Source organism: Candidatus Saccharibacteria bacterium, from assembly GCA_016699895.1.
In the GTDB taxonomy this organism is placed as follows: domain Bacteria; phylum Patescibacteriota; class Saccharimonadia; order Saccharimonadales; family Saccharimonadaceae.
In genome coordinates this window covers 115,343-230,685 of sequence record CP064991.1, presented here as the reverse complement: position 1 = coordinate 230,685, position 115,343 = coordinate 115,343, and the positions used below count along the sequence as shown (strand labels likewise).

115 protein-coding genes, 10 tRNA genes and 1 pseudogene (2 of these 126 running past the window's edge) are annotated in these 115,343 nt (G+C 49.7%); 89 read left to right on the top strand and 37 right to left on the bottom strand.

The features are described 5' to 3' along the window. The 5 genes and pseudogenes from dnaN to IPL44_01215 all read left to right on the top strand — a co-directional run. Window positions 1–132: pseudogene (dnaN, locus tag IPL44_01235) on the top strand (DNA polymerase III subunit beta); it begins 961 nt to the left of the window's first position. A gap of 12 nt (window positions 133–144) precedes the next feature. Further along, window positions 145–1,149: a Holliday junction branch migration DNA helicase RuvB gene (gene ruvB, locus IPL44_01230; GenBank protein QQS17652.1), complete on the top strand. Its 1,005-nt coding sequence runs from the start codon at window positions 145–147 to the stop codon at window positions 1,147–1,149. A 36-nt stretch (window positions 1,150–1,185) separates the two neighbouring features. Beyond that, window positions 1,186–2,220 (top strand): recombinase RecA, encoded by a 1,035-nt coding sequence (gene recA / locus IPL44_01225; GenBank protein QQS17651.1) that lies wholly within the window; start codon window positions 1,186–1,188, stop codon window positions 2,218–2,220. Window positions 2,221–2,223: 3 nt separating this feature from the next. Next, on the top strand, window positions 2,224–2,628 hold the full coding sequence (locus IPL44_01220) for a hypothetical protein (protein ID QQS17650.1): 405 nt from the start codon (window positions 2,224–2,226) through the stop codon (window positions 2,626–2,628). A 17-nt stretch (window positions 2,629–2,645) separates the two neighbouring features. Further along, window positions 2,646–3,248: a RecX family transcriptional regulator gene (locus tag IPL44_01215; GenBank protein ID QQS17649.1), complete on the top strand. Its 603-nt coding sequence runs from the start codon at window positions 2,646–2,648 to the stop codon at window positions 3,246–3,248. On the opposite strand, the gene IPL44_01210 is transcribed toward IPL44_01215, so the two are convergent. Further along, window positions 3,245–3,838, bottom strand: coding sequence for a hypothetical protein (locus IPL44_01210; protein QQS17648.1), 594 nt, complete (start codon window positions 3,836–3,838; stop codon window positions 3,245–3,247). The two genes, IPL44_01215 and IPL44_01210, sit on opposite strands and share 4 nt — an antisense overlap. A gap of 29 nt (window positions 3,839–3,867) precedes the next feature. On the opposite strand from IPL44_01210, the gene tsaE reads away from it, so the two are divergent. Further along, window positions 3,868–4,323 (top strand): tRNA (adenosine(37)-N6)-threonylcarbamoyltransferase complex ATPase subunit type 1 TsaE, encoded by a 456-nt coding sequence (gene tsaE, locus IPL44_01205; protein QQS17647.1) that lies wholly within the window; start codon window positions 3,868–3,870, stop codon window positions 4,321–4,323. Between the two features lies 1 nt (window position 4,324). Further along, window positions 4,325–4,399: transfer RNA gene (locus IPL44_01200), tRNA-Pro, on the top strand. A gap of 33 nt (window positions 4,400–4,432) precedes the next feature. Here IPL44_01200 and IPL44_01195 read toward each other — a convergent pair. Further along, a tRNA-Ser gene (locus tag IPL44_01195) sits at window positions 4,433–4,524 on the bottom strand. 175 nt (window positions 4,525–4,699) lie between these two features. Continuing rightward, entirely contained in the window at window positions 4,700–6,007 is a 1,308-nt protein-coding gene (locus tag IPL44_01190; protein QQS17646.1) for a hypothetical protein, read from the bottom strand. Window positions 6,008–6,350: 343 nt separating this feature from the next. Between IPL44_01190 and IPL44_01185 the strand changes: the two genes are divergently transcribed. The 3 genes from IPL44_01185 to IPL44_01175 all read left to right on the top strand — a co-directional run bounded on the left by IPL44_01185 (window position 6,351) and on the right by IPL44_01175 (window position 9,365). Continuing rightward, window positions 6,351–7,133, top strand: a complete 783-nt coding sequence (locus IPL44_01185; GenBank protein ID QQS17794.1) for an ABC transporter ATP-binding protein — start codon at window positions 6,351–6,353, stop codon at window positions 7,131–7,133. Then, window positions 7,130–8,347 carry an ABC transporter permease gene (locus tag IPL44_01180; GenBank protein QQS17645.1) on the top strand — a complete coding sequence of 406 codons (1,218 nt, stop codon included), beginning with the start codon at window positions 7,130–7,132 and terminating at the stop codon, window positions 8,345–8,347. The genes IPL44_01185 and IPL44_01180 overlap by 4 nt, the downstream gene beginning before the upstream one ends. Before the next feature lie 73 nt (window positions 8,348–8,420). Then, window positions 8,421–9,365 carry a hypothetical protein gene (locus tag IPL44_01175; GenBank protein QQS17644.1) on the top strand — a complete coding sequence of 315 codons (945 nt, stop codon included), beginning with the start codon at window positions 8,421–8,423 and terminating at the stop codon, window positions 9,363–9,365. Here the strand turns inward: IPL44_01175 and IPL44_01170 are convergent. Then, window positions 9,362–10,402: a bifunctional phosphoglucose/phosphomannose isomerase gene (locus tag IPL44_01170; protein ID QQS17643.1), complete on the bottom strand. Its 1,041-nt coding sequence runs from the start codon at window positions 10,400–10,402 to the stop codon at window positions 9,362–9,364. The two genes, IPL44_01175 and IPL44_01170, sit on opposite strands and share 4 nt — an antisense overlap. A 63-nt stretch (window positions 10,403–10,465) precedes the next feature. Between IPL44_01170 and IPL44_01165 the strand changes: the two genes are divergently transcribed. Next, window positions 10,466–10,999, top strand: a complete 534-nt coding sequence (locus IPL44_01165; GenBank protein ID QQS17642.1) for a hypothetical protein — start codon at window positions 10,466–10,468, stop codon at window positions 10,997–10,999. A 6-nt stretch (window positions 11,000–11,005) separates the two neighbouring features. Here the strand turns inward: IPL44_01165 and IPL44_01160 are convergent, their stop codons facing one another. From IPL44_01160 to IPL44_01145, 4 genes are all read right to left on the bottom strand, one after another. Further along, window positions 11,006–12,169, bottom strand: coding sequence for a hypothetical protein (locus tag IPL44_01160; protein QQS17641.1), 1,164 nt, complete (start codon window positions 12,167–12,169; stop codon window positions 11,006–11,008). Between the two features lie 129 nt (window positions 12,170–12,298). Then, window positions 12,299–13,921 carry a chaperonin GroEL gene (gene groL / locus IPL44_01155; protein ID QQS17640.1) on the bottom strand — a complete coding sequence of 541 codons (1,623 nt, stop codon included), beginning with the start codon at window positions 13,919–13,921 and terminating at the stop codon, window positions 12,299–12,301. Window positions 13,922–13,934: 13 nt separating this feature from the next. Continuing rightward, complete coding sequence (locus IPL44_01150; protein ID QQS17639.1) at window positions 13,935–14,270, bottom strand: hypothetical protein; 336 nt, start codon at window positions 14,268–14,270, stop codon at window positions 13,935–13,937. 7 nt (window positions 14,271–14,277) lie between these two features. Continuing rightward, a complete protein-coding gene (locus IPL44_01145) occupies window positions 14,278–14,547 on the bottom strand; it encodes a co-chaperone GroES (GenBank protein QQS17638.1) in 270 nt (89 codons plus the stop codon). Window positions 14,548–14,822: 275 nt separating this feature from the next. On the opposite strand from IPL44_01145, the gene IPL44_01140 reads away from it, so the two are divergent. After that, complete coding sequence (locus tag IPL44_01140) at window positions 14,823–15,290, top strand: hypothetical protein (protein ID QQS17637.1); 468 nt, start codon at window positions 14,823–14,825, stop codon at window positions 15,288–15,290. A gap of 280 nt (window positions 15,291–15,570) precedes the next feature. Here IPL44_01140 and IPL44_01135 read toward each other — a convergent pair whose 3' ends face one another. Beyond that, on the bottom strand, window positions 15,571–16,332 hold the full coding sequence (locus tag IPL44_01135) for an HAD-IIB family hydrolase (protein QQS17636.1): 762 nt from the start codon (window positions 16,330–16,332) through the stop codon (window positions 15,571–15,573). 57 nt (window positions 16,333–16,389) lie between these two features. Between IPL44_01135 and IPL44_01130 the strand changes: the two genes are divergently transcribed. Then, on the top strand, window positions 16,390–17,238 hold the full coding sequence (locus IPL44_01130; protein QQS17635.1) for an amidinotransferase: 849 nt from the start codon (window positions 16,390–16,392) through the stop codon (window positions 17,236–17,238). Here the strand turns inward: IPL44_01130 and IPL44_01125 are convergent. Both IPL44_01125 and IPL44_01120 read right to left on the bottom strand, forming a co-directional pair. Beyond that, window positions 17,224–18,522 (bottom strand): UDP-N-acetylmuramoyl-L-alanyl-D-glutamate--2,6-diaminopimelate ligase, encoded by a 1,299-nt coding sequence (locus IPL44_01125; GenBank protein ID QQS17634.1) that lies wholly within the window; start codon window positions 18,520–18,522, stop codon window positions 17,224–17,226. The genes IPL44_01130 and IPL44_01125 overlap by 15 nt on opposite strands. 35 nt (window positions 18,523–18,557) lie before the next feature. Next, window positions 18,558–19,607 carry a peptidoglycan bridge formation glycyltransferase FemA/FemB family protein gene (locus IPL44_01120; GenBank protein QQS17633.1) on the bottom strand — a complete coding sequence of 350 codons (1,050 nt, stop codon included), beginning with the start codon at window positions 19,605–19,607 and terminating at the stop codon, window positions 18,558–18,560. A gap of 48 nt (window positions 19,608–19,655) precedes the next feature. Here IPL44_01120 and IPL44_01115 point away from each other — a divergent pair, with 48 nt between their 5' ends. The 3 genes from IPL44_01115 to tsaD are packed head-to-tail and all read left to right on the top strand — an operon-like array spanning window position 19,656 to window position 21,945. Next, window positions 19,656–20,384, top strand: a complete 729-nt coding sequence (locus tag IPL44_01115) for an undecaprenyl diphosphate synthase family protein (GenBank protein QQS17632.1) — start codon at window positions 19,656–19,658, stop codon at window positions 20,382–20,384. A 59-nt stretch (window positions 20,385–20,443) separates the two neighbouring features. Further along, entirely contained in the window at window positions 20,444–20,899 is a 456-nt protein-coding gene (locus IPL44_01110) for an NUDIX domain-containing protein (protein ID QQS17631.1), read from the top strand. Continuing rightward, entirely contained in the window at window positions 20,896–21,945 is a 1,050-nt protein-coding gene (gene tsaD, locus IPL44_01105) for a tRNA (adenosine(37)-N6)-threonylcarbamoyltransferase complex transferase subunit TsaD (GenBank protein ID QQS17630.1), read from the top strand. The genes IPL44_01110 and tsaD overlap by 4 nt, the downstream gene beginning before the upstream one ends. Here the strand turns inward: tsaD and IPL44_01100 are convergent. Both IPL44_01100 and IPL44_01095 read right to left on the bottom strand, forming a co-directional pair. Further along, entirely contained in the window at window positions 21,907–23,058 is a 1,152-nt protein-coding gene (locus IPL44_01100; GenBank protein ID QQS17629.1) for a peptidoglycan bridge formation glycyltransferase FemA/FemB family protein, read from the bottom strand. The genes tsaD and IPL44_01100 overlap by 39 nt on opposite strands. Then, complete coding sequence (locus IPL44_01095; GenBank protein QQS17628.1) at window positions 22,989–23,978, bottom strand: peptidoglycan bridge formation glycyltransferase FemA/FemB family protein; 990 nt, start codon at window positions 23,976–23,978, stop codon at window positions 22,989–22,991. The genes IPL44_01100 and IPL44_01095 overlap by 70 nt, the downstream gene beginning before the upstream one ends. Before the next feature lie 105 nt (window positions 23,979–24,083). Here IPL44_01095 and IPL44_01090 point away from each other — a divergent pair, with 105 nt between their 5' ends. Then, window positions 24,084–26,657, top strand: a complete 2,574-nt coding sequence (locus IPL44_01090) for a valine--tRNA ligase (GenBank protein QQS17627.1) — start codon at window positions 24,084–24,086, stop codon at window positions 26,655–26,657. On the opposite strand, the gene IPL44_01085 is transcribed toward IPL44_01090, so the two are convergent. The 5 genes from IPL44_01085 to IPL44_01065 all read right to left on the bottom strand — a co-directional run bounded on the left by IPL44_01085 (window position 26,658) and on the right by IPL44_01065 (window position 28,648). After that, complete coding sequence (locus IPL44_01085) at window positions 26,658–26,972, bottom strand: hypothetical protein (protein ID QQS17626.1); 315 nt, start codon at window positions 26,970–26,972, stop codon at window positions 26,658–26,660. It abuts the gene before it with no gap. A 177-nt stretch (window positions 26,973–27,149) separates the two neighbouring features. Next, window positions 27,150–27,593, bottom strand: a complete 444-nt coding sequence (locus IPL44_01080; GenBank protein ID QQS17625.1) for a 23S rRNA (pseudouridine(1915)-N(3))-methyltransferase RlmH — start codon at window positions 27,591–27,593, stop codon at window positions 27,150–27,152. Beyond that, entirely contained in the window at window positions 27,586–27,984 is a 399-nt protein-coding gene (locus IPL44_01075; GenBank protein ID QQS17624.1) for an HIT domain-containing protein, read from the bottom strand. The genes IPL44_01080 and IPL44_01075 overlap by 8 nt, the downstream gene beginning before the upstream one ends. A 22-nt stretch (window positions 27,985–28,006) precedes the next feature. Further along, window positions 28,007–28,098, bottom strand: a tRNA-Ser gene (locus IPL44_01070). Window positions 28,099–28,138: 40 nt separating this feature from the next. Then, window positions 28,139–28,648: an MgtC/SapB family protein gene (locus tag IPL44_01065; GenBank protein ID QQS17623.1), complete on the bottom strand. Its 510-nt coding sequence runs from the start codon at window positions 28,646–28,648 to the stop codon at window positions 28,139–28,141. Between the two features lie 96 nt (window positions 28,649–28,744). Here IPL44_01065 and IPL44_01060 point away from each other — a divergent pair, with 96 nt between their 5' ends. Both IPL44_01060 and IPL44_01055 read left to right on the top strand, forming a co-directional pair. Beyond that, on the top strand, window positions 28,745–28,951 hold the full coding sequence (locus IPL44_01060) for a hypothetical protein (GenBank protein QQS17622.1): 207 nt from the start codon (window positions 28,745–28,747) through the stop codon (window positions 28,949–28,951). Between the two features lie 45 nt (window positions 28,952–28,996). Next, the gene (locus tag IPL44_01055) at window positions 28,997–29,659 is read left to right on the top strand and encodes an arylesterase (protein ID QQS17621.1); all 663 of its coding nucleotides are present in this window, start codon (window positions 28,997–28,999) and stop codon (window positions 29,657–29,659) included. Between the two features lie 54 nt (window positions 29,660–29,713). Here the strand turns inward: IPL44_01055 and IPL44_01050 are convergent. Further along, a tRNA-Ser gene (locus IPL44_01050) sits at window positions 29,714–29,801 on the bottom strand. A gap of 50 nt (window positions 29,802–29,851) precedes the next feature. Here IPL44_01050 and IPL44_01045 point away from each other — a divergent pair. Next, a tRNA-Ser gene (locus IPL44_01045) sits at window positions 29,852–29,944 on the top strand. A 40-nt stretch (window positions 29,945–29,984) separates the two neighbouring features. Here the strand turns inward: IPL44_01045 and IPL44_01040 are convergent. Next, window positions 29,985–30,449 carry a hypothetical protein gene (locus tag IPL44_01040; protein QQS17620.1) on the bottom strand — a complete coding sequence of 155 codons (465 nt, stop codon included), beginning with the start codon at window positions 30,447–30,449 and terminating at the stop codon, window positions 29,985–29,987. Between the two features lie 18 nt (window positions 30,450–30,467). Then, window positions 30,468–31,058, bottom strand: a complete 591-nt coding sequence (locus IPL44_01035) for a ComF family protein (GenBank protein ID QQS17619.1) — start codon at window positions 31,056–31,058, stop codon at window positions 30,468–30,470. A 196-nt stretch (window positions 31,059–31,254) separates the two neighbouring features. On the opposite strand from IPL44_01035, the gene IPL44_01030 reads away from it, so the two are divergent. Further along, window positions 31,255–31,725 carry an Hsp20/alpha crystallin family protein gene (locus tag IPL44_01030; protein QQS17618.1) on the top strand — a complete coding sequence of 157 codons (471 nt, stop codon included), beginning with the start codon at window positions 31,255–31,257 and terminating at the stop codon, window positions 31,723–31,725. 70 nt (window positions 31,726–31,795) lie between these two features. Here IPL44_01030 and IPL44_01025 read toward each other — a convergent pair whose 3' ends face one another. Next, on the bottom strand, window positions 31,796–32,206 hold the full coding sequence (locus IPL44_01025) for a hypothetical protein (GenBank protein ID QQS17617.1): 411 nt from the start codon (window positions 32,204–32,206) through the stop codon (window positions 31,796–31,798). A gap of 15 nt (window positions 32,207–32,221) precedes the next feature. Continuing rightward, the gene (locus IPL44_01020) at window positions 32,222–32,647 is read right to left on the bottom strand and encodes a hypothetical protein (GenBank protein QQS17616.1); all 426 of its coding nucleotides are present in this window, start codon (window positions 32,645–32,647) and stop codon (window positions 32,222–32,224) included. Between the two features lie 195 nt (window positions 32,648–32,842). Here IPL44_01020 and IPL44_01015 point away from each other — a divergent pair, with 195 nt between their 5' ends. Then, window positions 32,843–33,505 (top strand): hypothetical protein, encoded by a 663-nt coding sequence (locus IPL44_01015; GenBank protein ID QQS17615.1) that lies wholly within the window; start codon window positions 32,843–32,845, stop codon window positions 33,503–33,505. A gap of 80 nt (window positions 33,506–33,585) precedes the next feature. Then, window positions 33,586–33,873: a hypothetical protein gene (locus IPL44_01010; GenBank protein QQS17614.1), complete on the top strand. Its 288-nt coding sequence runs from the start codon at window positions 33,586–33,588 to the stop codon at window positions 33,871–33,873. A 6-nt stretch (window positions 33,874–33,879) separates the two neighbouring features. Here IPL44_01010 and IPL44_01005 read toward each other — a convergent pair whose 3' ends face one another. Genes IPL44_01005 through IPL44_00990 form a run of 4 tightly spaced genes read right to left on the bottom strand, consistent with a single transcriptional unit; the run spans window position 33,880 to window position 35,417 of the window. Beyond that, complete coding sequence (locus tag IPL44_01005; GenBank protein ID QQS17613.1) at window positions 33,880–34,347, bottom strand: hypothetical protein; 468 nt, start codon at window positions 34,345–34,347, stop codon at window positions 33,880–33,882. Between the two features lie 9 nt (window positions 34,348–34,356). After that, entirely contained in the window at window positions 34,357–34,761 is a 405-nt protein-coding gene (locus tag IPL44_01000; protein ID QQS17612.1) for a hypothetical protein, read from the bottom strand. Beyond that, window positions 34,761–35,030, bottom strand: coding sequence for a hypothetical protein (locus IPL44_00995; protein QQS17611.1), 270 nt, complete (start codon window positions 35,028–35,030; stop codon window positions 34,761–34,763). The genes IPL44_01000 and IPL44_00995 overlap by 1 nt, the downstream gene beginning before the upstream one ends. Continuing rightward, window positions 35,031–35,417, bottom strand: coding sequence for a hypothetical protein (locus IPL44_00990; GenBank protein ID QQS17610.1), 387 nt, complete (start codon window positions 35,415–35,417; stop codon window positions 35,031–35,033). It abuts the gene before it with no gap. A gap of 102 nt (window positions 35,418–35,519) precedes the next feature. Between IPL44_00990 and IPL44_00985 the strand changes: the two genes are divergently transcribed. The 4 genes from IPL44_00985 (at window position 35,520) to IPL44_00970 (ending at window position 42,353) form a co-directional block, all read left to right on the top strand. Continuing rightward, complete coding sequence (locus IPL44_00985; protein QQS17609.1) at window positions 35,520–36,701, top strand: PrgI family protein; 1,182 nt, start codon at window positions 35,520–35,522, stop codon at window positions 36,699–36,701. 428 nt (window positions 36,702–37,129) lie between these two features. Continuing rightward, window positions 37,130–37,573 (top strand): hypothetical protein, encoded by a 444-nt coding sequence (locus tag IPL44_00980; protein QQS17793.1) that lies wholly within the window; start codon window positions 37,130–37,132, stop codon window positions 37,571–37,573. Then, window positions 37,573–39,402, top strand: coding sequence for a DUF87 domain-containing protein (locus IPL44_00975; GenBank protein QQS17608.1), 1,830 nt, complete (start codon window positions 37,573–37,575; stop codon window positions 39,400–39,402). Before IPL44_00980 ends, IPL44_00975 begins: the two co-directional genes overlap by 1 nt. Before the next feature lie 179 nt (window positions 39,403–39,581). Then, window positions 39,582–42,353: a hypothetical protein gene (locus tag IPL44_00970; protein ID QQS17607.1), complete on the top strand. Its 2,772-nt coding sequence runs from the start codon at window positions 39,582–39,584 to the stop codon at window positions 42,351–42,353. A 2-nt stretch (window positions 42,354–42,355) separates the two neighbouring features. On the opposite strand, the gene IPL44_00965 is transcribed toward IPL44_00970, so the two are convergent. Next, entirely contained in the window at window positions 42,356–44,032 is a 1,677-nt protein-coding gene (locus tag IPL44_00965) for a hypothetical protein (GenBank protein ID QQS17606.1), read from the bottom strand. 81 nt (window positions 44,033–44,113) lie between these two features. Here IPL44_00965 and IPL44_00960 point away from each other — a divergent pair, with 81 nt between their 5' ends. The 4 genes from IPL44_00960 to IPL44_00945 are packed head-to-tail and all read left to right on the top strand — an operon-like array spanning window position 44,114 to window position 48,290. Then, window positions 44,114–45,604 (top strand): hypothetical protein, encoded by a 1,491-nt coding sequence (locus tag IPL44_00960; protein ID QQS17605.1) that lies wholly within the window; start codon window positions 44,114–44,116, stop codon window positions 45,602–45,604. Then, a complete protein-coding gene (locus tag IPL44_00955) occupies window positions 45,591–46,973 on the top strand; it encodes a hypothetical protein (protein QQS17604.1) in 1,383 nt (460 codons plus the stop codon). Before IPL44_00960 ends, IPL44_00955 begins: the two co-directional genes overlap by 14 nt. 1 nt (window position 46,974) lies before the next feature. After that, a complete protein-coding gene (locus tag IPL44_00950) occupies window positions 46,975–47,601 on the top strand; it encodes a PEGA domain-containing protein (GenBank protein QQS17603.1) in 627 nt (208 codons plus the stop codon). Then, on the top strand, window positions 47,601–48,290 hold the full coding sequence (locus IPL44_00945) for a hypothetical protein (GenBank protein ID QQS17602.1): 690 nt from the start codon (window positions 47,601–47,603) through the stop codon (window positions 48,288–48,290). The genes IPL44_00950 and IPL44_00945 overlap by 1 nt, the downstream gene beginning before the upstream one ends. On the opposite strand, the gene IPL44_00940 is transcribed toward IPL44_00945, so the two are convergent. After that, window positions 48,268–49,287: a DNA replication/repair protein RecF gene (locus IPL44_00940; GenBank protein ID QQS17601.1), complete on the bottom strand. Its 1,020-nt coding sequence runs from the start codon at window positions 49,285–49,287 to the stop codon at window positions 48,268–48,270. The genes IPL44_00945 and IPL44_00940 overlap by 23 nt on opposite strands. A gap of 44 nt (window positions 49,288–49,331) precedes the next feature. Between IPL44_00940 and IPL44_00935 the strand changes: the two genes are divergently transcribed. Genes IPL44_00935 through IPL44_00920 form a run of 4 tightly spaced genes read left to right on the top strand, consistent with a single transcriptional unit; the run spans window position 49,332 to window position 52,143 of the window. Next, window positions 49,332–50,921: a CTP synthase gene (locus IPL44_00935; GenBank protein QQS17600.1), complete on the top strand. Its 1,590-nt coding sequence runs from the start codon at window positions 49,332–49,334 to the stop codon at window positions 50,919–50,921. Further along, entirely contained in the window at window positions 50,918–51,163 is a 246-nt protein-coding gene (locus IPL44_00930) for a hypothetical protein (GenBank protein ID QQS17599.1), read from the top strand. The genes IPL44_00935 and IPL44_00930 overlap by 4 nt, the downstream gene beginning before the upstream one ends. Continuing rightward, the gene (locus IPL44_00925) at window positions 51,164–51,442 is read left to right on the top strand and encodes a hypothetical protein (GenBank protein ID QQS17598.1); all 279 of its coding nucleotides are present in this window, start codon (window positions 51,164–51,166) and stop codon (window positions 51,440–51,442) included. Next, the gene (locus tag IPL44_00920) at window positions 51,439–52,143 is read left to right on the top strand and encodes a uridine monophosphate kinase (protein ID QQS17597.1); all 705 of its coding nucleotides are present in this window, start codon (window positions 51,439–51,441) and stop codon (window positions 52,141–52,143) included. Before IPL44_00925 ends, IPL44_00920 begins: the two co-directional genes overlap by 4 nt. A 107-nt stretch (window positions 52,144–52,250) precedes the next feature. Here the strand turns inward: IPL44_00920 and IPL44_00915 are convergent, their stop codons facing one another. Beyond that, complete coding sequence (locus IPL44_00915) at window positions 52,251–52,595, bottom strand: hypothetical protein (GenBank protein ID QQS17596.1); 345 nt, start codon at window positions 52,593–52,595, stop codon at window positions 52,251–52,253. 408 nt (window positions 52,596–53,003) lie between these two features. On the opposite strand from IPL44_00915, the gene IPL44_00910 reads away from it, so the two are divergent. The 6 genes from IPL44_00910 (at window position 53,004) to IPL44_00885 (ending at window position 59,864) form a co-directional block, all read left to right on the top strand. Continuing rightward, complete coding sequence (locus tag IPL44_00910; protein QQS17595.1) at window positions 53,004–53,297, top strand: hypothetical protein; 294 nt, start codon at window positions 53,004–53,006, stop codon at window positions 53,295–53,297. 437 nt (window positions 53,298–53,734) lie between these two features. Beyond that, a complete protein-coding gene (gene argS / locus IPL44_00905; protein ID QQS17594.1) occupies window positions 53,735–55,372 on the top strand; it encodes an arginine--tRNA ligase in 1,638 nt (545 codons plus the stop codon). A 34-nt stretch (window positions 55,373–55,406) separates the two neighbouring features. Beyond that, window positions 55,407–55,868 carry a hypothetical protein gene (locus tag IPL44_00900; protein QQS17593.1) on the top strand — a complete coding sequence of 154 codons (462 nt, stop codon included), beginning with the start codon at window positions 55,407–55,409 and terminating at the stop codon, window positions 55,866–55,868. 113 nt (window positions 55,869–55,981) lie between these two features. Continuing rightward, a complete protein-coding gene (locus IPL44_00895; GenBank protein ID QQS17592.1) occupies window positions 55,982–58,927 on the top strand; it encodes a vitamin B12-dependent ribonucleotide reductase in 2,946 nt (981 codons plus the stop codon). Window positions 58,928–59,013: 86 nt separating this feature from the next. Further along, window positions 59,014–59,547 carry an oligoribonuclease gene (gene orn / locus IPL44_00890; protein QQS17591.1) on the top strand — a complete coding sequence of 178 codons (534 nt, stop codon included), beginning with the start codon at window positions 59,014–59,016 and terminating at the stop codon, window positions 59,545–59,547. A gap of 32 nt (window positions 59,548–59,579) precedes the next feature. After that, window positions 59,580–59,864 carry an MmcQ/YjbR family DNA-binding protein gene (locus IPL44_00885; protein QQS17792.1) on the top strand — a complete coding sequence of 95 codons (285 nt, stop codon included), beginning with the start codon at window positions 59,580–59,582 and terminating at the stop codon, window positions 59,862–59,864. Between the two features lie 4 nt (window positions 59,865–59,868). Here the strand turns inward: IPL44_00885 and IPL44_00880 are convergent, their stop codons facing one another. Beyond that, window positions 59,869–60,630 (bottom strand): hypothetical protein, encoded by a 762-nt coding sequence (locus tag IPL44_00880; protein ID QQS17590.1) that lies wholly within the window; start codon window positions 60,628–60,630, stop codon window positions 59,869–59,871. A gap of 120 nt (window positions 60,631–60,750) precedes the next feature. On the opposite strand from IPL44_00880, the gene IPL44_00875 reads away from it, so the two are divergent. The 3 genes from IPL44_00875 (at window position 60,751) to IPL44_00865 (ending at window position 64,927) form a co-directional block, all read left to right on the top strand. Next, window positions 60,751–61,230, top strand: a complete 480-nt coding sequence (locus tag IPL44_00875; GenBank protein QQS17589.1) for a hypothetical protein — start codon at window positions 60,751–60,753, stop codon at window positions 61,228–61,230. Between the two features lie 137 nt (window positions 61,231–61,367). Then, window positions 61,368–64,715 carry a D-alanyl-D-alanine carboxypeptidase family protein gene (locus IPL44_00870; protein QQS17588.1) on the top strand — a complete coding sequence of 1,116 codons (3,348 nt, stop codon included), beginning with the start codon at window positions 61,368–61,370 and terminating at the stop codon, window positions 64,713–64,715. Between the two features lie 11 nt (window positions 64,716–64,726). After that, entirely contained in the window at window positions 64,727–64,927 is a 201-nt protein-coding gene (locus IPL44_00865) for a hypothetical protein (protein QQS17587.1), read from the top strand. A gap of 68 nt (window positions 64,928–64,995) precedes the next feature. Here IPL44_00865 and IPL44_00860 read toward each other — a convergent pair whose 3' ends face one another. Next, a complete protein-coding gene (locus IPL44_00860) occupies window positions 64,996–65,490 on the bottom strand; it encodes a hypothetical protein (GenBank protein QQS17586.1) in 495 nt (164 codons plus the stop codon). A 146-nt stretch (window positions 65,491–65,636) separates the two neighbouring features. On the opposite strand from IPL44_00860, the gene IPL44_00855 reads away from it, so the two are divergent. The 19 genes from IPL44_00855 to IPL44_00765 all read left to right on the top strand — a co-directional run bounded on the left by IPL44_00855 (window position 65,637) and on the right by IPL44_00765 (window position 89,214). Then, on the top strand, window positions 65,637–67,940 hold the full coding sequence (locus IPL44_00855; protein QQS17585.1) for a protein serine/threonine phosphatase 2C family protein: 2,304 nt from the start codon (window positions 65,637–65,639) through the stop codon (window positions 67,938–67,940). Between the two features lie 44 nt (window positions 67,941–67,984). Then, window positions 67,985–69,769, top strand: coding sequence for a DNA primase (locus IPL44_00850; GenBank protein ID QQS17584.1), 1,785 nt, complete (start codon window positions 67,985–67,987; stop codon window positions 69,767–69,769). Window positions 69,770–69,818: 49 nt separating this feature from the next. Then, the gene (locus tag IPL44_00845) at window positions 69,819–70,517 is read left to right on the top strand and encodes an ATP-binding cassette domain-containing protein (GenBank protein QQS17791.1); all 699 of its coding nucleotides are present in this window, start codon (window positions 69,819–69,821) and stop codon (window positions 70,515–70,517) included. Then, window positions 70,517–71,749 (top strand): ABC transporter permease, encoded by a 1,233-nt coding sequence (locus tag IPL44_00840; protein QQS17583.1) that lies wholly within the window; start codon window positions 70,517–70,519, stop codon window positions 71,747–71,749. Before IPL44_00845 ends, IPL44_00840 begins: the two co-directional genes overlap by 1 nt. A 435-nt stretch (window positions 71,750–72,184) precedes the next feature. Continuing rightward, window positions 72,185–73,153: an RNA polymerase sigma factor RpoD gene (rpoD, locus tag IPL44_00835; GenBank protein QQS17790.1), complete on the top strand. Its 969-nt coding sequence runs from the start codon at window positions 72,185–72,187 to the stop codon at window positions 73,151–73,153. Then, the gene (locus IPL44_00830) at window positions 73,137–73,694 is read left to right on the top strand and encodes a nucleoside monophosphate kinase (GenBank protein QQS17582.1); all 558 of its coding nucleotides are present in this window, start codon (window positions 73,137–73,139) and stop codon (window positions 73,692–73,694) included. Before rpoD ends, IPL44_00830 begins: the two co-directional genes overlap by 17 nt. Window positions 73,695–73,719: 25 nt before the next feature. Next, window positions 73,720–76,290 carry a DNA polymerase I gene (gene polA, locus IPL44_00825; protein QQS17581.1) on the top strand — a complete coding sequence of 857 codons (2,571 nt, stop codon included), beginning with the start codon at window positions 73,720–73,722 and terminating at the stop codon, window positions 76,288–76,290. A 41-nt stretch (window positions 76,291–76,331) separates the two neighbouring features. Next, a complete protein-coding gene (locus IPL44_00820) occupies window positions 76,332–76,937 on the top strand; it encodes a hypothetical protein (protein ID QQS17580.1) in 606 nt (201 codons plus the stop codon). 127 nt (window positions 76,938–77,064) lie between these two features. Beyond that, window positions 77,065–77,805 carry a hypothetical protein gene (locus IPL44_00815; GenBank protein ID QQS17579.1) on the top strand — a complete coding sequence of 247 codons (741 nt, stop codon included), beginning with the start codon at window positions 77,065–77,067 and terminating at the stop codon, window positions 77,803–77,805. Continuing rightward, on the top strand, window positions 77,798–80,683 hold the full coding sequence (locus IPL44_00810; GenBank protein QQS17578.1) for an InlB B-repeat-containing protein: 2,886 nt from the start codon (window positions 77,798–77,800) through the stop codon (window positions 80,681–80,683). The genes IPL44_00815 and IPL44_00810 overlap by 8 nt, the downstream gene beginning before the upstream one ends. Further along, window positions 80,680–81,051 carry a hypothetical protein gene (locus IPL44_00805; protein ID QQS17577.1) on the top strand — a complete coding sequence of 124 codons (372 nt, stop codon included), beginning with the start codon at window positions 80,680–80,682 and terminating at the stop codon, window positions 81,049–81,051. Before IPL44_00810 ends, IPL44_00805 begins: the two co-directional genes overlap by 4 nt. 117 nt (window positions 81,052–81,168) lie before the next feature. Next, entirely contained in the window at window positions 81,169–81,537 is a 369-nt protein-coding gene (gene rpsF, locus IPL44_00800) for a 30S ribosomal protein S6 (protein QQS17576.1), read from the top strand. A gap of 23 nt (window positions 81,538–81,560) precedes the next feature. Further along, window positions 81,561–82,019: a single-stranded DNA-binding protein gene (locus tag IPL44_00795; GenBank protein QQS17575.1), complete on the top strand. Its 459-nt coding sequence runs from the start codon at window positions 81,561–81,563 to the stop codon at window positions 82,017–82,019. Window positions 82,020–82,038: 19 nt separating this feature from the next. Continuing rightward, window positions 82,039–82,236 carry a 30S ribosomal protein S18 gene (locus tag IPL44_00790; GenBank protein QQS17574.1) on the top strand — a complete coding sequence of 66 codons (198 nt, stop codon included), beginning with the start codon at window positions 82,039–82,041 and terminating at the stop codon, window positions 82,234–82,236. A gap of 122 nt (window positions 82,237–82,358) precedes the next feature. After that, entirely contained in the window at window positions 82,359–82,919 is a 561-nt protein-coding gene (efp, locus tag IPL44_00785) for an elongation factor P (GenBank protein ID QQS17573.1), read from the top strand. 18 nt (window positions 82,920–82,937) lie between these two features. Further along, entirely contained in the window at window positions 82,938–84,722 is a 1,785-nt protein-coding gene (locus IPL44_00780; GenBank protein ID QQS17572.1) for a serine hydrolase, read from the top strand. Between the two features lie 24 nt (window positions 84,723–84,746). Next, window positions 84,747–85,472, top strand: a complete 726-nt coding sequence (locus IPL44_00775; protein QQS17571.1) for a TlyA family RNA methyltransferase — start codon at window positions 84,747–84,749, stop codon at window positions 85,470–85,472. A gap of 268 nt (window positions 85,473–85,740) precedes the next feature. Further along, window positions 85,741–88,257 carry a hypothetical protein gene (locus tag IPL44_00770; protein ID QQS17570.1) on the top strand — a complete coding sequence of 839 codons (2,517 nt, stop codon included), beginning with the start codon at window positions 85,741–85,743 and terminating at the stop codon, window positions 88,255–88,257. 261 nt (window positions 88,258–88,518) lie between these two features. Further along, window positions 88,519–89,214 carry a hypothetical protein gene (locus IPL44_00765; protein QQS17569.1) on the top strand — a complete coding sequence of 232 codons (696 nt, stop codon included), beginning with the start codon at window positions 88,519–88,521 and terminating at the stop codon, window positions 89,212–89,214. 73 nt (window positions 89,215–89,287) lie between these two features. Here the strand turns inward: IPL44_00765 and ychF are convergent, their stop codons facing one another. Continuing rightward, window positions 89,288–90,484: a redox-regulated ATPase YchF gene (gene ychF / locus IPL44_00760; GenBank protein QQS17568.1), complete on the bottom strand. Its 1,197-nt coding sequence runs from the start codon at window positions 90,482–90,484 to the stop codon at window positions 89,288–89,290. Between the two features lie 58 nt (window positions 90,485–90,542). Here ychF and pilM point away from each other — a divergent pair, with 58 nt between their 5' ends. The 8 genes from pilM to IPL44_00720 all read left to right on the top strand — a co-directional run bounded on the left by pilM (window position 90,543) and on the right by IPL44_00720 (window position 97,955). Then, window positions 90,543–91,586, top strand: coding sequence for a type IV pilus assembly protein PilM (pilM, locus tag IPL44_00755; GenBank protein QQS17567.1), 1,044 nt, complete (start codon window positions 90,543–90,545; stop codon window positions 91,584–91,586). A 3-nt stretch (window positions 91,587–91,589) separates the two neighbouring features. Continuing rightward, complete coding sequence (locus tag IPL44_00750) at window positions 91,590–92,354, top strand: hypothetical protein (protein QQS17566.1); 765 nt, start codon at window positions 91,590–91,592, stop codon at window positions 92,352–92,354. A gap of 3 nt (window positions 92,355–92,357) precedes the next feature. Then, window positions 92,358–93,101, top strand: a complete 744-nt coding sequence (locus IPL44_00745) for a hypothetical protein (GenBank protein QQS17565.1) — start codon at window positions 92,358–92,360, stop codon at window positions 93,099–93,101. Continuing rightward, window positions 93,101–93,352: a hypothetical protein gene (locus IPL44_00740; GenBank protein ID QQS17564.1), complete on the top strand. Its 252-nt coding sequence runs from the start codon at window positions 93,101–93,103 to the stop codon at window positions 93,350–93,352. Before IPL44_00745 ends, IPL44_00740 begins: the two co-directional genes overlap by 1 nt. Next, entirely contained in the window at window positions 93,352–95,130 is a 1,779-nt protein-coding gene (locus IPL44_00735) for a type II/IV secretion system protein (protein QQS17563.1), read from the top strand. The genes IPL44_00740 and IPL44_00735 overlap by 1 nt, the downstream gene beginning before the upstream one ends. A 38-nt stretch (window positions 95,131–95,168) precedes the next feature. Continuing rightward, complete coding sequence (locus IPL44_00730) at window positions 95,169–96,233, top strand: type IV pilus twitching motility protein PilT (protein ID QQS17562.1); 1,065 nt, start codon at window positions 95,169–95,171, stop codon at window positions 96,231–96,233. A 10-nt stretch (window positions 96,234–96,243) separates the two neighbouring features. Continuing rightward, the gene (locus tag IPL44_00725) at window positions 96,244–97,452 is read left to right on the top strand and encodes a type II secretion system F family protein (protein ID QQS17561.1); all 1,209 of its coding nucleotides are present in this window, start codon (window positions 96,244–96,246) and stop codon (window positions 97,450–97,452) included. An 89-nt stretch (window positions 97,453–97,541) separates the two neighbouring features. After that, the gene (locus tag IPL44_00720) at window positions 97,542–97,955 is read left to right on the top strand and encodes a type II secretion system protein (GenBank protein ID QQS17560.1); all 414 of its coding nucleotides are present in this window, start codon (window positions 97,542–97,544) and stop codon (window positions 97,953–97,955) included. 62 nt (window positions 97,956–98,017) lie between these two features. Here IPL44_00720 and IPL44_00715 read toward each other — a convergent pair whose 3' ends face one another. After that, window positions 98,018–99,625 (bottom strand): glycosyltransferase family 39 protein, encoded by a 1,608-nt coding sequence (locus IPL44_00715; GenBank protein QQS17559.1) that lies wholly within the window; start codon window positions 99,623–99,625, stop codon window positions 98,018–98,020. A 55-nt stretch (window positions 99,626–99,680) separates the two neighbouring features. On the opposite strand from IPL44_00715, the gene IPL44_00710 reads away from it, so the two are divergent. From IPL44_00710 to IPL44_00690, 5 genes are read left to right on the top strand one after another with little or no spacing between them, the layout of a single operon-like run. Further along, the gene (locus IPL44_00710) at window positions 99,681–100,511 is read left to right on the top strand and encodes a prepilin peptidase (GenBank protein QQS17558.1); all 831 of its coding nucleotides are present in this window, start codon (window positions 99,681–99,683) and stop codon (window positions 100,509–100,511) included. A gap of 26 nt (window positions 100,512–100,537) precedes the next feature. After that, entirely contained in the window at window positions 100,538–101,326 is a 789-nt protein-coding gene (locus tag IPL44_00705; protein ID QQS17557.1) for a type II secretion system protein, read from the top strand. After that, window positions 101,323–101,907, top strand: a complete 585-nt coding sequence (locus IPL44_00700; protein QQS17556.1) for a prepilin-type N-terminal cleavage/methylation domain-containing protein — start codon at window positions 101,323–101,325, stop codon at window positions 101,905–101,907. Before IPL44_00705 ends, IPL44_00700 begins: the two co-directional genes overlap by 4 nt. Window position 101,908: 1 nt before the next feature. After that, window positions 101,909–102,571, top strand: a complete 663-nt coding sequence (locus tag IPL44_00695; protein ID QQS17555.1) for a type II secretion system protein — start codon at window positions 101,909–101,911, stop codon at window positions 102,569–102,571. After that, window positions 102,571–103,800: a hypothetical protein gene (locus IPL44_00690; GenBank protein QQS17554.1), complete on the top strand. Its 1,230-nt coding sequence runs from the start codon at window positions 102,571–102,573 to the stop codon at window positions 103,798–103,800. Before IPL44_00695 ends, IPL44_00690 begins: the two co-directional genes overlap by 1 nt. On the opposite strand, the gene IPL44_00685 is transcribed toward IPL44_00690, so the two are convergent. Continuing rightward, a complete protein-coding gene (locus IPL44_00685) occupies window positions 103,797–104,765 on the bottom strand; it encodes a tyrosine-type recombinase/integrase (GenBank protein QQS17553.1) in 969 nt (322 codons plus the stop codon). The genes IPL44_00690 and IPL44_00685 overlap by 4 nt on opposite strands. A 153-nt stretch (window positions 104,766–104,918) precedes the next feature. Here IPL44_00685 and IPL44_00680 point away from each other — a divergent pair, with 153 nt between their 5' ends. The 5 genes from IPL44_00680 to IPL44_00660 all read left to right on the top strand — a co-directional run bounded on the left by IPL44_00680 (window position 104,919) and on the right by IPL44_00660 (window position 107,402). Next, on the top strand, window positions 104,919–105,551 hold the full coding sequence (locus IPL44_00680; protein ID QQS17789.1) for a nucleoside-diphosphate kinase: 633 nt from the start codon (window positions 104,919–104,921) through the stop codon (window positions 105,549–105,551). Between the two features lie 26 nt (window positions 105,552–105,577). Continuing rightward, window positions 105,578–105,654 (top strand) — tRNA-Arg (locus IPL44_00675). Between the two features lie 22 nt (window positions 105,655–105,676). Continuing rightward, complete coding sequence (locus IPL44_00670) at window positions 105,677–106,195, top strand: PH domain-containing protein (protein QQS17552.1); 519 nt, start codon at window positions 105,677–105,679, stop codon at window positions 106,193–106,195. After that, window positions 106,188–107,273: a SurA N-terminal domain-containing protein gene (locus tag IPL44_00665; GenBank protein QQS17551.1), complete on the top strand. Its 1,086-nt coding sequence runs from the start codon at window positions 106,188–106,190 to the stop codon at window positions 107,271–107,273. Before IPL44_00670 ends, IPL44_00665 begins: the two co-directional genes overlap by 8 nt. A 51-nt stretch (window positions 107,274–107,324) precedes the next feature. After that, window positions 107,325–107,402: transfer RNA gene (locus IPL44_00660), tRNA-Asp, on the top strand. Window positions 107,403–107,573: 171 nt separating this feature from the next. On the opposite strand, the gene IPL44_00655 is transcribed toward IPL44_00660, so the two are convergent. Beyond that, window positions 107,574–109,538 (bottom strand): alpha amylase C-terminal domain-containing protein, encoded by a 1,965-nt coding sequence (locus tag IPL44_00655; GenBank protein QQS17550.1) that lies wholly within the window; start codon window positions 109,536–109,538, stop codon window positions 107,574–107,576. 93 nt (window positions 109,539–109,631) lie between these two features. Here IPL44_00655 and IPL44_00650 point away from each other — a divergent pair. The 4 genes from IPL44_00650 (at window position 109,632) to IPL44_00635 (ending at window position 111,807) form a co-directional block, all read left to right on the top strand. Then, window positions 109,632–109,708 (top strand) — tRNA-Thr (locus IPL44_00650). A gap of 1 nt (window position 109,709) precedes the next feature. Next, window positions 109,710–109,784: transfer RNA gene (locus IPL44_00645), tRNA-Gly, on the top strand. 10 nt (window positions 109,785–109,794) lie between these two features. Beyond that, on the top strand, window positions 109,795–110,166 hold the full coding sequence (locus IPL44_00640) for a hypothetical protein (GenBank protein ID QQS17549.1): 372 nt from the start codon (window positions 109,795–109,797) through the stop codon (window positions 110,164–110,166). Beyond that, complete coding sequence (locus tag IPL44_00635) at window positions 110,167–111,807, top strand: hypothetical protein (protein QQS17548.1); 1,641 nt, start codon at window positions 110,167–110,169, stop codon at window positions 111,805–111,807. It abuts the gene before it with no gap. A 478-nt stretch (window positions 111,808–112,285) separates the two neighbouring features. Here IPL44_00635 and IPL44_00630 read toward each other — a convergent pair. Continuing rightward, a tRNA-Val gene (locus tag IPL44_00630) sits at window positions 112,286–112,362 on the bottom strand. Between the two features lie 65 nt (window positions 112,363–112,427). Between IPL44_00630 and IPL44_00625 the strand changes: the two genes are divergently transcribed. The 4 genes in view from IPL44_00625 to IPL44_00610 are tightly spaced (at most 3 nt apart) and all read left to right on the top strand, a layout consistent with a single transcriptional unit that may run on beyond the window. After that, window positions 112,428–114,272 (top strand): threonine--tRNA ligase, encoded by a 1,845-nt coding sequence (locus IPL44_00625; GenBank protein ID QQS17547.1) that lies wholly within the window; start codon window positions 112,428–112,430, stop codon window positions 114,270–114,272. 3 nt (window positions 114,273–114,275) lie between these two features. Further along, a complete protein-coding gene (locus IPL44_00620) occupies window positions 114,276–114,875 on the top strand; it encodes a hypothetical protein (protein ID QQS17546.1) in 600 nt (199 codons plus the stop codon). Continuing rightward, a complete protein-coding gene (locus IPL44_00615; GenBank protein QQS17545.1) occupies window positions 114,875–115,189 on the top strand; it encodes an MGMT family protein in 315 nt (104 codons plus the stop codon). The genes IPL44_00620 and IPL44_00615 overlap by 1 nt, the downstream gene beginning before the upstream one ends. Further along, window positions 115,168–115,343, top strand: partial view of a hypothetical protein gene (locus tag IPL44_00610; GenBank protein QQS17544.1) — the start only. Its footprint extends 274 nt past the window's final position; the window shows 176 of its 450 coding nt (coding positions 1–176); the start codon lies at window positions 115,168–115,170; its stop codon lies off the right edge, out of view. Before IPL44_00615 ends, IPL44_00610 begins: the two co-directional genes overlap by 22 nt.

The following is a 115,343-nucleotide window of genomic DNA, read 5'->3' as shown; positions in this document are numbered from 1 at the left end:
CTGCTCGACGCCCTAAATCAGATTGATGATGACGTGGTGAAAATACAATTTAATGGTAAACTGGCGCCGATTTTGATTACGGCCGATAAAAACGTGGACTATAAACATATCATTATGCCGGTCAAGTCGTAGTACAATATAGTTATGGCAATTGAACGTTTAGTTGAACCTACCCTACCGCAGGCTAACAGCGAAGAATCGCAAGCTGAGGTGACACTGCGACCCCAGAGTTTTTCGGAGTATGTTGGTCAAGAGCGTTTAAAGAGGAATCTAAAACTAGCGATTGAGGCCGCTAAAAAGCGCGGCGAGCCGATTGACCATGTGCTACTATATGGTCCGCCGGGACTCGGTAAAACGACGATGGCGGGTGTGATTGCTAATGAAATGGGCGTTGGCTTGCGTGTAACGGCTGGTCCAGCCATCGAGCGAGCCGGTGATTTAGCTTCGATTCTGACTAACCTCCAGGATGGCGACATTCTATTTATTGACGAGATCCATCGCCTCAGTCGGACGGTCGAAGAGATTTTATATTCAGCGATGGAGGATTTCAAGCTCGATATCGTGATTGGTAAAGGTCCAGCAGCTCGTTCGGTGCGGCTCGATCTACCTAAATTTACCGTCATTGGCGCAACGACGAGAACTGGATCGCTAGCAGCCCCACTCCGTGATCGTTTCGGCCATATGTATCGACTAGAATTTTACGAACCGCGCGATATTGAAAAGATTATCACACGCAGTGCACAGATTTTAGATACGAAAATTGCCCCGAACGCCGCAAAAACTTTATCAGAACGTAGCCGTCAAACGCCACGTATCGCTAATCGTCTATTAAAGCGCGTGCGTGATTACGCCGACGTCAATGGCGACGGCATCATCGATGAACCGCTCACGAAATCGGCTCTACAGATGCTAGAAATTGACGAACTAGGCCTCGATCCGGCCGATAGGCAGATGCTCGTCGCAATCAACGATAACTACGGAGATAATCCGGTCGGACTAACGACTATTGCGGCGCTCACTGGTGACGAGGCGACGACCATCGAAGATTTTTACGAGCCATATTTATTACAAATTGGGTTTATCGAGCGCACGCCGCGCGGTCGTCGGGTGACGCCAAAAGCTGTGCGTCACTTGGAAAAGAACCTCTAAAATGCTATAATTAGCATATAACTGCAAGGAGGGATTATGGCCAAGAAAGACAATAAAACGATGACTGCGAAGTCGACTGACGACGCCGGCAAGGCGGCGGCGCTGGGTTTGGCGGTTGATCAAATCACCAAACAATTCGGTGATGGATCGATTATGAAACTGGGCGATGCCTACAAAATTGAGGTTGAAACTATCCCTTCGGGTACACTCAGTCTAGATTTGGCTCTCGGCGGTGGCTATCCAAAAGGTCGCATCGTCGAAGTTTATGGCCCAGAGTCTAGCGGTAAAACTACCCTAACCCTTCATGCGATTGCCGAAGTGCAAAAACAAGGTGGCACCGCAGCCTTTATTGATGCCGAGCACGCGCTCGACCCAGCCTATGCTAAACGTCTCGGGGTTGATACCACTAATCTGCTCGTTTCGCAGCCAGACAACGGCGAACAAGCGCTCGAAATCGTCGAAACCTTGGTGCGGTCGAACGCGGTCGATTTGATCGTGCTCGACTCGGTGGCGGCGTTGGTGCCTCAGGCTGAGATTGATGGTGATATGGGCGACTCTCTGCCGGGTCTCCAGGCCCGCCTGATGAGTCAGGCCCTCCGCAAACTAACTGGTATTATCAATAAATCAAAAGCTACCGTAGTGTTTATCAACCAGATTCGCATGAAGATTGGGGTGATGTTTGGTAACCCAGAAACCACCACTGGTGGTAATGCTTTGAAATTCTATGCGAGCCAACGTGTGGATATTCGTCGTATTGGCCAATTAAAGGCCGGCGAGGATATTATCGGTAACCGCGTGCGGGTCAAGGTGGTCAAAAACAAGATTGCCCCACCCTTCCGTCAGGCTGAGTTCGATATTATGTATAACGAAGGTATTTCGACGACTGGCGACGTGCTAGATTTGGCGGCGGCCAACGATATCGTCGCGAAAGCTGGCGCGTTCTATAAATATAACGACGAAACCATCGGTCAAGGCCGCGAAGCTGCCAAACAATATTTGAAAGATAATCCAAAAGTTTTGTCCGAAATTGATAAAAAAGTTCGCGACAAGCTAAAAACTAACGAGGAATAATCTATGGCAAGGTCTGGTGATATGACGCCGGATGGAGACATAGGTAATATTAGAGACTTTAGCGCTGCGCGTCAGCGACGAAAAAATGTCGGCAAAAACGCTGTGCGTTATCACCGCGATTCCGATCAAACACGCACAACTAACGCAAAGATTATCAGACTGTTCCCTGAGGAGGAGCCCGACTTTTCCGAAGCAGAACTAATGGAATTAGAAGACGCTTTAAATGCTCTCGATGAGGTATCGGGTCATCGCTATAATGTGATTCAAAATTGGCTAATGAAACTAGGCGAAGCTCAAGGTGATCGTGTTGAACGTATTGCTACTGTTCGTATTGCTGATTTTATGAAATCTAATCCGCGAGCTAGTCTGTCGGATATTCACGAGGTTATCTTTGAGCCACCTTTTTAATATATGATGGGACAATAATGAATATTACCAAGATCTCCCCCGCTGTCAAAACCGAGGGTCGCTACAATGTGTTTGTTGATAACGAGTTTTCGTTTAGCTTAGATGAAACACAACTGGTTACATTGGGATTAAAAAAAGGTGATGCCATCGACGAGTTGCAGTTATTAGAGCTGAAAAACGAGTCTGATTTTGGCAAGAATTATATCAGGGCTGTTGACCTCATTAGTCGCCGTTTGCGGAGTGAACGCGAAATTCGCGATTACGCCCGGCGTAAACAGTGGACCGAGGATAACACCGAGCGAGTGATTGATCGGCTGTGCGAACGTGGCTATCTAAATGACGAAAGATTCGCTGAGAGTTTTGTGCGGTCGCGCGCTAATACCCGTAACTTTTCGGCCAAACGTATGAAAGTCGAGCTGCAGAAAAAAGGCGTCAAACCTGATATTATCACTAACATACTAGCCGAATCGGACGATTACGACGAAATGGCGGCGCTACGAAAAATGATTGCGAAAAAAATCAATAAATACGATGATGAGCGTAAACTGGTCGCCTATCTAGCTCGTCAAGGTTTCAAGTATGACGATATCAAATCAGCCCTCGTGGACGACGAGAACTAATCCTGGTCAATATTCTCGGGTGCTGGTTTCGGCTTTCTAAAAGGGTTTTCAAATGGAATGGTATTTTCGGTAATGTGGGCAACTTGGGCGGCAACCCCCTCTTTGGTGGTTGGTGTTTTGACGACGATTTTGTTGTTATCGACCTCAACTATTTGATTGCGAGCCACGGTCAAATGGGCGACGCTCAAACTCTTTGCGAGAGATGGTTTTAGGTAGAGCTGCTGAATCTGGAGGTTGTCTGGGTCTATGACGTAACTTTCGACTTTGCCTAGTTTTCGTTTGTTCTCGTCGACTACTAATATGCCCGGTAGTTGAAAATGATAATTGATCACCTCATTTAATCGCACCATACCTTCGGGCGACATAATATTATCAGAGCTATCAACAATCGCGCCCATATCGCCAAATTCGCGGATATCTTCGGCGAAAAGCACGGCCGGGTTAAAATCCACCATTGGACCACTCACGTAAAAAGCTACAATCTTTAGGTTATTCGGATTGATAATCGGCGAGTCAATTTTAGCGAGCGGTTGACCGGTTTGCAGGCTCATGACGGGTTGATTCAGCATCCGCTCTATCGTTATCAGCATAAGCATATTGTACCATCTCTTGTGATAAAATGGAATCTGTGATAATCCCAAACGACGAATCGATGCGCGCGTTAGGTGTGAAAATAGGCGCTGCCCTGCACGGTGGCGAAGTTTTCGAGTTAATCGGCGACGTTGGGGCTGGTAAAACTACGTTTGTGAAGGGTTTAGCGGCGGGACTCGCGATTGATGACGATGTGCAGAGTCCGAGCTTTACGATCAATCGACGCTACAAAGGCCGCGATGAGCTAATATTGAGCCACTATGACTTTTATCGATTAAATGATGCCGGAATCATGAATATGGAGGTCGCGGAAAGCTTGTCTGAACCCGGCACTATTACGGTTGTCGAGTGGGGTGAAAGCATCAAAGACGTCCTACCTAGTAGTCGAATCGTGATCACTATAAACTATCTACCAGATGAGGGTCGTACGGTTGAAATACAGTTGCCGGAATCGGCCGGTTATCTAAATGATACAATGGAATAATCGGGGTGTAGCGCAGTGGTAGCGCGCACGGCTGGGGGCCGTGAGGTCGCTGGTTCAATCCCAGTCACCCCGACCAAGAGAATTTATTGAAAATATCAAAATAATATTCTGGCGGAGAGATGGGGATTTGAACCCCAGATACGGCGTAAGCCGCATACACGCTTTCCAAGCGTGCTCCTTCAACCACTCGGACACCTCTCCTTAATTTACTACGGGAGTTCAAGCGTGCTCCTATCGCTCCGCCAAGGCTCCGCTCTTCCGCCTCCTCATCACCTTGTCAGCAAGCTGCCAGGTGATTTCGTTCGGCTACACCAACCACACTCGGACACCTCTCCGTATATCAAACAGTGTAGCAAAAAATGGAATCGGTTGCTACCTAGCTGGCTAGGCTGTAGAGATCTCGAGCCGACTCGCCCTCGGCGATGATCTCGCCGTGATAACCGATAGCTTTCTCAACAGGTGAAAAAGCACCATCGCCCCACACAAACTTCTTTACCAGGTTCATCATTTTTTTGTTGGTGCCGGATTTTTTATCGTCGGAACTAGTTTTTTCGCGCTCTTTTTTATATTCGGCGGCGGACATTTTTTCTAGGTTGGCTTTTTTCCTGGCGAGATATTCTGCCGAACGGTCATTACCGGGGGTGCTATAACAAACACCACATTTTGGATTGCAGGGATCGTAACTGGTGGTTTCACCACAGCACGGGCATTTGCCAGTGACTCTTTTGTTAAACATGGAATTGTAGGCTTGCTCGATAGACTGATTGCCATTTTCGCCCGGCGTAGTGGCGCAATAACCCGAGAAATCTGTGCCACTGGCACGCGCTTCACCACCAGCTATTGAGTTGCTAGACACAGTCTCGCCACGGCTGGATTTGTCGAGAGCGGCTGCGTAATTATAACGAGCTTCCTCGAGTTTTTTACGTAATTCTTCGCCATCGTAGGACCACTTTAGGCGCGAGATTTCCTCCATGTGGTCATAAAGTCGGTCAGGATTATCGAGAGCGATGTCGAGAGCCTTTTTATGATTCAGTCCTGCCCTGCCGTAGCTGTGATCGACGCCGGTTTGATAAAACATTTCCTCGTCATAGCCATCGATTAGGTCATCGACTAGATTTTGTTCACCGTTTAGAAAGGTGTGAAAGGTCGCCAGAATTTGTTCAGAGTCGTAATCGTCAGGGATCGCTCGGCCAATAGCCCGGGCTGAGGCGCGGAGGGCGGCTTTGTTGCCGCCGTCGAGTGAGATGTATCGACAGTCAATATAACCATCTCGATTTTCCCAGGCGCGCACCATGATAGTCGCCTTTTCGGTGTTGTAGCCGCCGATAGTAACAGCGCCGGATAGCACCACATCGGGCGTTGGTGAATAGACGATCATTTGCGCGCCGTCAGGCAAAGCGCTAGCGGCGACGATTTCCTCTGACTCGATATGGCGGCGATAAGCCTCAACTGTCCACTGCGGATTTCGCCGAGCTATCTCGAGAGCGGCGAATTCAGCCTCACGCGAGATAGTTAGCAAATCTTTGCCATCAACCGAGGAGTCGGTGTATAGTTTGCCGTCAATATTTTGAAATTGAATCGGATGATCCATTGGCGCGCGCAAACGTTCCGCGACGTCGGTCATCTCCTCGTACTCAGCGGCAGTAAACTCCCCCACTGTCTTTTGTTCTAAAACACCGTTCAATTTTTTCTCCTGCTCGGGATTATTAACCAGCTGTTTACTGGCGATTTCGACTGACCGGACTTTCCGAATTTACGGTACACCGTTGCGGCACAGCTCGTGGATTTCACACGATTCCGTCAAAATCTCTTTACCTAGCAATCATTCTAGCACACCACATCTAGCGTCTGCAAGTGTGATTTTTACAATATATGCATTAGCAGTTTTGCTCTAACAATCTTTACACACTCGATATTGTAAAAGTGTGATTTTAATTTATAATAGGGTTAGTATGACCACCACTAGCGAGAACTCTATTTTTGATACTCCGACGCACCGCGCGGATAGCAACGTTTTCTATGCGACTATGATCAGTAGCGTCTCGCCAGTAATCGACCTGCGTGGTATCGAAAAGCGTTTTGGTTATGGCGACACGCAGACGGTGGCTCTCGACGGAGTGGATTTGGTGATCGAGCGCGGCGAATTTGTCGCCATTATGGGACCGAGTGGCTGCGGTAAAACCACACTGCTAAATATTATAGGGTTGCTCGATCAACCAACGGGCGGTGAGTACAAGCTGAATAGCAAAAACGTCGCGAAACTTCCCCCTGGGCGCAAGGCCAAGATCAGAAACCGCGAAATCGGCTTTGTGTTTCAGAACTTTAATTTGATTCATAAATTAACAGAGATTGATAACGTCGCCCTGCCGCTTACGTATTCCAGGGGCTTGAACTATAAACATCAGGAAAAGGCTAGTAAAATTCTGACTGCCCTCGGCCTACACAGCCGCGAATACTATATGCCTTATCAACTGAGTGGTGGTCAGATGCAGCGCGTGGCGATCGCGCGCGCACTCGCTAACGAGCCGTCGATTATCTTGGCCGATGAGCCGACCGGCAATTTGGATAGCAAAAATTCGGAAATTATCATGGACGAGCTGACCAGGATTCACCGCGAAGGCAACACGATCTTGATGGTGACGCATAACCCGGAGCTACTATCGTATGCTGGGCGGGTGATTCATATGAAGGATGGGCAGATTGATCGCGACATTGAACTGGTCGATAACAAGGCCTACGCAACGGCTTCGAAATTCAAATCTCGCCGCAAAGAATCGCGCAAGCGAACCTGGATCAGGAGGCGCAAATGACGCTCTTTGTCGGTTTCACGCTAGCTAACCGTAGTCTGCGCGCCCACCGCGCTAGGACAACCCTGACCATTTTAGGCGTGGTGATTGGTGTATTTATCGTGTCTATCGTGCTAATTACGAGTGCGGGGTTGCATCGCAGTATTGACGATCAAACTAATAAATTACATTCAGATCTGGTCGTGGTACGTTCGGCCAGTGATAGCGCCACCGGCATGGAAGCTTTTTCGCCGCTCAGAGTAGCTAATGCCACCACACTAACCACTCTAGATCTAGAAAAGGTCACTAAATTAGCTGGCGATAATAACGCGGCGCCAATGATGTTTCTGGCTGGATCGGTTGGTAGTGGTCAGGAAAAATATGATACGATCACGACAGTAGCTACCAACGAGAGTCTGCCTGGAATTTTAGAATTAAAACTACAATCTGGGAATTGGTTCTCTAACAAGGAGGCCGAGCGGGATTGGGTGGTGCTTGGCAGTAAACTGGCCTCTGGTCTGCTCGATACCAACCAAGCCATGGGTCAACATGTGACGATCAAGGGTGAAACCTTTACGGTTATCGGTGTGCTAGACAGCACGAGCCAGCCGATCTCCCTCGCCGGTGTCGATGTTGACAAGGCTGCCTTTATCTCGATGGATAACGGCATAGAGTTTACCGGCGGTACTAAACAGATCGGTCAGATCGTCGTCAAGGCTAAATCAGGTAAAGCTGAAAGTATGGAGCGATCAATCACGGCGGCACTAAAGGTCACTCATAGTGACGATAGCGAGTTCGCAGTGCGCCGATCGAGCGAGGTGGCTGATTCAATGGCGGGCTGGCTCGAGACGATCACGACAGTGGCATTAATTTTCGCGAGCATCTCCCTCCTCGTTGGTGGGATCGGCATTATGAACATCATGCTAGTCAGTGTGGCGGAGCGTACTCGTGAGATCGGTATCCGAAAAGCGGTCGGCGCTACCAAACGACAGATTCTAGAGCAGTTCCTACTCGAGGCGCTGATCATGACATTCGCTGGCGGTATCGTCGGTTTGTCGCTTGCCTATGGGGCTAGCTATCTCATTAACCTGCAATTTTCGCTGCCTATGGTGTTTTCGTGGTGGATTTTCGCTATCGGGCTCGGCGTACCGATGGCGGTGGGCTTGCTATTTGGCCTGTGGCCAGCCGTGCGGGCGGCTAATCAAGATCCAATCGTCGCCTTGCGCCAGTACCACTAGATTTAGTATTTAAAATTCCCCCGGGTCCTACCCCTTCACCCGAAGCGAGAGTTTTGAGATATAATAGATTTACATGAAAAACCAACGATTAGTTGCGGTGCACTCCCCTAGTTCGACGGTGTCGAAACGATACAATCATAGCGTTCGACCAGAATTGCTAGCAATCAGCACCGATTTGCAGGAAATTGTCTTGAGTGACGTCCCCTATTTTGCGGCACGGGACAAAGTTATCGAGGAGCTGCGAGACGGCGATATCGTGATAGCGGCCGGTGGCGATGGGCTGGTTAACGTGACGCTGGATGCGGTTTTGACATCGGGGCGCGAAGTCACGTGCGCAGTGATGCCACTCGGTAATTTTAATGATTTTGGTCGAGCAGTCAATGGTCGAACCTATGATATAGCCAAAATATTGGATAGTCAGATCGTGGATTTTCACCCGCTCGATCTGATCGTGAATGGCCGACATGAACTATACGGTATGCAGTACATCACGTTTGGGGCCAGCGCTGAGTTAACAGATTGGCTAAATGCTCCAGAAACCCGTCAATTGCGCCGTAAGCTGCGTGGCAATAGCGCTCTGTTCGGGGTGGTTTGTGTTTTGAATTATAACAAGATATTCGGCAGCCTCGGCGATATACGATCAATTATACCGAGCTTTGAGCGGAATGGAAAAACCCATAATGAAAATGACATTGGCTTCATGCTTGGCGGTATCGGTGGCTATTTTTATCCTAAACCAGGCAATTTACACCTATTTGACCAGCAATTTTGGTTTCATTATGCAAATCTAACCGGAAAAGCCGGACGCGACGTACCATATCTCACTAGTTGGTTTGGACGTCGCATACCGGGTGAGATGAGTGATCATGAAAAACTTTTATTCAGAGAGCCGATCGATCTAGTTACTCAAGTCGCCGGAGACAAACTACTATTCGAAAATGTGCGGGAAATTGCTTGTCTACGTAGCAAAAAACCGCTACGGCTATATATGCCAAACGCCAATAGTTTACTGCGTTAACCGAGTTCTTTTTTGAGCTCCTCGACGAGGGCAACCGGGGTTGGATTCACGCCATTTAGAATACCTAGGTAGATCGATACGAAATCGGCTAGGATAAAGCCGTAAATCATTTGTGCCAGGATAGAGTCGCCCTTGAGCTGAACCTCGCTAGCAGCTGGTCGCTTGCCGCTCAGTAGCTGGTTGGTTAACTCAAACCGACGTTCAATGCGTGGATGATCGAACGATGATCGCAGGTCGATAACAGCGAACGGTTTTTCGACCGGGTGGCTAGACCAACCGATGAATTCGTTATGGCTGAACTCTGGTAGCTCGTTCCACCAGGCGGTATTTTTGGCGTTTTCGTTAAAGCTGATCTTCCATTTAAAGGCTACTGGCGCAAACAGCGATGAGGCGTAGATGATCGGAGTTTTTCCGACGCATTTCAGGGCCAGTTGTTTGGCTGGATTTTCGACAGTTTCAACTGAGGCAACAGACTGACCGACGACATTTGCTACAATTTCACCGAGACCGTCAATTTCATCACATAAATATTTGGCTACACCATAGTGCTCGAGGAATCTAGAAATAGCTTTGAGCTGAGCGATGGCACTGTAACGTGGCTGAGGGACTTTGATCAATTGAATAAACGGCAGGTTGTGTTCGCGGGCGATATCAATCAATTTGCCGCCGCTTGCCATGACGACGACGGTAGCGCCGCGCTCCTCGGCAAACTCCAAACAAGAGATAGTTTCCTCGGTGTTGCCGCTAAAACTGCTGGCAATTACCAACGTATTTTCATCCACCCAGTGCGGCAATGTATAGCCGCTCACCACTGAAAAAGGAATTTCTAGATTGAGCCAATTAACAGCCAGTTTACCAGGCTGAGCACTACCGCCCATACCGGCGAGGACGATTTTGAGTGGACTAAATTCACCACTGTCGGGCTGCTCCAATTTTGCGTCCCATGCTAGTTGCGCTGCTGAATCGGCAATAGTGTCTAGGGCGCCCTGCGGGTCTCTTTCTGCTATTACATTCAAATCGTCCAAAATTTCCATCATTCCTCCTTTACACCATAAAAATGCTTGTGATATAATTATATCAGATTACAGAAAGGGTGGAAAATGGATGACAATAGTAAAAGTAGCGTAGATGACGACGAACTAAATCAGATGATTGCTAATCTAAAGAGCAAGCAACCTGAGGCGCCAGCGCCGCCTATGCCGCAGGCTCCAGCGGGTCCTGCCCCTGTGGCTCCTCCTGTTTCGAACGATGACGCCGTAGCCGTTGTGCAGCCTGCCGACACGGCGAGTCCGGTTCCGGTGGAAGCTGTGGCTCCCCCAGTACCTGCATCTATGCCAAACCCAATACCACCTGCCACCCCAGAGTCGATCGCCCAACCAACCCCTCCGTCTCCAGTGGGCCCAAACCTCGATACTATCAAACAAGACGCCATTGCTGAGCTGCGGCCTTTAGTTGATAAGTTGAATCTATCGCCAGAAGACAGGTTTAATACTATTTTGCTGATCATTCGTTCGACTGATGACGCATCGTTATTACCGGCTGTTCATGCAGCTGCCAAACAAATTCCTGACGATGGTCGCCGAGCTCAAGCGTTGCTCGACGTCATCAAAGAGATCGATTTCTTTAAACAGTAAACGTTTTTAGATTTCGTAATCAGTAGGTATAGTTTGTGCTGCCACGATGATGTCAATCTTGCTGCGCATGGCAGTTCGCAGACTAGACAACTCTCCTAGGAGTTGTGCTCTAGCTATATCGATTTGAAAATCGTTTGTAGTAGGCATAGGCATTCCGTTTGGCAAGACAATAGATTTTGCCTGTCCGGAGTCCAGAATAGCTAGCTGTTCGTTTGTGAATGTTATATCATCCAGGTTCCTATAAATAGAAAGTATTTCGTCGCCAGCGTTCGCTAGTGCGCGTATTGCCTTGGCTGAACTGTCGTCGTAGCTCGCTTCTCCTAGTATGGTGCAGAGGATATTTATGCCATCTGCCCATCCTTCGTCGTGACCCTCTGTGTGAGCTTCGTTAACTCTTTTGCTGGTTTCGTCATGTAGGTCAGAGATCGTGCGATTCAAATCTTTGATCTGTTTATTCTTTCCCCTGACGATTGATTCTGTAGCTTTAATGTTGTCTTTAGCGCCAGATAAACTCGATTGTAGAAAGTCTACGCGTCGCTGCGCTGCTGCGTGGGCGGCCGTTTCGCCAGCGAGTTTCTGGCGCAGCTTATCAAGCTCGGCCTGCATTTCGGCTTCGCGCGGCGAATGCTGTAGATCATAGACTTGTTCGCGAAGTGCGGTGTTTTCAGCTGTTAGCCGATCATTTTCATCTGATAGCGGGCCGATCATTTCGTCGGCTGCGGCGTGATAGGCGGTCTCTGCTGCTAGTTCTTCGGCGGCGGTAGCTAATTTACCCACCAGGCTCGTGAGCAATAGTCCGCGTGGATCAATTTTGGTATCCGGATCGTCGAGTGATACTTCGCTCGTTGGTAGCTTGATACCGACAATAGCAAACTTGTCATCATAAACTGGTTCAAGCTTGCCTGCGCCGACCATTGCTAAAATTACTGCTTTGGCACGATTGAAATGGCCATTATGGTCCCATTTGTCATTGCCGTGGCTGCCGAATATCGCCTGGGTAACGATTCTGTTGAATCTCTGGGCGCCACCCACCGAGTTCCTGACATCAGACATCCCGGTCTCTGAGTCGATCAAACCCATCACCGCGTCGTATTCACGATTAGTAACCCCTTCTACGCCAGAGGCAGTTTCTAGGGGCTCAGTTGGTGCTAGATTGGGAATATCGGTCACTATCTCTTTATTATAGAACATATACATAAAAAAGTCAATATAAAGTCAATATGGATACACCGGTTCACGCCCTTGGCACTAAAAAGCCCCCTATGGCAGGAGGCTTTTTGTTGGTTAGTCCTGAAACGACTACATCATGCCCATACTACCCATATCAGGGGCGGCTGGGGCTTTTGGCTCAGGGATTTCAACGACTAGGGCACCCATGGTCATCGCGGTTGAGGCGATGGATACGGCATTCTGGATGGCTTCGCGGGTAACGCGAGCTGGATCGACCACGCCGGCGCTCTTTAGGTCAACGAGGCCTTTATCGGGGTGATTGACATCAACACCCTGACCGGCTTTGGCGTTCTGCACCTGGGCTAGCAAGGCTTCGGCGTTGAGGCCCGCGTTGCTCATGAGCTGTTTGAACGGTGCCATCAGTGCACTGCGTAGAATTTCGGCGCCAGCTTCAGTACCTTTGATACTAGCAGCGAGAGTAACCGGCGTGATGCCGCCGCCGGGTACAATACCATCGAGCAAGGCGGCCTTGACGGCGGCGACAGCGTCATCGACACGGTATTTCTTTTCCTCGATTTCGGTTTCGGTGGCGCCACCAACTTTGATGACGGCGACTTTACCGCCGAGCGAAGCGGCGCGTTTGTCGAGCTGTTCGCGGTCGTAGTCAGACGGAGCGACTTTGGCCTGAGCTCTGATCTGAGCGACACGTTCAGCGATAGCCTTTTTATCGCCAGCGCCCTCGATAATAGTGGTCGAATCTTTGCCAACAATGACTTTGCGGGCGGTACCGACGACCTCGAGGCCGACATTTTCAAAGCTCAAACCTTGATCGTCGGTGATAACCGTTGCACCAGTCAGGGCGGCGATATCAGCGAGAACGTCTTTGCGGCGATCCCCAAAACTCGGGGCTTTAACGGCGACGGTGTTAAAGACGCCCTTTAATCGGTTCAAGATCAGTACGCCGAGCGCCTCGCCCTCGACCTCGTCAGCGATCAGGACGACATCTTTTTTACCAGCAGCCGCTAATTTCTCGAGAATTGGTAGAAATTCCTGGACGGAACTGACTTTTTTGTCGGTGATGACGATGGCTGGTTTGTTGTAGACAGCCTCCATACGAGTGGTATCGGTCGCCATGTAGGCGCTGACGTAGCCGCGATCAAAGGTAAAGCCTTCGACGACCTCGGCCTCCATGGCCAGACCCTGGCCTTCTTCGACGCTGACGACACCTTCGCTACCGATTTTAGCGATGACTTCGGCGATCAGTGTGCCGATTTCGCTATCACCAGCACTAATGGTGGCGACTTCGGCGACACGATCTTTTTTGTCGGTAATTGGCTCAGCGAGTTTGTTTAGTTCAGATAGAACCTCGGCGCCAGCCTTCTCTACCCCGCGACGTAGTTCCATTGGATTGTGGCCAGCGGCGATCAGGCGATTGGCGTTAGCTAGGATTTCATAAGTCAACACCGTGACGGTCGTCGTGCCGTCGCCAGCGGCTTTGTTCATTTTCTTGGCGGCTTGTTTAATCAGCTCGGCACCGACTTTTTCACCCAGAGTCTCCTCGGTCTCTGGCAGATCAACTGCCTCAGCGACGGTGACGCCGTCGTGGGTGACGCTTGGCCCGCCGTAGGTTTTACCGATCACCACGTTGCGACCTTTTGGTCCCATGGTGACTTTGACTGCATCAGCTAATTTTTTTGCGCCAGCGAGAATCTTTTCGCGGGCCTCATCATCGTAGAAAATTTTCTTTGCCATTTCATTCCTCCTTTTACTTGATAATGTTCTCGTTCAATTTGTCAGGATTCCATTCCCGAGTCTTGTTAATCGCTAGTTTTTCGAGAATTGCAGCCTCGATGTCGATGTTTAGGACTCCCGCCAGATGCAAGATACGCTGAACTGCGTCACCTAGCTCGTCAGCAAAACTGTCCTTGCCGCCAGTCATGTGGTTGTGGCGATACGCTTCGTAGGCTTCTGAAATCTCGCTGTGAATCAGGGCGATTTTCTCTGGCACACTGATCTCCTCGGGTGTGACGCCAAAGCCCTTTTCTGCAGCCTGCTGCATTACTAGGTCTTGGAGTTGTTCGATCGTGAGATTCTTGGTCATGGTATCCTTAGGCGACTACTGCCAAGACGTCTTCTTCTTTGACGATCATGTATTCGACGCCGTTGATTTTGGCCTCGGTAGTCGAATAGCCACCGATAATGATACGGTCGCCGACCTTGACTTCGCGGGCGTCTTTGCCGACCGCGACGACTTTTGCGACCTGAGATTTTTCCTTGGCGCTCTCTGGTAGATACAATCCAGTAGCGGTTTTTGTAGCTGTTTCCTCGCGAGTTGCGACGATGCGTTCACCGAGTGGCGATAGCGGAACTTTTGTCATATATCCTCCATTTATTACTAATTTACCTCATATCTGATTCGCCGTATGGGGCGATGTGTCTCTATTGTAACGTAAAAAGTTGGCACTTGCAAGCCGAGAGTGCTAATGTATCACGATCGAAGCATGAGCGCTAGATCTAGTGCTGTAAAGTTTATTAGCTACTGTCTATAGAGCGTATTGACACAACTAATTTTATGTTATAGAATCTTTCAATCCTCGAAAGAGGTGTTCACGGCACTAATCCGAGCGCCGCGAACCAAACGAAAGGAGCAGCAATGGTTGCTGCCCTCTCGAAGGAAAACCAGATCGAAGCCTGCTGGCAGGAGCTGGTGCGTGAGCGCTTGCTCCTGGAATGCGACAGCGCCGCCAGCAAGCCGGCATCGCCTCGTGGCCGCGCGCGTCAGGCTAGTCGTGGCAAGCGCCGCGGTCGGCGGCCGTCTCATGTGACGGCGCCGCGCCTGCTGGTGCGGAACCGGGCTGAGTGGAATCGCCGGCGCGAGGAGGTTCTCCTGGTGGAGGAGCTCCAGGAGGTGGTCGCTCCGCCCGCCCCCGCCCTGCCTTGGGAAGGCCGCGAGGCTGAGTTGGCAATGGCGCGGCACCCCGCCTATGCGGGGTCGTGGTGGGCAACTTGTCTCCGCCGCGAGGCGGAGATAGAGGCGGCCTGTGCCGAAGCGCTGCTCTGCGCCGCGCGCAAGGAGCGGTCTGGCCGCGAGGCTGAGCTGCTCGCAGCCATCGCTGGCTGATCGGCGGCTCGATCTGTCCGACTAGGCTTGCATCAGCCTGAATATACTGGAATTCACCAGTAATCATTCAAACGAACCGCCGACCCGGCGATAAAGAGGGTATGCCGACCGATTATCGAGACCCCGTCTCGAAAAAAGTCGATGCCAATCGTGAATGAGATGCATCCAGTCACGATTGAAGGAGCTCCGAGCTCCTACCGGTTATTTGTCGCTAGAGCAGTAATGCTCGCCCAATATAACTTGGTAGGGGTCGGAGCTCGATCCCTAGGAACTTATTTTTTTATTTAGATACGCCGAGGATGCCGCGCAGGGCGAACAGCGTGTCTTGCCATTTTTTAACAGCGATAGTATCGATGCCCATTTGCACCACCGGATAATCATTGCCGCCAGGTTGCACCATATCGCCAAAGTACAAAATGTCTTCTTTGGTGACGTTGAGTTGCTCCATTAGTCCAGTCATGCCGAATACTTTGTTGGTGCCAGGTCGGCAAACATTGATCGTCGTTGTGCCACCGATTTCGAATTCAAACTGTGGTGCCAGTTTCTGTGCGATGGCGACGATCTTTTTTCGTTTTTCCATATCAGGATCCCAGGCGTATTTATCCTCGGGAGTGGCGGCTTGGCCGAGCGCCGAAAAAGCCACCAGACTAATACGGTTCTCGATGATTTCGCCAGCTGGATTGTCGTGCCAGTTACCGGTTTGTTTGCTAGCGGTTTCGAGTGCGGCGGTCATCTGGGCGACTTCTTCGTCGGTCAATGGATGTGAATAGACTAATTCCCAGTCATTTTTATCGATATCAAAGCGATAATATTGGGTGCCCTGGGCAACCATCAAATGGAAATTTGCTAGGCGTTCTGGCGTACCGGCCTGCCCCATTGGTTCGACCAGTTGGCGTAGGAATTGATCAAATTTTTGCCCGGAAATGGCGCAGACTTGGAAATAATCCATACATTCGGCCAGCGTTTCAGCCATCTCGGTCGTCATTGGCGTCTTTGCCACGTTCAGGGTTTCATCGATATCAAATGCCAATACTTTTTTCATTATCATCCTCCTCGTTAATGCCTACATTTTATCATATATGCTAGAATGTTCTCCGATATGATAAACCAACGAGTGATTGTTTCTGGCGCTGATTATTTTGCACTCGATGCACCAATTAACCCTTATTATGACGACAAGCCGGTCAACGTGAATGCGGCCAAATCTGATCATGCGGCGATAGTTCAGGCCTTTGAACAGGCTGGTATAGAGGTGGTCAAGGTTTTCCCGCCACAGGATTCTCAGGACGGCGTTTATGCGGCTAATTGGGCGCTGGTACGTGGTCGCAAAGCGGTAATGGCGCGATTGCCCGAGGCTCGGAAGGCTGAGGAGACCTATGCAGCCAAAGCCCTCAGAGATTTAGGCGTCGAAGTTATTACTGTACCAGAGGACTGGCATTTTTCTGGTCAAGGTGACGCCTTGCCGTGCGGTCGATTCCTGCTCGCTGGACAAGGTTACCGATCCGATCCGCGAGCCCAAGCCTTCGCGGCTAAAACCTTGGGGTATGAATTGGTGCAATTACAAACGCTGCCGCAGTTGGATGCTAATGGGCGGCCGCAGATCAATGTCGCCAGCGGTTGGCCGGACAGCTTTTTTTATGATATTGATCTCGCTATGGCGGTGATTCGCGAGGATTTGATTGCCTATTGCCCCGAGGCGTTTGACGAAGCCTCGCGCGCTAAAATAGCCAATTTACCAGTGGAAAAAATTATTGTGAGCTATGACGAGGCCGTCAAAGGCTTTGCCTGCAACCTAGTCTCAACCGGCGAGACAGTCATCATGAGCAATCACGCGCCCAAATTAAAGGATGAACTAGCGCGCCGCGGTCTCACTGTGCTAACTCCGCAGGTAGATGAGCTGGTTAGAGGTGGCGGATTTATCCGCTGCGTTTCGTTAACGCTTGACTAGTTTTTGCAGTATTTTAGTTGCAACATTATTTTCATTCCAGGGATGGGTACCGTCGGCGCGCTCGATAGTTTTTTCGTGACCTTTGCCGAGCAGCATAACGACATCGTCCTTTGACGTAGCCTGTTTGAACGCGAATTCAATAGCCTCGGCGCGGTCGTGAACCTTGAATAGGTCCTGGTCGAGTTTTTTGCCAGATCGTTCTGCCCCTTTGGCAATTTGCGCTAAAATCTCATCGCCATCAATATCTCGGTCGTCCTCCTCTGTTAGGACGACGACATCACCATATTTACCAGCGATTTCACCCTGAGTCGCCCGCTTGCTCTCGTCGCGGCGTCCGGCCGAGCCGAACATAACGATCAATTTACCTCGGGTGGAGGCTCGAAAATCGCTGAGCAATTTTTCAAAGCTGTCTGGGGTGTGAGCAAAATCGACGACGACTTCGAAAGCTTGCCCAGCATCGATGCGATTCATGCGACCCTCGACAGATTGGAGGGCTGCGATACCGCGCTCGATCTGTTCAGTTGTCAGTTCATAGACGATACCCACCGCTACTGCTGCGAGTGAGTTGTAGACATTAAAAGCACCTGGAATCGATGACCTAATGTGTAATTTATTTTGGCCGACCTTGACATAGTACTCGACCCCGGATGGTGATAATTTAATTTGTCTAGCCTGGAGGTCGCCATTGTCGATGCCGTAGGTGATCGGATGTTCGATGTCACCTGCAAATAGTTCTGCCGAAGGATCATCAGCGTTGATAATGCCGATATGCTGGCCTTTGTGGGTATGCTGGGTATTTTTGAATAATAACCTCTTTGCTGTCACGTAGTTTTTGAAAGTTTTATGGTAATCGAGATGCTCGTGAGTGACGTTCGTCATCACCGCGACGTCAATTGGGATGCCAAAGGTGCGATATTGCGCCAGAGCGTGCGACGTTACCTCGAGGACCAGATATTCAGCACCGGCGTCGCGCATCTCGGCGATGCGGCGGTTCAATGCACCAGCACTAACGGTTGTCATGTGTTCGATCTGTGGTTTCAGATCATCGTTGATACCATAGGCAACGGTCGTCATCAGACCAACCTTCTTGCCGGCCTCTTTTAATAGTGAATGGATCATAAAACTAGTGGTCGTCTTGCCATTGGTGCCGGTAACGGCGATAACTTTCATGCCAGAGGCAGGATAATCGTATTTGCTCGCGGCGCGGAAGGCTTTGGCGCGATGGTACGGCACCACTATTGTATTAAAGCCAGGGATTTTGCGAATGAGTTTCTTTGCAGTCATAACGCGCCCTATTGTATAACAAACTGGCGCGAAAATCAGTAGAGATCGCGATATTTAGTATGGCTCGCCACGGCACGGTGCAGGCGTTCGACGAATAACCACGCCTTGTAAAGCCGCGGTTTCAAGATCTGATCGTAGGCGCCAATATGTTCGGTAATAGGTGCGCCAAAGCTCAATTTAAAGGTGGCCAGACTAGCTAGTCGATGTGATGAATCATTAATTTGCCCGGTGGGTGGCGTACCACCCAGGTCGTAGTAACGGACACCTTTTTGTTGTAAATAGCGCATCGTTTCCCACTGCAGCAGGTGCGAGAAATGGGCTTTGGCATCGCGCTTTGAGCCGCCATCTTTGTAGAGAGCCTTGTCACCAACATAACAGACGAACAACCCGGCGATAGGTTGCTTGCCATCTGGTGTCCAAGCGAAGAAGAACCTACCGTGTCCTCTATCCGTGTATTCTCGCCAGAAATTTTCATAATAAGCTCTTGATCTGATCTTTAGTCCAGCCCGAGCGGCAGTTTCGCGGTAAAGACCCCATAACAGGTCGACATTTTTTGGCGAAAATGCCCCTTCGGATATTTTTAGCTGTTCCCTACGGCCGCCGCGGATTGAGCGCCTAGCGCGCTGTCTGAAGCTATCCCATAGGGCATCTTCGTTCTGGTCTAGGTTGATAACTACGGTGTTGACGACTGAACCTTGAATGTCACGCACTTTTTTAACATCGTCGCGGATAACTTTTAATTTGCCTGCGAGAATCGGCGGCTCCATTTTGAGGGCGATGACGTCGGTCAGCTGCTGGCGATTGATGCTGCAGACCTCGCTCCACTGTTTTGGCTCGACGACACTCGGTCCGCGAGGGATATAGACGACACGACCCAATCCGGATAGTTTGCGAATCAGGGCTAGTGCATAGACGGCACCAGACTTTGTGCTATATACCCAATATTCAGGTTTCCACCCCTGTTTTTGTTTGATAGCGGCAAATGATCTTGTCTGGTATGGCTCGGCGCCATATGGATTCTGGCCTAGCAGGTTATCCCACTGTTTGATTTCGGTAGCATTGGCTAGTCTGAGCGGCTTGTTCACCTGACTATTCTATCTCAAAGTCGCTGAATATGGTATCATAATCGCACTATGGCACACCAAAATCTACGACATTTGGCGCTCATTCTCGACGGCAATCGTCGCTGGGGACGGCAGCGCGGTATCATGATGAGTGTTGATTTCTATGTCTCGAGCGGACTCCTCGGTCTCGACATAGCACGGACAGCCTTTCGGCGCGGTATCGAGGATCTGACGATCTGGATCGGTAGCTTGTCAAATCTGACCGATCGGCCGGCGCTCGAGATTAAAGCCTTGAACAAAGCTTACCAAACATTTTTCTCTGACGAGGCTAGTCTAGAATTTTTAGAGGAAAATCAGATCAAAGTAGACTGTTTTGGTCGTTGGCGCGAGTTACTAGCACCGGCGACGGTCGCTGCTATCGAAAATGCCTTGCGGCGCACGGAGAATTACAATTCTGGCAAACGCCTGACGGTTCTGATCGGTTATGACGGCAATGACGAGCGCGGCGAAGCTCTGCGGCATATTATGGAGTCAAATGCGAAACCAAATAGCGAAACGAGTCGAGATTACGCCAATTTATTGCGTCAAAACTCATGGACGGGTCATTTGCCTGATGTTGATCTGATCATTCGCACCGGCTGTGGCGACGATCCGCATAATAGTGCTGGTTTTATGTCGCTGCTGGTCGATCATTCACAGTACGCGTTTCTCGATACGTTGTGGCCAGATTTTACACCGGAAATGCTCGATCAGATCATCGACAACTTTGCCAGTCGCGAGCGACGCCTCGGCAAGTAATCGTACGGCATCAAGAGACAAGCGTGATTTTCCGATTTAGAGGTGGTAGAATTGATAGTATGATTGATGAGAGAATAGCAGCTATAGACGCTAGTATTTATCGAGTTGTGGCCAAGGCTGTCATTGTTCGCGATAGAAAATTGTTGTTGACGTTGGAAATCCCAGATCAACAACTGTATGGCCTGCCGGGTGGTGGTATCGACCATGGCGAGAGCGTCATGATGGCGCTACGACGTGAGCTCGCCGAGGAGTTAAACTTGACGATATCAGAGGACCAAATCTCGCAGGTGCCGATAGGTGTACGATTTAGTATTTTTCAGTGTAGAGATAAACGTTTATCGGGGATGCCTTATTTGAATTTATATTACCAGGTTAACTTGGGCGATAATCAGGTTCCGGTGGCCGGTGAAAAAGAGTTTATATGGGCTGATTCGGAAGTGCTCGGTAATCTCAATATAGTGAATACACAGATTGACGATATTCCACTGTTTCGTTCCTATATGGAGACAACATGAAAATCCTCGGTATCGAATCTAGCTGTGACGAAACAGCGGCTGCCGTAGTCGAAGACGGTCGCCGACTGATTTCCAACGTGGTTAATTCCCAGATAGATATCCATGCCGTCTATGGCGGCGTGGTGCCAGAGGTGGCGGCGCGGTCGCATCTCGAGGTGGTGTTACCGGTGATTGACAAGGCCGTCGTCGAGGCCGGTGGCTGGGATGAAATCGACGCGATTGCTGCTACGACTATGCCGGGTTTGGTCGGTTCGCTCCTCATCGGCTCGCTGTCAGCGCGAATGCTGGCACTGGTCAAACAGAAACCGTTCTATCCAATCCATCACGTTGAGGCGCATGTGTACGCTAACTTTTTGCTGGACGAAGCTCCGGCTTTTCCGATGCTGGCGCTGATTGTGAGCGGCGGCCACAGCCAGATCGTGTTGTTCAAGGATCACGGTAACTACGAATTGATTGGCCAAACGGCCGATGATGCCGTTGGCGAAGCTTTTGACAAGGTGGCCAAGATTCTCGGTCTGCCCTACCCCGGCGGGCCATCGATCGCCAAGGCTGCCGAACAGGGCGATCCGCACCGCTTTACATTTCCGAAGGCTAAAATGGCCAACAAGTACGATTTTTCGTTTTCTGGGCTCAAGACAGCCGTTCTGCGACGCGTTCAGTCCGAAGTGGGCGTCGATCACACTTTCCCATCAAACGCGCTCTCAGAGCGTCTAGACGAGCCTAAGCGCAATGATTTTGCCGCTAGCTTCCAACAAATCGCGATTGAGACCTTGGTTGACAAAGTTCTGCTGGCCTACGAGGAGTTCCGACCGCAATCGGTTGTGATCGCTGGCGGTGTGGCGGCGAATCAGGAGCTACGCCGTATTTTAGCCGAGCGATTGCCAATCGGCATCAACTATGCGCCGATGAATCTCTGCACGGACAACGCCGCCATGATAGCGACGCTCGGATATTATGTGGCCCAGAAAGTGCCAGCCGCTGATCCGCGTCAGGTCGAGGTTTTGCCGTCAATTTCGATGACGAAGACGGCGTGGAATGTTGATTAGTTTTTTTGCGACCCTTTTGCCTTTTTGGATGAGCTTTTTACTGTGGTAATGGGCGGGTCGCAATACTTTTTCAAAACCACCAATGTATTCCTCGACCACACCGCCAAAGCCGCTCTTGAACTCTAGCAGGTGATTGTCGCTAAATCGGCCCTCTATCCAGAAAAAGTTCACACGCGTTACATCGGTACCCAGGTATTTTGTCATCATATAATCTTGGAGCCACGCTCGTCCGTTGAGGTGACGATAGCGGCGGTCCATACCACTGAGATAGGACGAGATTTCGTGACCGTGCCTAATGAAAATGGCGCCCGCAATCGGGGTGTGGTCGTCGGTTTTACGCGCCACCATAAACTGAATGTCGTCGCCAAAAGCATCGTACATCAGCTGGTAATATTTTAATTCCCTACCCGATACGCCGTTGCGTTCATCTGAATCATCAATCAAGCCAATCAGCGTTGGTAGCTCGTCGCGTGTCAGGGCGACCATTTCAACCTCACCTTCGGTCTGGCGTAACCTGGCGCGCAGGGTTTTGCGGTAGCTAGCGCGCAGTTGGTCAACCGTTTCGATGCCCGACAGATCTTTGACAAAGGCCCAACGCCCCGCTTTCATCTGGTAATTGACCGTTTCGCCCTGATAGCTAAAACTGGCGGCGCTAAATTGCTGCTTTAGATCAGACCGGTCCCAACTATCGAGTACCGTACCCTTGTTATCTCTAATTGATAGCAAAACCCGAGGAAAAATCTCGATTTTAACAAAACCTTTTTCGTGTGAAAAGTCAATAATATGTTTTAAAAAGTAGTGAACTAGCTCGGTATTGTCCCAATCAATCAGGGGTCCGTATGGCATCCAAAACTCATTATTACGACCCAACAATACGCCGCCCGCAATGATTTCTTTACCTTGTTTGATGCCGACGATATGGCTCTGATATCCCATCTGGCGGCGTTTGTTTAGGCGCTGAACGCCCTGCAGGAACTGACTATCCGGATGAGACCGTTCAAACTCGTCCCAGTCTTTGCTATCTAGTTCAGCAAAAGTCCAATTCACGATGTACCTCTGATTTTGCCTAGCGTTCGAGCTGCCCATTTGGCGAGCGGCAGTGCTTTTTCCCATAGGTAATACAGAGGTGACAATGGATAATCCCACGTTCCGACCAGTTCGTTTTCATGGCTAGCAAAATTACGTTTGAACGTGCTGATGCCATCATTTAATAATCCGTTAAAGTCATACTCGCGCACGCCCTCTCTCTTCATCTCGGTAATACAGTGCCACTTTAGGGCAAAGTTAGCACGCAGGCTCGCGCCCTCTTCGTTAATGCCACCGTATAGTTCAAAGGCTACCGCTGGCGTGACGGCGAGCCAGGTCATGGCGATCGGCTTGTCTGCCTCATTCCAGACGGCAATCAGGCGCGAAGCTGGCCCTAACTCGGCGGCAATGTCACGGTAATATTGGTCGCCATGGAGCTTGAAACCAGCCCGCTCTGCCGTGTGATGATAGAGCGCCAGGCACTTGTCGATGTCTTCGGGCGTAGTTGCCTCGCGGATGGTGTGGATGCTCTCGGTTGATTTACGGATATCGTAACGGCGTTTGCGCGGGATATCGGCCAACAATTCCTCTTCGGTTTTGGTTAAATCTAATAGCAAAGTGTGTGACAGCAAGATATGGTTCGAACTATGGCGCCACCCTTTCGGGAATTTGACTTGTCCAGATTGTTCGATATATGGTTCGATAGTCACTACCATGGCTTTCAGAGACGTGCGGGCATAATCAGCCAGCTCTGTTAATAGCGCGTCCATGTTGTCGATGACGACCGGGCCGCGCGGTATGTAGGCGATGGTCTTCCCTACCCTAGGCACTGGTCGTATCAGAACCTGTGCGCCGCCGATGACACTGCCCTGCTCTACCATTACTCGGTGAACCTGCCAGTTATGGAGCGATTTTAGCTCACCCCAGCCCCAGAGCTGCAGCGGATGTCCACCGTGATTAGCGACGAATTCGTCCCACTTGGTCTTGTTAGTTACTTCCTTTATCACATCTTATATTTTACCACCGATATGCTAAAATAGTACCAGAATGTGTTTGCACATCAGCAAATATTTCACGTGAAAAGTCAACTAGTGATCAGCGGAGTACCAGTAATGAAATTACCAAAAGCTTATGAACCATCAGAGTACGAACCAGGGATTTATGCGCTCTGGGAGACGAGCGGCTCGTTTGCGCCGTCGGGGCAGGGCGAACCATATTCGATTGTTATGCCACCGCCGAATGCTAATGGTAATCTGCACGTTGGCCACGGCTACATGATCCCACTCCAGGATATTTTGGTTCGCTATCACCGCATGCAGGGTCGAGACACAGTCTGGATTCCGGGGGCTGATCATGCTGGCTTTGAAACCTGGGTGGTGTTCGAGCGTAGCCTAGAGGCAACAGGGAAGTCTCGGTTCGATTTTTCACGTGATTCATTGTATCAAATGACGTGGGACTTTGTGCACGAGCAGCGGGGCAACATGGAGCTGCAGCTACGGGCGCTTGGCGCATCGTGCGATTGGAGCTCGCTCGTCTTTACTCTCGATGACAAGGTCGTCAGCACGGTTTATGACACCTTCAAAAAACTCTGGGATGACAAGCTCATTTACAGGGGTGAGCGTATCGTTAACTACTGTACCAAACACCAGACATCGTTCGCCGATATCGAGGTCGAGTTCAAGGAAGACAAATCGCACCTCTGGCATATTGCGTATCCATTGGCTGATGAGGCGGGGGAAGGTGAGATCGTAGTGGCGACGACTCGTCCTGAGACGATGCTTGGTGACACGGCGGTGGCGGTTCATCCTGATGACCCCAAATACGGCGCGCTAGTTGGTAAAATGCTCAAATTACCGCTGTCGGATAGGGAAATTCCGATCGTGGCCGATGAGGCGGTAGAGTTAGGCTTTGGTACTGGCGCCGTCAAAGTGACGCCAGCTCACGACCCGCTCGATTTTGAGATTGGTCAGCGCCATAACCTCGAAGTGATCTCGGTGATCGGCTATGACGGCCTCATCACCGATAACGCCCCAGAGGCTTATCGCGGGCTGACGGCTGACGAGGCGCGCAAAGCGGTTGTCGCCGATCTCGAGGACGTCGGTCTGATCCGCCAGATTGAAAAGTATACGCACCAGGTGCCACATTGTTACAAATGCGGTAGCGTGATTCAACCACTGGTCATGAAACAGTGGTTCATGGATGTTCAACCACTGGCGCAGCGCGCTAAGCGGGCGATCGAACAGGGTGATATAGCCTTTACTCCTGCTCAAAAGGGCGAAGAGCTAGTACGTTATTACGACGAGCTGCGTGATTGGAACCTGAGTCGGCAGATCCCGTGGGGCATTCCGATTCCAGCCTTTCAAAACGTGAACGATCCTGATGATTGGGTTTTCGACACCCGGGTCGATCAAACCGAAATTGAAATTGACGGCACAACATACAAACGCGACGAAGACACCTTTGATACTTGGTTTTCCTCTGGCCAGTGGCCGTTTATCACGACTGATTATCTAGCGGGTGGCGACCTGGCGCGCTTTTACCCGAACTCTGTCATGGAGACTGGATTTGATATTCTGCGGCCGTGGGTGTCGCGCATGATCATGCTCGGCCTCTACGTGACCGATCGGGTGCCGTTCAATGACGTTTATTTGCATGGTCTGATTCTCGATGAACACGGTCAAAAGATGAGCAAGAGCAAGGGTAACGTGCTTAACCCACTAGAGGTCGTTAACGATTTCGGCTCGGACGCACTGCGTCTAGGTGTGGTGATGAATCGTTCAGCGGGGCAGAGCCAGGCTTTTTCACCAGCGACCGTAGTCGCGGGACGCAATTTCTGCAACAAACTTTGGAATATCGCGCGCTTTATCGAGAGTAAAGCTCCCGAGGCTATTCTGAATCCGAGCGCGGTCAATGCAGCCACGCCAAAGACTATTGCTGAACACTGGGTGCTAGGTCGCCTCGAGGCGGCGCGGCAGCAACTCGACGACCATCTGGCGCACTATCGTTTTGCTGAGGCGGTTGATACGGTTTATCACGCCATCTGGGATGATGTCGCTGACTGGTTTATCGAGGTGAGTAAACAGGATTTTACCCCAGAATTCCTCGTTCATGTGCTAGATATCGTGCTGCGTTTGGCGCATCCGTTCGCGCCGTTTACGACCGAGACAATTTGGACGACATTACATGATGATGACTCGCTACTGATTGGCCAGGCCTGGCCGACTGATTTTGCACACGATACCGCTAGGGCTGCAGAGTTCAGTCAGATCAAGGATCTGGTAGGTGAGGTGCGCTTTATCGTGGCGCAGTTGCCAGCCGGAAAGTACGAGCTAATGTACGAGCAGGGCGATCAACTTCTATCCGAGCACGGCGACAGTATGAAAACACTTGCAGGCCTTGGTTCAGTTGTCGCAACGTCCGAGGGTAAGGGCTTGCGCATCCCGTCGTCGGAACATACATTATGGCTCAACATTAGCGAGGAAATGTTATACGAACATCAGACACAGCTCGAAAAACGACTGGTCGACACGAGACAGGAAATCGGCAATCTCGAAGGTCGATTATCGAATCCGAGCTATGTTGACAAGGCGCCAGCTCATCTGGTAGAGGAGAGCCGCCAGGCGCTTACCGCTAAAAAAGAGCTCGAACGACGTTTGGTCGACGAGCTCACGAATATGGCTGGATAATTAGGCTACGTACACGTCCCAGTTACCACGTAGTCCGTCGCCCTCAGCAATTTTGTTGCCATTGTCATTACGAATAGCGCGCAATGAGCGTGGATCTAGCAATATCCTGCTAGCCTGTAAATTGATATCGCTATGGGTATGGAGATCACCAACCACTTTGACTTTGAAATCAACAGGGGATAGACCATAATTAGAGCCTAGTGCAGAGCTATGGGTTGAGGCTAGCAATATGCCAGCGCCCAGAGATAAACTAACGGCGTTTCGGTACAGGCTAGTAAGTTTTTGTTTTATGGTGGATGTTTTATTTTTATTCATAACTGCAAACAGTCTAGCATAGTATTGCGCTTATGTCAAGTTTTAATTATAAACATACTATACGCGGGTCCTGCCGCTCGGTCCGCCCCTAAAATTTTTTCGGTCAATCACCACCGAAAACAATTTTGGGAGCTGCCCTAGTCCCAGCGTCACCCGCTACTAGATACTGACATGTCATTAGCTATGGTGATATGGATGATTGGTGGCGATGGCTTGGGCGCGGTAGATTTGTTCGATTATTACGAGGCGCACTAATTGATGAGGGAATACCATAGCGGATAATGAGATGACCCGGTCGGCTCGTTGTCGTAATTCGTCGTTTACCCCGTAGGCGCCACCAATAATGATGACGATATTTTGCTGGCTAGTTAACAGGGCGGAGAAGTCGGGGCTTGATAGGTCCTGACCGCGTTCGTCGAGCAGGACGACGAAATCAGCTGGCCGTAGCTGGCTAATGATACGCTCAGACTCGTCCTGACGCGCCTCGTCGCCGTTTTTAGCTGAATATGGCAACAATACCCACTTGACCTCAAATGGGGCTCTGAGGCGTTTTTCGTAGTCGTTAATAGCATCCGTGATATTCGGATCGTGCTTTTTACCAACGGCGATGATATTAATCATCGAGTCGGAATCTCTCAGCTATTCGCGCTAGCGCTGCGTGGTCAGGCTCGATTTTGGTTCGGTCAGCTTTGTGGGTTTCACTAGGAACGGCAAAGGGTTTGAGGTGAATGTGATTATGGGGTACATCGGTACCGATAACATCCATTTTGACATAGGGTTTTCCGGAGACCTTGCGGAAATGCAAGGCAAGCTTCTTTACCGTTCTCAGTAACTGTCCGTACTGTTCGTCAGTCAGATCCCAGATAAACTCAGTCGGCACTTTGTGCACGACTAAGGTATGACCTTCGCACGAAGGATAAATGTCGAGAAACGCAAAGGTATACTCGTCCTCATAGATTTTGTGGCAGGGGATTTCACCGTTGATGATCTTGGTAAAAATTGAATCTTGCATGCTATAATTCCTAATAATTTTCTGGCGGAGAGGGAGGGATTTGAACCCTCGAGACGGCGTAAACCGCCTACACGATTTCGAGTCGTGCGCCTTCAACCACTCGGCCACCTCTCCATGCAGTATTTATTGTATCAGACGAAACAGTCGAGGGCAATTAGAGCTTGAGGCGTTTGCTAATACTATCGACAAAGTCTGGATGGACTTCTTCCATTGGCAGGATTGCGCCGAGGAAATCGACGATTTGTTCGCCTTGTTCTTCGTTGATAAAGGTCGTAACAGGCAGGCCGAAACGTTTGACTGGGATAATGACGAGTTGCCACAAGGCACCGTCGCGTCGCACGCCAAAGGCGCGGAATTCGCCGAGTGTGTATTTGCGACCGTCAACGACCAGGCCATCGGTCGATAATTCATAGTTGACCTCCCGGGCTGGTTTGCCGGTGACGACGAGAATCGCGGCCAAGATGACGGCTACAAGGATAGCTAGTGACCATTGCCCCAGCCAAATAGCTACACCAGCGATTGCTGCGGTGATGAGGATGGCTACGATATACCACGATTTACTGCGCTCGTGCTCGATCGAATCAGAGGCGGTCCATTGGATCACCTGAACTGGCGCAACGGTCGGAGTTGCTGGTTCTGGTTGCCCACCTTGATCTTTGTCCATAAAATTTATTATAGCAGTAATGTTAAATGAACGCTACCTTCACTTGATACACTTGCTGCTAGCCCTATATTATGTTATTATAAACACCTGAAGATTATGGCAAGAAGTGTTGAATACTCTGTCACGCGACGAAATGACGACTCCACATTGTTCGACGATCAGTATGATGAGCTGCGTCGGTTCTTTCGCGATGCGTATGGCGCGAGATATAACGGCGATGACAAGCTAGCTAAAAAGTTTGGCGAGTCTGATACATGTGCCAGCTTGCGTTTTCACGGTGAGATGGCAGCAGTGTTATTATAAAGGGTGATTACGTACAAAAAGTATATGTAAAGGAGGGGTGCGACCATGACGACAATAACACGACAGACGAAAGCATATTTGAATAGAAAAGTCGTACTGTGTTTTGGTGACTCGAACACATTCGGACAACGGCCTGATAGCGACGAGAGGTTTGATGAAAATACTCGCTGGACATGCCAGTTACAGCGACTCGTAACAGATAGCTTTTATGTTGTAGAGGAAGGTTTGGGCGGTCGGACTGTTGATCGCGATAGGGCGGGCGAAGATGGTTTTATAAAAAATGGTTGGACATATTTTCAGCCGTGCCTTCGAAGCCATTGTCCAGACGTTGTTATTATTACACTCGGTACGAATGATTGTCAGATTCAGTACGAAAAGACCGCGCCGATGATAGCTACCTCTCTAGAAAAATACATAGATGTTGCTAGGCAGTCAGGTGCTTCACGCGTGTTACTAGTGGCGCCTGCACCTATTGACTCGTCAAAATTGCTTGATCCTGCAACGGGCGTGTCAGATAGGGGTACCTTTGACCGTCATTCGGTAGAGATATCAAAGATTCTTCCGGTCGAGCTACGCAAAGTGGCTGAAAAGCATCGCGTAGACTATATCGATACGAGCGATTACGTATCGTTAGGCCAAGATGGTTTACATTGGGATGAGCCTAGCCACGCGCGTTTTGCAGAGGCGATAGCGCAGTGGCTTGATTAAGCAATATATCTCGTTGATTACAAAAGCTCACCTACAATGGTGAGCGTCTGTAATTGGCGGAAGGAGAGGGATTCGAACCCTCGGTACCTTGCGGCACACTGGTTTTCAAGACCAGCTCCTTAAACCACTCGGACATCCTTCCGCTAGCCATTGTACCATTTTTGTCGCAAATCTGTTAAAATGTTCTGGTATGGAGGAGTACCCAAGTGGCTGAAGGGGACGGTTTGCTAAATCGTTAGGTCGGCGAAAGTTGGCGCGGGAGTTCGAATCTCCCCTCCTCCGCCAGATAAAATACAGATCCTAGTCGGTCTGTTTTTTATATGGCTTAACCGATGGTAGACAACAGCGCTACGGATGACGGGACAATTTCGAATATGATTACCACTATGAAAATGAGTCGATACGAATGCTCGATGTCATCAGTAGTTTTGCCGGCTTTTCGTGTTTTCAGGTACTCGATCCACAAAATAGGGAGTAGGATGAGCCACACTATCATGCAAGCTGTGGAGGTGAGCCCGCTGGGATCTGATTTGAGGGCAACACTCGGAAATGAGTACAGCAATGGCACAGATATAGTAGCAAAGCCTAATGCCGCACACCCCATGAATTTCAGAACTCGGCCGTGGACGTTTAGCATAATGAGCGGCAGGCTGACCAAAAAACCGAGCACTAGCATCGTCGGGATGGCCGAAACTTTTAGATCGCCCATGAGTGCAAATAGTAACACCAATGCCACGGCAACTATCGATAGTCCTATCAAGATCTGTTTTATATCTGTTTTATTATTCATAAGTAGAATTGTAGCATATTAGTGTCTCTGTCGAGCTACGATGGCTAGCCAGATGGTTTTTGTTCCAGCCTGACGCAATAATTCAGCGATGGTTTGAACAGTGGCGCCGGTCGTGTAAATATCGTCAATTAGCAAAACCTGTTCCGGGACGGATGTATTGTTTAGGCCAAAGGTCAGACGCGCTTGTTTGAGGCGTTTGGCGCGACTAGCGCTATGTTGTGCCTGGTTGCTGAGACGCTCGATGACGGGACTAATCGCTAGCTGACGCTGTTTCGCTAGTTGACTCGCCACCAATTTCATATGATCAAAGCCGCGCTCACGAATATTTTTTGGAGAGGACGGCACAAAGACGATCTGTATATCGTCGGGTATACTATCGGGCATAACAGATGATAACAGGCTAGCCATCGCCGTCGCGCTATCACGTCGCGACAAATACTTGAAATTACCAACCAGACGCTCTAGGGTATCAGCTCGTTCGCCAACCACGAATGCTTTATCAAAAGGCGTATGTCGCCTACAGGTATGACAGAGGTTACCCTGATTTTGCCGTGATATTCGGTCAATTAGGCCTAGGCACTGCACGCAATGGAGCCACGGATGAGCCATAATGTTATTATTACAACATTCACACAATGTCGAGCCTGCGACGCCGCAACCTTCGCATATATGGGGTGCAAACCAGCCTATGACCCTATCTATCATTGTAAATTTTACCTGTAATAGCTATAGAAACTTGCCTGTATTTGAAATATACAGTATAATTATCTCATAAGCGACCAGCTAATGCGAGAAGGAGGGAGATATGGCGCGGGATAAACAAGATGACTTATTACTAGACGATGAGCTAGCTGCTGCTTTTTTGACAGAAGATGAACCAGAAATGGCTCCAGTTGTAGCTACTAGCACAACTACGACAACTACGACAACCGAGGAAGAATACGACGCAGTGCCAGGGCAATTGGCAGTTGATGTCTATGAGACCGAGGATCGTCTGGTAGTCAAGGCTCGTACTGCCGGTGTGAACAAGAGCGACCTCGATGTCAGTATTGCTGACGGCGTACTGACAATTAGCGGTACTCTGAGCAGTGGCGATGACACCGCTGCAACACAGTGGCACATTCAGGAATGCTACTGGGGCGAGTTTAGCCGTACTTTGGTTCTACCAACCGCTGTCAAAGAAGACGAGGTTGAGGCTGTGCTAAAGGATGGTGTCTTGACGGTTTCCTTTGGCAAGGTCAAACAAGAGCAAGCCAAAAAGATCCAGATTCAATAATCTATCTACATCTATGAAAACTAAAATATCCCGGGGAAATCTCGGGATATTTATTTAGTCTCTTTATAATCTAGACCGATCCAGTACCGCTAGAACCAGAGCCGACGATACTGATAACCCAGTTGACTAGGGCGTAGCCGAGGATGGCGACGATCAAGCCAACAATAGCATAGAGAATCGTGTTTTTGGCGTCTTTGACTTTGTCAGCAGCGCCACCCGATATGACATAACGGATACCACCCCAGATGAGCATGATAACGGCCAATATACCGACAATAAAGAGCATCAGGTTAATCAGCCGAGGAATGATCGCTGCACCGCCATCAAACAGCTCGGTTGGCTGACCTTGCCCGCGATAGTCCCCGTTAATAACATCCATTAACGATAGGGCGGAGGCGGATAGCGGTGCTAGCACTGCGGTCGCAACTGCGCCGCTTGCTGCCGCGAGTCCTTTTAGAGGTGTACGATTCACGAGTGCCATCAACTATTGTTCCGTTTAGGCTCCAATAGTAGTGAATACCCAGTTCACTAGAGCGTAGGCGATAATGGCGATAACCAAACCGACCACAGCATAGAGAATCGTGTTTTTGGCATCTTTGACTTTGTCACTGGCGCCGTTCGAGAGGGTATAGCGAATGCCACCCCAGATGATCATGATGACACAGAGGATACCAATAACGAACAGCATAATGTTGATGATATCAGTCACCATACCGCCCTGGCCGACTAATTTTGACTGTTGACCAGAACCTAGCGTACAGTCATCGTTGATAGCACCGCTGATGCCGCTATTAGGATCACAATCGGCGTTAACTGTGGTTGTCCCGACGAGGGCAACAACACCCAGACTGGCTACTAACCCGACCACAATACTAGGTACGAGCGCCGCAATGGCGGAAATCTTTCGTAACATTTGTTTCATATTTTCTCCTTCGCTTATTAATAGCAAAATTATACTAACATCACCAATTATAGCAAAGTTTTTACCAGCGTCAACACGCTAGAGCCTAATTTCATAGTTTTATCAAACAAATATATTGACATAAAAGCAAAAGTGTGATAGTATTGAACCATAATCGTAATAGAACGATAATTAATCGAAAGGAACTAACAAATCATGAGTGTCAATCCAAATCTCACCATAAAAACTGAACCGGTTCGGAGTGCGGATCTCAGCACTGTATTAACTGCTCTCGATGCAGGCGGCGATCGACAACGTAATCATGATGCTAGCATGGCGCAACGACAACAGCAGCATGATAACGCTACAGCTCAAGCTCAACGAGCTCACGATGATCACATGCAGACATCACGTCAGCAGCACGAGGCTACGGAGAGCGCTGCTAATCGCCGCTCGGGCCTAATTAAAGGTGCTGCTGCTACTGCGACAGGGCTGATTCTCAGCGCGGGGGCATTTTTCGGAGTAGCTCAACCATTAATTAACAGTGCAGTTAGACCAGACCAGACAGCTAACGTTGAGGCGTCTGCGCCAAAGATGGTTGATGTGATTATGTGGATTGACCCAGCTACTGGTAAAGCTACGATACAAAACAGCGCTTTGATCACGACGGAGCTTACTGGGATGGGTATGAATATGACCGAAGTAGGCACTTTGCTCGATAGTATGCAGAATCACCCAGGCCAGGATGTTTCAGCTAGTATACAAATACCTAATGGCATCAAGTTTAACTATCGAATTATTTATGGCGCTGACACTGATGGTGATGGAAAACCAGATGGTGTTCAGGAGCTAGGGGCAGAGACCTCCCCAAAAGCGTAGACGACTCGTCCAATAGTGGCGAGTCGGCAAACACACATAGTAACGACAGAGCGAAAGCTCGAGCTATAGGCAAAGATCTCTTGAAAGCCATTGCCTCGATTACCTCTGATCCTCAGTTAGTCAAAGCCGACGAAGATGGTTTACTCGATCTGCGATCAAAATTCGCGACCGGCGGTAAAAAAGCTGGACAGTTGGTTTGGGGAGATGCCGTCGTGCAGAAACTAGATCGGTCAAAAGGCGCATCAAAAGGCGAGGTTAATACGGTATTTGTTACGAGCGAAGGTAAAGTCGTTACGGTTACGGATAGTAATGGCGACAATATTAGCGCGGTGTATACTAGCCCAACTGGCACTGTGGTCGACTTGTAAGCAGAACTACTGACACTTTCTAGCTTGTGCGTTCCATGTATGACCAGCGTCAGTACAACTCTTTGCAGTGGTGTAGCTGCTCGCGCTACCACCGCTCAGGCTGCTAAAGACAAATTGGACGATGGCGAATGCCACAATTGATACAACGAGCCCGACGACCGAATAAACAATCGTGTCGCGGGCTTTTTTAGCTTTGTCGGTGGCGCCGGCGGAGAGGACATAGCTAATACCGCCCCAGATAATCATGATAACAGCGATGATGCCGACGACAAATAGTAGAACGTTAATAATCGTTTTGACTGTGTCGTAGATGGTGTCCGAGCTAGTACCCGAGGTGTCTACCTGGCTGACGCCACACATGGCTTCGCCGGCAGCGGTGCCGTCGCCACAACTAGCGGCGTAGACTGGGGCTGCAAATACAGCTAGACCGATGGCTGCAATGGTGACGAGGCTAGTGATAATTATTTTTTTCATACATTCCTCCTATAATTGACCGAGCACGAAATTAACAATAGCGGCGGCTGACATCGATACAACTAGGCCAACTACGGCGTAGGTAATGGACATTCTAGCTTTGGCGGTGGCATTGCTGTCGCCACGAGATGAGGTAAAACGAATCGATCCAACGATAATCACGATGACCGACACTATACCGATACCAAACATGAGAACGTTTAGAATGTTTTTAATTCTAGTATCAAACGTACCGTTAGACTTCTCGCTAATGAGCTGTTTACAGGTGGGGGAGTTTTGATTGGTAGCGCAGGGGCAACCGGTGGCTGTCGGGTCTTTACTGCAATCGACTGCCGCTAGGGCAGGGCTAGTCATCACGAGTGGCGTGCCGATGAGGCTAGCGAGTAGACCGATAGAGACCAGAAACTTTTTCATTAGACATTCCCCATGACGAAACTGGTAATTGCAAAGGCCGAGGCAGCCACTACTAGACCGATCATAGCAAAAAGAATGGTTTTCATAGCGGTAGCCGCCTTGGCTGAATCGCCGTTGGCGGTAAGGTATTGATAGCCGGAGAATACGATCATAATAACGGCCACGATGCCGATGATGAAATATACCGTGTTCAGACCATTTTTTAGGAGGTCTTGGCCTTTGATGTGTGGAATGTTGGCGTCGATAGCCGCCAGTAGCGTTGTGATCATTTAGTTAAATATTCCTCCTGGAACGAGCCAGTTTAATAGTGCCCACATGGCGAAATATAGTGCTAGGGCGATAAAGGCATTATATATAATCCCCATGGCCTTTTTAGATTGTTCTGAGTTTCCACCAGAGGTGGTATACATGATTGCACCGTAAATAATACCGCCAATAACCGCTATGGTAACGCCGACAGCCAGCCAGTTCAGGATCTGAATCAGGACTGGTGTAATCTGTTCGCCACTACTAGTGCAGCCCCATTCAAAGAAAGTTGTGACCCCGCCGCAGGTAGCGGCAAGGGCGTCTCGGGTGTGTAATAGTGCTGATGCGACGACAGCAACGAATATCGCACCGACGCTAGCTTTTAGGGTTTTACTTTTCATGATCTTCATATAATTATATGATAACGTGATTATGGCTTTTATGCAACAGCTTTGTTATACTTGATAGTAGCGAGTGGTGGGCAAGATAGAGCCAGTTCGCACTATTTCATTATGGCAGAACATAAAGTACCCCAAGACGTTGAAGCCGAAGACAAGCTGCTCGGTCCATTTTCATTCCGCCAGTTTTTATACTTATTAGTCGCGCTCGGAGCTGGCGCGCTAGCCTATTTTATCGGGACGGTCGCTATACCTCTAGCGTTGATACCATTGCCGATCGCAATTCTCTTTCTCGTGCTAGCTCTGCCGCTACGCAAGGACCAGCCGATGGAAACCTATCTCGCTGCTATGATCCATTTCTATTTTGCACCAAATCGCCGAGTGTGGGACGCCGATGGCCAAGAGGCGTTGATCGAGATTACTAACCCACGCATTGATGATGGACCACAGGTAAAGGACATTGGTGGTGCCGAGGCGGCACAGCGACTATCATTCCTAGCCGAAGTGTCAGATACTCAAGGGTGGTCAACGCGTGGAATTTTGGGTGTACCGTCTAATACGACAAATTTGTCGGATGATTTTGCGACGGCCGCTGTCGACGCTCCGGATATATTGGATGATGCTGGCACCTTGGGGCGTGATTTTGAGGATAAATTAGCTTCGTCCGAGCAGCGTCGGCGAGCTGAAATGATGGCAAAGATGGCAAATGATGTCCCTCTCACCCCGCAACCGGCACAGAGCTATGTCCATGAGTATCAATCTCCTATGACGCCAGTAAATCAACCTGTTTCTGCGCCTCAACCCGCACCAATCCCGGAGGTTGACGAAGCGGCTCTAGCGGCGGCGCTGCGTCAGTCGAGCCAAGCTAGTCAGCTATCGTATCGTCAGCCAACGGTTCAACCGCTCAATACCGTCGCTGCTGTTCCTGTTCAGCCGGCGCAGCCTGCTCAAGCCATTCAGCCAGCGCCAGTACCTGCACCTACCCCTACACCTGTATTACAACCAGCGCCTCAAACTGTATCTAACCCCGCACCAATTGTTCAAATGCTAGCTGAAACACCGACTGCCCCAGCTCCTATCGAGACCAAACCAGAACCAAAGCCAGAACTGATCACTCCAACTGAACCGATTTCGCCTGTGACAGACCAGCCAGAACCTGCTACAATAGAAGACGTTAGCGCAATCGAATCAACCGACAGTGTCTTTACCTCGCCGCCTAGCCGTGCGGAAAGTGAAGCGGTGATTGATCACGAAGTCGATACTGGCGGGGATGAGATTGAGGTAAAATTACACTAAATTATGAAGCCAAAGGTGGGAAAGTAGCAGTGAATCCAAATCAGATACCGAACAACCAAATGCCAAATCAGGCAGCTTTTCCGACGGCCGCCGGTTCTGCCGCCCCGGGTCCGAATCAACCGCAACCCGTGACACCTAAAAACCCCAATTCGACGCAAAACACATTGATGTTCGAGGAGCTGCGCGACAATATGGTGATCATGGGCGATGGGACGTATCGTTCGGTAGTGGCGGCGCAATCGGTCAACTTTGATCTGATGAGTGGTCGTGAGCGCGAGAGTGTCGAGTATGCTTATCAAAATTTCCTAAACTCGCTGACGTTTCCGATCCAAATCTATATTCGCTCGCAGCGCGTCGATATTGGGCCGTATCTCGAAAAGCTCGATCAACTGCGGGTTAATCAGGATAATATGTTGCTCGGGGTATTGATGGATGACTATATTAACTTTATCGATGCTCTGAGCCAAGAAGCCAACATTATGGACAAGAGCTTTTTCGTAACAATCCCGTATGCTTTTGGCGACGAGAGTATCGAAAAAGGCAAAGACAACAGTAATACTACCAAGGGCTTGCTGGCGAATCTATTTGTGCCGCAAAAACGTCATATGCATATCAAGGTGCCGGCCGATCAATACAACCGCGCCAAGGACGAGATGACCAAACGTTGCTCGGCCGTGATTGATGGTCTCAGCGAGATCGGCGTGCGCGCGGTACGTTTGCAGACAAAGGAACTCAGCGAGCTGTACTATAACGTGTACAATCCAGACACAGCGGTGCGCGAGCCGATTGGTGATTTTCGCAATTACACCGCGCCGGTGGTGATGAAGGGGCAGGGTGATGCCCAGCGAGCTGATATAGGAGGACAAGTCTAATGGCCAGGAAACCATCTGAACAAGATCTAGCAGCTCAACAGCGAGCCCGTGAAGAAGCCGAGGTCGCAGCCGAGTTTCAAAAAGGCATCACCACGCTGCGCGATCTAATCGCGCCGGCCAGCATCGAGTTCAAAACTGGTCATTTCATGCTGGGGACGCGCTGGTGCAAGACGTTCTATGTCTACGGCTATCCGCGGGCGCTCTATACCGGCTGGTTGTCGCAAATGATCAACCTCGATGAGGTGCTCGATATTTCGATGTTTATTTATCCAGTGGATACCCAGATTGTGATGAACAACTTGCGCAAAAAGGTAACCCAGCTCCAGGCAAATATGCAGCTCAATTCGGAACATGGCAAAGTGCGTGACCCGGGTCTCGAGGCGGCTTACCAGGACGCCGAGGAACTACGCGATCAGCTGCAGATGGGCGCCGAGAAATTCTATCGCTTTGGGCTGTATTTTACGATTTACGCTGGTTCGCAGGACGAGCTCGAGTTTGTGACGCACAAGGTCGAAACAATCTTTGGCCAACAAATGGTGCTGACCAAGGTGGCTAGCGCCCAACAGGAACAAGGCCTCAATTCGACGGTACCACAATTTATCGACGACCTAAAGATTCGCCGCAATATGAATACCGGCGCGATTTCGACGAGCTTTCCATTCACGAGCGCCGATCTGACCCAGGACAACGGTATTTTGTATGGCGTCAATATGCATAATAATGGTCTGGTGATCTTTGACAGGTATAGTCTCGAAAATGCCAATATGGTGGTGTTTGCTAAATCTGGCGCCGGTAAGTCATTCACTGTCAAACTCGAAGCCCTGCGTACGATGATGATGGGTGCGGATATTATTATCATCGACCCGGAAAACGAGTATCAGAAACTCTGCGAGGCGGTCGGTGGATCATATATTCATCTCAGCCTCAATAGCGATACGCGGGTGAATCCGTTTGATTTGCCGCAGGTGACAGATAGCGACGATGGTGAGACGAGCGATGCCTTGCGCGCTAACCTAGTGACGCTCCACGGTTTGCTACGCCTCATGCTCGGCTCGGGGCAGGTAGCGGCGAGTGGCGATATTGTGAACGTGTTATCGCCCTCCGAGGAGGCTGATCTCGACCAGGCGCTGATTGATACCTATGCTCGTGTCGGCATTACGTCGGATCCCTTGACGCATAATTCGCCACCACCCGTCATGGCGGATCTCTATGATACGTTGGCGCACATGGGTGGCAATGGTCCGCAGCTGGCGCAGCGGCTGCGACAATATACGACGGGAACTTTCGCTGGTATCTTTAGCCAACAGTCGAACGTGGCAATTGATAACCGCATGGTGGTGTTCAATATTCGTGATCTCGAGGACGAGCTGCGACCGATCGCGATGTATATTACGCTCAGTCATATCTGGAACAAGGTTCGTACCGACCAGCGTAAACGCATGCTGATCGTCGACGAAGCCTGGCAGCTCATGAAATATCCTGATTCGGCAAACTTTATGTTCTCGCTCGCCAAACGGGCTCGCAAATATTACCTGGGTCTCACGACGATCACCCAGGATGTCGAAGACTTTATGGGTTCCGAGATGGGCCGAGCCATTGTAGCCAATGCCTCGATGCAGATTTTGTTGAAACAATCGCCGTCGGCGGTTGATGTCCTAGGCCAAGTCTTCAAACTAACAGACGAGGAACTGAAACGCCTGTCGAGTTTCCCGGTAGGGCAGGGATTATTCTTTGCTGGCCAGAGTCATGTACACATTCAGATTATTGCCTCGGCAACTGAAACAGATCTCATCACGACCAATCCGCGTGCTGCTCAAAATAATAGCTAATGCTCTAGAGGCTTGCGCCGAAGTTATATATCGGTTATGATAATATCATGAAATCTCGTAGGTGGAGTACTAGTTTTGTTATAACATTGACAGTCTTAGGAATATTAGCGGGAATTTTCGTATCCATTCTACCTTCGCAGCCAGCGTTTGCTGCAGACTCATATACAAAAGAAACATGTTTGTCGACTAAAAATGGTGATCGAGACGAAACAGGAAAACTAGGCAACTTAAACGACGGGCAAGGTCCAAATGGTTATATTTTTTCAATAGATTCAACTGGTACTCATTGTCTATTCTCTGAGGCTCCTTTTGGCACTTCGGCTGCAAAATATGATGAAACTGCATGTACTGGTGCTGGCGGGATATGGGCTTGGCAGCAAACTGGTGATGTAATGCTATATAAGGGCTGTGTTTTTGCTCTCCCTGCGGATGAGGCAGAAGATGCAAAGAATAATCAGGAAACTTGTATCACAAAATTTCCCGACCAACAAGAAAATATTGAAGGTGTATCTGTAACGAAGGCCAACCCGGAGTATAAAGCTTGTATAGATGGGGCCGATAATAAAAACGATGGTTATTGCGATAAGTATAGTGATAGCTTGGATAAAGCAGCCTGTGTCTTCGGGCAGACTGGAGTATATAATGCCCCGACTGACACGACAAGCGAAGATCCATGTTATGCGGCTCAGACTCATGGCTTTGGCTGGATTGTTTGTCCAGGTATGACCTGGATGACCGCAGCGATTGATGGGCTAGTCGGATGGATTACTGGCGGCTTGCAATGGACGATGTTGACGGATACAGCCGGAGACAGCGGGGCTACTATTAGAGACGTTTGGGCATCGATGTTGACTCTCGCCAATATAGCTTTTGCGATTGCCTTTATGATAATTATCTATTCAACGGCGACATCATCAGGAATTAGCAATTATGGTATTAAAAAGATATTGCCGCGCCTAGTAGTTGCGGCGGTCGGTGTGAACTTGTCATTTTATTTATGTGCGGCTCTGGCTGATCTATCCAATATTGCTGGCGTGGGCTTGAATGATCTGATTATGGCTAGAATGTCGGGTGGTAACAATGGAGCCACAATGTTCGGCACTCTATGGGACGGTCTATTAAAAGCTGGCGTGACGCTGCTAATAGTAATTTTCACCTGGGCGACCGTATTTATTGGCATGCTCACAATATTTATTGCTATAGCCCTACGAACTGTCGCCCTGACCATGCTAGTGATCGTTTCGCCGCTCGCTATCGTTGCATCGCTCCTACCTAATACTGAGAAGTGGTTCAAAAAATGGCGTGATACATATATCCAGCTATTAGTGGTTTACCCGGCATTTATGGCGGTTTGGGCGGGCTGTCGTTTGGTGGCTAACGTAGCTACTAATATAGGAGCTGATTGGAGCTGGATGATATCCTCGCTGGCTACCTTGGCGCCACTAGCTGTTATTATCCCGCTATTCAAATCGACCAGCGGTCTCATGGGCAAGATGACAAGTCTAACAGAGAAAGGCATTGGTGCGGCAGGCGGAAATGCATTGAAAAACCTCAACAAAAAAAGCAATGCTTATCTCAGGGATAGATCCGCGAGAGTTGCAAAAAATGCTGTAGCCGGTAGAATTTCTGAGGCAGGTCAGGAGGCCGGAGAGAGAGGTAAAGAAGTTGCTGCACTAGAGAAGAAAAAGGCAGAGTCGTGGACACAGGCTGATGATGCCAGACTGAAGAGCCTGAATGACAGGGTGATTGCTGGAGAAACGCTGGTAGGTGATGAGCTCAAGGAACATAATGATCTAGTTCAAAAACAAGTTGCCCATGCCTCAGGTGCTATCCAGGACTGGAGTGCCTCAGATGAGGCTGAGTTGGGCAAGGCTCGCACAGCCAAGGCTGAGGCAGATCGAATATACTCACGACGGGCAAATGGCCTGCTGCGCAAGGGGGTTTTCATGGCGTCTGATATGCGATTTAACAAAGCGAACCGAGAGGCCGAGACCAAACGAACCGAGCAGAGTGAGCTAGCTCGCCGTCTGTCTCAAGACGATGCCTACCGAGCACGTTATGCTGGTGTGACGGCGGGTATGTCAGCAGCAGAGGCGGATGCTAGGATGAACCGGGCGCTTAACCAAGCATCAGCAATCGGTAACAAAGCTAGCGAAGAAGAACGCAGCAACTTTGGCTCTCTATTGAGTGACGCATCGACGCTATCCGATTCAGAGAAGGGTCAATTCGGCACAGCAGAGAACTTTAGTAATGCCATGGCGGCTAATTTGGTAAAAGATCCAGATTACGAAGTAACGATTTCGAATAACGGCGTAGAACGCAAGCTGAGTTGGAAAACTATGACCGATAATGAGCGGTTAGTAGTATTCCAGCAGGCTGCTAGCATGGGCTCTAGTCCTGAGGTCGCAACCACTAGTAATGCGCTCGATACCGGCAAGCTATTTGACGACCCAGCTTTGCAGAATGCGGCAGCCAGTATGGTTGTCAAATCTGGCAACAAGGGCTTCTGGGTGCAGGGTGCTAACGTAGCGAACTCAGCTGCCGGTAAAGTGACTACTGCCGCACAAAAGACTATCAATGTCACCAAGGCGCCTATTGCAGCTGGCGTTATGAGCTCGTTTGATAAGGGCGCTCACTGGGGCGATGTAGTAGCGTCGATGCCCGACGTCGCAGCTCTTGCGGCCAAGCCTGGACCAGAAGGAGACGATGCACGCGCAAGCCTAACAAACCTAAGGAATGCGATTCGGGCCAACCTATCGCAGCCAGGCGGTTCACGATATGTCGCTGCAGTTGGATCTGAATACAGGGAAATTCTTAGGGCGGCTGGGGTGGATGATGCTGATATCGAAGCCTTATTTAATAGTACGGGTGCTGATGCTGACATGGTCAGCGATGCCATGATGAGAAAAGAAACCAAGGCAAACGGAATTAGTCCAAAACTAATGACGTAAATTTAGGCCGCACTTGATGATTGGCTACGTTTTGCGGCGGCCTTGGCAGCAGCTTTATCGAGGTGGGCAATTGCGGCATAACGCCTATTAATCTCGCGATTATAGAGTGGCTGACCAGCTCGAGGGAGAATTATTGCTAGGTTCAATCCAGCATTTGCGCTACCGGCGAGAGCATCTCCTACGTTAACGAGACCGCTGGCTAGGCAAGACACTCGTCCCATACTGGCTACACGTGAGGACCGTAAAACATTCTTTGCATCGGCCGCAAAGAGAACGTCGTAGAGCTCCTTGGGCGTAAAGTTGTCGTAGGCAATATTATTTGCAGTGAACATTTTGACTAACATGCCGTCTTCGGCGAACAGGATTTCATCGAGATCACGACGCTGTTCTTTGGCATCTAGATCTAGACCCTCCTCGGCGTGGATAGGGTGATTGCGCCACTTGTTCTCGACCTTCCATGCCATGTGTGACAGAGCCGATAATCTACCGCCGCCGATTTTGCGGTTATGCTTTGCTAGCAGGTCGGCTACCTTTTTTAGCTCGTCAGACATACCGTTGTTTTCTAGCCGGTCATGCATCAGCTTGCGATCGCTGCGTAGTTGAGCTAGAGCATCGGAGCGTTTCTGTTTACGCTGCTGGCGAGCACTCGGCGGCAATGTCAAAAATGAATCAATTTTGGCTTGACGATCGGCGGCATCTTTTGCGACTTGCTCCGCAGCCTTTTTCTGAGCTTTGGCAAATATATCAGCGGCCATTTGGTCAGCCTCGGCTGACAATTCTGGTGTGATATTTGATGTCTCTATATTTTTGGTTAGACTCTCTAGGCTAGCCTCTAATTTTTTGACTTGGGATTGGCGCCTAGCGGTTATTGGATCCTCGGGCTTTACATTAGTATCGGCTTCGGATAGGGCGATTTCTCGTCTTAATGTAGATAGTTCCTCATTAATGCGCAGTATGTCGGCCTTCCAGCCAGCCAGTTTATCTAGGTTAACAAGCTCAGCCTCGGCATTTTCAACTGGCGTTATACGTACGCCAACCTGTGCTTCTGAATCCGCTGGCTGTTGATTCGCCGGGGCAGGGGTGGTAGGGGCCGGTGCGTTTAGTGCGGCAGGAACTGGCTGATTTCCAGTGTTGTCGCTAGGTTGATCTGGGGCAGGACCTGCGGCTGCGGATGTCAGATTGATTGCCGGCTGTACGTCGCCCGACGGCTGATCTGTTTCTGGTGGCGTCGTATCCTCGTCACTAGTAGGAGTTTCATCAGTGGCATTTTCGATCATAGCTGAATGTTGATACGCATCAATCAGCGTCTGTAAATACTCGTCACTTCGGGCGCTATTACGAGACTTTTTACCAGAGTTGCGTAGCCAGATTTCGTCTGCCAAATGGTACATAGCATCCATCGTGGGATCGGAGCGTCGAGATTCGATAAAAGCGCGCACAGCGCGAGGATTTTTGTGTGTTTTCATCAGATCGGCTGGGCTAGAAAAGGCCTGGCCTTCGTAGGACAAGCCAGCAACTAACGACTCGGCCTGTTCCTCGAGCGACAATTCATCCGGGGTTGGGTCTGACGTGACGGCGTCGATAGCCGTGTCGGCGACTTCTCGGCTGACAATCGGATCGGCTAATCGCTCCGCAGTTTCAGGGGTGTTTATGGCATTTGGTTTTTCGTGATGAGACATGCCTACATAGTAGCAAATTTTCATCATTTTGTCAATGCTTAATTTAATTATTTTTTATAGTTGTTATGGTAAAATGGGTGCATGAAAAGTGCGGCGCGACGATCTGGGCTAGTCTTCTCTATAATGATGCTATTGTTGTCGGTAGTTTTTAACATCCTGACCGCATCAAATGTCCTCGCGGCTCCGGTTGAGAAGAAGCTCGAATACAAAAAAGTTGCCGAAATAACCAAAAATTGTCCTGTGACACAAGGTTCAGCTACTGATGGAACGTATGTCTATGTGGCATGTAATTATGACGAAAACTCGAAAACTCGATTAGTTAAATTGAAACTAGATGGCACCGAGGTTATGCGCAAAGACCTAGGCGGCAAGCTCGGTCACGCCAACGATATGACGTATAACAGCAAACGGAAATTGCTCGTGGTGACACTGTGGGATTTTTCAAAGGATAACGGCAAAGTGGCTCTCGTTAGCCCTGACGATCTCTCTATTATAGGTGACGCCAAGGCCGACTCTGGTTCGTGGAGCAACCTCTGCTATAGCGCGGCCAAAGGTCAATATGTGTCGAACGGCGTGGCGTTTGACGAAGATTTCAAAAAGGTCAAACGTTTGTTTGACAATAATGTGATGGACAAATATGCATCGGGTGGTACCAATCAAGGTATGACCTGTGATGAGTCTTATATTTACACTATGCGCGGTGGTCTGGGTGGAGGTGCGACGTCCTATACTGGCAAGTTTAAAATCTTCGTTTTTAGCTGGTCGGGCGAACTATTAGAGGTGTATGATATGTTCATTAGTAAATACGCCGAAAATGAAAGCTTGTTTGTGGCCAATGGCAAGTTATATCTGATGGTAAATGCAACGGGAAAGGGTGCCGGCTCGTTTAGAGAACAGTTCGGAACTATCGAAGGTGCCAAGACTGGTCGGGGAGAAACCGGTGCCGGCAGCACGCACCCATTAACTCTTGGCTCTTATAACCTACACGGTACACTGCTAGAGGGCGAGTCCGGCTGTAAAGCCAAGGCGCGGTTTGAGACGGCGGCTCAAAATATTACATCGGTGGGTATGGATATTGTTGGTATGCAGGAATATAGCGATTATGACGATAGTAAATCGCCAGACTGTAATGGTGTGCAAGTGAAATTACTAGATATTTTAAATGCTACCAGCGGAGGCAGCTGGAAGGCTACGGCACTACCGGCGGGTTCAGATGGTGGCGGTTATCAAGAATCTCAGGCGTCTATACTATACAACTCTGCGGTAACGAGCCTAGTGTCAGATGAAGCAAAAAATGTTGATGGCGGGTCAATCAAAGATGACGGATGGAGAAACGTTAGCAATTGTCACGGCGGTTCGCCAATTCATCACATAGCTGGCTTTTCTGATGCGAGCGGCAATACTTTTTATGTAGCCAATGGGCACTGGTGTACCCAAAACGGCAGTCAGCGCAAAAAAGATACCGAAGCAATAGTAAAAATCATGAGTGACTATAGTGGTGCTAAATTTATCATCGGTGACACTAATTCAGAGGTAGGAGAAGAGGTTGAAGGAAGTGATGGCAACTGTTAGTTATGGCGATGCTCACACGACCGCCGCTACCAAGAATGCGGCCGAATATGGCACTATGGCTGGAAATGGTAAAGGTAAAAATATAATTGATCGCATCTATTATGAACAGGCTACTGTATCATCTCCCTCGACCTACACAACGTTGAACTGTAAAAAAGCTACAACTTGCGGCTCTGATCACCGACCGATCACGGCAGTTTTTCCATCAATTTTGGTAGGCGTTGGCAATCAGGACTGTAGTGGCAATCAAAAAGCGGTTCTCGATGCAGGCGTGCCATATTACAACGTCAACACCTGTTCATGCGCCGCTGGCACCTCTGGCGATTCGACGCTGTCGGGCGATACGTTGGCCGAGCAAGCCTTTACGTTCTTTGTATCTACTGGGATTGCTTCGAACGATGGCAAGCCGCTAAATGCGGCGCAGGCAGCTGGCATCGTCGGCAACTTTATGATTGAGACGGGCGGTGGAGAATACGATCTCAAACCAGATTCAGTTAACAGTAGTGGACATAGTGGTATTGCACAATGGGACGCGAGCGGCCGTTTACCCCAGCTAAAGAAATTTGCTGCGAAAAAAGGAACCGAATGGACCGATTTCAAAACTCAATTAGAGTTTGTGGTCGAGGAGCTAGACAATGGCTATAAACAGGCAGTGATGAATGGCAAAAAGAGTTCATCTAAAACTATCGACAAGGGACTCAAAAACGTTACAGATATCACTGAGCAGGGCGCCAAAGATGCTGCTAATATTTTCGCTAGGTATTATGAGATTCCCGGTATTCACGATTCCTATCCTAATCGTGAAACTGCCGCCGCCAAAGCCTTTAACGATTTCAAGGACAACGCGCCGGGTACGGCTAGCTCGGTAGCTGGCTCGGGAGACTGTGCTAGCGATGATTCTGTCGGGAGTGGCGACGCACAGGCGCTCATCGACAAGGTCAAAGAATTTGCCTGGGCAGACGGTCGACGTGGCTCGAAACAAAAAGAAGCCTATACGGCGGCCTTGAAAGGTCGTTACAAAGGTGGCAACAATGGAAATGACTGTGGTGCTTTCGTATCTGCCCTGATGGTCAAGAGTGGATTTGAGCCAGATTACCCAGGGACTAATACGACCGGGCAAAAGGCCTGGCTGGATAAGCATTGGAAAAAGATTGCGAGCCCTGGAGAAATCAATGTCGCAGATTTGCAACCGGGAGATGTTGCGGTCATAGGCGGCAGTCACGTTTTCGTCTGGATCGGAGAGGTTGATGGTTTTGTCGGCAAGAGCGCCGAGGCTGCGCTAGGTAGCAACACTGCTCCGACGGCGATCACAAAAGGCAATACGTTTAGCCTGCCGTCAAAATATAATTGGTATAGGAAAGAAGACTAGCATGCTACGAGATATCATAAAACCCATTCATATCATAATCGCCTCGGTTCTATTGTTAGTGCTGGTAGCGGTAATAGTATGGCCGAATATTTATCAGGCGACTAACCCAATTACTATTAGTAAAGTTCCTGCCGACGCGACGGTATATATCAATGATAAAGAAGTTTCCGGCGACCGCACTAATCTAGCGAATGGTACTTATACGGTCAAAGCTACCAAAGATGGTTTTGCCGACTACGAGGGAACGGTTATTATCGATGACGACAGTAAATATATCGTCGTGGCGTTAGACCCTGAATCCAACGAAGCAAAACAATGGGCCGAGGATAATCAGGATGTCTATCTAGCCCAAGAGTCAACCACTGGGTCTGAGGTCGGTGAGTCCGGAGCTTTGGTGCTAGACCGGAATCCGATTATTGACTCTTTGCCGATCCAGGCAGGAATTTATGCAGTAGGCTATGTTATGGACAATACGGATAAATCTGGTAATTCGATCATCGTGACAATTGATGCACCTGGTGGCTACCGCAATGCCGCCATAAAAGATATTTATGGCATAGGATCTGACCCGGCAGATTATAATATCCAGATCGAAGACTACACTAACCCGTTCAAGGAGTCTAAATAATGTTTCATTTTTCTCATCTAAAATTTGATCGAGCGACTATCAAGAAGTTTGCGATCGTGCTAGTCGCGGCGGCGATCGTAGTATGTGGAATTTTGTTTGCAGTAGACTGGCTATCGTATAAAAATGTGGTTTTTAATCTATCTTCGGAAACGAAATCAATCACCGTTTATGACGCAGACCAGTACGAGTTTTACAGTGCATCCAATGGAGATAGCTCGGCAGCCAATTCAGGTACATTGAAAGCAACTGGCCAGTTGCGTTTGAAAGTTGGCGATTACTATGTGGTGCCGACTGGCGACACTATTTCGCTCGATGCGATCAAGGTGCAGGTTGATGATGATGGGACTTCGATCGATATCAAGCCGTACTATTCGGAAGATTATTTGGCGAGTGCCTTTTCGGACCAGATAGCTACAATTAACACTGTTGTATCTGATACATATCCTACTATTATCTCTGGATATACGATCAAAGACGGCACATTTTATCATTACGGTGATTGGTATGGAACAACGCTATATAACGAACCAACCCGCGAGGGTGGATCTGATACCTATGGTGTGATCTTGCACAAGGTTGACGGGGCTTGGCAGATTGCCGCTACCCCAGAGCTCGTATTTCGCTATAGCGACCACAAAGACATCCCGACTGACATTATCGATTTGGTTAATCGAAGCGCAAACGATTAGCAGCCCGGTGTTTAGTGGCGATAGTGGTTGCGAATAAATAATTGTTATTAAAAATGTTATTCAGGTACAGATTTTTTTGATGCGTGCTATCGAGTTCGCTATCGATATCATCAAATAACAGATAGATATTAGAATCTAATTCCTCATTAGCGAGTTCAATCATGCTATATAACATGGCGAAAATGATAGTTCGGTTCTCACCGCGCGATGCAGTGGTCTTGGCATCGTGATTGTTAATTTTGATTTTAACGTCGTGAGTCTGCGGGCCGGATCTCGTAAATGGCAAGCCCAAAGCATACTCTTCGTCGAGTTGGGCTAGGATCGCGGCTCGAGTTTTATGGCTGGCGCTATAACCGAGGGAAATTTCATCGTGAGTATTCGCAATAGCTTGGTACTGCTCGGTGACGCGCGCGCCGATTCGTTTTATCCAGGTAGTTCGTGCCGAGATGATCTTTTCGGCCAGATCGGCAAATTGAATATCCCAAACAAATAAGTTGTTGCGCGATGCGCCGTTTTTGAGCAAATTATTGCGCTGGGACAAGACACGCTCGAAACGACGCAAGGTGACAGCGTGCGTGGGATCGACTTGGGCAATGAATCGGTCAAAAAAGGTGCGACGACGATTGGGTGAGCCGTAAAGCAGCTGCAAATCGCTCGGCTCGAACAGAATCACTGGCTTTTTGAGACGGGCCGGCAGCCGTGAATATTCTTTGTCATTTATAATAAAAGTCTTTTTGCCGTCGATGAACTTCACGGTGCGCTTTTCGCCGTCAATGAAATCAATATCCAGTCGCCACCAGTCGGTGTCCTGGTCGTTTTTTATCATTTCGGTAAAGTCCGAACGCCAACTCTTGCCCTGGATAGCAATATGAACAGCTTCGATGAGCGAGGTTTTACCGCTACCGTTCGGGCCGGTGATGATCGTCGTACCGGGTTGAAAGGTAGTTTCAAAATCTTCGTGTTTGCGGAAATGTTGCAATCGGACTCTGGCAATCATGGGACTATTGTACTATAATTGTTTTACATGAGGAGGAAATCACCATGGGTAAAATAAATACCAAATATATCTTCGTGACCGGAGGAGTCCTGTCAGGCGTCGGGAAAGGCATCACAGCCGCCAGTATCGGCGCTATTTTAAAAGGTAAAGGCTTCAAAGTTTCGATGCAAAAATGCGACCCATATCTCAATGTCGATGCCGGACTGTTAAATCCTGTTGAACACGGCGAATGTTTTGTGACACGTGATGGCGCCGAGACTGATCTCGACCTAGGGCATTACGAGCGATTTTTGGACGAGGAAACCACGCGCAACTCGATTACGTTGTCTGGCAAATTATTTCAAGATTTAATCGCAAAGGAACGTCGAGGCGGTTTCCACGGTCAAACAGTACAGCTGGTACCGCACCTGACGAATGCTATCCAGGATGCTATTGTTAGAGCTTCTGAGGGATCAGATATTCATATTTGCGAGATCGGCGGCACAGTTGGTGATTACGAGGGCCTCAGTTTTGTTGAGGCGATTAGGACATTTGCGAACCTCGTTGGTCGCGAAAACTGCCTGTACGTGTCGGTACTCTATGTGCCATTTTTGTCGACTAGCAAAGAGTTCAAAACTAAACCAGCCCAAAACGCCTTAAAGGATCTGCGCGGCTTTGGCATCATTCCGGATATCGTGGCGGTGCGTTTAGAGCGACAGGCTAGTCGCGGCGTAGCGGAGAAAATTGCCAAATTTGCCGGCATCGAGAGCGACGCGGTCATTCTATTGCCCGATGCTAAATCGGTGTACGATGTACCACTCCAGGTTCGCGACAGCGGGGTGCTGAACGTCCTAAATCGATTTGTCGGTAATGACAAGACTCCAGACATGACGGCATGGGAAGAGTTGAGCCGGAGGGTTAGTGCTAAAAAAGACCAGACCGTGACTGTCGGGCTGGTTGCAAAATACGTTGATAACGAAGATACCTATTTCTCTGTCACTGAGGCGTTAAAATCGGCGGCCTTTGCGTCGGGAGTTAATTTGGATATTAAATGGCTGAATGCGGAAAAAGTGACGAGCGAAGATTTCGCAGCCGTCGATGGATTGTTGGTGCCGGGCGGTTTCGGTACCCGAGGTACCGAAGGCAAGATCGCGGCGGCAGACTATGCACTCGAGCATAATAAACCCTATCTAGGCCTGTGCCTAGGTTTGCAAATGGCAGTGGTTGCGGCGGCGCGGCGCGGCGGCCTCGCCAGAGCTAATTCCGAGGAATTTGATGACAAAACACCAGAGAATGTAGTGTACATTATGGCTGACCAAAAGGGCAAAGAATCTACTGGCGGGACTATGAGATTAGGTGATTATCCTGCACGCCTACAATCGGGTAGTTTGGCAGAACGGGTGTACGGCGCTCGTGATATCGTTGAACGTCATCGTCATCGTTACGAGGTCAATCAGAAGTTCCTACCGCAGATCGAAAAGGGCGGTATAGTGGTCAGCGGCACGAGCCCTGACGGCCAGTTGGTTGAATTCATCGAGGCTCCGGACAACAGATTCTTTATAGCGACTCAGGCGCATCCTGAGTTCCGCTCGCGCCCGACGCGTCCACATCCGCTGTTTGCTGCATTTATCGAATCGTTAAAGGAGGTATCATGAGTAAAAAATCAGCTATCGAAGGCGAAGTTGTAGAGCGAAAGTCTACGACAAACAATGGTTCAAAAACCACCAAAATAAATGGCATCGTAGCTATACTCATCGTTGTCATAGCGATCGGTATTATAGCCTTTGTTTTGAAATTTGTTGTTGGACTGCTGGCAGTGATATTGCAATTTGTGATTATCGCGGCAGCACTTGGTCTGGTTGGACTCATAATCTATAACTTTGTAAAAGGAAAATAGGTGAATTCAGACAATAACCAATCAACTAATCAACAGCCGATTCAGATAATTATCGAACCAACCACGAAAAAGATAGGGCTTCGGATAGGATGGGTAATCGTAGGGCTGGTGTGTTTGATGGCAGCGTGCATAGTGATTGGTAGCACGATTAGTCTACTGGCTCCACAATATAACGAAGCTCTTGGATACAGCTTGGCAATTGGGATGAGCTTGGCGGCGGTTGCTGGCGTCATTATTGCTATCATTCAGGCTATAAAAGGAAAGGAAGGCACGAAGTGAGATTACTCCTAAAATTATCTGGTGAACAGTTAGCGGGCGACAGCCCACGCGGCTTTTCAGTCGAGCGAGCTACGTGGATCGCTGATGAGATCAAAAAAGCTAAAAAAGAATCTCCCGATGCGGAGATTGTGGTGATTGTCGGCGCGGGGAATTTCGTGCGCGGCGCTTATTTCGCGGGGCAACATGTGCGACCGGTGACAGCAGATAATATGGGTATGATGGGGACGATGATCAACGCCGTGGCGCTGGCGGATGTTTTCAACGCCGAGGGTTTGCCGACGGCAGTGCTATCGAACGTATCGTGTCAACAAATTATCGATGATTATACGCATCGCCGAGCGTTGTCGCATTTGTCCAAGGGTAGGGTGGTAATCGTGGCTGGCGGGACGGGTCGACCGTACTTTACTACTGATACGAGCGCACTGAATCTGGCTATTGAACTGGATTGTGACGTTGTTGCCAAAGCCACCAAAGTCGACGGTATTTTTGACGATGATCCAGAAAAGAATCCGGAGGCACGCAAGCTCGACACGATTTCCTATGACGATGCTTTGCGCGATAAAAAGGTTCGCGTCATGGACAAAGCAGCCCTCGCGCTCGCCGCCGAGCATGACAAGCCCGTCGTTGTCTTTGAGCTACTAAAACCTGGCAATATTGCCAAGGTCGCGAGCGGGCAAACAGTCGGCACCAGTATAAAATAATTCCCATGGGGTTCCCCTCGACCGGTCTTTCGATCGAGGGGGTTCGCGTCTTTCGGTAGGGTCACCGTGATGTGGGTTTTCCCATCTACTTGACGCTTCCCGCACTTCTAGGCTGCCACCCGCTTGGCTGCCTGCTTCCGGCCACGTGCCGGGTATTTCTGGTGGTGAGTCTTGCGACTTACCGTTGAGGTCCGGTAGAACCAGCCGTCAGTCTGGGCAATCTTGCCCGACTTGATGGCGGCGTCAACGGCCGCACGGAGGGTGGTGGAGAATTCGCCGCTCCGGTAGTCGCCGAGCTGGCGATTCCGGTTGTGAACTTCTCCGGCCAGAAACCGAACCAGCTCGCGGCGCGAGTTGGCACGGATGGCTCCGCCGAACTTGTCGAAGACAGCCAGAGATCGCCGCTCAGCGACCAGGATCTGCTCAGCGGTTGGCTTGAATTCTTTCACCACCTTCCGATTGTTACGGGGGGGGGTATGGCTGGACGATGCGTATGACGTCATCGCTCATCCTCCTCATTCTATTGTGTGCGGTGCACCACGTCGTCCTAGCTGGTTTGCCAGGGTGTCCAGTGGTGGGGCGTATTATAAACCTTTAGCGATATTTTGTCAAGCATAAACGAAATCACCACTATAGGAAATGAGCACAATTTATTGACATAAACGTAATTGTATGATAAAATAGCATACTGTTGGTCAGTGGGCGAACTGGCCGATGTAGGTTTGAATTATACGCAGAACTTTTTATGTATAGGAGGTTTCGAATCTTTCCGATGTGTTATTTCCGCGTTTTTCGTGCGATAGTACACCGGGAGGGTTCGAACTGGACTCTTGTCGAAATCGTCGAAAGGAAGATGATCCGTGGAATGGATCCAAAAGGGTGCTCAGTTGCTGGGCATCCTGGCAGTCCTGGCGCTCAGCGGCCTTATTAAGTGGGCTGCTGATCAGAAGTCACTGGTGGCCTTCGTGGCTATCAGTGTCGTACCGGTGATATTCGTTCTCACTAGTGTGTTCGCCCTCTGGGCCGGCTACCAGTGGGGTATGATCGCCGCCGGGGCGATTGTGTTCGGTGGCGCCATTGCCATCGGCACACTCATGGTCACTGCGGGCCAACTGGCCCGCGCCGCATCTACCGAAAGGAAAGTGGAAAGATGAGCCGGGACCACGAACAGTGGCAGACCAGGCGCCGCCACGACTCGACGGTCGGAGTGATCATCGCCGCGGCATTCGCCGCAGTGTATATCGCGTTCCGACCCGACTGGTTCGGCATTGCGTCCGACACGGCAACTTTTTGGTTCATGCGAGCTGTTGCATTGGTCCTGGTTGTCTGCGCGGTGGGATGTGTGTATCGCATCCGCAAACACCGCAAGTTCAAGGCCGAGCGCGAGCTCGGTCTCCCTCCTACAACAAAGCGCTGAGCCCCTCAGCGTCTCCTCCCGATGGGGAGTGAGGAACCAAGAGGGGCAACAGCCCGGCCATACACCATGGCCGGGCACACCCCTTGAATAGTCAGATTTGTTACGAATAGTTGGTGACGGAATCTAACGGTTCAAGGTTCGATCGACTACTGTCGATCATGATACAATGGAGATATGAATTATTATGCTGATATAGTCGCCCGTACCGTCAAGGCACTATTTGCTATTGACGTCGAAATTAAACTATCTCGACCGGATCCTACATTTGGTGATATTGCGACTAATGTGGCCATGCAGCTGGCTGGGCGTTTGCATGAAAGTCCGCGCGAAATTGCCGAGACGATCGCGCGTGAACTGCGCACCAACGACGCGTTCCTCGATGCGGTGGTAGCTGGTCCGGGCTTTATTAATATCACACTCGGCGCCACGTCGTTGTTAGATATGACGCGCCAGGAGTCGCCATTATTCCGCGCCGGGCAGACGATCGTCATCGAGACTAACAACCCCAATCCGTTCAAGGCCATGCATATTGGTCATGCGTTCAACGCTATCCTCGGCGATACGATTGCCAATCTACTAGCGGTCAGTGGTGGTCAGGTCTACCGCGTTAGCTACCATGGCGACGTCGGGTTGCACGTTGGCAAGAGCATGTATGCGCTGCTACGCTATGCCGACGGCGATTTCACGAAGATTGAATCAATTCCTAAAATTGATCGCAACACGTTTATGAGCAAAATGTATGCAGAAGGGTCAAAGGCATACAAAGAGGACGAGACGGCGCAGAGCGAGATTAACGACCTAGCCGAGCAATCATTCGAGCCAACATCTGGTCTATATATCCAGATCTATGACCTCTGTAAAGCCTGGAGTTTCGAGCAAATTGACCATTTGGTGGCGCGGCTCGGCAACCAGCCGACCGTCTATCGTTTCCTCGAGAGCGATGCTGATCATCGCGGCGTTGAGGTGGTGAAACGTAATGTGCCAAAGGTGTTTCAGGAGTCTAGTGGCGCCTTGATATTCGAGGGTAGCAAATACGGCGCGTTCGACAATGTGTTTGTGGCCTCAAACGGCCGCGGGCTGTATGCGGCGCGCGATCTCGGGCTGATGCTGCTCAAAAACGAGCAGTTCCATCCCGACAAAAGCTATATCGTGACCGCCGAGGAGCAGCGTGATTATTTCAAGGGCGTGATTGCGGCGGCTGGGCTGGTCTGGCCGGATCGCAAAGATGTCACGGTCAACATTTCGACGGGCACCGTGAAACTCACTACTGGAAAAATGAGTAGCCGTGACGGCGATGTCATCGAGATTGCTTGGCTGTTTGATCAATTCACAGCGGCGATCGCCGAGCGCGGCGGCGAACCGACTGACGAGATCATTGCTGGCGCTCTACGTTACCAGTTCCTAAAGGTCAAAATTGGCGGCGACGTGGTGTTTGATGTAGACGAAGCGGTCAGTTTAACCGGCAACACCGGCAGTTATTTGCAGTATGCTCATGCCAGGGCTCGTCGCATTCTGGAAAAGAGTGGCGCGAGCTTTGTCATGCCGATCACGCTACGCGACGAAGATTATGCATTGGTACGAAAACTGGGTGAATATGCCGAAATAGTAGAGCTAGCTACTCGCCAACTCGAGCCACATCACATCTGCAATTATCTGTTCGAACTGGCCCAGGAATTCAATCGCTATTACGAGAAAAATCAGGTCATCGGCAGCGAATACGAACAGCACCGTCTCGGTCTAGTGGGGCTTTATGCCGATATTTTGCAGGCTGGACTAGCGATTCTGGGTATCCACGCACCGAGCCGAATGTAAACGTGCCTGTCCACAATATGCTATAATAACTCGCATGAAGCATAACCAGAAACATACCGCACGAGGTATCATAAAAAACAGTCTCATGACCTTGTTTATCATGATGACTAGCCTGGTTGGAGTTACGGCTATTGTGCCGACATATGCCTCGGCGGCGGCTTGCAAGACGCAAGAAGATAGCAATCTATTGAACTTCCCAACCTGGTATCGTGGGCTATGTCAGAGCGGTACAGACAAGGTTCAGATCGAAGGCGGCTCACCGGCTGATGTCGTATTTACCATTGCATTGAACCTCATCGATATCGCGCTGCGTGTTGTCGGTATACTGGCGGTTGGTTACCTGGTGTATGGCGGTTTTCGTTATGTGATGTCGCGCGGTTCGCCGGAGGAAACGAAAAAGGCTCAAGATATCATTCTAAAGGCCATTATTGGCCTCGTTATCGCCATTTTATCGACGGTAATTGTTAGCTTCGTTGTCTCTCGACTGAACCCTTAATGAGACAAGTACTTTGTTGTAAAAACTACATATAGCGTTATTTTGACCAAGTGCTACAATAGATATAGTGTTCGGGCGACACTTAAATAAATAATATAACGTGAGGGGGTATCATGGCTCGAGAGGGAAGAATTTTTGGTGCGCGAGACGCAAAATCCAATGCGGGGAACGGTGTTATAGACAATGAAAAGACCACGAAAAGTGCGCGGACAAATGATGCAAAGAAATTAACGTTTGATTATGTCTTTTCAACGCCGAACGTACATCCGTATGACGAGGTGACTTGGGAACAGCGCGATGTGGTGATGACCAACTGGCGCGACGGTTCGGTCTCATTCGAGCAGCGCGGCGTCGAATTTCCGGATTTTTGGAGCCTCAATGCGAGCCAGATCGTTACCAGCAAATATTTCCGCGGCGTGATCGGCGCGGATGATCGTGAATACTCTCTCAAACAGCTGATTGATCGTGTCGCCAATAAATATGTGGAACAGGGCAAAAGAGACGATTATTTTGCCACGCCACGCGATGCCAAGATTTTCGAAAACGAACTAAAATGGATGTTGTTGCATCAAGTATTTAGCTTTAACTCGCCGGTCTGGTTCAACGTCGGTACCGACGCACCACAACAGGTGAGTGCCTGTTTCATCCTAGGTGTCGAGGATAGCATGGAATCTATTTTGAATTGGTATGTCGAGGAAGGTCGAATTTTCAAACGCGGCTCTGGTGCGGGTGTCAACCTATCGCGTCTGCGCGGTAGTAAAGAAGGCCTGGCGAGCGGCGGCAAAGCGAGCGGCCCAGTCTCGTTCATGCGCGGTGCCGATGCGTCGGCTGGCACAATCGCCAGCGGTGGCGCGACGCGTCGAGCTGCCAAAATGGTGGTGTTAGACGTTGATCATCCGGATATCGAAGCCTTTATCGAAACCAAAGAGCGTGAAGAGGAAAAGATCCGCGCACTGCGCGACGCCGGATTCGACATGGATCTCGATGGCCGCGATAGCTACTCGGTCCAGTACCAAAACGCCAATAACAGCGTGCGCGTCAGCGACGAATTTATGCGCGCGGTCGAGGCTGGTGCGCCATTTGGTTTGCGTGCGCGTCGTACCGGTGACGTCATCGAAACAGTTGATGCTCGCGAATTGTTCCGCAAAATTAGCAAAGCTGCTTGGGCTTGTGCCGATCCTGGTATTCAATACGACGATACGATCAATGCCTGGCACACTTTGCCAAACGACGGCAAGATTACGGCCTCGAACCCATGTTCTGAATACATGTCGATCGACAACTCGTCGTGTAACCTGGCCAGCATCAACCTGTTGAAGTTCCTCGGCGACGATGGTACATTCGACGTCGATACCTTTATCCACGCTGTCGAAGTGATTTTTACTGCGATGGATCTGTCAGTCAGCTTTGGCGATTTCCCAACCGAAAAAATTACCGAAAATACGAAGAAGTTCCGTCAGCTCGGTATCGGCTATGCTAACCTCGGCGCCTTGTTGATGGCCATCGGTTTGGCCTACGACAGCCCAGAGGGTCAGAGTGTAGCAGCCGCTATCACCAGCCTGATGACTGGTGCCGCCTACCGCCGTTCAGCCGAGATGGCTGCGGCAGTTGGCCCATACGAGGGCTACGCTAATAACGTCGAGCCACACAAAGCCGTCATGCGCAAACATGCTGCCGCTAGCCTCGAGGCTACTGACAAAATCGTTGACCACGATCTCCACATCAATGCCGAAGACATCATTTTCGCCGCTAATCGTGAGTGGGAAGACGGTATCAAGCTCGGGGCTGACGCTGGTTGGCGCAACAGTCAGGCTAGCTTGCTGGCACCGACTGGTACGATCGGCTTTATGATGGACTGCGATACGACCGGTATCGAGCCAGACTTTTCACTCGTCAAGTTCAAAAAACTGGTCGGTGGCGGTTCGATGCAGATTGTCAACCAGACGATTCCACGCGCCCTCGAAACCCTTGGCTATAACGAGGATCAGGTCGAAAAAATTGTTGATCACATCTCGAAAAACGGCAACGTCGTCAATGCGCCAGATCTAAAACTGGAACACTATAGCATTTTCGACTGTGCTGTCGGCGAGCGTGCGATCGAACCAATGGGTCACATTCGTATGATGGCGGCAGTTCAGCCGTTCCTATCTGGCGCGATCAGCAAAACGGTCAACATGCCAGAATCGGCCACTATCGAAGACATCGAGGAAGTTTACATGGAAGGCTGGAAGATGGGTCTCAAGGCCATCGCGATCTACCGCGATAACTGTAAGGTCGGTCAGCCACTATCTGATGGCAAGAAAAAGGAAACCAAAGCCGCAGAATCAACGGATGCTACGGATGTTCCACTCGAGGAGCGTCGGGCCGTGCGCCGCAAGTTACCGAGCACCCGACCAGCTCGCACCTACTCATATTCGGTCGGCGGGGCAGACGGCTATATCACCGCTGGATCGTATCCAGACGATGGCCTCGGCGAAGTCTTTCTAAAGGTTGCCAAACAGGGCTCGACCTTGGCCGGCCTGATGGATGCGTTCTCGATTGCGATATCGGTGGCGTTGCAATATGGCGTGCCGCTCGAAAAATTCGTCGAAAAATTCATCAATATGCGCTTTGAACCAGCCGGTATGACTAACGATCCAGATATTCGCTTTGCACAGAGTCCGATCGACTACATTTTCAGACGTCTAGCGCTCGACTACTTGCCATTCGAAACTCGTGCCAGCTATGGTATCTACACCACCGAGGAACGCGCTCGGGCGATTGAAACCGGCGAGTATCAGCCAGTCAATATCGAGACTGACAAAGATTTTAGCGACGAGGCTCCCGAAGAAGCCGAAGAAGTCGTCGCCGAGATGGAAAAGGAACTGGAAAAGCTCGAAAAAGCTGAACAGCCAGCACCGGCCAAAGCCGCAGCAGCGCCACATTCAACCGCCGAGTTGATGGAGAGCAAAGGTGTGAGCGAAGATGCGCCGATCTGTATGAACTGTGGCGTCAAAATGCGCCCAGCTGGTTCGTGTCACATCTGTGAACTGTGCGGTTCGACCTCAGGCTGCTCGTAAGCTAGACCAGCCTGACGACCACAAATACCCGCCTATGATAGGGCGGGTATTTCTATGCCTCGTGGTACATGTGATACAATAAAAGCATGAAAAAAGCTAGTTTATTGTGGATCGACCTCGAAATGACAGGGCTGGATCCGAAGATTGATCGTATCATCGAGATCGGTGCTGTGGCGACCGATTGGGATTTTAACGAAATCGCTCGTTATGAGGCGGCGGTCAAGGTTGATGCGGATCTGATCAAACAACGCATGATTGGTGAATTTTGGGACAAAAACTCGGTGTCGCGCGATCAACTGATTACTTCGAGTGCCGAGGCAGAGTCGGCTAGTGCGGTTGAAAAGGAACTCCTGGGGTTTTTGCAGGCTCATTTCGATACAAATCAGCCGATCTATCTCGCTGGCAACTCGATTCATCAGGATCGTAAATTTATCGAGCGGGAATGGCCATTACTCGATCGAAGCCTGCATTACCGCATGCTCGATGTGAGTGCCTGGAAACTGGTGTTTGAACACAAATTGAATAAAAAGTTTACGAAACCCGAGACCCACCGAGCGATTAGCGACATCGAAGGCTCGATTGATGAACTAACATATTATCTGGGGCGGGTGAAATCGTGAACGAAACAGAGGCGAAAGACTATCTAGCATCGATGCCTGGCGCATACCTAGACTATCCATTTGGACCAGGTACGGCGGTCTATCGGGCGGCTAATGATAAATTATTTGCACTCATCGCCGAGGGCAGCGAGCCGCTACGAATCAGTCTCAAATGCGATCCGAATTTAGCTGAATTACTGCGCGACAAATACGAGAGTGTGTTGCCGGGTTACCACCTCAACAAACGCCACTGGATTACTGTCATCGTCACAGGGCAACTAACCGATGATGATATTCGTGATTTAGCTCGACATAGTTTCGAGCTCGTAAAATCCTAATGTATTAGCTGGAACTACTAGCTGGCAGCCGGTTACCGAGGGCGATAAAGTCGACATAGGTTTGCTGCAAGGCGCTCTTTAGCTCGGTGCTTTGGCTATTGTCGTATAATTTCAGTATCAGATCCTCTGTCTCTGTCAAAGCGTCTCGAATCGCCTTGGTGTAGGCGCTATTCAGGTTAGAGTTGGCTTTGGCTTTGTCGAGCGTGGCCTTGACCGTGTCGAGCGAGTAGGTTGCGGCTACTTCTGCAGTCGGCGTTGTAAAGGTATTGGTTTTGCCATCACTGCCGAGGTATAGTGGGCTCAGATCGTTGGTTCGGGATAACAGCACCAGATCTAGCTCATTCATAACCTGTGTAATATCCGATCCACTGACACCATTTTCTGTGCCATAGTCGAGCAGGGTGCGTAGATTGATCATGCGCTGGCCGAGGACTTCGCCACTGGCGTTTTTGACTTTGTTGCCGCCTGAGGCGATAGCGGCAATGGCGACACCGACGAACATAACAACAACGGCGGCGATCAAAATCAGGAATTTCCCGGAAAATAACGCCGGTTTAGCTGGCTTTGCAGAGATCTTGTCTAGGTATTCCTCTTTGATAGGGGCAGGGGTTTCGGCGATAGGCGCGTACATTTCCACGTGCGAATTGTCGACGTTGGGTTTGATCGCCTCGGCCTCGAATTTGCGCCGCAAAGCCGCCGGTGTTTTCGGCGTCTCCGGATGTGCCGGATTTGGGTTAGGTTGCGGGAAAAGATCGTGCGGTTCCATAGGGTAATTTTACCACAAGCAACACGTTTTCGGCAAAAACCCTTGCGTTTTATTATAATCTGTGGTATAATGTTACTGTTACGTCAATGTATGCAATATAGTATATAAGGAGGCATAGTAATGACAAACGGTAACAATAGTATGAATGTTGGTACAGCTATCAAAGCAAAAGCTATGAACGCAGTACACGGTACAGTAGATTTTATTAAAAACCCTCGTAAAGTAGCAGGCCTTGCTATGGCTGGTGCAACACTATCCCTCGTGACAGCCTGTGGCCCTAGCTCTACTCCAGAGACACCTGTTTCTCCAGTGCCAACTCCTAGCAACATTGACATGCCGACGATCAAGCCTACGACTGAGATGCCTAGTACGCAGCCAAGTACGCAGGAGACGAACGATTCTGACAATCCATGCGTTGGGCAGAATTTTTCAAAGATCAAAGACGCTGTAGATTGCTTGAGTAACAGTGGAGAGAAGAATGTTACGCCTGGCGGTTGGATTGATGGCGATAATGATGGTGATGATGATGATCTACTCATAAGAACATCTCGCTCAAACTATGTCTTACTTGATGATGGTACTCTCCTGAAGCGTAGCTAAAACAAGTAATAGTGATGTAATATTACAATTGTAAATGAGGTGTCAATTCTGCGCCTCATTTTTTTATTGCCCTCGCCAACCCCTTTATGCTAAAATATCCCCATGTATAAGCGCGTGGGGCACCGGGAATAAATACTATGGGCGACGGAGAATCTGACAACCAGTCAGGTGGTCTAGGCCACCGTTCAGATGACGCGCCAGATTTCACTGCGCCTAGAGACTATTCCGGATCTCACGACTATTCGGCGCCTAACACCGAGGATATTAGTTTGGCGAACGCCAAAGACGACGAAGACTACAATCGTCGTCTCCGAGCCAATATGGCGGAAAACTACCGCTTGCACGGGGAAAACCTCGGCAAGATTTCCGATAGCCTCCGTAATGGTGAACAGGCGGACAAACCAGACAATTCGAGCCGTGACATTGGCCATCAGGAACATTCAAACTGGAATAACAAAGCTGGCTCCGATCTCGGCCATGCCCTAGACAACAATACTAGTGGCAATGGCAATAAATCGGGCAGTGTCTGGGGTCGTCACAAAAAAGGCATCATTGGTTGGGTGATTGGCATCGCTATGGGTGGCGGCATGTTTGGTGTGACTACCATATTGTCTGGTCCAGCCCAGTGGATCCAGGTGATGAATTTTGTCAAAGACATGACCTCATGGGTCAACGGTGCTCAGACCGGGGCACGTTATCTGCATAACCTACGCACTATGGCTAAATGGGAGAGTAAACTGTCTGACTCTATCCAAAATAGTCGCCTAGGTATCGTCGGCAAGAAAGCGGCTAAAACTGCCATTGAACGGATGAAGGAAAAAGGCATGACGTTCGATGATCGGTGGAACGGCAATGCGCCGTCTATTACCGTTGACACCACTGTAGAATATGGCAATCTATTTAACCAAGATGCCAAAGGCGGCACGGCGTCTGATGCCGTGAAACAGAAACGGCTCGAAACCCTCAGTAGCAAATATGGCGTCGACATCGACAAGATAAAACTGGGTAGCGACGGTAAAATGACAATTAACTTTGACGAAATGAGCTACCGCGAGGCGCGGAAATTCATTAGTGCTACGAATAATGTCGGCAAGTTTAGTATTTTAGGTCAGGTTCAAACTCGCCTGGCACTAAAAAAGGTAGGGAAGATCAGTTGGCTCCACCCGATTAGGAAACTCGAGCAAAAGGTGTATAACAAATTCGCCGACTGGCTAAAAGACCGCATGGAAAAGATCGCTAAAAATGGTTTTGGCTCGGCCGACGAAGCGGCAGCGGCAGCGAGGAAAAATGCAGAATTTGCTGGTAAAAATGCTGATGAAATAGAAAAGGCAGCCAAAGCCGCCAAAGAGGGTTGGGAAAAAGGTGTCAAAGAAGCCGCCGAGGAAATTAGTACCAAGGTCATTAAATTTGCCATCGAGAAAACAGGTGCCAAGGTCAGCGTATCGGCCGTCAAAGCCGCTATTCCCATAGTTGGTTGGATTACGCTCGCGATTCAAGCCTACTGTATGGTTGTTGGTCTGGATGACGGCATTGGCGCCGAAAAATACCAAACTGTGGTTACGACGGCCGAAGGTAGCTCGGCGGAGACGCTAGGCCTAGGTTCGCAGGTGATGACTGGGCAGAGTCAGGACGAGGATCTCAATTTAACCGACCTAGGTATGTCGACACAGCTCAAACTATATAACCCCGATGTTGAACAGGTCTCACCAACCACCGATCCGACCAATGGCGCGGAAAACGAAGGCTACAAAACCGTCGGCACCACTAGTAGTAGCTGGTGGGACGCCGCCCCGGTCCAGGCAGCGCTCGGCATCACGCCCTCGACTGCGTCCATGAACGATGTCCCAGCCGCATTGAACGACGTTACCAATGCTGGGTTGTCGTTTGGTGGTAGCAAAGACCTGCAAAATATCTGGAATATCTTTAGCAGTACCGTTGAGTCTGCAGGAAATGGCATTGTCGGAGCTGCCATGAAAGCGATTGGTTTACCTACACCGATGGAAGTGGTTTGTTATGTCTTTGACCAAATTGATGCTGTCATCGGCGGTATCTTTGGCTGGATATTGGAAAAAACTGGTCTCATGAACCTACTAACTGGGCTACCATTCATGGATGCCCTGAGCAACCTGATGATGAACATCATGGGCTGGCTACGTGGTTCGCCACTCAATGTGTCGACCGCCACACCGCAACAATTTGGCTCGATCGATATGTACGGCGGCACCTTTACCTCGAACGAACAGATGTTAGCCGTTGGTGGTCGCATCATGGATAGTGACGAGCAGCAGCAGCTCGTGTATGACCAGAAACAATACCTAGCCGAAATGCAGGCCCAGAAACCACTGCTGGCTAGAATCTTTGATCCGTCAGATTACAATTCCACCATTGCCCAGGTTGGTCGCGCCGCCGGGATCGATACTAGTAACCAGTCAATCGGTACCCAGATCAAAAACGTCGGCAAAATATTCGCCTCGGTACCGAGACTGTTTTCGTTCGCCCTCGGCAAGATCGGTGGTAACGCCTATGCGGCTGATGTGCCGTATGACTACAATGTCCCGATGGTAGCTTTTTCGAAGGCCGAAATGGCTAAACTAACCAACAGTGAATCTGGCTATGACATGATTCCGAATGCCGAAAAGGTCTTTAGCATGATCGATTCTGGTCAGATCACGAGCGACCAAACTGCTAAATGTTGGGGAGTCAACGTCAGTGGGGCGCCGAGCTATGCTATTACCCAGCTAGACAACTCGGCTGGTGCTGCCTGGAACTATGGCGACAACTCGGGCGAAGCGGGCGTAAAAATGAAAGATAACGGTTGCCAGGGTGATGACATGCTGCGTTTCCGCACCTATATGATGGACTACAACATAACTGTAGCGGCGGATTGTTATGAAAACGATGGCTGGTCCGGTGGCGATAGCGCCGATTCGTGCGCCGAGATGGGCTTTGATCTAGGTAGTTCGGCCGCTAGTAATGTGGCCTCTGGTAAATGTGCCGAGGGTACGACTGATCTCGGTACCTATGATAACGCGCACGAAAATGGCAAAAAGGTTAGTGTCGAGCTATGCGAGGTGGGGAGTATTAGTCTCAGCGAACCAGCTTTCTATACATCAGAAGACCCCGAGATATTCCGTTCGGCGAAAACCGGCGTCATCGTCAATGCCGAGGTATCAGAGGCGTTTCAAAAAATGGGTGAAGCTGCCAAGGCTGCTGGTGTGCAATTATCTGGCAAAGGCATCCGTAGCTACGAAAAACAAGAGTATTTTTGGAACTGTTACCAAACCAAAGAATGTAACAACGGCAACGAAGCTGCCAAACCTGGCACCTCGCAGCACGAGAGTGGCCGCGCCATAGATTTCTCGGCCGGATCGATTAGTTGGCTACAGAAAAACGCTATCGAGTTCGGTATCTGTGCCACCGTCGCCTCCGAGAACTGGCACTACTCACCGAAAAACGGCAAGGCCTGTTACCACGGTAGTGAGTAGGAGAATGAACTATGCGTAGTAATAGACCGATAATCCCAGTTTCTACTGCCAAATCCTGTGGCAAGAATCGCTACAAATCTAAACGAGAGGCCGAGACCGTCGCTCGTGAACAGGAAATTATTTTTGCCGGCCAAGACCTCGAACTAGTCGCCTATCTATGTCCAAATTGCGGCGGTTGGCATCTGACGAGGCAGCGGACTGATAAACGCTAGGGTAGGACAATAAAAAGCATCTTGTTGTTAAGATGCTTTTTAGATTATTTAGTAATACTTATGCTATCTTATCGTATTTTTACTAGAGTGCCGCGACCATTGTCTAGTAATGCGAACAGAGTACCGTCTGCATTCAAACCTTTATCATTGGCCTTGCCATCACCATCTCCGTCTACCCATCCACCATCGTGGATTTCTTTGTATCCTTCTTTTTGTAAACATTCTATAGCTGTTCGAAATCCGTTCACATTGAATCCAAAATCCTGCCCCACACACGAATCACCCTTGTTCGTCTCCTGCGTACTTGGCTGCGTACTAGGCATCTCAGTCGTAGGCTTGATCGTCGGCATGTCAATGTTGCTAGGAGTTGGCACTGGAGAAACAGGTGTCTCTGGAGTAGAGCTAGGACCACAGGCTGTCACGAGGGATAGTGTTGCACCAGCCATAGCAAGGCCTGCTACTTTACGAGGGTTTTTAATAAAATCTACTGTACCGTGTACTGCGTTCATAGCTTTTGCTTTGATAGCTGTACCAACATTCATACTATTGTTACCGTTTGTCATTACTATGCCTCCTTATATACTATATTGCATACATTGACGTAACAGTAACATTATACCACAGATTGAGGCATAATGCAAGTGGTTTGGGGAATTTTGTCGTAATGATTGCATTTTATCCTGTTTTGTGCTAGTATCTATGGTAAATTATGACACAAAAATCAAATCCAAGTCAGAGAAGAACCCCGAATAATCAACAGGGTCGGGGCAATCGCCAGGGTCAACCAAACAGAGGCAGGAATTCCGGTAACCGCGGTCGAAGTCCTCGCCAGGATTCTAGGACGCGCGATATTGGCGGAACGGCGGCAAAAGCAGCTCAAGCCCCCAGAGAACCAGCTGAAACCCAAGAAAAACCACCTCAAACCCCAGAGGAGCAACGAGGCGAGCTGCAACGTGAGGTCGGTCGAGTCGTTATGGCCCAGGTGATGGATCGGGTGCGGATGAAAATGGGCGGAAACCCTAGCTCGAATGATCCGGCGCTATTACGCCAGCAGGCTGAATCCTCAGCAGCCGATTTTGCGCGAGCTGGTGGCGACGCTGATCAGTTAAAAGCTACTCTAGGGCTATTAGATCTCGATGATGCTGGCGTCCAAATGATCGCTGATTTCATAGCTAGTGCTAATGAAGGCCTCGAGGCTAGCCAGGGACGACAGTTTTATACCGAGGCGCACACCTCGACACAGAAGATCATCGACGACATGACAAAGACTGGTCGGGCGCGAATCGTCGGACCAGACGGTAAATTATATGATATGGAGCTAGTCGCGATTGACAAAACCGAGACGGTTGATACGATGCCGGATTGTCTCAGCACCGAGCTAAAGCGCCAGGTATCTGCGGGCCAACCGTTTAATATCGCTGGCACCTATGCGGTCGGTGGTGACGCGGCACTGCTACCGAACATGATGCACGGTGAGATTATTGCCGAGAGCAAGCTGCGAGATATCAAGAGGGCGCTAGACTCGGACGCTGGCAAGCATCTCGACACGGCGGGCGGAGGCAAATATACCTATAGTCCTATCGCCGCTGATGATAGTCGTCTCGATCAGGCATATGCTGAGTTTGCTGCATCACCGGCTGGGGCATATCTGATCCAAGAGCTGGGTGTTGATAGGGGAGCGGTGCTACCGACAACGGCCTGGTACGCCAATCATCGAACCATGCAGTGGCATCTACATAGATCAGCAGGTGCGCCGCAACAGCCTACGCCGCCAAACCAGCCTACACCCGGCAACAAACAGCCAGCTATGGTGGTGAAACCTGTTGCGGAGGAGCCAGCTGCCAAGAAACCGGTTCCGAAACCGGGTCCGGGACTATTTCCGTCGGCGCCTAAACCACCAGTACCGCCAGCGACACCAACCCCAGCACCTGAGACGCCGAAACCTACGAAAGCCGAGCACAAACAGGCGCGCAAGCCCGAAGCTAGACACTATAGGAGGCTAGCTAATGCTCTCAGTAATCTCTTTTCGAAAAAAGCCGAAGAAGAGCAACTGCTGGCACAATCACCGTCAGTCGAAACTAAAAACCGGGCTAATCGCAGGGAAATCTATAATTCAGCCATCAATTATATGGGGTACGGTATACCGCGATCGGTTATTGAGGCTGATCTGGATCAAGTCGCGTCAATTATTGGTGAGCTACAGGAACTCGGCTCGGGCGAGGATGCTTATGGCAAGGTCCAGGGCGAACATTCGACACTATTCACATTGTCTGATGGTATGGGCGGGACTACTAATGGTGCAGCAGCTAGTCGACTCACGGTCGAAGCCTTTTTGCAAGATGTTGGTCTGACTAATATTGGAGACGACGATAAGCTTGAAGATGTTGTAGTCGCCGCCTGTGAGAAGATGAAACAACGCATAGTTGCGGCTCAGGAAAAAGTCTTTCAATTTAATGTGGATCACAATAGTAATTCGGGGGCTACGGTGGTAGCTGCTGAGGTGATCGGTAATAGACTCGTGTACGGTAGCGTCGGCGACAGCAGCATTTTTGTTGTGAGAAATGGCAAGTTTATTCTCGTGACTGGTGATCGTGGTGGCCATAGTAATGAAATCAGGAGCGCGATTGATGGGATGAGTATGGAGTTCAATGCCATGCCAGAGGACTTGTTAAAGGAAACAACGCTTGATGAGCTCAGCCGCCTCGAGCGATCTGGTGCAGCTTGGGCTACAGGCAGACTTCAGGTCATTAGCAGTTATGACGACGTCGGAGTTTTTGAGTTGCAGGACGATGACAGGGTAGTGCTCTGTAGTGATGGTATCATGGGCGACTGGTCCAAAATAAAAGGCTTGCGTCATCACGAAGGTGCCGGTGAGCAGACGTTAACCGATGAACAGATCGTGGCCGCCGTTGGTTCAGGCAGTGTCGAAGAAGCCATAAAACGCCTGATCGAAATCGCCAAAAAAGGCGATGATCGAACCGTAGAAATGTTCGATATTAAATTGCAGAGCTAGTTTCTATCGGTGACAAAACTCGCCTCTGATGATACAATAATCACATGAATGACGCCAAGGAAGAGGTGCGCGCACGACTGGCGATCGAAGATGTCATTGGTGAGTATGTCCAATTGAAACGAGCCGGGCGGTATTGGCGTGGCCTGAGTCCTTTTACGAATGAAAAAACGCCGAGTTTTTACGTGACGCCCGAGCGGGATATTTGGCATGACTTTTCATCGAACAAAGGCGGCGATGTGTTCGGTTTTGTCATGGAGGTCGAGGGCCTCGATTTTCGCGGTGCGTTAGAACTACTGGCGCGCAAGGCCGGTATCGATCTAGGCCAGTACGATAACCGCACGCCAAAGGATTTATCACAGCGCAAAAACCGGATTTTTGAAATGAATCATCTAGCGATGAACTATTTCCAGCGCGAAATGGTGAAATCTGAGTTAGCGTTAGATTATATTTCCGGCAAACGACATTTGACGCGTGAGACGGTGCTAGAGTGGGGTATCGGGTTTGCGCCCGAAAATTCGCAGTTGAAACAGTTACTATTAGATAAAAAATTTACTGAGACTGAGATTCGCGGGGCGGGGTTGATTGGCGGACGTGGCGGCGAGATGTTTCGCAGTCGTATGATGATTCCGCTGCGCGACGGACAGGGGCAAGTGGTCGGTTTTACGGGGCGGATTGTGGGTGAGGGCGAGCCGAAATACCTCAACACGCCGGCGACGATTCTATACGACAAAGGGCGACAGGTGTTTGGGCTGAATTTTGCCAAAACGGCGATTCGCCAGCAAGATTTCACCGTGCTCGTCGAGGGCAATCTCGATGTCATCAGTAGCCATCAGGCTGGTACTCGGAACGTAGTGGCGTGTGCTGGGACGGCTTTGACACGTGATCATTTGAAATCTCTCAGCCGATTGAGCCATAATATTCGACTGTGTTTTGATGGCGACCGGGCGGGCGTGGCCGCTACCGAGCGAGCGATTGGTTTAGCCGAAGATCTAGAGGTGAGATTATCGGTGATTAGTATGCAAGGCGCCAAGGACCCAGACGAATTGATCCAGGAGAACCCAGCGCTATGGCAGGCGGCGATCGAACGTCATACACCAGCAGTTGATTGGGTGATTGATCAATATGCCGAGCGCGAGGATCTAGCGACGGCTGATGGCAAAAAAACGCTCGCTACCAAGGCTCTAGGTTTGATACGCAATCTACGTGATCCAGTCGATCAGGAATTTTATCTGAAAAAAGTTTCGCGGCTCACGGAGGTATCGTTGACGGCCTTGATGCAGAAAATGTCCTCTGGCGGCAACAATAATACGCCGTCGCGGCGGATGTTGAAACCAACCAAAGTCACGCGCCGGGAATACACCAGACGAGATGAGAAATATCTGCTCGATAATATTCTCGCGATTGCCCTGAGCCAGCCGCGCTTGCGTAGCGTGCTGCATAATTTACCTGATACGTATCTGACCGGGACTTCGGGCAAGGCGAAGTATCATTTACTCGGTGAAAAGATCGAGGTTGATTCGGAGTTGGCCGATAAACTAGCTGAGCTCGAGATCGTGGCCGATCGGGAACTGGATAATGTGGACGAGCGGGCGCTACTACTCGGTTATTTGCGTGAGCTGGAGCTGTCGAAACTAAAGGCGCGATTCGAGCAGCTGTCGCGCGAGCTGGCGTCGTCGCTCGACGGTGATGATCATGATCGGATAACGATTCTGAACGGGGCGGTCAACGCGATCAAACGCGATCTCAATGTGTTAGAAAAAACTGGCGCGCGCGACGATTTTGCCGGACTATTCAAGGTTTGGGATCGACGCAAAGAGGAAAACGCCTAAAAATGCTATAATAAACAGCATGAATATTATCGAAATCGAAAATTTTACGATGAAATTCGGCGATAATACCGTGATCGACAATTTGAGCTTTGAGGTGAGGCAGGGCGAGACGTTTGGGTTCCTCGGCAGTAACGGCTCGGGCAAGACAACGACATTGCGGGCGCTGCTCGGCATCTATGAGCCGACGGAAGGGAGCTTGCTCGTCAAGGGCAAGCCGTATGCGGTGGATGGAGATGTAAAAATCGGCTATTTGCCAGAAGAGCGCGGTCTCTATAAAAAAGAAACCGTGATCGATACCATGGTCTATTTTGGTAAATTAAAGGGCATGACCACATCAGCAGCGAACGACTTTTCGTTGCAATATCTGGCGCGCGTCGGGCTGGCTGATCACGCTAGTATGCGGCTCGACAAACTGTCGGGTGGGCAGCAGCAAAAAGTCCAGCTCGGCATCACCATTATGGACGATCCGGAACTCTTGATCCTCGACGAACCGACGAAGGGCTTTGATCCAGTCAATCGACGGCTGTTGATGGAGATTATCGATGATTGTCAAAAGCAAGGTGCAACAGTGGTGATGGTGACGCATCAAATGGAGGAAGTCGAACGGTTGTGCGATCGGATCTTGCTACTAAAGGACGGTCGTGCCAAAGAGTACGGCACACTAGCATCAGTGCGGAAAAAATACGACGGCGCGCATATGGATGATATTTTTGTGAAAATTTATGAAGAAACCGGAGGAGACGAATAATGGCAAAGTCAAAACGCTCGTTTTTCGGTCATAATTTCGGTACAGTATTCAGTTTTGAGGTGGTTCGAACGCTCAAAAAGAAGTCATTTTGGCTAGCGATCATTGCTTTTCCAGTGTTGATCGTGGCGATCTTTGGTGTGATTACGTGGTCTAACCAGCAGGCGAATGAGGCTGGCAAAGATCTGGAGGACCAGCATTTTTCGATCGGAATCACCGATCATAGCGGAGTTTTGCCAGAGGCGGCCGTTAGTGCAGTCGGGGCAAAAACTATGGCGACGCGCGCGGAGGGTATAGACAAAGTAAAATCTGGCACGTTAGATGCGTTTTTCTATTACCCAGGAGATCTAGCGAAAAACGCAGTTGAGGTCTATGGTCAAAACGTGGGAATCTTTGAAAATAGCCGCTATATGTCGGTGGCGCAGGTGCTATTAGAGCAGTCTGCTATGACTCAGACCACGCCAGACGTAGCCGCGATCTTGCAGGGTCACGTTATGTATAACAGTACGACGTACCGAGAGGGCGAAGTGTATGATCCGATGTCGGAAATGATCGTGCCGGGAATATTTTTGGTGTTGCTGTACGTCATCATTGCGATCTTTGGTAGTCAAATGTTGAACGCCACGGTCGAGGAAAAGGAAAATCGTGTGATGGAGATAATTTTGACGACTATCAAGTCACGAACATTGATTATCGGCAAGATTTTCGCCATGTTGGCGCTGATTTTGATCCAGGTAGTGGTGATTATCGGTCTTATTTTGATCGCGTATCTGTTGCTACGGAACCAGCTGTCTCTACCGGATATTGATCTATCGAATTTGGTGTTTAATTGGTCGAGGATTGCGGCTGCTGCAGCCTTGTTTATGGGTAGCATATTGTTATTATCGGGCTTGATGGTGGCGATTGGCGCAGCGGTGCCGACCGCCAAAGAAGCGGGGCAGTTCTTTGGCATAGTCATCACGATGATATTCGTGCCGCTCTATGCCGCACCGCTGTTTATCACGAGCCCAGATTCATTGGCGGTGACGTTATTGACGTTCTTTCCCTTGACCGCGCCGATACCGCTGTTAATTAGAAATGCAATTGGCAATTTAGGGCCGCTAGATACGATCATGGGAGTAATCATGCTATTTGTGTTTGCGGCTATCATATTCATGATCGCAGCGCGCCTGTTTCAGACTGGGGCGGTTGAATATAATAAAAAGATGTCGCTAAAAAGTTTGTTCAAGCGATAAACTCGAATATATTAATTTTCTCAAAATCCCCACCTCGGGTGACGCGAGGCGGGGCAGCTCCCAAAATTGTTTTCGGTGGTGATTGACCGAAAAAATTTTAGGGGCGGACCGAGCGGCAGGACCCGAGGAGATTTTGCAATGAACAAACTTTTTGCATCATCAGCTAATTCGTGATATAATTTTGTTCAAGCGAGAATGGCGCGTTTTGATTTGCGCTCGCCGACTAAATCACGATATGTGCGCGGCGATCTATAAAACCTCAAAACTGACATAAAACTAAAGAGCAGCTAACAGTATAGGAGTTTAATGAGGGACGAAGACGAAGTTTTAAACGACGAGCTAGAATTTACAGATGACGAGCCAGACCTGAGCGATCTGGACGAAGGCGATGACCTGGCAGATGATGCCGTAGTCGAGCCGAGCGATTTTGACGAAATGACCGACGACAGCGTGCGGGTTTATTTGCGTGAGATCGGTCGTATTCCACTGTTGACGCAGGACGAAGAGAACGACCTCGCTGCGAAAATTGTCGCTAACGTTGAACCGCTGGCCGAAGTTGAGGCTAGCCTAGAGGAGCTAAAAGAGAAATTGCAGAACCCTGATTTGACACCGGACAAGCGTGCCAAATTAAAGAGCCGCCGCGATACTCTGCGAGCCAAAGCTAAAAAGCTCAAAAAACCCAAAGATCAGATGGCAGAGGCGAACATGCGTCTCGTCGTGTCGATTGCTAAACGCTATAGTAACCGCGGACTAGATTTTCTCGATCTCATCCAAGAGGGCAACACTGGATTATTGCGTGCGGTCGAGAAATTCGACCCGGACAAAGGCTTCAAATTTTCGACGTATGCTACCTGGTGGATTCGCCAGGCGATCACCCGTGCCATTGCCGATCAGGCGCGCACGATCCGTATCCCGGTGCACATGGTCGAGACTATCAACAAACTACTCCGCACGCAGCGCAAGCTGACCCAGGAACTGAACCGTGAGCCGACAATTGATGAATTGGCCGAGGCGCTTGACGAAACACCAGAGAAAATAAAATATGTGTTCAAGATCAAACAGGATATCCAGAGCCTTGATGCTAACATTGGTGGTAGCGATGACGATGACAGCTCGGAACTCGGGAATTTTGTCGAAGATGATTCGATGATCAAGCCCGAGGAGGCAGCGGCGGGACAATTGCTCCGCGAGCAGGTGCTCGATGTGGTAAATGGTCTGAACGATCGCGAGAAAAAGATTATCAAGATGCGATTTGGACTGGACGGCGATCGACCACATACGCTCGAGGAAGTTGGGGCCGAGTTCGCGGTCACGCGCGAACGTATCCGCCAGATCGAGGCCAAAGCTCTGAATAAACTTCGCAAACACAAGGACACGCGTAAACTCTATGACTACATCCAGTAGTTTGATTGGTATCGCTGGGACATTTGCGAGCGGCAAAGACACCGTGGCTGAGTTTTTGGTGAGGGATTTTGGCTACACCCATGTTTCGACGGGTGACATGGTTCGCAAAGTCGCAACGGAAAAATATGGCTCGATTGAGCGACCGGTCTTGGTCAAAACCGCAACAGAACTGCGCTATGAGAACGGGGCAGGCGCCCTAGTCAGCGAGGCATTAAAGGAAGCTCGACCACTGGTCATCACTGGGATCCGTAGTCTGGGCGAAGCCAAGGCTCTCAAAGCGGCCGGCGGTACTCTATTGTTCGTCGATGCGCCAATCGCAGTTCGCTATGAACGCGTCAAATCGCGGGCGCGCGACAACGAAACTTTGCTCACACTCGAGCAATTCCAGGCGAATGAGGAAAAGGAAATGTACGCCGGACCGAATGACGAGGACTTTAATATCCGTGGCATTGGCGAGATGGCGGACATTCATATCGAGAACACATTGCCGCTCGAACAATATATTGCCTTGGTGTATGACGAGCTCGGTTTATCTAAATAATCTCTAACGTAGTAAAATGGTTACTATGTCGGGGAATACTTTACCCAAAAAATTTGTACTGATTGACGGAAAATCAGTGTTTTATCGGGGTTATTACGCTATGCCGACCTTGTCGATGCGCGATGGCACGCCGACGGGCGGGGTGTATGGTTTTGCGTCGCTCGCCCTAGAATTGTTGCGTCAGATTCAGCCAGATTATGTGGCGGTTGCCTGGGACAAACCAAAGACGAACATTCGCCGCCGCCTAGAGATTTACGATAAATACAAAGCCAATCGCAAGCCGGCGCCGCCAGATTTTTACGCCCAGATTCCGCTGCTGCACGAGCTGCTCGAGGCGTTTGGCTGGCCGCTGTATGAGCTGGACGATTATGAGGCGGATGATATTATGGGTACATTGAGTACGCAGGCTAACGCTCAGGGTATCCATACTGTGATGATCAGCTCGGATCTCGATATGTTGCAAGTGGTTGATAGTGATACCGAACTATATGCGCTGAAAAAAGGTCTGGCGAATCTCGAAAAGTTTGATGTGCCGGCCTTTGAGGCAAAATATGGGCTAAACGTCACGCAGTTTCTGGATCTCAAGAGCCTGAAAGGCGATACCAGCGACAATATCCCGGGCGTACCAGGCATCGGCGAGAAAACTGCCATTGCCTTGTTGCAGGAATTTGGCAGTTTGGACGCTATTTATGAGCATCTTGACCAGATTAAACCCGCCTGGCGCAATAAACTAGAATCAGGCCATGAGTCGGCGTTGATGTCACGCGAGCTGGGCAAAATTTGGTGCGATGCGCCACTAGCATTAGACCTGGCGGCGGTGGATGCGCGCAAACTTGATCCAGCGAAATTGCGAGCAAATCTAGAGAAATTGGAATTTACGTCGCTGATCCGGCGATTGCCTGATTACATGCGTGATGAGTCAGCTGAAAAGAGCGCGGTAGAGCTAGATGAGGCGGAGGTTCAGGATTTTAATGAGGCTGCTCGCGTGCTCATCCAGATGTCAGACGAATTGGTGGTCGTCATGGCGGGTGAGTATCTATATCTCAGCGCCACTGATGATGTCGCGATCAAGCTTCCCATACGGGGTGGCGCCGAATTACTGCAGAATAAAAAAATTATTGCTCACGACGCAAAAACGCTAGCGGAAACGTTGCTAAAGATCCAGTCTGATCTCGATTTTGAGGTGCAGTTTGATACGAAATTAACGGCCTTTTTGCTCGATTCGCTGCGCAAAGCACCGACAATCGAAGAGGCGGTGGGCTGGCTCGAGATGGATGAGGACGGTAATTTGATCGAGCTAACGCCGGGTCAACAAATAGCGGCGATTTGGTCGCTCTATAAAACGCAGCGTGAGGAGCTCGCGAAATATGCTACATTGCATAAACTAGCCCGAGAGGTAGATTTCCCATTACAGCTATTACTGGCACGCATCGAACGGCGCGGTGTCAGGCTCGATAGTTCCAATCTAGCCAGCATGAGTCAGGAGCTAGAGAGGAAGATAGCGACGGTCGAGCAGGAGATCTGGTCTATGGCGGGTTACGAGTTCAACGTCGGTAGTTCTCAGCAGTTGTCTGAAGTCTTGTTCACCACATTGCAACTACCGACGACTGGTATCAAGCGCTCGGCCAGGGGCTATTATTCAACAGGCAAGAAAGAGCTCGATAAACTGCACGGCCAGCATCCAATCATTGCTAAAATTACCGAGATTCGCGAACTCATGAAAATGAAAAATACGTATGTTGATGTGCTGCCGAGCTTGATCGACGAGCGGGGCTATCTGCACACAGATTTTCGTCAAGACGTGGCGGCGACTGGACGACTCAGCTCGAGCAATCCTAATCTCCAGAATATTCCGATTCGGACCGAGCTAGGCCAGCGCGTCAGGGGTGCATTTGTGGCGAGTCCCGGCAAAGTGCTGGTCAGTGCCGATTATTCACAGTTCGAGCTGCGACTAGCGGCGGCGATGGCGGGAGACACTAATTTGATCGAAGATTTCCAGGACGACGCTGTCGATATTCACACCAAAACGGCCGCCGAGGCCTATGGTGTGTCGTTCGACGATGTCACGCCGGAGATGCGACGTCACGCCAAGGTGATTAACTTTGGCGTGTTATATGGCATGAGTCCGCACGGGTTGTCGGTGGCGACGGGCATGACGATTATAAAAGCCAAAGAGTTTATTGATCGCTATTTCACGGTGCGTCAGCCGATTCGGGATTTTCTCGATAAAACGATACGGCAGGCCGAAACCGAAGGCTACGTCGAAACACTGTTTGGGCGACGTCGGCCGACACCGGATGTCACATCGAGCAATTTCATGGTACGCGAAGGCGCTAAACGAGCGGCCGCTAACATGCCAATTCAGGGAACAGAGGCGGATTTAATGAAAATGGCGATGTTACGGGTCGAGCGCGAGCTGGGCGGCTTGTGTCGGCAAATTCTCCAGATTCACGATAGTATTCTCGTCGAGTGTGCGCCGAATGATCTCGATAAAGTCAGTAAATCACTCAAACATATGATGGAACATATCTATCCAGAGCTAGGCGTCCGGCTCAAGGTCGATGTAAAGAGCGGCCAATCGTGGGCCGATCTATAGTATTGATTGACTTTTTAACAGTTTAGTTGTACAATAGAGATATGAAACGAGGTAGACCAACTCGCGCTGGCGCTGTGCTATTGATGATTATCGCAGCCATAGTTCTAGTCGGTGGCTTGCTATGGGCAGGACAAGCCCTGTTTAATGGCGGCTCGACGAGCAGTGAAGACACCCTGAGCGCAGGGCAGAAACTTCTCAATAAACCAACTGATGCCACCTCTGTTAGGATGAGTGTACGCGGCCCGATTGTAGCCAAAGAAAATCATTATTCAATCGTGATTTCTATATCCAAAACCGAGCGGACGATCACGACTTTCGAGGGCTATGATGGTCAAGTTCTAGGCACACAGACGCTCGGCAACACCGAGGCGGCCTTTTCAGATTTCATGGCGGCGCTGAATCGAGCGGGCTATATGACCGAGACGACGGGGGTCGGTACGGAGAATCAGGGTATTTGTGCGGTGGGACAGCTGATATTTTTCGAGATTCTGAGTGATGACAAATCGGTTGGTAAGCTCTGGACGACGTCGTGTCCTAAATTGACGGGTAATTTCGGCGGTCTCGTTATTAATGTCGAAGATCTGTTTTTGAATCAGATTCCGGATTCACGGAAAATCATTGACAACGCCAAAGACGCGGTCGAATAAAACTAAACAATAAAGATTTTGCGCCTTTATATGGCTCTCTGAGTGTTGACCGCGGCGTCTGTTTCAGGTAGCATAGATAACGATAAGCTCTTTTTAATATCGGTTAAGTTTGTAAAGGATGTGATTAGTGGGAGGTGATCCAACAAAACAGGTAGAATCTACGCGCGGAACTCCGCCGAGACGTGGGCTGAGCCGTAAATGGATTGTAGCTACCATTCTGGCGGCACTGTTAGTAGGGGCGGCCGGTGCTTATGTGATCATGTCCCATAACTCCGCTAAAAACAAGGATTCGACTGCCGAGAAAGTCTTGACGGTTGATGATCTTGACGGCTCTGATATTCATTTAAACCCAGACACTTCGGATGCATCGGTTGATAACCTGACAAAGCAGTTAAAAGCAAACATTGATAAACAGATTGCCGCCAAAGAGAATCCGATTGATACTGTCGAGGAGTTGGCTGATATTTTGTCTAATACAGTTAATAGTACTAGACAGGATCAGTTGATCGTTTTTATGGAAGATTTCCTAGCTAACCACGAAGATTCGCTATGGTTTACCTATAATTATGACACACCGTCTCAGGCTCAGGTGAACTATTGGAAAGCTGAACTGTATGCCTACATGGTCTACTACTACCGTAATTTGATGAACAACAAATTTACCGATTCGGATGGCAAATTGGTGGATACATCTGCGGAGCAGTTGAAATACATTGATCTATATATCGCGCTGGCAAACGATCCTGCTAGTCATCCTGCCATACCAGAGGAAGACAGCTATTACATGGCAGGCTATCAATACAAAGAAACAGATACCTTTACTGCACTAGAGAATGAGATGAAGGGGGCAGGATCTACAAATGAATAAGCTTTTCAAGTATCGCGCTAGTAAAGTCCTCATGCTCCTCATCATGTTTATGGCGAGCACGGTAGGAGCGAGCTTATTTTTCGCGAAATCGGCCTCAGCAGATTGGTTCGATGATCTCTCTGTAGATTATATCGTATACAAAAAACCTGATAGCAGCCCTACTAGTTTCTTGTACTATAGCGGCAAAGACAGTAGCTGGAAGTTTCTGCAAGCTCCTAATATCCCCAAGGTACACCTTGACGGCAAATCGTGCGACACAGCAGATGCTAATATAGATTTCGATAGTTCAAAGGTCTACAATAACTGTACTGGTCTCATTATTACTCCCAATACACAGCCAGATTGGTTCAAAGAGGCGAATCTCGTATTTAAAATTGGAGACTATGATAGTGATGAAAATATAGAAGTCACTGGCGGTAGGGTGACGAAGGTAGGATCCAAGACAGACGCCAATATAACGAGCGGCGGCAAGAAATCGCAAGCCAAGGCTCACGATGGTTGTTCAGGGGGTAACCCAAACAAAACAGACTCATGTTCGGCATTGCTCGTATTTAATTATAGCTATGGAGAAAGCTTCAAAATCACCATAGATAACAACTGGAATGGGGGAAGTAGTGGTCATGAATACTATTATGATGCTCCTGCAATGGAAAATTATCGTACACTGACCTTTGACCCAAACGGCGGCACAATCCCCGCTAGTCAGCTAGACAGACATTACACAGTTACATTATGGGAGCATCCAGGGAGTGGCAGTAATCTTTTACGAGAGTACAAAAAGAGTGCCAAGGTTGGTTATTATCCAGTGCCACAGCGAGTCGGATACACTTTTAACGGGTGGTATGATGGCAGCACTAACCGCTATAATGGTGGTGATTCCGAGGCGAACGGTCGATTTAATCTGACTAGCGATACTACGTTGGTAGCGAACTGGACCGCCTCCTCCTACACTATTACCTACAACTCCAATGGCGGAACCGGCACTATGACTGGCAATCCGTTTACTCAGAATAGCGGTACAGCACACAGCGTCAAAGCAAATACGTTTACTAGGACTGGGTATGAGTTTGTAAAGTGGTGTACGGCCGCTAACGGTACCGGGACATGCTATGCCCCCGGCAATACTTTTACGGTGACTGGCAGTGTGACACTTTATGCCCAGTGGGATACTTGGACCATTACTGCCTATACCTATTCCGCTGTTAATCCAGCTAATCCGATGGATTCAGATTTGTCTAATACCACGAGTAGTAACAAGTTTAATACGAGTCGCAAATCTGCCTATCCGAGCCATCCGACCTTTGGTGGTCACGCGGCTAGATCCGAGGACCAGGTGTATTACATGGTCCGTGTTATTCGTAGTAGTGATACCGCTCCGAGCGCAGCAACTTTTAAATATTACCCGAGCTGGGCTTTTGGCTCCGGTCTAATTGCTGCCAATAGCGTTAACAGTGGTCAAACTGATGTTAGTTCACTGTGTCCTACCGGTTTTAGCTATGACGCATCCTTCAAACGCTGCACCAAAGGTAGCTCGTGGACTGACGCCTCGTTAGCTTCTGGAGCAAGCGGCTATTACACATTAACAACAGCCGATCGGCTGTGGAACAATTCACTACCATCCGGTACTACGCTAAACAACCTCAAGGGCATGGATTTGTGCTACATAATGAGCTTTAACCGGCGGTCACTCACTAGTGCAGGCGGTAATGACACAGCCGCTGAATATTGGGGGACACTCGATGGGTCTCTCGAAAACCGCTGCTCAGTCACAGTCCGCACCCCGTGGATCCTCCAGCCTCTCGTCACCAACAGCCTCGGTATTGGGACGTCTAACGTCGCAGTTGGAGATAGTTATACTATTACGCCCAGTGTAGACAGTTCTCAAACTACCGTCGAAGGTACGAGCCATAGTGTATCTGTCGTCCAGGTGATCGGTTCGGGCTCGTGGAACCCAGTCCAGGGTATTAGTGCTAACCTCAATGTGGCGCCAACGGCTGCTAACATTGCGAGCTTTGGCAGTGGGGCAGCCAGTATCGCCACGCTCTCTACCGTCAGTGGTCTCACTGATGCCAACTTTGCCTCTGGGACGTGGAATGGTACGGCGCTTTCTCAGACCTTCCAGGATGCCTGGTATGGTAGGAAGGTCTGCTACTATACGGTCGTCTCTAACGCTGGTGGTTGGGCCTATGACAAGACGACCGAGTACCGCTATTCTGATCCAGTTTGTGTCAAGTGGTCAAAATCTCCACAGGTGCAATTACGTGGTGCTGATGCATCGTCGGGTGGTATCTGGGATGGTACGAGTACCGCGTACAATGGTGGGTTCCTCGGTGTGTCGCAATCGGATGCTAGACGTGGTTCCTGGTCACAGTATGGACTACTCGGCTACAAGGGTACGAGCGCCACAACTGGTAACGTGAGCTTCTTTGGCTCAGGTGGCTGGACTGCTAACTACAGCGCCTCTAACCGCGTGAATGCCTGTGCCGTCACCTTTGCGAACGTTATTGGTTCTACCACCTGTAGCACCAGCGCAACCGGCGGTGGTTTATATAACGGCAGCTCACTGACGCAGACGATTAGCCTGCCAACCAATGCCAAGCTCACTACGGCGGCGGTCAATGCGTTGCCGCTAGCTGGCGCCACGCCAATCACTGATGCGATGGTTGATGGCCTCGCGAGTGGCACATACCGCGTGAATGCCGATACGCATATTACTGCCTTGACGCTGACTTCGTCTCGGCAGATCACGCTCGTCTCAGCCGGCAACATCTACCTTGATGGTAACATTACGACGGCGAGCTCGACCTTCTCTGATCTCAACCAAGTACCGATCTTGAACATCATTGCTGGGGACAGATCATTGTGGGGACAGGTGTGACGCAGCTGTTTGGGACCTACATTAATGCGAGTGCCTCGGCAACCAGCGGTTTCATAACGTGTCCCGTGAGTAGCAGCTCGACCGACATGCGCGATGGCGGTGCTTGTAATAGCCAGCTACGAGTCAATGGGGCAGTCATCTCTAGAACTACACCAGCTCTGCGTCGCACGATTGGTTCAGGGTACAGCTCATCGAGCACGACGACGGTTACCACAAACGGTGAGACCCATCTCGAGTCAATAACGGCGTCTGAGTTGTTTAACTACCAGCCAAACCTGTTCCTCACACCGTATGCCATTAGACAGAGCTCAACCACTGGTAACACCTGGATCGTGACGAAACAGACTGTATTACCGGCGAGGTTTTAGCCTGAATCTGCGGCGGTACTTGCTAAAACATCTAGTTTTTGGTACAATATATCTGTTAATCAAAACCTGCCAACTGCTGGGCCAGCTAGTTGGCTATAATCCAAAGGAGGTCTATCAGTGCCCACAACTAATACTAGTGAGTACGAGTTGGTAGTTTTATACCGACCCGAACTCGAGTCAAAGATCGAAGCGCCGCTCAAGAAAGTCGCGAATATTATCACGACTAATGGTGGTAAAATTGTCAGCGAAGACGACTGGGGACGCCGTGAATTGGCGTATTCCATTGCCGGCGAAACGCACGCCGTCTATCGGGTTTACACCTTGGAATTACCATCCGAGGCGCCAGCTGCTATTAGCTCGGTCTTGAACATCACCGACGAAGTCGTTCGCTACCTGCTGAGCAAGGTTGACGCCAAGGCTCAAGCTGTTTTAGCAGAGGAAAAAACTCGCAAAGTAGCTTCAACCGACACCACGGACGAGAAGTAATCTAAACGAAAGAAGAGGGGTATATGGCATTTAACAAAGTAATTTTACTCGGGAACCTAACTGCCGATCCAGAAACACGTACCACGCCGAGCGGCCAGAGCGTAACGAGCTTTAGCCTAGCGGTTAATCGCACCTGGAACGACGCCAACGGTCAACGCCAAGAAGAAACCAGCTTTATCAACTGTACTGCCTGGGGTCAACGCGGCGAAACGATTGCAAAATACGTGCAGAAAGGTCGTCAATTGTTGGTCAGCGGTCGCTTGCAACAGCGTAGCTGGGACGACAAGGACACTGGCAAAAAACGCAGCACTATCGACGTCGTCGTCGAAGAGTTCAGTTTTGTCAGCGACGGTCGGGGCGGCGGTAGCGATAGCGCTTCGTCAGCCAACTCATCGCGATCATCGAGCGCCAGCAAAGCTGCCTCGGCACCTGCTGATGACATCGACAGCGCACCAATTGACCTGAGTGACATACCATTTTAATAGAATCATAAGGAGAATTATGGCAAAACGATTAAAGAAAGTTTCACCAAAATATTTTGACTACAAAGACGTCGATACGCTAAAGCGTTACATCGACAGCTATGGTCAAATTGATGCTCGCGCCAAAACTGGTCTGAGCGCTAAATCACAGCGACAACTAGCTGTCGCGGTCAAACGCGCCCGCCACTTGGCACTATTGCCGTTCGTAGCGAGCTAATTTCTATGTATGAATTGACTCGCCTCAGGCGCGCTCGTCGTAAACACTAACGACTCGCTGGTCAGAAATGCCCAGCTGTCGTCGAGCCAACTCATAAATTGTTTAATAGAGAGGAGTAATCATTGTATAGTCCAACTGATCTGAAAAAAGGCGCGGTCATTCAACTTGATGGCCAACCCTACAAAGTGATCGAATACTCGCAAAAAGTTATGGGGCGGGGTGGTTCGATTGTCAACGTCAAGATCAAAAACTTGATCACTGGTGCGGTCTTGCCAAAAACCTACAAAGGTCAGGACAAGATCGAGCGTGCTGAGGTGACTAACCAAACGGCGCAGTATCTCTATTCTGATGGCACAGATTTGTTTTTCATGAATCCGACCAGTTTCGAACAGTTCCAATTGCCGATCGCCGAGGCCGAGGACGTACCAAAATATATCCTCGAGGGCGGGGAAGTCCAGCCCCAGTTCTTTGACTCGCGAGTCATCAACGTCGAATTGCCAACCACTGTTAGTTTGACGGTGACCTACACCGAAAACGTGGTCAAGGGCGACACGACGAGTAGTGTGCAAAAGGACGCCAAACTCGAAACTGGCATTACTGTGAAAGTTCCATCATTCATCAAGACCGACGATGTGCTCAAGGTCGACACCCGCGACGGCAGCTATGTTGAACGCGTCAAATAAATGATAAGATAGAGGGCAATGGAGATGAAGAGGGTGAGTCATCGCAGGCCGCAACACAGCCGGCGGCCAAAACGACTAGGCCAGTTACGACAGCGCTGGCACGACTTTGTTTGCCGTGTCGATTGGCGTTTAGTCAGGAAAATAGCGCTGATCACTCTGCTATTAGTTGTGTTGGCGCAAATTTTATTCCCCGGCAGTCGAGTTTTGTCACAGGTAAAAATCGGTGACAAGAGCTATGCTTTTCAGTCGATTGACCAATTAACAGACGCCATTAAAAACGCATTTGAGCAAAGCTCGGCCAAGCTGGTGGCCGATGACCAGACTAGATCTGTTACATTGTTGGAGCTCGGCGCTTCGATCGATGCTAGCCGGCTGGCTACGGAGATAAATGACTATAGCTGGTGGCAGCGCCTGATTCCTTTTTCGATCTTTTTCGCCGGCAGTTCGCTCACTGATTTGCAATCGAAATTTAATGAGACTACTTTGATTGAGGCGTCAAATAAACTAGCCGCGGACATGACGGTCGAGGCTAAAAATGGTTCAATCACTATCAACGACCAGAATGAAATCGCGATCGAACCAGCCCAGGATGCCGTCAGTGTCGAGTCATCATCTATCCAGAAAGCTATCAATCAGGCGAATTTCAAGATTGGATCGACAGAGGTGAAAGTCGAAAATCAGTCGACTAAACCGGACATCTCGAACGATGTCATCCAGGAGACGAAAACCAAACTGCTCGCGATGAGTCATGTAAAAATCACCATCACGAACAGCCTGACAAAAGGAACAACCACGCCAGGCGATACAGATATTCTAGGCTGGCTCAGTATCGTGAATAGCTCTGATATTACGTTCGACGAGACTGCTATGGCAGATTATCTGACCAACATCGCCGGTGATTCGGTGATCGCGGCTGGCACGACCAAGATTGTCATGGTCAACGGCAAGGAAACGAGTCGCACAACCGGCAAAGATGGTAGGGCAGTCGATGTTGACCCGATCGTTAAACAGCTAGAAGACGCCCTGAATAATCAACAATCCGCCGAAATCACGATGAATTTCAAGGTCACTACACCGAATATCGTCTATGATCGTAGCTATAATCATTCGCAGGCGGCGTTACAGGCTTATATCGATCAGGTGACGAGTAGCGGTACGATTCAGATCAGCGTCAAACAGCTAACTGGTAGCGGCTGGGCGGCTAGTTCGCGCGCCACCGAGAGCGTGGTGTCGGCTAGTACGTACAAGCTTTTCATTTCGCTATTGCTGATGAAAAAGATCGACGCTGGCACAATCCACTGGTCAGATACTATTACAGATATGCCGGGCGTATCGAGTATCACTGTCGAACAATGTCTAATAAATACCATTCACGTGTCGGCGAATAACTGCGCCGAATATTGGTTGAAAGAGTGGGGCAAGACTAACGTCAATAATGATCTGCATGGTCTCGGCTTTTCGAGTGCGACCACGTTCTCGGCCAGTGATGCGGCGCATACGTCGGCGGCAGATCTGCAAAAACTCTTGATTGGTCTCTATAATCACAGTCTGTTTAGTGCCGATAACGCCAATCGTCTCCTCGGGCTCATGAAACAGCAGATTTATCGTAGCGGCATTCCGAAAGGCAGTGCTGGGGTTGTGGCGGACAAGGTCGGTTTCCTCTGGGCCTATCTGAATGACGCAGCAATCGTTTACCACCCGAAGGGCACCTACGTGCTGGTCATCATGACGAATAATCAGTCGTGGTCAAAGATTGCCCAGATCACCACCAAGATCGAAGATATTATGTACGGCACCGATTAAATCTATATCTGTTAAAATAGAGTCATGAAAGTTCGTTTGGATCATCTATTAGTGCAGCGTGGTTTAGTTGCGACGCGGTCGCAGGCCGAGAGCTATATCCGCCTAGGCAAAGTGACGGTGGCCGACAAAATTATTACCAAGCCCGGTTATTTTGTTGATCCGACTGCAGCTATCGAGCTGCTCCAGGACGAACAATACGTGTCGCGGGCTGGGCTGAAACTAGCTAGCGTGGCCGAGCTGCTGCATCTCGATTTTAGAGACAAAGTTGTTTTAGACGTTGGATCATCGACCGGTGGATTTACTGATTATGCGCTGCGGCGCGGGGCCGCCAAAGTTATTGCGGTTGATGTCGGCACGGATCAGATGCACCCCAGTTTACGGAGTAATCCCCAGGTAGAGCTTTACGAAAAGACCGATATTCGCGATTTTCATTTGGACCAAGCGCCTAATATTGTGGTGATTGACGTCAGTTTCATTAGTTTGCGTGAGATATTGCCGCACATTGCGAAACAGTTATCTAATGGGAATACGCAGATTGTCGCTATGGTCAAGCCGCAATTCGAGACGGGATCACGGTTAAAAAACGCCGGTGTGATCAAAAATAACACCGATCGCCGCCACATTTTGCAGGATTTTGAACTGTGGTCGCGCCAGTATTTTGTAATCCGTGCCAAGGCCGACAGTGACGTGGCGGGCACGCATGGTAACAGAGAGCGATTCTATGCGCTAGAAACCACCAAAAGAGTTTAAGGTATTGCTTTTTTATGTAAAATATGCTATTATGTTAGCAGTCTAGTCGAAATCGACTGGAGGTTTCGGTTGAGCTCATGAAACGAGGTGCCCAAATTGTTGCCACTAGTGGCGTTACAGATGGGAGCTGCCGTTTCGCGCGCTCCCGTTCATTAACAATTTGTTCATTTTCAATTCATGATACACACCCGAAGTTTCTCGTCGTTTTCGAACAGCGGAAAGTCCACGGGGTAGTCTCGTGGCAATCACTCCCACGGAAGGGGACAAAGTGAGAAAGTTGGTAGGACTGGCCTGTGCGCTGGTCCTGACGGTGCTCGGGGTCATCGCCCCGGCCACCACCGCATCTGCCCATCAGGGCAACATCAAGGTGTCGGCGACCGACTGTGTCGACGGCAACTCGATGAAGGCCACCTACACCGTGGGGTGGTCCAACGGCACGTCGTCCGGCAAGCTCTACACCAAGTCCGGTCTCTACAGCGGCGGTACGTCCACATCCGGGTGGGACTTCGAGAAGAACGTTTCCGGCGCGTCCGGCAGCGCTTCCTTCACGAAGACCCACACCTTTTCGGGGTCGAACGGCCCCTGGATCGCCTTCAAGATCATCTTCGACGACAACTACGTCGTCGGCGGGGATACCCGCGTCGAGGGCTGGAACTGGGACAAGTGCAAGCCTGCACAACCCGACCCCAAGACCGTGACCGATCACGAGGAGAGCTGCAAGATGGCCATGCCGAGCGGCAAGCTCGGTGGCGAACGCGACCGCACCGGCACTCAGGGCTACGTCTGGAACGGATCCAGCTGGGTGCTCGGCGACACCATCAAGTGGGGCGACTGGAAGTACACGCCCTACAGCGACAGCCAGTACTTCAGCAAGTGTGCCGGGGACAACCCCGGCCCGAAGTACGGCGAGTGGTCATCATGGTCCAACGAGCAGCCGACGTGTGAGAACACGACGGTGACGCAGACCCGGACGCGCACGAAGACGACCTACACCTGGGTCTGGAATGGCATGAAGGACCGGGGCGACTGGGTCGTCGACGAGGTCACGGAGGACAAGGAGACCCGCAAGGTTTCCATGTCTGACGAGGAGTTCGCGAAGCAGTGCAAGACCGAACAGCCGCCGGCCAAGGCGCACACCGACTCCGAGGAGTCGTGCGATCTGAAGGCGTACGGCTTCTCTGGCGTTGCCGGCTTCGTGACTCGCGAGGGTCTGGAGTCCTACAAGTGGGATCTCGAGGGTCGCAAGTGGGTGCTGTCTGGCAAGATCGAGTGGGGCGACTGGAAGGTTACCCCGTACGACGACGCCACCTACTTCACCAAGTGCGCTCCTGACAAGCCCAAGGATGACACGGAGAAGCGCGACTTCACCGATCAGCCGAACTGTTCGGCTCTGACGGTGACGTCCTGGAAGGAGACCCGTTCGCGGGGCTACGTCTGGGACCTCGAGGGTCGCAAGTGGGTTCCGGGCGACTGGTCCGACTGGGCCAAGGTTCCCGGCTCCGAGACGGTGAAGGATGCCAATCGGTCGCAGTGCGAGTTCTACATCGAGACCAGCCACACCCAGGTGTGCGGCGCGGCGACGATCACGCTCGTCAACCACAGCCCGTGGGTCTACCCGGTCTCGTACCGCGTGGACAACGACGCTCCCATCGGCACCCCGGACACCACTGGTCCGTACGGCCCCGTGGTGAACAATACCGGTGCGAATCCGAACCATCAGTCGGCCAGCAAGACGTTCACGTTCCCGGAGGATTCGGGTGACCATGTCATCCGGTACGCCGTCCGGGCCGGGACTGAGGCCGATCTGTACCTTGGCAAGCCGGTGAGCGAGGTCACGACGATCACCGTCTCGACCAACTGCCGTCCGGATGTCACCGCTCCGACCCTGACCATCACCGATCAGGTCTGCACCCCGGGCGACGGCGGTCTGGCCACCCGCAAGGGCGGCTCGATCGCGGTCACCAAGCCCGAGGGCGTTGGTGCGGTCGAGGTGTACGACGACGAGGACAACCTGGTCGAGCCGACCAACCTCGATCCCGGCACCTACAAGGTGGTTGCGTTCTTGGCTGATCCGGAAGGGTCGGACTGGCGCAACTTGCCAGAAGGGTGGAAGCTGTCCGAGGACAAGCTGACCATCTCGACCACTGTCGAGATCAAGGCTGCCGACGACTGCACGGTCGCGCCGCCGGAGCCCCGCGTGGAGCCCAAGGTGGAGACCAAGCTCGAGTGCGACGGGGCCTACCGCCGCACCTGGGATCTGGTCAGCTACCCCGTCTGGAAGGACGGAGAGTGGACCTTTGACGGGGTCGAGCCCAAGGTCGAGAACGAGACCGAGTGGGCCAAGTTCCGCGAGCTGTCGAACGACGAGTGGTTGGCCGCTGGCTGCCGCTCTGACCAGCCGCCGGCGCAGGTCCGGATCATCCAGGACCAGGGTATGAGCTGCGACGGTCTCTGGGGTCGCACCCAGACCGGTACCACCCCCTACGTGTGGGTGTGGAACGGCATGGCATCGCGCGGCGACTGGGTCCTCGGCGACGAGGTGCTCGGTGACTGGTCCGACTGGGCCTTCATCCGGGAGCTGACCAAGGCAGAGAAGGCGGAGTTGGGCTGCAACAGCACCCCGAATCCGCCGGACAAGCCGAAGGTGCCCCCGGTCGACGAGGACGACGGCGATGGCCTCCGGGCCGTCGCTGATCCCACGCCGCTCATCGGCCTGGGTGTCCTCGCCGCACTCGGCATCACCGGTGCGGCCATCGCCATCCGTCGGCGTCGCCGCGTCTCGTGATGAGAAGATGAACAACAAGTGTATGCTGCCAGCCAGGTAGCGTACTCCCTGGGGTCTGATCCGGTCGCTCGCTGCGACGGATCAGGCCCCTCTTCTCATTTCAGGGGGAATTGGACAGAGGGATTTAGTATAATTTTTTATTAAAATATTTTACAAAAAAGACAAAATGTGATATAATACAAGGCGCGCCTAGTAACGGATGTAAATCTGACTGGGCTTACCTCGAAATATCAATCTATTCCACAGAAGGTGGTGAATGTAATGAAGCGCATGGTAATCGTCACGCTTTGTCTGACGGTGACCGCAGTGTCGCTGTTCGGTGCCTTCTGGTACTGGAACAACGTCTATGCGGAGATCGAGGTCCCGATGGATCCGATCCCGTCGGTGACGGCATCGTCGATCACGGTGCCGGCAAACGACGACGAGAAGCTCCCGCCGGTCGACCTACCGGACAATCCGCGCGGCAAGCCGGATCAGTTGGTCATCTACCGCGGCGACAAGACCATCGTGTCCATGAAATTTGGACCGGCGGTCTACAGCTCACTCGGCTGGGGCTCGCGGTGCGGCAAGGTTGCCTATCGCGACCGTGATGGCTTTCCAAAGCCGGGATTTGCCAGCCAGAATCGCTCGCTCATCTCGGGCCACGTCTGGTGCGATAGGGAAACCTATGCGCTGGACGATCTGGACAAGGTTCGGCAAGGTGACCGGGCCGAGGTCTACTACTCGTCGGGAGACGTGGTGGTGGCCAAGGCCGAGGCCGACGCTGCGACCTTGCCAAAGGAGGAGCTGAATACTGAGCATAAGGGCCAGGTTAACCCCCGGCTCCGCAACGACAAGAAGATCCGGACGATCCGAGTCAGCACCTGTGACACTGACTCAACCGTTCGTCCGAACGGTCATTTGTCGGCCAATGTCTATGTCCTATACTGGGTCGAGGAGATCCGGTACGCCCAGTAAGTTTGCCTAGTGAAAGGAGTGTTGATGTTCGAGGTGCCCCGTCCCTGTCACAGGGGGCGGGGTATTCTCATAGTTAGACATTAAATCGGAATTCAACCACGTCATCTGGTTGCATGATATAGGTTTTGCCCTCGGTGCGGAGTTTACCGGCCGCCTTCGCGGCGGCTTCGGAACCTAGTTCGACTAGATCGGGATAGGATACGATCTGAGCGGCGATGAAGCCTTTTTCAAAATCAGTGTGAATGACACCGGCGGCCTGTGGGGCGGTCGAACCTTGTTTTATGGTCCAGGCTCGAACTTCTTTTGGCCCGGCCGTTAGATAACTCTGGAGACCCAGGATATCGTAGGCGGCGTGGGCTAGTTTGGCGAGGCCGGATTCGGTCACGCCGTAATCGGCTAGTAGTTCGGTAGCTTCGACGGCGCTCAGTTCGCGCAGTTGACTCTCGAGCTCCGCACAGACGAAGACGACTTGCGGATAGCCGGCTGGCGATAGTGATTCTTGCGAACGCTCCGTGCGCCCGTCGTTACGGGGCTTGTCGCTGGCGCCATTGCCGTCCTGCTGGAGCCTCGCAGGAACAACATCGCCAGCACTATTCGTATTGATTACTATTCTAGCTAATTCAGCCTGCTGGGTCTGATCGGTCAACCCATTCTCGTCAACATTGAACAAATAAATTATTGGTTTAGCGGTTAATAGATCCAGACCGTGCAATTTTTCGTCATCAAAACTGTCGGGTATATCACCAGATAGTAGTTGACTCTGTAGGCTAGTGAGATAGTCGATTGTGGAGCGTAGCTTCGGATCGCTCTTTAGCTCCTTTGTAACTTTTGGCAGATGGTTTTCGATAGTGGCGATGTCGGCGAGCATGAGTTCGGTATTAATAACCTCGATATCGCTCTTTGGATCAGTTTTGGTTGCACCGTCGGCTCGCAGGATAGTCGAGGATTCAAAGGCGCGCACTACGTGACAAATGGCGTCGCACTCACGGATATTAGCCAGGAATTTATTGCCGAGACCTTCGCCTTGACTAGCGCCAGCCACGAGGCCGGCGACGTCAACAAATTCAACGGTCGCCGGGATGATTTTGTCGGTCCCATACATATCGGCGAGAACGTTGAGCCGCGCATCGGGTACGGGTACAATACCAGTATTAGGTTCGATAGTCGCAAATGGGTAGTTGGCAGCCAAAATATTACCACCGGTCAGGGCGTTGAACAGGGTGGACTTGCCGACGTTAGGCAGCCCGACGAGGCCGATTTTGAGACTCATGCTTCTATTCTACAAAAAGGCTTGCCTTTTTAAAAGCGATTATGGTATAATTCTGCGCATGGGCATAAAGAAATCAATAGGGGAATTTTTCGCACTTGACATCGGTACCACAGCACTACGCGTTGTAGAGTTGTCTCACTCCGGTCAAGGTTGGAACTTGAAACATTACGCAGTAAAACCGATCGAAGCACGTCTCAGTGAGTCGACCGCCGAAGCCGATAAACACAACCTAGCCCAGGCTATTTCTGAGGTAGTGGCGACGTCTGGCGTGCGGACTAAAAATGTGGCGATCGGCGTGCCGTCGTCAAAAATGTTTGCCTCTGTCGTCGAGGTGCCAAACGTGCCAAAGGCCGAACTGAGCGCTACGATCAAATACCAGGCTGAAAACTATGTACCAATGAAGCCTGATGAGGCCAAGATCGACTGGGCGGTTATTGGCGAATCAGCAACTGATCGACAGAAGATTGAAGTGTTGGTGGCTAGCGTTTTGAACTCGTTTACTGAGGCGCGACTCGATATGCTCGAGGAATTAGGATTCAATGTCGTAGCCATTGAGCCAGATGCACTGGCTGTAACGAGGGCATTATTGCCTGACGGCGTCCAAGACGGTCGCTTGGTCGTTGATATGGGCGATTCGTCGACCGATTTAGTGTTGACACTCGGTTCGGTGCCACGTTTGATCAGGTCGGTACCAATTGGATTTAGCACTCTGGTAAAATCTGCCAAACAGAACCTTAATATCGAGGAACAGCAAGCTCATCAGTTACTGTTGAAATTCGGTGTATCGCCAGATAAGCTCGAAGGTCAGTTGGCGCGTTCGGTCGATAACAGCCTCGAACAGCTACTCGCCGAAGTCCAGAAATCTCTGAAATTCTTTGCTACGAAATATCCAGGCATTGGTATCGGTGCTATTTTATCGAGTGGCTACAGTGCGTCGCTACCTGGTCTGGTTGATTTGATTAGCCAGAAATCTGGCGTAGTCAGCCAAGCGGCAACACCATGGCAGCACGTTAATGTGCCAGCAGGCGAGCAGGCTAACCTGGCGCCGTTGTCATCGCAATTTGCTGTAGCGGTCGGACTGGCTGAGAGGATAGGGGTCTAGTTCATGATCCAGCTAAACTTGCTGCCTGATGTCAAGAAACAGCTGCTCCATGCACAGATGCAGCGAAATTTAGTGATATCGATCTGTATCATTATTACCATTGTGGCCGGATCAGTTATTTTGATACTAGGCGGCATCATGGGTGGTCAAGCGATCCAAAAAAGTAATCTGACACAGAGTATCGCCGACAGTCAGGATGCAATTACCAAAAAGCAGAGTGACAGTCAGCTCGATGAATATCTAACAGTCCAGAATCAGCTGTCGAAAATCAGTAGCCTCAAAAACCAGCAGCTAGATTACTCTAGAGTTTTTGATTATCTAAAACAACTTAATCCAGCTGCGCCTAACAGTGTATCGCTTAGTTCTGTCAAGCTAGCTGCTCCAGGCGTATCATCGGACGCTAGTACCACAGAGTCTACTGGGGTAACCGTAGAAATGCAAGGTGAGACGACTAATTATTCTAGCCTGAACGTTTTCAAGAGTACGCTGTCTCTTGCTAAGTTCTCGTATGCTCCGAAGAAGGGCGCTAATATCGAGACTAAATCGTTATTTTCATCAGTAACAGTTACCTCATCAGCGCTGACTGACGATAAATTGAGCTTCTCGATCATCGCGGTGTTTGACGTGGCAGTATTTTCGTCAGATAGTGTCGATATCAAACTAGATATTCCTAATGAGACAACGTCGGACTCCGATCGAAACTCGCCTAGCAACATTTTTAGCAGCGAATCGACATCGTCAAGCTCGACTAGTACGGAGGGTAACTAAATCATGGAAAACAAGACACTGACCGGTGTTAGAAAACGCCAAAAAATTGACCAGACTAACAAACAAATGATGTTTTGGGTAGCAGGTGCTGCTGCTGCGGTGACGATTTGCGCGATGCTAGCTATCAATTTGTTTGGTCAGATCAAATATCAGGCAAAGATCATCTCAAAAAAGAGCGAAACGAGTGAAACGCTCAAAACGAGCCTAGACGCTATTTCGACTCTGACAAAGAACATCAACACTTTGCAGACAGATCAGAATTTGCTGGCACTGCGTGCTGATACTGACGACACGGCGTTCAACGTGGTGATCGATGCCCTCCCGACCGAAGATGATGCGACAGCTCTCGGATCGTCGATCCAGGAAAAAGTTTTAGCTGGCTCTGGCGTGTCGCTCGAGAGTTTTGAATATGCTGCAGTCGACACTAGTGCCACAAGTGGCGCCACTGATACGACGAAATCAACCTCTAGCATACGACCAGAGGCGAAGGCCATCACCTTTAGATTCAAGATCACTGGATCTTATGACGCGATCAAAGCGGCGCTCGTTAATATTGAAAAGACGATTCGACCAATTATCATCCAGAATCTCAACATCGATGGTACAGTTGATAATCTCACCGCTACTATCTCGGCAACGACGTACTACGTGCCACGTGTTCATTATGCGGTGGGCCAAGAGACTATTTTGCCTGACGGTGTAACTGCTAGCGATGGTACCGATTCCACTAGCGAAGGGAGCAAATAATGAAAAAGACTGATTGGGCTATGGTTATTCTAATAGTCGCCCTGGTGGGCGTAGCGAGCTATTTCATTGTCGGAGCTCTCTTGCCGTCGCCAGGAGACAACCCGGAGGCCGTAGAAACGGCAGAGGCGATCTCGAGTGATTACGAAAAACCAGATCCAAAGACGTTTAGTGCCGATGCGATTAACCCAACGGTCAAAGTTACTATTGGCAATCAGGGCGGCGAAGAACCATTTACGCTCGGGAGTAACTAATGGCTGTTTTGACTGAGGATACCCAGCGTAAGGTTGAGGATCGCTTGGTTGAGGTGGGCGCACTGACGCCAGAGCAACTAGATACGATCAAGGACGGAGCAAAACAAGCCGGTCGGCCAGTTTTTGCGTATGCCATCGATCGTGGCGTCATCAACGAGGAACAATTAACAGAGGCAATCGCCAAAATTTCTGGCACGCCGTATGTCAATCTGTCAAAGGCCGTGATCGATGCCAAAGTGCTAGCTTTGCTGCCGATGGAAGTGGCGAGGCGTTTTATGGCGGTGCCGCTCGGTGAAACCAGCGACGGCGGGGCGCAGCGGCTGGCTGTCGCTATGCTCGATGCTACCAATATTCAAGCGGTTGATTTCTTGTCGCGAGCGATTGAGCGTCCGATCAAGGTCTACATTGCTAGCGAATCGGGCATCAACAACGTTATTTCCCAGTATCACATTGACATGGACAGCGTCGATTCGGTGTTGTCTGGATCAGGTAGTGAAGCCGTCAAATCAGTCGAGACCAAAGACGTCAAAGTTCTCGTCCAAGATTCACCGATCAGCAAGATTCTGACGCAGCTTCTAGAATATGCCCAGCGCGCCCGTGCTTCTGATGTTCACATCGAGCCACTCGAGGAACGATTAACGATTAGATGTCGCATCGACGGTGTCTTGCGCCGCGTGATGGATCTGCCAAAATCAGTAGAATCAGCACTAATTTCGCGTATCAAGATTTTGTCGAACCTAAAGATTGACGAACACCGCAAACCACAGGACGGTCAGTTTACGATCATGGTGGGGAACAAAGAAGTCGACCTGCGTATCGCTATCTCGCCCGTGGTCTGGGGTGAGCAGGTAGTTATTCGTTTGCTCGACAAGTCTGGATCGTCATTCAAGCTAGAGGAAATGGGCTATACCGGCCGCGCCTTGCGTTTGATCAGGAAAGGTATCAAAAAGCCAAACGGTATGGTATTGACCTCTGGCCCAACTGGTTCTGGCAAGTCAACCTCGCTCTATGCACTGGTTCAGGAGATCTTTAGCGAGGAAATCAACATTGTGACGCTAGAAGATCCGGTCGAATACAAAATGTCTGGTGTTAATCAGATCCAGGTGAACCCAGCGGTGGGTTTGACCTTTGCCTCCGGGCTACGCTCGATTCTGCGTCAGGATCCAGATGTTGTGCTGGTTGGTGAGATTCGCGATAGTGAAACTGCTAACCTGGCGGTGCAGGCGGCGCTCACCGGGCACCTGGTGTTTTCAACGCTGCACACCAACTCGGCGGCTGGTATCTTGCCGCGTCTGCTCGACATGGGTATTGAGCCATTCCTGATCGCCTCGACGGTCAACACAGTGATTGGTCAGCGACTAGTGCGTCGTATTGCCAAAGATGCCGAAACGTATCAATCTGATGCGGTAGAGACCAACTCGGTCCACAGCGTGGCTGGCTATCTGTTGCCAAAAACGCCTGAGGAGGTAGCGAGTGTCTCGGAAGATCTAGGCTATGGGGATTTGCCGCTCGCTGATGCCCAGTCATACACCTTGACCAGAGGAAAATCATCACCACTAGCACCTAACGGCTACAAAGGTCGCATGGGTCTCTATGAGGTGATGGAGATTACCGATGAAATCCAGGAGCTGATCTTGAAACATGCCACATCGGGTCAGATTCAGAAAGTGGCCATTGCCCAGGGAATGATACCGATGCATGTCGATGGCTATCTCAAGGCGCTAGCAGGGCAGACAACGCTCGAGGAAGTAAATCGCATAGCCGCTAATATTGCGTAATGGTTGTGCTATAATAATGACAAGAAACGGGAGGGTCAATGGAAAACGTTAGAATCGAGATATTACTACAAGAAGTCATCAATCAACGCGCGAGTGACTTGCACCTGCAGGTCGGTTTGCCGCCGATTCTACGTGTCGATGGATCCTTGGCGCCGATCAATAACACTCCGGTTCTCAGTATCGAGGCGGTGGAAAAGCTCATTTTCTCTATTTTAGATCAAGACCAACAACAGATCTTGATGAAAGACAAAGAGTTTGACTTTTCCTTTGCTTTTGGCGACCTGGGTCGTTTCCGCGTTAACGCTTTTCATGAACGCGGTAATCTAGCGGCGGCGCTGCGTTTGATTCCAAATGAAATTCCGACGATTGCTGAGCTAGGATTGCCACGAGTTATCGAGAAGTTTGCTGACTTTCCACGTGGTTTGGTGCTCGTTACTGGACCAACTGGTTCGGGTAAGTCGACAACCCTAGCGGCACTGGTTGACAAGATCAACGACGAAAAAGCTCATCACATCATCACGATTGAAGATCCGATCGAGTTTACCCACAAGTCAAAACGATCAGTGGTGGTCCAGCGTGAAGTTCACTATGATACGTATTCGTTTAACGCGGCACTGCGTTCGGCGCTGCGCGAAGACCCAGACGTCGTCTTGATTGGTGAGATGCGCGACCTCGAGACGATTTCAGCCGCCATTACCATCGCCGAGACGGGACACTTGGTGTTTGCGACCCTGCACACCAACAGTGCTGCTCAGTCGATCGATCGTATGGTGAACGTCTTTCCGCCACACCAGCAGCCTCAGATTAAAATTCAGCTCGCAAACATTTTACAGGCAATTTGTGCCCAGCGCCTCGTGCCGGCCATCGGCGGTGGACGACTGGCGGCGGCTGAGGTGCTGCTGGCTAACAGTGCTGTTCGCAATATTATCCGCGAAGGCAAAACGCATCAGTTAGACTCAGTGATTCAAACTGGCGCTGCCGAAGGTATGCAGTCGATGGATCGTACGCTGGTTCAAATGGTGCAAGGCGGACAGATTACGTACGAAGAGGCCAAGAACTTTGCCGTCGATCTCGCAGAATTTGATAGGATGATGAAAGGATAGGGAATCATAGATGCTAACATTTAGCTATACGGCACGCGATACGGCTGCTAACAAGATCATCAAGAGTACGGTTCAGGCCGAGACAGAGGCCGAAGCCGCTAAACTTTTGATGGCGCAAAACATCGTTCCTCTCAATATGGAGGTTGAAACTGAAAAGAAAGGTTTCTTTGCCTCTCTGAATTCGCGTGTCCCTACCAAGGAAAAGGTTATTTTCTCGCGTCAGCTATCGACGCTGGTAAATGCTGGTTTACCGCTGGTACAGTCTCTCACCACTATCGAGGAGCAAACAGCTAACAAAACGCTCAAGAACGTCGTTGGTCAGGTGATCGGCGATGTTAATGGCGGCTCATCGCTTGCAGACTCCTTCGTCAAATATCCAAAGATCTTTGATCAGATTTTTATCGCGCTCGTCCGAGCTGGTGAGGCATCGGGCACTCTCGACAAATCGCTCGAGCGACTAGCCGATCAGCAGGAGCATGACTCTGATATGATGAGCAAGGTTAAAGGCGCTATGGTCTATCCAGCCATCGTTTTGGTAGAGATTCTCGGTGTGATTGCCTTTATGCTCCTAACCGTGGTGCCACAGGTTGAAAAACTCTATCATGATATGGGCCACGAATTACCGTTTATTACGATGATTCTGGTGCAGGCGGCGAATTTCATTACTAATTTTTGGTGGGTGGTTATTGGTATTTTTGCCCTGGGTGTGTTCTTTTTCCTGCGGTGGATCAAGACCGAGCCTGGCCGCCGTGCGATCGATACCTTCAAACTGAATGTGCCGATCTTTTCTGGTCTGTTTCGAAAACTCTATATGGCGCGTTTTTCGCGTACGCTCCAGACGCTACTGCAGTCTGGTGTGCCGATGCTAGAAGCGCTAAAGATCGGTGCTGATTCTGTGAACAACGTAATTGTCCAGGAGGAAATCATGCGTGGTCAGGGCAAAGTGAAAAATGGTAAGGCGCTCAGCGTATCTCTGACAGGGGAGCCATATATTATGGAATTTGTGCCCCAGATGATAAAGATTGGTGAGCAATCAGGTAACATCGATACCATGGTCGGGAAAGTAGCGGATTTCTATGAAAAAGAGGTTGATACGGCGATCAAAGGCATCTCGACGGCGATTGAGCCGATCCTGATGGTGTGTATGGCTGGTATGGCAGGCTTGCTCGTTGGCGCGATCCTGATGCCGATCTATGGTCTGGCAAATACTGCGTCGTAATATTTCGCGAAAATGCTTGCGTTTTTTTGGCAGAGGCGTATAATTATAAGTGTTAGCAAACGCAATTAATAGAAAGGGTTGGGTTATATATGTTAAGGTCTAACAAAGATAAAGGTTTTACCATCATCGAAGTCGTATTGGTGCTAGCGATCGCTGGCCTGATCTTCTTGACAGTGTTCTTGGCACTGCCGGCTTTGCAAAAGAGTCAGCGCGACAATGCACGTCGACAGGAGGTTGGTAACGTAGTCGCAGCTTTGCAGTCGTACTTGGCAGATAATAATGCCTTGCCAACGGCCATAGCGGCATTTTCTAGCTATTACGGTGGCAACGCCAGCCTAGCGCAAACTGATACGGTGACTATTACGACTGTGTCTACAGGTCAGAGCACCAGCACTATGTACATTACGACTGGTCAAACTTGTGCTACTGCTTCGGGAACGGCACGCAATGCAGCTGTCCGAATCAACCTTGAATCTGGTGGCACCTACTGTAAAGCAGTCTAATAGACTGACTCGTTACCATGAAATCAAACCCCCGCCGCGAGCGGGGGTTTTTATGATAGTAATTAGTATTTCAATACTTTCATTCTGGCGGCTAGGTAACGCTTTTTGAGGCTGGTTATGATCGTGGGAGCTAGAGAATAGAGTTCTGGTGCTGCTAGTAGGACGAGAATCGGCAGGAAGTTTACGACGTAGCGTGGATTTGTTTCCCAGATTAGGAGGAATATCACGAGGCCTAAAATTGCCAGCTGTATCACGAGTCGTAGCCGATTTTTGTCTGGTCTAGCGTAGAGTTTGATACTACCGACGACAATAGCTAGGATCAATAGGGCATGGACGGCATTCATGAGATTTTGCGGTAGGAAGGGTTTTGTTTCGTCTCTAGAAACGACGACCTTTTGTAATGCTGTCGGGTTATATTCTGGTGATTTAATATTCATATTACCGAGACGATAGAGGGATTCGTAGGTACCTTCGGTCCAGGTGCCGAGAGCTTTGTTGTAAAGGAAATAGGGATATAGCCAGCCGAGGTCTTTTAGGCGCTTTTTAATCTCGTCTATATTGTAGTCGATAGCAGCTTGCTTGGTAGTATGTTTCGAGGTATGAACGTCGTCATTGACGCTATATTGACCGTTGCCACCTAGCCCCATCATCAGATAGTGCGTCCACGGGGTGGTGATAGAGTGCGGATCGGCTCTGTCGTGGACGTACATGTTGGCCAATTTGCCATAGGCCAGCAGGAGTGACGTTACTATGGCAATTATAGCCAATAGGGACATAGCAGTTCGTTTCAGGTTCACTTTGCTAGTATGAACTAGCATATCAATCACGATGGCAATTAGAACGATCATGACGCTGAATTTGATCATGGAACCAACGACCGCCACTAAGGCAATTGACGGTATCAGCCAGAAAGCTTTTCGTTTGTCTTTGTGATCTCGATAAACTGCGTACAAATATATTAAGGCGATAGGGAAAGGTAGCGACAAAGTGTCAGTGTAAAAGATCGGCGCGTAAAGGAATACCAGTGGCAGGATAGAAATACTGACAACTAGTGCAAATACTGCCTTTTTAACACCAAATAGTCGTTTAGCAGTTAGATAGATGAGTAATAGACTGATATTGATAGCAATTACGTTTAGGATTGTCCCTATCAGTTGAAAATTAGTAATACCGATGGCCGCGCTGGCGCTAAAAACGGTCTTTAATAGATAGAACGAGGGAATGTTATTTTGATGTCGATGCAGATAGTCGATAATGCTAGCGTCGACAGATCCAGCCTTGACCGTTTTTGCTGCTCCTCCTGCGATGGTGTTAAAATCCCAGGCGCACAAGCGGACCGTCGGCGCCGTAATACACTGCGGCTCCATCGGCAAGCTCATTTGTGATAGAAATAGCCCCTGAACGATAATTAACAGCGAAAAAAACCCTATTAGAAAGCGTTTCTCTAGCTTCCGGTTGAACGTATGACGACGGATCCACTTGATAGCTACATTCCATATGAATATGACCAGTAGGGCGTATAGTATAATGGCACAAATAGTAGAGATGTGGAGTGGTATCCAGCCGTCACGAATGCCTGGTTTAAATATCGTACCAAATAGCATCATGCAGAAGAAGAAGGCCAAGCTGATCGGCAGTATTTTGAACGACAGTTTCTCTCTGAAATTCACTCATATAGTGTAGCATAAACGGAAAACAAATACACTTATGCTATAGTAGTAGGCAATGTATGACGCAGCTATAATTTTTCTAGGACTAGTCGGAGCCGCTATGGGTTCATTTGTCGGTGCGATGACGTGGCGGATGCGTCACGAGATGGACTTTGTTCGAGGTAGGAGCGAGTGCGAACACTGCCATCACGTATTGTCAGCCTTTGATCTAATACCAATTTTTAGCTGGCTCTTGTTGCGCGGGCGTTGTCGATACTGCCACAAAAAGATCGGCACTCTAACGTTATGGCTCGAACTGGCTATGGCCGCCGTTTTCATCATCAGTTTCATTTATTGGCCGTTAGGACAGGTCTACGTTGAACAAGGTATGGTTGATGGCTGGCAAGTAGCGCTGTTTATAGTATGGCTCGTTATGGCGGTTATGATGATAGCGCTCCTAATATACGATTATCGTTGGCGGACCTTGCCCAATCGAATCATGTTCCTGTTAATGGCTGTAACAGCAGTATTTTCTATTTTGAACAATATATTTATTCAAGACATTTCTCTGTTAAACTATATTTTAACAACGGCTCTCGGTATGCTACCAGTAGCTGGAGTTTACGGGTTAATCTATGTATGTAGTGGCGGACGGTTGATCGGCTTCGGCGATGTGAAATTTGGTGTTGTAGTCGGATTACTATTTGGCTGGCAGGGGGCGTTACTCGTACTAGTTATCGCCAACGTCCTAGGTTCATTAGTTAGTTTACCTATGTTAGTATCGGGCAAGATGAAAATGAATAGCCAAATGGCGTTCGGACCATTCCTCATCGTAGCGACATATATAGTATTCCTATTTCAGCAAAATATTATTACATTTTTAACTGAAAATCTTTTGCTATTATAGAGCTTGTGCTATAATGAGAGATAATTATGAAACAGGGCGGACAAAAGGGATTCACTATCATAGAAGTATCTCTATTCATAGCGATATCGGCACTGCTGTTCGCAGCCCTCTTGACCGGTATTAACGTGATGGTTGATCGATCAAGGTTTAGTAATTCAATGAGGACGCTAGAACAACTAGTCAGATCACAGTACGAAGAGGTTAGGTCGGGCATCAATTCGCGGAACTCTGCGGTGGCGGCTAATGTGTGCGGCACTGGCACGGCTACGACATCATCGGGTGCGTCTAACTGCCTATTGCTCGGCAAGATCATAACCTTTGATTATAATAGCGCCGCCGTAACCATCAGCTATGTTAGAGGTACCGCGGTGAGCTATACGTCGGATGTCGATAATGATACCGCCGTTACGATGGCTAGCCCGGTAGTCACTACGATCGCTCAGCAAACTGACCAGATTCAATGGGGCGGTACGCTGAGTAAGGCCGTCATCATCTATAGCACGACGAGTGGGTCTTCGGTGGCTAGTACAGGCAAGGCCTCGATAGTAATTCTCCGCAGCCCAATCAGTAGTGATATTTTAGTGTATGCTTCGAACACTGATTTAACCAGTAGCGGCATAGGGACGGTTGACCGTACGAATATTTTGGCTCTAGTTGTCAAAAATAATGGCGCCGGCACGCCGGGCGGGGCAATCTGTATCAACCCTGGAGCTAGTTCTAATGTAGTAAAAACAGTTATCCCGGTTACGCCGAGTGCTGGATTTGCAACTGGATCTAGCGAATTAATAAGTCTAAAGGAGCAGTGTTCAAAATGAAATATATGAAATCACTCTTGGCAAGAAGTGAAGCTCGGCATGGGCTAGAGCGGGGTGACACACTCGTCGAAGTCATGTTGGCTATCGCAGTCCTCGGTGTGGCAGTGGTTGGTACGATGACAATTATGAACAAGTCCACCTTGCAAATGATGGACACACTGGAGCGAACAGCGGTGCGTACCAGTATCAATTCTCAGGCAGAGCTTCTTAATTACGTGAGAGATAGCGCCAAAGATTCGAGTTCTGCTGTCTGGACCGCTATAAAGGCTAGAGCCGTAACGAGCACAGCTACCATCAGTGATGCCTGTAAGTACAATAGTAGTACCAGTTTTTATCTCAGTCGCAGCGATACCTCGCTTGATACTGTCACCCTGACAGCTATTAATTCGAACGCTAGCGCTAAAAATACCACCGGCAAAGCCGTGGTCGGCACAGGTATTTGGATTGATGCGGTCAGGTCTACCGGTGGCACTAGCACGATTCCGTATATCGATTTCTATATTAGAGCTTGTTGGACGAGACTGGCGAATAGCGCTGACTCCAGGAGTGCCACAATTGTGAGGTTATATGATCCAAACTAATATGAGATTTAAATCAGAACGTGCTAATGGTACAATAGTTGCTATGGAGAAACAGCGTGAAAAGGGCTTTACCCTAGTGGAACTGACGCTCGCTATGTCATTCCTAGCCTTTATTATGGTATTTGTGGTGGTCGTTTTGTTACAAATTATGAATATTTATAACAAAGGTCTAGCCATGACCCAAATTAATCAGACTGGGCGACAGCTAAGTGACGATATCAATAGCTCGATTCGCTTTGCCCAACCTAGCACCGTTACGTATCTGTCGGCTAGTAATCGACTCTGCACGGGAGATATGTCTTATCTGTGGAACGTAAACGGTGGCACAACCAATTCATTTGGTGATTCGACCAACGCGCTAGGTGTTGTTCGGGTCAAGGATTCGGTATCGGCCTATTGCAGCAATACCAGTCTCAAGCCAAATATAGCTGATTCCAAAGTGTCGGTCCTAGCTGGACCTAGCGTCAGCGTACTCAGCTTTACCGTTTCGAAGTCACCGAGCTTCGTAAAAATTGTGGCAATATTATCTACATCGGGCAATAACAAACCAGTTCTCAGTGGCAGCAACTGGACCTGTCTTGGTAGTGGTGGCGGCACCACCAGTAACCCATATTGTGCGTTTGCGACATTTGATAATACGATCTATATGAGGGGAGGTCAGTAGTGAATAGGATTGCTAGGTCGGACAGAGAGAGCGGCCAAGTCGCTATTATCTCCGTAATGTTCTTTATGATACTGTTTTCAGTTGTAACGGTGAGTTTTGTGCAAGCCGTAGTGTCTGAACAGCGTCAAACTACTAACAACGAATTGTCGGCTAGCGCACTATCAGCAGCGGAAGCTGGGGTGGAAGACGCCAAGCGCGTCATAGGCTATTGTATGGCTAATCCATCAGCCTCGGGATGTGCCTCTATCTACAACCCAACTACGACTGACTGTACGGCTATCATCAACAGTGCGTTGCCAGCAGCTCTCAGCATCACGACAGCAACTGATGAAGCAGGGGCAAAGCAGGCTGTAGTCGATGCAACTAACAAGCAATATTATACCTGCATGATAATTAATTACCTCACAGCTACCTATGAAAATACGGCAACCGCAGATGGCAAATCGATCATAGTACCCCTCAAGCTTTCGACCTACAACACCAGTACCGGCACATCTACTGCCGCAACCTCAGCAGCTTACTTTACGGTCAAGTGGCATAGCAACAGCACCTCAGGTAATGGCACGATGACAGGTACTAATACAGCAACAAACTTGCCAACATCACCGGTTTGGAAGGCGATTGGTAACTTCCCGGCGGTCCTTCGCGTTGAGCTAATCACTGTGCCATCGAGCGGTACATTCACTCTAGACACTATCACAAATAGTGCTCGGGCTGTGACCTTGCGTCCTGTAACGAGCAGTACCTCGGGCGGTAGTAGTATCGCCACGGTGCGGACTGGGTATAATGCCTATAACATGAATTATTGGGCACAAAATACCGAGCCTAATGGCTCGACCGTCAACCCTATTATGTATGTGAATTGTTCGTCGACCAATGCCTATGCTTGCTCGCTCGACTTTACGCTGAACAATACGACACCGGGTAGTTTGAGCCTATCTAGCAACAACTATTACCTGCGAATCCAGGCTATTTATAACGATGCTGATATCCAGGTTTCAGCTGTTGGCCCTAGTGGCGAAACGCTGTATCTAAACGGCGTTCAGCCATCGATTGACGTGACTGGACGCGCTATCGATGCTTATCGACGCCTATCTAGCCGAGTTGAAGCTAGGTCTAGTAACGATGATTACAGTTGGTGGCCGGAATATGCTCTGCAGTCAGGCAATGCTATTTGTAAAAATATGACTGTTGATAGCGACACTGGCACAGATAACTGTACATATTAATTGCTAGGTTTATCATCCGGCACAGTATTTGGGTCGCGATGAAATTTGGCGTGAATCTCACGTAGATGAGGATCGGTTATATGTGTGTAGATCTGGGTTGTTGCTATATTGCTATGGCCTAGTAGTGACTGGACTGATCGGATATCGGCACCATTCATGAGCAAATCGGTAGCAAAACTATGTCGGAGAGTGTGGGGCGAAACCTTTTTCGTAATGCCAGCTAGGCGAGCGTAGGAACTCACTATTCGCTGGACCGAGCGCGGCTTGAGGCGACGATTCTCGCCATTTTTGGCATGAGCGTCTTCTACGATATTTCTCGATTCATTGATAAACAGGGGAATAGCTGTGTCGGTACGAGAATCGAGATACTCGCTCAAAGCCTCGGCGGCGGCTGGACTAATAAAGATCGGGCGGTCTTTTTGGCCTTTGCCGCGAACGGTGAATTCGCGTCGCTTGAGGTTGATGTGATCACGATTGAGATTGCACAGCTCGCTGACGCGGAGACCGCCGCTAAATAGTAGCTCCAATATAGCTTTATCACGCAGACCAGTTTTAGCGTTGGTGTCGACCGCAGCGAACAGGCGAGAAACTTCTTCGAATGATAGAAATGACACCTGTTTCTTGACAACTTTTGGCAGGTCAATTTTGGCCGCATCGAGTGTTTCGATATCTCTGATCGCACAATATTTTAGGAAACTGCGCAGGGCAATCAGGTGGTAATTTTGGGTGATGCGACTGAGTTCGCGACCTTGCTCATCGACATAGCGATTTAACCATAGTCGATATTTACGAATTAGCTCGGAATTGATTCTATCTACCGTGATATCACCGGCAAACTCTTGCAGCCGTTGCATGTACAGATAATAATTTTCAGCAGTGCGCTTGGCCCGACCACGCTCGACTTCGACATATTCAATAAAATCCATGGTTAGGTCTGACAAGAAAGGGGCTTCCGAGATATCCATAAGCTCTATTGTACCATTCTAGGCTATGTCGCGCAATTTACACAAAATAACGTTTTGCGACCTAAAATGATGAGGGTTTCACGAAGTGCTCGTCTCTGATACAATAGGTGTATCTTAAATGAAAGGATGTAAATGGCCCAAGACACAGCCAAGATGTACGACGCGAAATTGAATAAAACTATTTTTGAAATCAAACACCAACGAACGTTTTGTATGATCAAGCCAGACGGCGTCATGCGCGGTTTGATTGGTGAAATTGTGCATCGTATCGAAAAGGCGGGTCTCAAAGTTGTTGCCATGAAGATGCTGACACCTAGCGAGGAACTAGTCGTGAAACATTATCCAACTAGTGATGAAAAATGGATCACCCGTCTAGGCGGCAAAGCTAAAAGTGGTCTCGATGGGTTACCGCTGACTGCCAAAGAAGTATACGGCACCGATGACGAAAAAGAACTAGGCGAGAATGCGTTGAAGGGTTTGATCCAATATATGCAATCTGGTCCAGTCGTTGCTATGGTGGTCGAAGGCCTCCAAGCCATTGACATGGTGCGAAAACTAGCTGGTCCGACCTTGCCATTCAAGGCCGAAATGGGCACGATTCGCGGCGATTTCAGCGTTGATAGCCCAGTGGTAGCTAATGTTGAAGGTCGCTCGATCCATAACTTATTCCACGCTAGTGAAAACCCAGAAGAGGCTGAACATGAAATCAAACTCTGGTTTAACGGTGAAACGATTTGCGACTACTCGCTCGGCAGCGAAGAAATCATGTACTGCAAGCACTACTAGAGTAGATAGTGATACAATGGTAAGGCGTCCCGCTAGCTCAATTGGATAGAGCAGTTCCGTCCTAAGGAAAAGGTTGTAGGTTCGACTCCTACGCGGGATACCATTTTTCTGATATAATAGCACTTATGGCAAAGTTGGAATTTGAAGGGCAATTCCCGGACGAGGAACTACTTTTTGTGTTTCGTCGACATATTATTGCGATGCGCAAAGGTTTTTATGGACTGTTGATTCCGTTTTGTCTCGGTGCGATCCCGTTCTTTATCTGGCAAAGCAACGTCTATCTACTCTGGGGGCCGGTCATCGGCTTTGGTCTGGGGCTTTTCATATTCGCGTATCATTGGATGGGCTGGTATTTTTCGGTGTATATCGTCACCGATCAGCGCATCAGGCAATTAACGCAAAACAGCCTGTTTGGGCACTCGGTGATCGATCTAGGACTTGAGAAAGTCCAGAATATTAGCTATAATATTCCAGGTTTCACAGGCGAAATTTTCAACTTTGGAACCATCGTTCTACAGACTATGGTGGGTGATATGGTCATCAATAAAGTACCCGAGTGTGAGAAAATTTACGATCAACTGTCCGACGCAATTCACAAAGCGGGTGGCGGTAAACGAACTGATATTGAGGAGGAAAATGGCTGACGCCAAGCACACACTAACTGACAAGATCGCGGGCAAGATTCCGAAATCTTTTAAAAAGGGCGGCAAAACGCCGCCGACCAAGATTACGAACGAAACGATCGCCGAGCATCGCGAGCAGATTTTGGCTGGCGGACGCAAGTTTAAATATCCGGTGCAGTATTCTAAACACAAAATCTTGATCAATGCGATTATCGTTTCGATCATGGCGCTGGCTATTTTTTCAGTTTGGTCATGGGTGATGCTGTATCGCAACCAAGCCACCAGTGATTTCTTCTATAGTATGACCAAGGTCCTGCCGGTGCCAGTTGCTAATGTCGATGGTGAGAATGTTTCCTACCAAGATTACCTGCGATATGTTCGGTCAGATATATTTTACATGCAGAACCAGAGCAAAGTTGATATGACGAGCGACGATGGCAAGAGCGAGCTCGAACATCACAAACGCAAAGAGCTCAATAACGTTGAAAAGATAGCCTATGCCAGGCAGTTGGCGCGGACCAAGAATATTGCGGTTTCTAACCAAGAGATTGACGCGGCTCTGAACGATAGTTTGAAAGCCAACAAAAATGGTGCGACAATGAGTCAAAATGATTACGAGAGCAATGTTTTAAAACAGTATTTTGGCTGGACAATTGATGAATACAAGGCAGTGCTAGCCGATCGCCTCCTAGAGAAAAAAGTTTCCTTTGCGATTGATACTACGGCCAAAGACAAGATCAACAAGGTCAAACAACGTCTTGATAACGGCGACGATTTTGCTACTGTGGCCCAGGAAATGAGTGATGATGAAGCCACGCGGGAAAATGGCGGTGGCATGAGCGCTAGCGTCGATGACCTCGACAGTAACTCGTATATTTCGATGGCGCGCAAATTAGAGCCTGGTCAAATTTCAGGGATCATCGAAGGCGTCGATGCCTATTATATGGTGAAATTGGATTCCAAAACTGATACCAAAGTAGATTTCCTGCTCATCAAAGTTAGTCTAACAAAGTTCGACAATGATTTTACATCTCTCGTAAAATCTAACAAGGTCAAAGAATATATCAGCATTCCTGCATCCGAAGAGTTGAATATTTAGCTCGTATGACTTGCGTCAACTCGCGTTGTTTGCTATAATCTACCACTAGTTGGGCTCGTAGTGAAGCTGGTCTATCACGCCTCCCTGTCACGGAGGAGATCGCCGGTTCGAATCCGGTCGGGCCCGCCAAATTAAAATCCCTATCCTTGCGATAGGGTTTTTAATTTGGGCAGACTTCGTCTGCGATTAGAGCCGGAGGTTCGGCGTAGTGCAGCGCAGCCAGAAAAGCACCCGCAGGGTATTTTTCTGGCAAGCAAGCGGAGGAGGCGACTTGTCGCCGATATCCGGACGTAAGTCCTTCTATCTTTGTTTTAACACTAGCGCGGTACGACTTGGAATGTAGAGCAAAATTTTTTCATTATGCGCGGTATAGGTCATCTCTGTATCAACTCGATCTTGTCCGCCGTAATCTGTATCATCGCTCGATAGTACGATATGATACTCGCCGTCACGAGCCGGGATAGCCTGATCGGTGTATGAGGCGGTAGGCGAGAGGTTAAAGACAAACAGATAGCCACCCCTAGCATACGACAGCAATCGCCGTTTTTCGTCTATAGCAACATAACTATAGTCAGATTTTTGCGGTAGAGACTCGATAATATCTAGTAGCGCCGTATCAAAGTTTTGTAGCCATTGGTATTTCAATGTCGGATCGTCAGCCAGACTCCACTGGCGTCGGGCGTAGTGATATGACCAGTCGTTGCCTTGGCGCGGGAAATCGATCCATTCGGGATGTCCAAACTCATTACCCATAAAATTGAGGTAGCCACCAGCATTTGTACTGGCAGTCAATAGTCGAATTATTTTATGCAGGGCAATACCACGTTCAACTTTCAAATTGCCGTCGTTGATCTGCATGTGGTCGTACATATCTTTGCCGATCAGGCGAAATAGCAGGGTTTTGTCGCCGACGAGCGCTTGATCGTGGCTCTCGCTGTAGCTGATCGTACGTTCCTCGACGCGGTGCGCAATTAGTTCATGGAATAGCTGACCGAGATCCCAATCTTCGTCACGTTTTTCCTTTAAGGTTTTGATCCAGAGATCGGGCACCCCCATGCTGAGACGATAGTCAAAACCTATGCCACCGCTATCGACTGCGGCCGCCAACCCGGGGAAAGCGCTCGTATCTTCGGCAATCGTGATTGCCTGTGGGTGAGTAGTATGAGCGAGTTCGTTGGCCATTCGTAGGTAGGTCAGGGCGTCGAGGTCAATATTGTCCGAGACATAGTCATCATAGCTGCCAAAGGCGCGCTCGAGACCGTGATCGTGGTAGAGCATGCTAGTCACGCCGTCGAATCGAAAACCGTCAAAGCGATATTCATCGAGCCAAAAACGCACGTTGGAAAGCAGGAAATGGGCTACCTCAGGTTTGCCGTAGTCAAAGACGCGCGAATCCCAAGCTGCGTGATTGCCGCGTTCTCCTTTGTGAAAGTATTGTGTCACAGTTCCGTCGAAACGGCTGAGGCCTTCGAGTTCGTTCTTGACCGCGTGTGACTGTACGATGTCCATAATGACGTACAAGCCCATACCGTGAGCGGTGTCGATGAGCTGTTTTAGATCATCTGGCGTGCCAAAACGTGAACTAGCGGCAAAAAAGCTCGATACGTGATAGCCAAAGCTGCCATAGTACGGATGTTCCTGAATGGCCATCAATTGTACCGTGTTATAGCCGGCGTGTTTGATGCGAGGTAAAACATGCTCTCTAAAATACTGATAACTGGCAACTTTGGGTTTTTCGCTGCTCATGCCGACGTGGGCTTCGTAGATGAGTGGCGTTTCGGGTCGCGCCGGCGCCGGATGTTGCCAATGGTAGGGTATAGCGGGCTGCCACACCACGGCGTCAAACAGATTAGTGGTAGGATCTTGGACGACGTAGGTAGCATAAGACGGAATCCTTTCACTGCTACCGCCGTCCCAATAAACGCGAAGTTTATAGTGATCTCCGTGGGCAAGCGCGCCAACTGGTAGTTGCAATTCCCAGACTCCGTTTTTGCCAAATTTTAGGGAGTAGGCGAGGTCATCTTGCCAGTCATTGTGCTCACATAACAGATAGATCGCAGCGGCATTAGGTGCCCATTCGCGGAATAACCAACTCTGTTTATTCCGGTGTAATCCGAAGTAAAGATGTCCGAGTGCAAACGACTCGAGGGGCGATCCATCTAGCAGTCGCCGCTCTGCTTGGCGCAGATAGGCCTGCTGATACTCGAGTGTATCGCGGTAGGGCTCTAGCCACGGATCTTGATCGGCTATGGTTGGCAGCTTCATATCCTTCTAGTATACCAGCTTGTGCTTATCCCGGGATAGGGGGATCAACCAGTGGCACTAGAGGCTGGTTTCTGCTATACTATTCACGAGTTCGCCACCTTAGCTCAGTTGGCTAGAGCATCGCTTTCGTAAAGCGGGGGTCCGGGGTTCGAATCCCCGAGGTGGCTCCATGCGGGTGTCGTATAACGGCTATTACATGGCCTTCCCAAGGCCGGAATCAGAGTTCGACTCTCTGCACCCGCACCAATAACACATTATGGAACTCAAATCACTTTTCAAAGAAGCCTCTCATAGTCGCGCCTTTATCGCACTGTGGGGTGTTATGTTTGTGCAGATAATTACACTAGTTATTATTGCCAGTTTATATATTCATACTAATCAGCTGCAGGTGCCAGTACGCTACAGCGCTTTCGCTGAAAAGCAATATTTCAGATCAGATTGGATCTATTTGTTTAATTTCATCGGCTTTGGCGTGGTAGTTTTTGTGATGAATAGCCTCATTAGTCTCAAATTATTGGGGATCAAGGGTCGACATCTGGCGCTCAGCTTTTTGTGGACAGCTATATTAGTTCTCGCGGTAGCTATCGTGTTGATAGCAGCAATTTTGCGCGTCGCAGGAATCCAATAGATGACAGATATCGAGATACCACTTTTCAAAAGTAGGCACGGCAAACGCACTGTCCAGTACCGATTTTTTGAGATGTTGCCGGCAATACTGTCGTTTGGCGCTATTATGTTACTGATCGTTCTCAGTATGATCAGTCCCCTCTGGGCTTCGGTGTATATTCTTGCGATCGTGCTCGCAATGTTTATTCGATCGCTCGGTATAGCTTATAGAACTGTGCAGGGTAGGATTATTATGCGTAATACCCGGCGGATTGACTGGGCCAAGTGGCTCCACGAACTATCTGATCCAGACAAGTATTATCAGCTGCGTCGGAACGCGCCAGAACGCCGCAGTTACGGCGTAGAGCATCACGTCGATAATCTACGAGTTTTATCAGAGGAGAGTGAAGATTATCCCAAGCCAGATCAGATTTATCACGGGGTTATCATCGCGCTCTATAATGAAAGCTACGATGTGCTCGGTCCAACACTAGAGTCGGTCTATCGCAGCGACTACGATCCCAAACATTTGTTCGTAGTGATTGCCTATGAAGCTCGTGGTGGCGCGGCGGCCAAGGAGACAGTAGCTGCTGCCAAGGCTAATTTCAAGGGTAAATTTGGCGATTTGATGGCCTTTGAGCATCCGGCCGACCTGCCAGACGAAGTGGTGGGCAAGGGCGGCAACATCACGTTCGCTGGTCAGCAATTTTCAAGCTATCTGAAAAAGAAAAAGATTGACTCTAATGATGTTATCATTACAACGCTTGACTGCGATAACAGACCCGATCTCAAGTACTTTTCGTATCTGACCTATGAATGGATCATGACGCCAAATCGCCAACGAGCTTCGTTCCAGCCGATCGCCATGTTTACTAATAATATCTGGGATGCGCCAGCGCCGATGCGCGTGATTGCCGCTAGTAACTCATTCTGGAACGTGATTAGCACGATGCGACCGCATACGCTACGGAATTTTGCCTCGCATGCGCAAGGCATGGCAGCCCTTGAAAGTATGAATTTTTGGTCAACGCGCACTATCGTCGAAGACGGACATCAATATTGGCGTAGCTATTTTCATTTTGACGGCGACTACGAGATTATACCACTGCGAATTGGTGTTGGGCAGGATGCGGTATTGTCCGAGACGTATCGAAAAACCTTGAAAGCCCAGTTCATACAGTTGCGCCGTTGGGCCTACGGAGCTTCGGATGTGCCGTACGTAGCTCGATTACTACTGAAAAAGGATCGAAAGGTAGGTTTCTGGGCGGGGTGGACGCGTTTTTTCCGTCTGCTCGATAGTCACGTAACTCAGGCCTGTATTGCGCCGATTGTAGCGCTAGGCGCCTGGGTGCCGCTCTATCTGAACTCTGAGGCGGCGCATCGTACGATTATTGCTAACGACCTACCGCTAGTAGTGGCTCGAATTCAACAGGTTGCAATCGTGGGCTTGTTGATCACGGTGTTTGTGAGTCTGACCATGCTACCTCGGCGCCCTAGGCGCTACCGCAAGGCCAAAGGCATCATGATGGTCTTGCAATGGGTGCTGATGCCGGTAAACGCCATCGTCTACAGCAGTGCCAGCGCCTACACGGCGCAAACTAAATTATTGCTCGGCAAATACATGGAAAAGTTTGACGTTACCGAAAAAGCTATAAAGAAATAAGGTTAGCCAACTAATTTTCGATACGTAGTTGCCAACAAGGGCTGCGTAGAAGGCGGGGTAAAAGAAAACCCGCCTCTTTGGATTTCTCCGGTTGGGGCGGGATAAAACTGTCTAAGCTAAAGTTTTTTACGTTCCTTAGATACCTTCGTAGTAAATGTGGAACTGTGATAGCTTTGAGGTGTTAGAACCTCGTTTGCTAGAACTGTTGTTCATTGCGCATATGATTATATCAAACTTGGCTAATAAAGTCAAGTGCTAGGGTCTAGTTCCTTTATATCACAGGCGGTATATTTTACGTGAAATATTGTAAAAAAATCGGTGGAAAACTAGGGATAACTATATTATGACAGGGGTGAAAATGGGCAGCTGTCATCTACGAAACAACGAAATTTTATGTGGAAAACTGACAACTAATTGTGGATTTCAGGTCAATTTGGCAACAAAAAAAGCCGCCGGAAAGGGCGACTTTTAATAAGATTGGTGGGTCGACAGGGGCTCGAACCCCGGACCTCGTCCACGTCAAGGACGCGCTCTAGCCAACTGAGCTACCGACCCACATTATCCCTAGTATATCAAACTTTTTGACAAAATGGTAGAATAGAGACAAGAGAAAGGAGAATATGGACAAAGATACGTTATTTGCGATGCGACATAGCCTAGCGCACATTATGGCTGCGGCGGTAAAACGGCTCTGGCCGGAGGTGAAACTAGGCGTAGGCCCAGTGGTTGAAAATGGCTTTTATTATGATATCGATCTGGGCGAAACCAAGATATCTGACGAGGATTTTCCAAAGATTGAGTCGACGATGCGCAAAATTATTGCCGAACACCAAGACTTTGTCCGCAGTGATAAATCGATAGACGAGGCGATCGAGTGGGCTAGTCAATCGAATCAGCCCTATAAGACAGAGCTACTACATGATCTAAAGCGCGCTGGTACGACCGTGGCAAAAGATCTGGATGTCGAGGAGCTCGGTCTCGATGCGAGTGATGGCTCAAAGGTTGAATCGGTCTCATTCTATACGAACGGTGATTTTACAGATCTCTGTCGTGGACCGCATCTCGCTAATACTAGCGAAGTGGGTGCGTTCAAGCTGATGCGTATAGCTGGTGCTTACTGGCGCGGCAAAGAAAACAATCCACAAATGCAACGATTATATGGGGTAGCTTTTGCGACCAAAGAGGAACTAGATAAGTATCTAGCCATGCTCGAAGAAGCCAAAAAGCGCGATCACCGCAAATTAGGCCAAGAGCTCGACCTATTTCTATTCTCGCCACTTGTCGGTTCAGGTTTACCACTGTTCACGCCTCGTGGTACGGTCTTACGTGATGAACTAACGAAGTTTGCCGAATCATTGCGCTATGCCTCTGGATTTGAACGAGTTTCGATTCCTCATATTACTAAAACTGATTTATACAAAGTTTCTGGACACTGGGATAAATTTGGTGACGAGCTGTTTTTGGTGAAAAGCCAGGAGACATCTGATGAGTTTGCAATGAAGCCGATGAACTGTCCGCATCACAATCAAATTTACGCTAGTCAACCTCGTAGTTATCGTGATCTGCCGATTAAATATTTCGAAACAACTACGGTGTACCGAGATGAAAAAACTGGTGAGCTCGGCGGTTTGAGCCGCGTACGTTCGATTTCGCAAGATGACAGCCATGCTTATTGTCGCGACGATCAGATTGGTGGGGTTGTAGCTGGGCTTATTTCTGATATTCGCACAATATACAGCAATGTTATCGGTATGCCGCTAAAAGCTCGCCTAAGTTTTCGTGATGCTAGCGATAAATACCTCGGAGATCTAGAGTTGTGGCAACGAGCGCAAAACATCATTCGTGAGCAAGCTGTCGAAAATGAGCTAGACTTTTTCGAGGCCGAAGGCGAAGCTGCGTTTTATGGTCCAAAAATCGATTTCATGGCTACTGATGCCATTGGTCGCGAGCATCAGGTAGCTACGATACAGATTGACTTTGTGCAGCCCGAGAGATTTGAATTGGAATATACAACTGAGGATGGGTCGGCGGCGCGACCAGTGATGGTTCACTGCGCATTACTCGGTTCGATCGAGCGGTTCCTGAGCGTGTTTATCGAGCATACAGCGGGTCGATTCCCAGTTTGGTGTGCGCCGGAACAACTACGTATTATCAAGGTCAAAGACGACCCGACGATCGATGCTTTTGCCGAACAGGTGCTAGACCTAGCGAAAGAGTACGGTGTACGAGCCACGCTGGATGATAGTAATAACTCGGTGGGCAAGAAAATTCGTAATGCTGAGGTTTGGAAAGTGCCATATTCGGTCGTAGTCGGTGAAAAGGAAGCCACTAGCGGGCAATTGCCACTGCGCGTTCGGTCTGACATCGCAGTAGAAGGTCGTTCCGAGACCGAATTTGCGCCGGAACAGCTCGTTAAATCGATAGCCAATGAATCGCGGTCACGAGTTGCTAAATCGTCGCTCTAGATTATGAAAAAGCCAATAATTGCCCTCGATATTGATGACGTCTTGTCATGTACGGCCCAGACGATCGTAGACTATGGCAATGCAACATGGGGACACGCACATACGCTGAATGATTTTAATGAGCGAATGTCTGAGATGTGGCAAGTTGATGCCGAGGAAGCTAATCGGCGCTGGACCGAATTCATGTACTCGGGTAATTTTGAAACGTTTACACCTATTCCCGAGGCGCGCCAAGCATTAGAAAAGCTGCAGTCGTGGTATACTCTCATAGCTGTCACGTCACGTCGAGAGAGTCTACTAGACATTACCGAGCGATGGCTTGATAGGAATTATCCAGGCTTGATAGCTGAAGTTCATAGCGCCGGCATTTATGGACGCGACTTGCCAGATTCACACCTTCTAACGAAGGCCGACAAGTTGTTGTCACTAGGAGCTGACTTTTTAGTTGATGATCAACCGAAACATTGTATCGGTGCTCATGAGGCAGGGATTCGGTCAATATTGTTCGGCGGATATCCGTGGCAAACATCAGTTGATGTGCCAGATCGGGTGGTGAAGTGCCGTGATTGGCAGGCGGTAACTAGTTATTTCGAGGCTCTATAATGGCAGAATCTGATTTTCGCGAACGTGTTTACGACCTAGTGGCGCAGATTCCAACAGGTCGAGTTATGACATATGGCGATATAGCGGTGTTATCTGGTCACGCCAATGCTGCTCGAATAGTCGGGGGCATTGCCCACTTTGGTCCGACTGAGCTGCCATGGCACAGGGTGGTGAATAGATTTGGCGGGCTAGCATCGGGTTACTATGGCGGTAAACGTGGCCATCAATTAGCCCTAGAGGCCGAAGGTTTCGAAATAAAGGACTTTCAGATTATTGATTTCAAGGAGCGTCGATGGCTACCGAGCAACCACTAATCGTTATTGTTGGTCCGACAGCTAGCGGCAAAACTGGGCTAGCAGTCAGTCTAGCCAAAGAATTTGGTGGCGAAATAATTAGTGCTGACTCCCGGACTATTTATCGTGGTATGACGATTGGCACAGCCAAGCCTACAGCCGAGGAGATGGACGA

Excerpts from the sequence above, each read along its gene's own strand:
- ruvB (QQS17652.1), top strand. The coding sequence starts at position 145 with ATGGCAATTGAACGTTTAGTTGAACCTACCCTACCGCAGGCTAACAGC.
- recA (QQS17651.1), top strand. The coding sequence starts at position 1,186 with ATGGCCAAGAAAGACAATAAAACGATGACTGCGAAGTCGACTGACGAC.
- IPL44_01220 (QQS17650.1), top strand. The coding sequence starts at position 2,224 with ATGGCAAGGTCTGGTGATATGACGCCGGATGGAGACATAGGTAATATT.
- IPL44_01215 (QQS17649.1), top strand. The coding sequence starts at position 2,646 with ATGAATATTACCAAGATCTCCCCCGCTGTCAAAACCGAGGGTCGCTAC.
- IPL44_01210 (QQS17648.1), bottom strand. The coding sequence starts at position 3,838 with ATGCTGATAACGATAGAGCGGATGCTGAATCAACCCGTCATGAGCCTG.
- tsaE (QQS17647.1), top strand. The coding sequence starts at position 3,868 with ATGGAATCTGTGATAATCCCAAACGACGAATCGATGCGCGCGTTAGGT.
- IPL44_01185 (QQS17794.1), top strand. The coding sequence starts at position 6,351 with ATGATCAGTAGCGTCTCGCCAGTAATCGACCTGCGTGGTATCGAAAAG.
- IPL44_01180 (QQS17645.1), top strand. The coding sequence starts at position 7,130 with ATGACGCTCTTTGTCGGTTTCACGCTAGCTAACCGTAGTCTGCGCGCC.
- IPL44_01175 (QQS17644.1), top strand. The coding sequence starts at position 8,421 with ATGAAAAACCAACGATTAGTTGCGGTGCACTCCCCTAGTTCGACGGTG.
- IPL44_01170 (QQS17643.1), bottom strand. The coding sequence starts at position 10,402 with ATGATGGAAATTTTGGACGATTTGAATGTAATAGCAGAAAGAGACCCG.
- IPL44_01165 (QQS17642.1), top strand. The coding sequence starts at position 10,466 with ATGGATGACAATAGTAAAAGTAGCGTAGATGACGACGAACTAAATCAG.
- groL (QQS17640.1), bottom strand. The coding sequence starts at position 13,921 with ATGGCAAAGAAAATTTTCTACGATGATGAGGCCCGCGAAAAGATTCTC.
- IPL44_01150 (QQS17639.1), bottom strand. The coding sequence starts at position 14,270 with ATGACCAAGAATCTCACGATCGAACAACTCCAAGACCTAGTAATGCAG.
- IPL44_01145 (QQS17638.1), bottom strand. The coding sequence starts at position 14,547 with ATGACAAAAGTTCCGCTATCGCCACTCGGTGAACGCATCGTCGCAACT.
- IPL44_01140 (QQS17637.1), top strand. The coding sequence starts at position 14,823 with ATGGTTGCTGCCCTCTCGAAGGAAAACCAGATCGAAGCCTGCTGGCAG.
- IPL44_01135 (QQS17636.1), bottom strand. The coding sequence starts at position 16,332 with ATGAAAAAAGTATTGGCATTTGATATCGATGAAACCCTGAACGTGGCA.
- IPL44_01130 (QQS17635.1), top strand. The coding sequence starts at position 16,390 with ATGATAAACCAACGAGTGATTGTTTCTGGCGCTGATTATTTTGCACTC.
- IPL44_01125 (QQS17634.1), bottom strand. The coding sequence starts at position 18,522 with ATGACTGCAAAGAAACTCATTCGCAAAATCCCTGGCTTTAATACAATA.
- IPL44_01115 (QQS17632.1), top strand. The coding sequence starts at position 19,656 with ATGGCACACCAAAATCTACGACATTTGGCGCTCATTCTCGACGGCAAT.
- IPL44_01110 (QQS17631.1), top strand. The coding sequence starts at position 20,444 with ATGATTGATGAGAGAATAGCAGCTATAGACGCTAGTATTTATCGAGTT.
- tsaD (QQS17630.1), top strand. The coding sequence starts at position 20,896 with ATGAAAATCCTCGGTATCGAATCTAGCTGTGACGAAACAGCGGCTGCC.
- IPL44_01100 (QQS17629.1), bottom strand. The coding sequence starts at position 23,058 with ATGGGAAAAAGCACTGCCGCTCGCCAAATGGGCAGCTCGAACGCTAGG.
- IPL44_01090 (QQS17627.1), top strand. The coding sequence starts at position 24,084 with ATGAAATTACCAAAAGCTTATGAACCATCAGAGTACGAACCAGGGATT.
- IPL44_01085 (QQS17626.1), bottom strand. The coding sequence starts at position 26,972 with ATGAATAAAAATAAAACATCCACCATAAAACAAAAACTTACTAGCCTG.
- IPL44_01080 (QQS17625.1), bottom strand. The coding sequence starts at position 27,593 with ATGATTAATATCATCGCCGTTGGTAAAAAGCACGATCCGAATATCACG.
- IPL44_01075 (QQS17624.1), bottom strand. The coding sequence starts at position 27,984 with ATGCAAGATTCAATTTTTACCAAGATCATCAACGGTGAAATCCCCTGC.
- IPL44_01065 (QQS17623.1), bottom strand. The coding sequence starts at position 28,648 with ATGGACAAAGATCAAGGTGGGCAACCAGAACCAGCAACTCCGACCGTT.
- IPL44_01060 (QQS17622.1), top strand. The coding sequence starts at position 28,745 with ATGGCAAGAAGTGTTGAATACTCTGTCACGCGACGAAATGACGACTCC.
- IPL44_01055 (QQS17621.1), top strand. The coding sequence starts at position 28,997 with ATGACGACAATAACACGACAGACGAAAGCATATTTGAATAGAAAAGTC.
- IPL44_01040 (QQS17620.1), bottom strand. The coding sequence starts at position 30,449 with ATGAATAATAAAACAGATATAAAACAGATCTTGATAGGACTATCGATA.
- IPL44_01035 (QQS17619.1), bottom strand. The coding sequence starts at position 31,058 with ATGGCTCATCCGTGGCTCCATTGCGTGCAGTGCCTAGGCCTAATTGAC.
- IPL44_01030 (QQS17618.1), top strand. The coding sequence starts at position 31,255 with ATGGCGCGGGATAAACAAGATGACTTATTACTAGACGATGAGCTAGCT.
- IPL44_01025 (QQS17617.1), bottom strand. The coding sequence starts at position 32,206 with ATGGCACTCGTGAATCGTACACCTCTAAAAGGACTCGCGGCAGCAAGC.
- IPL44_01020 (QQS17616.1), bottom strand. The coding sequence starts at position 32,647 with ATGAAACAAATGTTACGAAAGATTTCCGCCATTGCGGCGCTCGTACCT.
- IPL44_01015 (QQS17615.1), top strand. The coding sequence starts at position 32,843 with ATGAGTGTCAATCCAAATCTCACCATAAAAACTGAACCGGTTCGGAGT.
- IPL44_01005 (QQS17613.1), bottom strand. The coding sequence starts at position 34,347 with ATGAAAAAAATAATTATCACTAGCCTCGTCACCATTGCAGCCATCGGT.
- IPL44_01000 (QQS17612.1), bottom strand. The coding sequence starts at position 34,761 with ATGAAAAAGTTTCTGGTCTCTATCGGTCTACTCGCTAGCCTCATCGGC.
- IPL44_00995 (QQS17611.1), bottom strand. The coding sequence starts at position 35,030 with ATGATCACAACGCTACTGGCGGCTATCGACGCCAACATTCCACACATC.
- IPL44_00990 (QQS17610.1), bottom strand. The coding sequence starts at position 35,417 with ATGAAGATCATGAAAAGTAAAACCCTAAAAGCTAGCGTCGGTGCGATA.
- IPL44_00985 (QQS17609.1), top strand. The coding sequence starts at position 35,520 with ATGGCAGAACATAAAGTACCCCAAGACGTTGAAGCCGAAGACAAGCTG.
- IPL44_00980 (QQS17793.1), top strand. The coding sequence starts at position 37,130 with ATGGATGACTATATTAACTTTATCGATGCTCTGAGCCAAGAAGCCAAC.
- IPL44_00975 (QQS17608.1), top strand. The coding sequence starts at position 37,573 with ATGGCCAGGAAACCATCTGAACAAGATCTAGCAGCTCAACAGCGAGCC.
- IPL44_00965 (QQS17606.1), bottom strand. The coding sequence starts at position 44,032 with ATGTCTCATCACGAAAAACCAAATGCCATAAACACCCCTGAAACTGCG.
- IPL44_00960 (QQS17605.1), top strand. The coding sequence starts at position 44,114 with ATGAAAAGTGCGGCGCGACGATCTGGGCTAGTCTTCTCTATAATGATG.
- IPL44_00955 (QQS17604.1), top strand. The coding sequence starts at position 45,591 with ATGGCAACTGTTAGTTATGGCGATGCTCACACGACCGCCGCTACCAAG.
- IPL44_00950 (QQS17603.1), top strand. The coding sequence starts at position 46,975 with ATGCTACGAGATATCATAAAACCCATTCATATCATAATCGCCTCGGTT.
- IPL44_00945 (QQS17602.1), top strand. The coding sequence starts at position 47,601 with ATGTTTCATTTTTCTCATCTAAAATTTGATCGAGCGACTATCAAGAAG.
- IPL44_00940 (QQS17601.1), bottom strand. The coding sequence starts at position 49,287 with ATGATTGCCAGAGTCCGATTGCAACATTTCCGCAAACACGAAGATTTT.
- IPL44_00935 (QQS17600.1), top strand. The coding sequence starts at position 49,332 with ATGGGTAAAATAAATACCAAATATATCTTCGTGACCGGAGGAGTCCTG.
- IPL44_00930 (QQS17599.1), top strand. The coding sequence starts at position 50,918 with ATGAGTAAAAAATCAGCTATCGAAGGCGAAGTTGTAGAGCGAAAGTCT.
- argS (QQS17594.1), top strand. The coding sequence starts at position 53,735 with ATGAATTATTATGCTGATATAGTCGCCCGTACCGTCAAGGCACTATTT.
- IPL44_00900 (QQS17593.1), top strand. The coding sequence starts at position 55,407 with ATGAAGCATAACCAGAAACATACCGCACGAGGTATCATAAAAAACAGT.
- IPL44_00895 (QQS17592.1), top strand. The coding sequence starts at position 55,982 with ATGGCTCGAGAGGGAAGAATTTTTGGTGCGCGAGACGCAAAATCCAAT.
- orn (QQS17591.1), top strand. The coding sequence starts at position 59,014 with ATGAAAAAAGCTAGTTTATTGTGGATCGACCTCGAAATGACAGGGCTG.
- IPL44_00885 (QQS17792.1), top strand. The coding sequence starts at position 59,580 with ATGCCTGGCGCATACCTAGACTATCCATTTGGACCAGGTACGGCGGTC.
- IPL44_00880 (QQS17590.1), bottom strand. The coding sequence starts at position 60,630 with ATGGAACCGCACGATCTTTTCCCGCAACCTAACCCAAATCCGGCACAT.
- IPL44_00875 (QQS17589.1), top strand. The coding sequence starts at position 60,751 with ATGACAAACGGTAACAATAGTATGAATGTTGGTACAGCTATCAAAGCA.
- IPL44_00870 (QQS17588.1), top strand. The coding sequence starts at position 61,368 with ATGGGCGACGGAGAATCTGACAACCAGTCAGGTGGTCTAGGCCACCGT.
- IPL44_00865 (QQS17587.1), top strand. The coding sequence starts at position 64,727 with ATGCGTAGTAATAGACCGATAATCCCAGTTTCTACTGCCAAATCCTGT.
- IPL44_00860 (QQS17586.1), bottom strand. The coding sequence starts at position 65,490 with ATGACAAACGGTAACAATAGTATGAATGTTGGTACAGCTATCAAAGCA.
- IPL44_00855 (QQS17585.1), top strand. The coding sequence starts at position 65,637 with ATGACACAAAAATCAAATCCAAGTCAGAGAAGAACCCCGAATAATCAA.
- IPL44_00850 (QQS17584.1), top strand. The coding sequence starts at position 67,985 with ATGAATGACGCCAAGGAAGAGGTGCGCGCACGACTGGCGATCGAAGAT.
- IPL44_00845 (QQS17791.1), top strand. The coding sequence starts at position 69,819 with ATGAAATTCGGCGATAATACCGTGATCGACAATTTGAGCTTTGAGGTG.
- IPL44_00840 (QQS17583.1), top strand. The coding sequence starts at position 70,517 with ATGGCAAAGTCAAAACGCTCGTTTTTCGGTCATAATTTCGGTACAGTA.
- rpoD (QQS17790.1), top strand. The coding sequence starts at position 72,185 with ATGACCGACGACAGCGTGCGGGTTTATTTGCGTGAGATCGGTCGTATT.
- IPL44_00830 (QQS17582.1), top strand. The coding sequence starts at position 73,137 with ATGACTACATCCAGTAGTTTGATTGGTATCGCTGGGACATTTGCGAGC.
- polA (QQS17581.1), top strand. The coding sequence starts at position 73,720 with ATGTCGGGGAATACTTTACCCAAAAAATTTGTACTGATTGACGGAAAA.
- IPL44_00820 (QQS17580.1), top strand. The coding sequence starts at position 76,332 with ATGAAACGAGGTAGACCAACTCGCGCTGGCGCTGTGCTATTGATGATT.
- IPL44_00810 (QQS17578.1), top strand. The coding sequence starts at position 77,798 with ATGAATAAGCTTTTCAAGTATCGCGCTAGTAAAGTCCTCATGCTCCTC.
- IPL44_00795 (QQS17575.1), top strand. The coding sequence starts at position 81,561 with ATGGCATTTAACAAAGTAATTTTACTCGGGAACCTAACTGCCGATCCA.
- IPL44_00790 (QQS17574.1), top strand. The coding sequence starts at position 82,039 with ATGGCAAAACGATTAAAGAAAGTTTCACCAAAATATTTTGACTACAAA.
- IPL44_00780 (QQS17572.1), top strand. The coding sequence starts at position 82,938 with ATGGAGATGAAGAGGGTGAGTCATCGCAGGCCGCAACACAGCCGGCGG.
- IPL44_00775 (QQS17571.1), top strand. The coding sequence starts at position 84,747 with ATGAAAGTTCGTTTGGATCATCTATTAGTGCAGCGTGGTTTAGTTGCG.
- IPL44_00765 (QQS17569.1), top strand. The coding sequence starts at position 88,519 with ATGAAGCGCATGGTAATCGTCACGCTTTGTCTGACGGTGACCGCAGTG.
- ychF (QQS17568.1), bottom strand. The coding sequence starts at position 90,484 with ATGAGTCTCAAAATCGGCCTCGTCGGGCTGCCTAACGTCGGCAAGTCC.
- pilM (QQS17567.1), top strand. The coding sequence starts at position 90,543 with ATGGGCATAAAGAAATCAATAGGGGAATTTTTCGCACTTGACATCGGT.
- IPL44_00750 (QQS17566.1), top strand. The coding sequence starts at position 91,590 with ATGATCCAGCTAAACTTGCTGCCTGATGTCAAGAAACAGCTGCTCCAT.
- IPL44_00745 (QQS17565.1), top strand. The coding sequence starts at position 92,358 with ATGGAAAACAAGACACTGACCGGTGTTAGAAAACGCCAAAAAATTGAC.
- IPL44_00740 (QQS17564.1), top strand. The coding sequence starts at position 93,101 with ATGAAAAAGACTGATTGGGCTATGGTTATTCTAATAGTCGCCCTGGTG.
- IPL44_00735 (QQS17563.1), top strand. The coding sequence starts at position 93,352 with ATGGCTGTTTTGACTGAGGATACCCAGCGTAAGGTTGAGGATCGCTTG.
- IPL44_00730 (QQS17562.1), top strand. The coding sequence starts at position 95,169 with ATGGAAAACGTTAGAATCGAGATATTACTACAAGAAGTCATCAATCAA.
- IPL44_00725 (QQS17561.1), top strand. The coding sequence starts at position 96,244 with ATGCTAACATTTAGCTATACGGCACGCGATACGGCTGCTAACAAGATC.
- IPL44_00720 (QQS17560.1), top strand. The coding sequence starts at position 97,542 with ATGTTAAGGTCTAACAAAGATAAAGGTTTTACCATCATCGAAGTCGTA.
- IPL44_00710 (QQS17558.1), top strand. The coding sequence starts at position 99,681 with ATGTATGACGCAGCTATAATTTTTCTAGGACTAGTCGGAGCCGCTATG.
- IPL44_00705 (QQS17557.1), top strand. The coding sequence starts at position 100,538 with ATGAAACAGGGCGGACAAAAGGGATTCACTATCATAGAAGTATCTCTA.
- IPL44_00700 (QQS17556.1), top strand. The coding sequence starts at position 101,323 with ATGAAATATATGAAATCACTCTTGGCAAGAAGTGAAGCTCGGCATGGG.
- IPL44_00695 (QQS17555.1), top strand. The coding sequence starts at position 101,909 with ATGAGATTTAAATCAGAACGTGCTAATGGTACAATAGTTGCTATGGAG.
- IPL44_00685 (QQS17553.1), bottom strand. The coding sequence starts at position 104,765 with ATGGATATCTCGGAAGCCCCTTTCTTGTCAGACCTAACCATGGATTTT.
- IPL44_00680 (QQS17789.1), top strand. The coding sequence starts at position 104,919 with ATGTACGACGCGAAATTGAATAAAACTATTTTTGAAATCAAACACCAA.
- IPL44_00670 (QQS17552.1), top strand. The coding sequence starts at position 105,677 with ATGGCAAAGTTGGAATTTGAAGGGCAATTCCCGGACGAGGAACTACTT.
- IPL44_00665 (QQS17551.1), top strand. The coding sequence starts at position 106,188 with ATGGCTGACGCCAAGCACACACTAACTGACAAGATCGCGGGCAAGATT.
- IPL44_00655 (QQS17550.1), bottom strand. The coding sequence starts at position 109,538 with ATGAAGCTGCCAACCATAGCCGATCAAGATCCGTGGCTAGAGCCCTAC.
- IPL44_00640 (QQS17549.1), top strand. The coding sequence starts at position 109,795 with ATGGAACTCAAATCACTTTTCAAAGAAGCCTCTCATAGTCGCGCCTTT.
- IPL44_00635 (QQS17548.1), top strand. The coding sequence starts at position 110,167 with ATGACAGATATCGAGATACCACTTTTCAAAAGTAGGCACGGCAAACGC.
- IPL44_00625 (QQS17547.1), top strand. The coding sequence starts at position 112,428 with ATGGACAAAGATACGTTATTTGCGATGCGACATAGCCTAGCGCACATT.
- IPL44_00620 (QQS17546.1), top strand. The coding sequence starts at position 114,276 with ATGAAAAAGCCAATAATTGCCCTCGATATTGATGACGTCTTGTCATGT.
- IPL44_00615 (QQS17545.1), top strand. The coding sequence starts at position 114,875 with ATGGCAGAATCTGATTTTCGCGAACGTGTTTACGACCTAGTGGCGCAG.